The following is a 115,343-nucleotide window of genomic DNA, read 5'->3' as shown; positions in this document are numbered from 1 at the left end:
ATCAGCAACCTTTCTTCTTTTGTATATCGCTTAAATATATTAAATGCTTTTCCAATATATGGCAATCCTTTTTTAATTCCTTTATAAATCGTATTATAACCATTCTTTACCCCGAGGTCAGGCATTTCCATCTTAATCATCCATGGGTTCTGCATGTATCCACGGTTATCAACATCAACATTCCGATATTCACCTAACCCCATATCAACAGTAACCTGCCTTGGAAAGAATCCACGATATATATAATTCCAAAAGCCATGTACTGGCTCCATCACTTTTTGACTTTTGTATCCATGTATAACAACGCTTTCAAGATTAATAATCTTAACTGTGTCTGCCCTCATACCATCAGGGTCAATCATCAGAATAGGATTATTCATCACGTAATTATATGGTGATAGGTCATCTGTTCCTTCTGCCAAAGGATCTACAGAATTCCATCTGCCAATCACCGGGGCATAGAACCTGGCTCCATAATCATACTGCTTTAACAATAGGGGAAGAAATAATATCCTCCACTTCCTGCGTCACCACGATCGCCTCGCCAAAGAACTTGCGCACCGTCTTGAACAAAAACTTCAGGTATTCGGCCATGCCTTCCTTGGCTATCGCTTTCCAGCTTTCCTCGATCAGCATGATCTTACGGATCCCCTTTAGCTTGCGCATCTTGGAGACATACAGGTCCATGATGATCAGCGTAACCACCGGAAAAAGTATCGGATGCGACTTGATCGAATCAATTTCAAAGACAATAAAAGGCTGGTGCAGCAGGTACAGGTTTTCCCTGGCATTGAGCAGGTAACCGAATTCCCCTTTTTTATAATAGGGATTGAGCACAAAAAGAAAGTTATCGATATCAAAGTTCCGCTCCTGTACCTTCCCATCCTCCAGCACCTGCAGAAATTCCTCCATCAAAAACTCATAAAAGGAATCAAAGCAGGGAAAGACATCCGGATTGCGGCCAAGAAAAGCATAATACAGGTTCAGTGCATTCGACACCGCCACATACTCCGACTGGCGGTAGCTTTCCCCCTCCCTTTTCCAGAGTGCCAAAAGCAAAGTCTTGATACTTTCCTTTTTCTCGGTATCCATCACGTCGCCCGGAACTAAGTAAAAAGGATTAAATGCGATCGGGTTTTCCTCGCTATAGGTGAAATAATAGCCACCCGCATCCTCACAAAGCCCACGGTAACTGTGGCCGATATCGACGATCACCACATGCGCCTCACCACGGAAACAGGAACGCATCAGATGGTTGGTAAAAAAGCTCTTGCCCGATCCGCTCGGCCCCAGCACAAACTTGTTGCGGTTATCGGTATAACCCAGCCGTATCGGCTCATCCGAAAGATCAACATGCACCGGATAGCCCGAGAGCCTGTCACCCAAACGCAAGCCGAACGCTGAATCCGAAGAACGGTAATTGCTCTCCAGATTCAAAAAGCAGCAGGCCTGCTCCGCAAACGTATCAAAGGTATCGTTCATCGGAAAGTCTGCCTGATTGCCCGGTACCCCCGCAAACCACACCTGTGCCGCCCCGTCCGTCTCGGTCTTGCATACCACATCCATGCCCGCCATCGCAGAAGCCACCAGATTCTTCAGCTCTTTTTGCTTCGCTGCATCCTCCGACCACGCCATCACATTGAAATGCGCTTTCACCGGAAGACGCTGCATCGTCACCGCTTCATTTAGAAAACCGTTCACCGCATCACGGCTCACCGCATTTTCCCTCGAATAAGCAGACAGTGACTGCAAACGCCTGCGCTTGGCTTCCAGCTGCTTTAAGCTCAAGCTACTGTCCCCGATAAAAATATACTGGTTATACACATGCTCACAGTCCAGGAGCAAACCCAATGGACTTGCAAAACCCACCGAAAACTTAGTCCTGTCGGTCGAATACCGATCGTAATTGATCCTCGACCCACACATCGCAGGCAGATCCTCCGCATCAGAAAGCGTAAAGAGTTCCACCTTTTTCTCCCCCACCGAAATCCCGCCCTTCAGGTGAATGTCCCGCAACATAGAGGGAGAATTCTCACCCAACAAAAAGCAGTAACGCTCAATGATCCCCGGTTGATTGGCCGTGCCCGCCAGCGCATCATCATCCAGCCGGACCAATGACACAAAACCGCTATCGGATAGCACCCTTGAAAACTGCCCCACCGCATCCAGAAAATCAGATAACTGCTGCTCATCTATAACAGACTTCGGCACAATACTCCTACGCAAGATATTACTAAAGGCAGAGCTGGACAGCTTCCTGCCCGCAGGCTTTTTGGTCAGAAACACATAACACTTATGCGCCAGCCTTTCCCTGCCGGAAAAAAACCGCTCACTCGATACACTTAAAAAATCCCCGCCCGGCACTTCCTTAAAACCATAAGCCTCCCTAACGAACCAATCCTGCTTATGGAACACTGTATGCTCCGGCAATAACCTCATCGCCCGTACCCAGCCCTGGTGAAAAGCCTCGTAATCTCTGGCGCTAAGCGTAAAGATCTCCGGTAGCGAAACCTCAAAACCCACCGTAATATCCCCCTGCACCGAAAGCATGCAGTCCCTTTCCACCCGGTACACCGGGAACATGTCTGAAGCCTTTACCCCGCCACCTGGCAAAACGCTCTCCCTATTTCTTCCCATACCCCTCCCCAATTTTAAGTTGCGTAAAAAGTTTCCTCGAATTGAACCAGAGGTACACCGGAACCCGGCGCGAAGCCAGGTACTTCATCAGCCCGTACCTGCCAAAACGTTTGCTCAAAAAGTTAACCCCAACAAAAAGTCCCCCTCCCAAAAGCCCCGTTGCCGGAAGCAAAACCACCAACGGCAGCCCCAGAATATACCCCACCGTAAAACCCAGCAGCAATACCACCAGCCCAGCACTCAGATAAGCGATGTATTGCGCCTTCAGTCCCTTAAAACTGATCGGCCTGTTAAGCCCCTTATTGATCTGATACACCGTCCCCATCGCTACACCCCAAAAAATGATTTCAGCACCGAAGTCACGATCACCAGAAAAACACAGCTCCCAAACCAGGCCGCCGCAACCTTCCCTGTATCCGGCTCCCCCGCATTCCATTTCTGAAAAACCTTCACCGCACCGATGATCCCCATCACCGCACCGATCGCATACATCAGGTTCGCACCCGTATTGAAATAGCCCTTCACCTGATTGGTCGCCTCCTGTATTCCCGCCTGCCCGTTCTGCGCCAGCGCATCGCCAGCCTCCAGCAGCAGAACAAAACACAACCCCATAACCCCAACCAGACCGACCCTGGCCCAGACCGCTTGTTTTACCTTCTTATCAATCTTCATTTTAAACCCTATCTTTTTAAACTCCAAACCTTAACCCCAGAAACCTGCAAGCTCCTGCTCCGAAAGCGAAAAGGACGCATGTGAGATGATAAACGCCCTGACCTCCGCCAGCGCAGGATGATCCGCCATTTCCGGATATATCCCCTCCAGCCCCGACATCATCCGCATAAAATCCTCCTTCTTGCCATCCATCTCTCCGAGCAGCTCAAAACACTTGCTCACCTCATCCATCACATCATCCGCCATCCCAACGCTTTCCACAGTAACCACACTTTCCGCATTCCCTGAACGATCAAAAACCACCCCCGACATCGGCACTTCCTGTACCCCGGCTTCCAGCCTGACCTTTCCCATCACATCCACCACACCTTTACTGGAAACAGAAGCCATACCGCCCTCCCACAGGTTCACCACGGGCCCTGCACCAAACCTTTAAGAAATAAAAAAGAAGCCCTACCAAACAGATACCCATCAGGCAGGCAGCAACGAAAGCCATCGGCTGCCAATTAGAAATGAACTTTACCATCAAAGAAAATTTATCTATCAAGCTGTATTGCTTAACAGGATCAAAGTTTCGCAGAACGCAAAACTTTATGGCCGAGCTTGGAAATATTGCAGGAAAACAGTTCTGGAAAGAAGATAAACAGATAAGAGACAAAGTATTGCCTTGGAAATCGTAACAAAAGCTAAATTTGCGGAATGCCAAAACAAAATTTCGACACTCAACTCACTGGACAAAGAGCATTCACCGAAGCGCAAAAGGCTATACAGGATGCTGGTCATTTTCTTCAGCCCGTGGATGGGAGCATAGATGATTCTATCGATGGTTATATACGGCTCCGTAAAAAAGTTACGGTTACAAAAAATACGAAGAAAGGGTCAATAAAAGGAGATATTGGTGTCGAAACGGGAAACCTGATAGGGATTCAGGTGAAAGGAGTTTCATCGATTCCTGCCAGTGGTTCAAATTCATACTATATCACTGTCGCAGACAAGGATAAATTCGGTGTCAACTTCAGCAAGAAAGAAAAACTCGACCGCCATAAGAAGGTTTGGCAAAATTTTATCGGTCCGGTAATCCTAATTTTTGTTGATTTGGATACAAAAAAATGTTGGTGGGCAGACGCACAGAATCCATCTGTATACTCTACGGCAGGCTATTCCATGCTGATTGACAAAAAGAATATCCTGGATTTTCAAGCATTCAAAAAAATAAAAAAACTCGGAAGGGAGAAATTTGTTTCAAACGATGTACCCCATATAGATACTGTCAACACTGATTTTCCCACTCTTCGGTTGACAGATTTTAAACAATCGGCAAAAGACCTTTATTCAAATCTACAGGGCATTGGAAAAGAGCCATATTCGCTAATATACAATCCTTTAATCGGAAAAATTAGATATTCTCTCAGTGGCTGGAAGCATATCACCAGGCTCAACCGCAGAAAAATGAGGATTTTTAATTCACTAATGCTTTTAGGTGTGTCTTATAGAATCTGTTCAGAAGTAGAGACTTTCACAAAAGTTAAAAAGGGAGTTATTAGAGAAAGCAAACGGTTCATTAAAAAAGTCGATTTCTTAACGTTAAGAGCTGAGGTTCATTTTAATTATAGGCAAAGTTCAATAGTCCAGGTCGTATTAAGAAGAGTGAAAACCTTTGATAAACAACATCCGACAATACATGTTCAAGACCAAGTATTTTTTCACTCCGTGTACGAGCCTTACCGTAAAGAATAAAAGGGGCCTCTCGATTTCTAACTGCGATTCCTCTGCAAGCATTCTTCGTCTGATTTGAAAAGTGAGCACCCCAGTGCAAATATAATAATTCCGGCATTAGTATGTTCAAAAATAGTATTAAGACTTACCCATAAGCATCTAAGTCAGATCAAAAACAAGACGTTATTCTTGTGGTAATGCCGCCGAAAGTTTATCTACAAATCTGTTTGGCATTGTGCCCTGCCTAATCCTTTCCAATATCTGCTTTATTTCATCGACTGTTAAAATCCCTATGATCCTATCAATATATTCAACAACATTGTAACGGCCCAATAAGCCTATTAGATATCCCCTGGCTATAGGGCACTCAGGTTTATCTACGTTCCTTAGCGTAAGTTCGATAAAAGCATTTACATCGTCTGCATCGGCATAATCAGGATAAAATATGGTATCACCTTTTAAAAAAGTAATCGGAGATGATTTGAATAAAAACACTGTAAGCAGCTCAACATACATAAAGACAGTATCTCCTTCAGAGCCTTCTTTTATCAGTTTATATACACGTTGATAATCGGAATCATTAAGATAAGTAGCATACAACGCACCAACCAGATACTCCCCTGTCATCGGGTTCTGCTCAATTCTTTCCAGTACCAATGCTGTTTCCTCTCGTTTGATTTCCTTGTACAATGCGGGAGTATGGTTCTGAATATCACTCTGTATCTCGACAATCCTGCGTTCAATGGCTTCAATGGCAAGCAGCTTCTCTGCTGTCCGTTTTTCTAATGCACTTGTTCTAGATTCGATTTTCGTGATATAAAAGCCAGAAATAAATAACATAACAGCTACAACAATTCCAAAGACCGCGATTGCAGTGTTTGATGCAGAGAGCTGGTTCGCTACTGTAGATGCACCGATCGCAACAATGTTATTTGATTGTTCGATTCCTGTTTGTAGCAACGCAACCTGTTTCTTTAGGTCGGCGATTTCTGCACTATCACGGATAATTCTTGAATTGTTACCTTGCTTCTGGCCGAAACAAACGGAAAAGAAAACACTGAAAATGAGAGTTAGTATTAATTTCATTTCCTAATGTAATTAATTAAGGAGGATTTAGCAACAGTTAAGGCAATTGCCATCAACTGATAGACAATCTATCAATACCTAAAAGGAAACCCGAAAAATACTTTTTTCCGTATAATTGCAAGATAAGGGGCGAGAGCCTTACATCCGGCGAAAGCTAGAGAGCGTTAATTTAGAGAGGGGTAATCATGAACTTGATTATCCCTTTTTATCCATCCCCCTCTTTCTGGGATCGTAAGCATCCGCATCATCAAACTTCTTATCCAGCCCATCCCGCAGTATCTCCAGAAAATGCGTCCTGCTCAGCCTTTTCCTTGAACTGAGATCATCAAAACCTCGCTTTGGTATCCCAAGATCGATCTCAAAACACCGCCCCATCCGCTCAAAAAATTCTGTGATCCCCACCTTACCGTTATCGATCTGCCCCGAAACAAACAGCGCATGCGCCAGTTCGATCAGGTTCACTTTTTCGCCCGTCCACCTCAAACCCACCTGCATGCCTTTAGGTTTTGATCGTCCAGCAACCGCATAATCGGATAACGCAGGACATTCCAGCTCAGCGATCTGCGCGATCAGAAACGACTGTATCATCTCATAGGCCATAAACTTCGAAAAAAGATAATCCATAGGGGTTGACATCACAGGATCCATTCCAGGCACCTCAACAGATTGTGGTTGCAGCGTCATTCCAGCCCTCGTAAAGTAAATTTCATCCAGCTCAGTGACCCCTAGCTTATAATATTCGTAATAAAAACGGTTCAGCTGAAAAAAAAGACCATAATAGTTAACCTGATCCTGGTAATAATCCAGCAGGCCCTCTCTGGATGGAGCCGGCCGCGCATTCCGGATAGCAAACTTTTCCACACAGTATACCTGCCACTGATAAAAGCGGGGCTTGCCGTACTTAAAGAACCAGGCCTCTTCCTCAGCACCCGAAAAACCTGTTTCCAGCACCTTTTCCTTTAAACGGGACAGGTAACCCTTAACCACCATTAAGCAGTCCTGTAACTTCTTTTTCTCATCTGTCCCCAAGAGTATGGGTACTTTGATTTCGTTCTCGAAAGAAAGATAGAGCTCCTCTGTAAATTTTTGCAATTGTTTTTCCATAAGATAAGATTTAATGTTTTCGGAACATGAGTACGTCAATCCAGCCGCTAAAAACAAATTTACCTGACTGACTGTGCAGGGTCAAGTTGCCATGGGGTTGCCAGATCAAGCAACCCTTTTCAGAACAGGCTAAAATGCCGTTTTATCGACAAAAAGGACTTGGCCATCAACATTCTCAGTTTACTTTAGTCACCGCAGAAAATACGTTTGTCACTGCTAAAAGCATTTTGATGGACTATATTTTCAGGACCTTCACCATCTTCCTAATTTTCGGAGAAAACAGCCATGAGATACGAACTTGAATACCTAGAGCGACTGTTTTCCGAGTGCACCGAACGCAAGAGCTGGTCCGCGGGATATATACGCACAAAAAAAGAAGACTTGAGAATAACCCTAACGGAAGTGCGTACCAACTTTAAACTAACGGCCTGCTCTGGCTCGGCGACCGAAACCCTGAAGAATTATTTCCAGGCCCATCAGCGGTTCCTTGGATTGCTAGTGGACGGGATATCAGCAAGACTTTGGTCAAAAGAAGAAACCACCGGACCGGTACTCAGAAAAAACTTATTGGAACATCTGTTAACAGAATGCGAAGCGCTTCTGTCTTTTATAAAAAACCACTTTCCGGAGCACATGGACCAAAAAATGACGCTTCCAGACCAAAAAGCCTATCAAGCTAGGGAAAAACTGAAAGAAAAAATCTACCAGATCAGCGGAACTGCGGAAAGCGGAGATCAGTTATCGAACCTGGCAGCTATGATGGAAGCGGCACTTATGGATGTGCAGCCTGTTTACCGGAGCGAGCGTTTATGGGACAAAATCCTCACCGACCTTGAAGAAATAACAAAAAAGAAACCATTAAATGCGGTCCAGGCCATATCATTTTTGATCATGCATAATTTTAACCACCAGCTGGGTACAAAAATGATCTATCGCATTATCGATGAGCAGTTACACCTTATCCCAGATCCAGAAAAGCAGCTGAATGAACTGATGCTACTGGAAAAAGCCGTTGTCCAAGCATCGAAAACAAGCGAAAAAAAACTGTTTCCCGGTCTGCCAAGCCTTGGAAATTCAATAACAAAATACATCGGTGCAGAGATCAAACTGATCAAACAGATCAACCGCCTTATCCAGCGCACATCGATCTCCGATCCTTTTGAAGGCTGTTTTGCTTTCTCACTATCCGTTAAACAATTGGCCTATTTTATCTATCTTCAAGTGGAAACCGGTGTACTGATCACCAGGACCGCTAAACAGGTCCACCAATATTTCGCCAACCGATTTACCACTTTTGACGGAACACCCATTTCAGAAAAAAGCTTTAAGAATGCCTATTACTCGCATGCACCGGAAGACATCCAGAAAGTGATCGAAAAACTTTCGCAGATGCTGGCCCTCGCTGAGGAAAACTACTGAGTTCATCAACAGCTGACCAATAACTGCCCAAATCAAAAAATTACCATGGGGTTGCTCCAGATTGCTTTTTTAGCAACTTGACAACCTTCCCCATTCCATTTTCTTTGCAGCTAAAAAGACATGGAAACAGAAAACTACATCCAAAGGCTCGAAACTTATCAACCATTCTCCTATGGAATGAAAGCCTACCTGAATGTGGTGCTCACGGAGCACAGTTTTAACAAAAATCAGCGCCTGTCGTTGGAACAGCTTCCTTTCGGACACTACCCGCTGCTGGAAACCGGGACAGTCAGGCTTTTCGCACCCGACAGCGAAAACGTGGAGGAAATAACTTTGGGCTTCTGGTTCAGCGGCCGGTTTCTTCATCAGCTCCACAACCTGAATCCCAAAGCAGCAAAAGATCTCCAAATCGAGTTTTTACAGGACACCCTGATCCTATCCATACCCGAAAAGCATGCCCTGAACCTCTACCGCCTCTTCAGGGAGGCTAACAGGCTCGCCCTTGCCTATTTCGCAGCACAGCACACCGATCTACTTGACCAGCTCTATATCCGCAATCACCTTAATGCTGCAGAACGATATCACAGGGTCAATCAACTGGAACCGCGTATACAGCGCTTTGCTCAGGTAAAAGACCAGGCTTCTTTTCTGGGAATAGATGAAAAAACCCTTAGCCGTTTACGCTCCGCAAAAGGCAAAAAGTGATCATTATCACTCCGCAGATCTCAATGTGATAGCTTTTGGTGACATATGTCTGCCATGTTTTTTAAAACCGCTGATGAACTTTACACCAGATATTCGAAAGGGATGACAATTTTAACGATGGAAAAAACAACAGCAAACATTAGAGAGCTCCTATGCACCATATTACCAATGGCCATATCAGTGAACACAGCTGTTTTCTTCATCCGGCACCTCAACCACTGCATGCGGATATATATATCCTACCTGTTAAAACATTTTTTCTACCTACCTGAAAGGAAAAAGTTTACCCAATTATTCATCCATGACCGTAAACACAGCTGCTTCACGGTTATCCCGGACGGCAATAAAAACTGTCCGGGAAATGAAGGCCTAAAGTTATTCGGTAGAAAATGGGTTTTCGGCGAGGTCCGCCTCAGGACATACATCAACAAGAATAAAAAACAAAAGTTTTTCGAACACTTTTTTGATATTATAAAAAGTTCAACCTATATGAACAGACTGTTCAACCTTAAAAATATTGCTGTAGCAGCAATATTCGCATTAACCGGAGTCGTAGGCCTAAGTGCCTTTACCAATTCTGAAAAAAACAACAAATCAGAACGTAAACTTGTCAAACAATGGTTTACCTACAACGGAACCACTACAGCCGGACAAAACAACAACCTTAACTACACCGAATACACCCAGCCCGGAGAACCTGAAGACTGCGGCGGTGTAGACATGCGCTGCGCCATCTTCGCAGATCCGGTTGTTATTTCCGGCGTAACCAGACCAGACCTATCTACAATCGACGACACCAAGACCAAATTACAACCTTTGCCTCAACAGTAGATAAACAGAAACACAGGCTACGTAAACCCACGTAGCCTGTGTTATAACTAACAGTATCTTAGATAAATTAAAATTACATATCGGAGTTTTTGCAACTGACAGACGCTCTTTGTTTTGCTTTGCATTCGCAACAATCCGGAACCCTCAATAAAAACGAAAGGAATAATTACCAGGCATGGCGACGCGGAGCTTCGATCGCTCCTCAATATTTCCTTCTGGTCAGCTATCCGATTAATGCTTTTGCAAAGAGTCATGTGAGCGTTTGAAAGTTAAAGGAAAGCCTATTAATGTGGCATTAATAGCTGCCATAAATAAATTATTGAGACACACTTTTGCAGTAGTCATTTCGAAAAGCAACTATGTGACAATTATATCGTAGCAGAAATTAAATAGTCTAAATATTTAGAATTCAATATAGTTGCTCCTGAATTTAGGATAGCTTTACTATGAAAATACTAATCTATTAAAACAAAACGCCCCGTTCCTTTATTCCCCCAAGTTAGAAACCCTGAACTTCTTGGCATGGTATAAGGAAGTATAATATTACCATCATTATCGATAACAGTTACTTTTGATATGACTGATATCCCTCTATCAGGGGTTAAATCTAGTAATTTAAATGGCATACTTATTTCCATTATATATCCACCTTGATATTTTTTTTGACGCAGTCTAATTTCCTTTATAATATCAATTGTCCCAGCTTTCGTAACTACATCATAGTCATATACGAACATGAAACTTCTATCGCTTCCAACTTCGTGAGCCTTTTCAGTATCAAAACTAACTATTATGCAATCATTTTTATCGGGCCATTCTACATCTTTAGTCGGACAAAAAAAATTATACCGGGCTTCTAAGGCAGATTTAGGTAATGGCCTCCTATATCGAATATCATCTGTTACATCAAAAAGAAAATAAAAATTATTATTGTCATATAAAACCTTAAACCTTGCAGATAGATCACTTTTTCCAAATTTAGCGATATTACTTCTTTCGATCATGGTCCAATTCGTTTCGTTCCACAAATCGTCCTGAATTCCATCAATAAGTGGAGATATCCGTACTTTTTTTACTTCCAATTTTGCCTTATTGTTATAAAAAAAACTGAAAACGGCTACAATAGCCAATAGGACCAATAAAACAACAATGTTAGCTTTCCTAATAAAGAATTTAATTTTTTTAATGGGTAACATAATTTTTCAGTCTTATATATAAAGCCTTTGCGATCATTTCATGTCCCTTCTCATTTAAATGGTGATCCGGTAGAGATTTATGAATATCCTTAAACTCTAATCCTGGAAAAAAATATTCAAATCGGTTCTTATCTAAAGAATCTTTTAACTCATTATCAACAGGATTATTTTTATCCAACTTAATGACTGAATTCATAAGTAACAGTTTACAGTTGTGTACAGCAACATTATCACGAGTCTCTTTTAATAATTTCATCGTAGTACTTATAGGATAGCAAACATATGCTCTTTTTACTCCGATAGGATCGGGTCTTATTATTTTGGTTTTATAGGCCTCCATTCTACGCATTATGATGTCGTTATCATTATTTTCTATGTAATATTTACATAATAATCTCACCAGATAAGAGGCATCGTAAAAACATGTTAAATATTTATGAGTATTCAAATAATCAACTATTTGAATACCAAATTCTCTTGACCTTTCAGAGTTTGCCTCATATTCGATGACATAATCCTTATAGACTGCCCTACTGAGGTTTTTTGACATAAAAGGTAAACTAAATTCTAAAATAATTAAATCGGGATCAAACTGCAATATCTCTGTATTTATTAAATCTAAATTAGCCTTTTGTCTGCCAGAACCGTCAATGGAGCAATTTATTATTTCAACCTTACATCCCATTTTATCGAACGATTTTTGAAGCTTATCAGAATAATTTTGCCTACCATTCATGTATATATTTCCAGAGGACGATGCACCAACAATTATAATTCTGTACACTCCCAATTGCTTTTTCGATTTGAATTCTTTAAAGGAATATCCTTTACTATTGATGTAAACATCCTTTAAAGAGATACCTGCTCCACTAATCTTACTGTGTGTGTTGGGTATAAATCTATAATCAATAAGTGAATCAGGTTGGTAAATCAGTGGGTAAATCCTGTCTTTTAACTGCTCGTGAAAACTGAATCTTAGAAAAACTTCAACGATAAAAAAAAACAAAAGACTTATGCCAATATATTTAAATGTTCTATTCATAACATATCATATAATTAAATTTATTTTTTTTATCAAAGTAGTAATTTTAACACATTTATGATCACGTCCTTGCCAAGGCATTTTCTCTTCTATAGCTCACGATTTTCATAACCTGGATTCATTAAACATTTCATTTATTCATCCGATTTTTAAGGAAGACTAAACGTTAACAGGACAAAAAATCGTGAAATCAAATAAATAATTTATGTGTATGTTTTTATTTTAATAGACTGTAAATATTATTCTTCACAGCAGTAGACATTTCTGCGGTTGAAAACCTGTTAATTACTTCCTTTCTTGCATTAGCACCAAATTTCTTTCTTAATTTACTATCGTTTAGTAAAGTGAGTAGGTAATCAGATAACCTTGAATGATCATTAAACGGAGCTAGAAACCCAGTATAATTGTGTGTTATAATCTCTTTTATTCCCCCAGACATATAGGCGACAACTGGCTTGGCTATTGACATACCCTCTATAATAACCCTCCCGAAAGGCTCATTTTGCGCACAATGAATAACAATATCTAACTGGTTCATATAGGACATTACTTCTGATTGATAGCCAAGAAAAGTAATGCTGCTTTCTAACTTTTTTGATTTTATAGTCTCTTTTAATCGACGGATACAAGAATCATTTTCGTAAAATAGATCCTCTCCGATAAAAAGAAAATGGACCTTTTTATAATACATTACCGTCTGTTCAATCACATCGATTAAACCTTTGTGGTTTTTCCACGGCACCAATTGACCTACCTGTCCCACTAGAAGCGTATCCGCATCGAGATTTAACTTTGCTAGAAGCCACTTTTCTGCTATCACCGGTTTCCAGATATCGGGATTCAACCCATTGTAAATTAGAATCTTTTTGGATGGACCAATTGGAATCTGATCACATATGTATTTGGAGATACAAATAATTTTATGAGCAATCCAAGACATTGCCCATGTCAAATATCTGTTTTCATTTCTATCACGAACATGCCACACAACTTTAATCCTTGAACAAAACCTTACAAATAGTACAAACATCATAGACTGATTTGAATTCGCATAAACCAAATCAATTTTGTTTGTTAATGCGTAGGACCTGATGAGAAAAGAACACTTAATAACATTGATAAGATATGTCAATTTCAAATAGAACCCATAATTCTTTGAGAAACGCATCATATTTATACATTTAACCTTATAACCTAGAGATATAAGTTTAGCATACAGATCACCTCCTTTATCTGGTACTATTACAATAAACGAAAAGTCATATTTAAGTGAATCCAAGAGTGTCAAGAGGCTAATTTCTGCTCCACTGATCTTGGAAGAATTATTTATGACTAATAGTTTTTTATTCATTGAAAAATAATATCAGATAATAAATTCATCATCAGTATTGCATTAAAGTACCATCCCTCTTCCCTCTTTCCACTGCCCATTCAAATGTTTTTAAACTTAACGGGAATAAAATGAGGGCAATTATAGAAAGGATACACAATTGGTTTTTCAACACTAGAACTGAAGCATTTTTTAAAAGAGCGAGTCTTAATGCATCTAAGGCATATGTGGTAGGAAAAGCTTTTGAGATAAAACGAAGCCAGGATGGCATAACTTCAACAGGAAACATGGCTCCACTAATCAGGGAGCTCACTACTCCGAATAACCACCCAATTGGTTCACCTTGTTTAAATATAATGGTCCCTGCCGCCGAAAAAACCCCCAAGCTAATAAAAATAAGCAAAGAGGTTACGAAAGAAAAAACGGCACCGGCAATATTTACGTTATGGATATCAAATCCAAAAAATATGATGCCTACCAAAAACATAATTATCAACTGTAACCCAGATGACAGAAAACTATAAAAAGATGAGTATAGGACCACAGTTTTAGAATCAGTCTGTGAACTCAATATTGCTTCCAAACATCCGGCCATCTGTGCCCTTTTTATACTTCCCGAAAATGTATCCACAGCCAGTTGGAAAAATCGGATAAATGCTATCCCTATTAATGCAAAAGAGAAATAATCACCGCCATACTTCAATAGACTACTACTACTATTTCCAGCTATCAGCTTTGAAATAAAAAAGAACGAGATCACGGGAAATATAGAAGTAATAAAAGTCAGGATAAAATTCAATTTATAACTAAATTCTATTATAAAGTCTCTCTTTATAAAACTTTTTGCTTTAATGTAACTCATAATTAATCTTTTTTATTTCTTTCCATAATACTATGATAATATTGGGACACGCTCCCATATATTGATCTAATCTCATCTATAGTTTTGAAAGATATCAACTCTCCATTTCTTATAATACACACTTTATTACATAGTTCTTCAGCTTCATCAAATCTATGGGTAGCAATGATAAGTGTTCTTTTTTCATTCTCATGGATTTTCTGCATAATAAGATTTTTCACATCGATCACTGCTTCAGGATCGAGTGTTCGAGTAGGTTCATCTAAAATCAGCACCTTTGGGTCACATAACAAACCTCTGGCTATAGCCAATCTTTGTTTCATACCTGAGGAATAAGTTGCAACTTTTTTGTGTTTCGCCCCTTCCAATCCCACAAGCCCGATCAACTCTACAACTTTGGATGTTAACCTATCTCCTTCTAAATTGTCCAAAACACCAAAAAATTCAAGATTTTGAACTGCTGTCAATCTCCAGTAGAAACTTCGTTCCTCATTTAGAACAAATCCTACACTCTTTCTAGATCTTAGATTATTATGAACAGTATTATAACCGTTTACATTGATCTCACCATAAGTTGGGTATAACAAACCACCTATTAACTTTAGCAATGTAGTTTTACCCGCACCATTCGGGCCTAAAAAAGCTACTTTGTCCCCCTCATCTATCATTAAATCTACATTAATAAGAGATTTAACAACTTTTTGACTTTTAGTCAAATAAAAAAAGTCTTTAAATCTCTTAGATTGGAGAAACTCCATTGATACATTGCGAATTTCGATCATTTTAAAAAAACAAGAGCCAGTTCATTGATAAAGAATGACTTAAGAAACCAATATACTACTAAATTAAACATGCTATTTATACTTATCATTGAGCCACTTTATTATATTAGTATTCAATTCGTGCTGTGCCCAAACAGGTGTAACGATATGATCTATATCATTCATAATCAACACCTCATGCTGTTCGTTTTCACTTACTTCTTGCTTTTTCATTCTTTGTAAAAAGTCGTAGGCCACACTCCCTTCCGTAATAACCAATAACAAGGCAACCCCCTTTTTAATGACATTTCTAAACGGATTTAATAATTCAAGATTCTGTTGAGAAACTTTCTTACTCTCTAAGCCAAATAATCTTATTACCAATCGCTTTAATTTATTAACCTTAAATAGACCGCTTTTCCCCCTTAGCACTTTTAACCATCTATCCGGATTTTTTAGCGACTTCTTATAATAACGTAGCTGTATACTTTTTTCAATCTCTGGATATAAAGTGATTACATCATCATGATCTAGTCCTGTACCGTTAATCATCACAATCCCTTTGATCCTGGTATCAGTTAATGAAACATGGTAAGCATCTTCAGCCCCCGAACATAACCCAATTAAAACAAACTCTTCAAACTTGAGCTTTATAGCCAAATGATCAAGAGTTTTAGAGATTAATATATCGTCAGAAGGCTGTTTTGAATAAAAAAGGCTATCTCCTTGCCCACCGTAATCGAAACGAAAAACATTATATCCTTCCATCGATAACCTGCGGGCCAATTTTACATATATTCGATTTGGCCCTATTCTGTGAACGAGCCCTGCATTCAATAAAATAATTGTTGGTACTCGAATATCAAGTTGCTGATGGGTTAGTATTCCTACCGTAGAAAATTGATCAGTTATAATTATTTCCTCTTTCATACAAATTTGGATAACCAGTTGATTATTTGATGGATCTCGGACAGAGGGACAATTGATTTTTCTTGCTGACCTTTTTTCTTCAACCAGAACCTCGATATGGAGTTCTCTATTATATCTGACTTATTATTGCTAAAAATCGGATAGTTATTAAATCCCTTTGCTAAAACTTCTTTATCAGCCAAGATCAATATTCTGTAGGGCAACTTAGTCGATAAATATTTAATATGGAATTTTTTCAACTCTGGCAACAGATGTTTACTATAAATGAAACCCAAGCTCTCAAAACCTAAGTTCTTCTTTGTCATAACAAAAGATCCTGATACAAACTCGTTATGATTTTGGCTAATCTCTTTTATATAATCCTCTCCCGACAGAAACGGGTTCCAAAGAATTAGCGAATTCACATTTAAGTCTTCTAAACTTAGGCTTAATATACAGCCATACCTGATACCGATCAAACATATATTATCTACATCACACCCTTCTTTAACCTCTTTCACAACTTGCTTTAAATCTTCTCTAGAACTTGACAAGTCAAATTCTGTTTCATCACCATAAGAGTCACCAGTGCCATAATAATCAAACCTAAAAGTAGAAAACCCATTCATTGACAATTCCTTGGCGAGGATGGAAATGGCTTTATAAAACCTAATGTATTCGTGGCCTAATGGATTACATATTATGACTGCTGTTCTTTTTATTTTTCTTTCGTTACCTGCATGAAAAATGGATAATAATCTTCTAGCATTATCTCCAATGTAAAAAATCTCCATGATTAAGCTTTAATTAATTTATGTTCACATAGGAGGGCTATATCCTCTAACTTTTTATTCACTAGATCAATTATTTTAAGTTCTACCCCAAGTCGTGTTTTAATTAACGCGATTGTTTTAATAACCAATAACGAGCTACCTCCAAGGCTAAAAAAATCATCATTAATCCCGATTCTTTCGACAGACAAGACTTCTTTCCATATAGAGGCTATTTGTAGTTCCATCTCCGTTCTAGGGTTGAAAACTTTACTGTCGAGTAAGCTTTCAATTGTCAAAGATTCAAGGTATTTCCTATTTGTTTTTCCTGAAGGTAAAAGCGGGATATTGTTAATCTGCATAAAAACTGAAGGGATTGAGTAAGGAGGAAGCCTCTGATTTAAATACTTTCGTAATTTTAATGTAGATATTGACTCCTCTGCGGTAAAATATGCTACGATCCTTTTAGTATATTCATCTATCGATTTTATGATAACCGCTGCATCATTTATCAGTTCAAATGACTTTAAGATACCTTCGATTTCTCCAAGTTCAATCCTGTATCCATTTATTTTAACCTGATCATCAAGTCTTCCAAAATATTCAATATTGCCATCTGGCAGAAATCTGGCCTGATCTCCAGTATTATATAATTTTCCACCATCTTCTTCTTTTGCATAAGGATTAATAACAAATCTATCTAGGGTAAGCTCTGGATTATTTAAATAACCTCTTGATACCCCCTTTCCGCCGATATGTATATTTCCTTTTACGCCGACTGGACACAAACGCAGTTTATGATCGAGGATATAAACCTGTGTATTAGAAAATGGAGCACCGATAGGTACAGTTAAATACTTTTGATCTAAATCTACCTTATAAATTAATTTCCCTATTGTGGTCTCAGTTGGACCATAATGATTATAAACATCCCCACTATACGCCGATGCAGATAATTTCTCTAAAATCTTTAATGAGAATGATTCACCTCCAAATATAATCTTACGTCTAGGAAGTGGAAAATAGTTACTATCTGTGTAAGACAACCACAGAGATGGTACAATTTTGATACAGTCGACAGCACTTATATACTGTGTCAGCTTCTCACCGTCTAGCAGCATGTCCAGCGACAAGATATGTAAAACACCGCCCATTATTAGTGATGAGAATAATATTGAGTGTCCAGCATCTGCACTTAAAGATGCAAACAGCGCATAAGAATTACATGTTCCTAAATTTGTGACTTCAACAAGACCAAGAATATGATCAGCAAGAGCGTGATGTTCGATCATAACTCCTTTCGGATTACCAGTCGATCCTGAGGTGTAGATAACATAAGCCAAATGAGAGTGACTAAAGATCAAATCTAAATTAGCTGCCTTTTGTTCAGCAAATACACTCCAGCTTTTATCTAGGACGATAAGGTCCTTTTCATACGGTATTTTGTCTCTAGAAATAGCTCCACCCAATATAAAATCTGATTGTGTATCTGTCAATATGTAGGATACTCTTTCTTGAGGAAATAAGGGGTCAATGGGTACAAAGGCCCCTCCAGATTTTAGAATCCCTAAAATACCCACAATCGTTTCCAGGTTTCTCTCGACAATTATCGGCACTAGGGTATTTTCTCTGACACCCAGATTTCTCAAATAGTTTCCAACCTGATTTGCCTTCTCATTTAAATCCCTATAAGTCAATGAATAAGCCCCTTCAACCAGAGCGATATGGTCAGGATTATTTGTTGCGCTCTCTTCAAAAAGGGCAACGACTGTCCTGTAGTCTTGATGAACAAGTATGCTTTCCCCGAAATCTTCCAACAGTTCTTTACGCTCGTTCAAATTAAACAACTCGATATCCTTTACCTGTTGCTTTCCGAACTTATCCAATTGGCTTAATAAGTTTTCAAAATGACCCTTTATTTTTTTAACATATTCCCCACTCACCAAATCCGCATTATAATTAAATGATATGCTAATGTTAGTATCAACTTCTATTACGATACTCAAGGGATAATTATTGTAAGCTTGCATCTGCATATTTGTTATCTTCAATGCCCACTCCGGTGAAGATACCATTTTGCTAACTGGATAATTTTCAAATACAAGTATACTATCAAAAAAGTCTCCTTTGATATTTACCCACCTTTGAATATCATTTAATGAGGTGTACTGAAACTCTCTGCTATGTAACTGATCGTTCTGGATGCTTCTTAACCAATCGACGATTGACTGATCCTCCTTTATACAGGTATGTAAAGGAATTGTATTGATATACATACCAACCCTAGTTTCTATATCTGGCAGATCTTCGGGGCGGCCAGCGACAGTTACGCCATAAACAATATTATTCTGCCCCGTATACCTATACAATAGATAAGACCATATACCTTGCATTAACGTATTAACCGTTAAATGTTGTTGTTGAACAAAAGCCATTATACTACTTGTAGCGATGGAATCTAGTTCCAATACTTCACTCTTATATTGTCCCAATCCTTTGGTCCTGTTGACATTGGGTATGATAAATGGCAGTAGACAAGGCTCACTAACATCACCAAGATAATGAGTCCAATAATGCTCCTCTTCTTCTTTATCCTTATTTTCAACGTAGGCAATAAATTCCCCATATTTATCCTCCTTTATTTCCGGGAGGGTTCCACCCTTCACTAAAGCTTCATAGTTGCTTATGATCTCCTCCATTATTGTTTGTATAGACCACCCGTCCACAAGAATGTGATGATGGGTCCACAGCATTCGGTAATGATCATCGGTTAATCTGAAGAGAGCAATTCTCATCAATGGGGCATCGGCAAAATCAAATCCTTTTTTACGGTCAATATCTAGGTAACCATCCATTGCTGTTGACTGCCCCGATTTATTCATATTCCGAAGATCTAGCAATTCAAAAGGAAGTTCAGATTCTTTATAGACACATTGAACAGGTATTTTGAAATCTAAATGGTTAAATCCACTACGCAAAATACTATGCTTTCTAAGTATATTCTGCCAGCATTTGATTAAAAATTCAGGTTGAACATTCAATAGATCACATTGTAACTGCTCAAGATACGAGCTCCCTCCTTCATCGTATAATCCATGAAATAACATCCCGCTTTGTAGAGCACTTAATTTATAAATTCCGTCAATCTGATTTCGCCTTGCATTACCGTTTCTCTGTTGATTTAGAAAGGCGTCAAGTTCTTCACAGCTCATCTCATGGGTTAATCCAAAATCGTCAGGTGTATAAAACTGATCAACTCCGGGCTGGTCGCGGAACAAATTGATAAGTTGTTCTATATTTAGAAGATACTGATGGGCCAAATTTTGAACGGTGTGATCATCATGGTTCTCGAGGCTATAACTCCAATTGGACACTAGACAACCATTCAGTACCATACTGTTAATAACAAGCTTTTCTTCCCAGACAACATCATTTCCTACATCATCCCCAGATGATTCTTTAGACCTGCTAAGCCAATCGTTTGTATTGAACATATTATCCAGTTGGCCAAGGTAATTGAATAAAACATCCCAGGGAGATTTTCCCTGTAAGTCTTCATCTTTATTAAGATACTTCAAGATTCCATAACCAATTCCTTTATGTGGAATCTTGCGAAGCATTTCCTTCGTGTTCATTATCCATTTTATTGGCTGTCCTTTTTTCTCTGGATCAAGTGTGAGCAAAACTGGATATAAGCTTGTAAACCATCCTACTGTACGGCTTAAATCAATATCAGGAGAGATATTTTCCCTTCCGTGTCCTTCCAAGCCAACACTTACTGAATCATGTCCACTCCAACTACACAGGGTCATACTAAGGGCTGTCAATAATATGTCAATAATTTCAATGTGGGAAGTTCTGGGTACTTCACTCAACAAAAACTTGGTCAGCTCAGGATTTAGGTGAGTTTGATATATTTTGATACTTTTTTGCGTCAACAGATCATCAAAAGTTCTATCGACAGGTAATGCCCGATAACTATCAGTTATCGTTTTCCAATATTCCTTTTGTGATAAGAGATGTCTACTGCGAGCAAAAATGTTCAATGCTTCGTACCATTCTCTATATGAACTACCTTTTCTGATCTGAGGAGCCTCATTATTTGCGCCAATCTCGGTTATCAGAAGCTTCAGATCGTCTAAAATGATGCGCCAAGAAACCCCGTCAACGACCAAATGATGGATAACGATCAACAATCTATTGTTTATCTCGTAAGATGGAGTATTCAACAATACAAAGCGTACCAATTCTCCCTTACTTATATTCAGGCTATTTTGAAGCCTATTTACCAATGGTTGAATAAGATCCTCCAAATTAATTTCGGGCCTTTCTTCAATTTTCAAATGACTGAAAAAACTGCCACCTTCAGCAAAGTCAGCATATTCCTGTTCCCAACCACCGGAAGTCTTTATGAATATAGATCGTAAACTATCATGTAATTTCATCAATTCCTTAATTGCAGTCTCAATTATCTGGAAGTCGACATCTTTCGAAATATCCAGCAGCAGACTCTGGTTAAAGTGATCTAAGGACAGATGATCTCTTTGAAAATACCATTGTTGAATGGGAAGCATTCCACATTTACCCTTCAACAAGCCCTGCTCGCTATTTATTGTAGGAGATGTAAGTTCAGCTATAATTAATGCAAGGCTTTTTATCGTCTGATGATTAAATATATCTTTAGGCTGTAATTGAAATCCCTCTCGTCTGGCGCGGATGACCATTTGGATAGTAATAATAGAGTCTCCGCCTAGCTCAAAAAAATTATCGTTGACCCCTATATGGTCAAGACATAAAAGTTCTTTCCATATATCGGCTAGCTTTTCTTCAATCAATGTTCCTTTAGGTTCCAGAGATTTTTCTGGTGCTGCCCCTTTATGTAAATCTAGCAGCGCTTTCTTATCCAGTTTTCCATTGGGTGTTAAAGGAAGTTTTTCCACTTCTATTAACAGTGCGGGTATCATATACCCTGGTAGCTTACTGGCTAGCCACGTTTTGATTTTCTCTTGTTCGTAATTCCCATTAGGTACGACATATCCCACAAGATGTTTGTGTCCCATTACATCCTCAAAGGCAGTTACTAGAGAATGTTTTATTAAACCACTTTGGGTGAGCACATATTCAACTTCACCTGTTTCAATGCGATAACCCCTTATTTTAACCTGATCATCTATTCTTCCGAGATATTCAATATTACCATCTAGCCGCCATTTTGCCAGATCTCCAGTTTTGTACATCCTTTTTTTTCCTGGCAGGAACGGGTTTGCCAAAAATTTGCTCTTATTTAACTCATCTCGGTTTAAATATCCTTTAGCGAGGCCAATTCCTGATATGCATAATTCTCCAGCTATTCCAATAGGTAGGAGCTTAAGATACTGATCAACAATATATAATTGCATATTGTCAATAGGTTTTCCAATCGGGACCTTGCTTAAATTGTCACTTTTATAGCATTCGTAATGACTTACATCAATTGCTGCTTCTGTGGGGCCGTATAAATTAATTAGACGGCACTTCTGATTTCCGATATAACCATTTACTATTTTAACCAATGAAGCATCTAATACTTCCCCACTACAAAATATATATTTCAAATTTTTAAAAGCATCGCGTATATTTTCAGCGATTAGATAATCCATAAATGCACTGAGCATCGAGGGAACAAAATGTATTACCGAAACACTTTTATTTAACACATCAATAATTGACAGAGGATCCTTTTCCGCTTTGTCCTCTAACAAAAATACCTGTGCTCCAGAAAATGACCACCAAACTATTTCCCAGACAGAAACATCAAAAGTAAACGGCGTTTTATGTAAAATTATGTCATCTTTATCAATTGGGTACTGGGTCTGCATCCATTTAATCCGATTAATCAAAGCTGCGTGCTCAGTTAACACTCCTTTTGGCTTTCCACTTGAACCGGAAGTATAAATTACATACGCCAAATCGGATGACTTATTAACAAATTTTAGCGGCACGGCACCTAATGAATGTTTTTCTGAAAAAAGGGTTGAGGCTCGAATGGTATTGATGGTCTGTTTCGAAAGCTCGAAATCTTCCTTGACTATCAAAAATTTTGCACCGCTGTCAGCTAAAACAAAATCAATTCTATCTTGTGGATAAGACGGGTCTATAGGCAGATATGCTGCACCAGCACGTATGATTCCGTAAATACAATAGAGCATTTCTGGTGATCGATCAATTAGTACAGCTACAATATCATTTGGTACAATGCCCTTGTTTCTGAGATGAACGGCTGCGTTAGCAGAGCGGCGATCCAAATCTTTAAAGGAGATCTGATCGTTCGCGGTATTAATCGCTATACCAGATGCATTTTCGGTAAATGTATTATAGAACACAGATTCAAGTGTAACGGAAGAAACCATGTCTTCAGCTGGACTGTTAAATTCATTCAGTATCTGATATTCTGAAGACTTTGACAAAATCCCATACTCATGCAATTTCTTATTAGGATCATTAATTATTTGAAGGATCATCTCCTTAAAATAGGATATTAGGTTGTCTATAGTATCCTCCTTAAATAATCGAGCATTATAATTCAGATTAAAATATATTGTTTCATTACTCTGATAAGATTCCATTGATAAATCAAATTGTGAGTAGAGCCCAGGTAAATTATAGTTGGCGATATTTAAGCCCGGAACCTGAATAGGATCAATTTCTCCCAGCCAGGATACCATGCAGTCAAAAAGAGGATTTCTGCTCAAATCTCTTTTAATACTCAGATCCTCGACGAGTTTATCAAATGGATAGTTTTGATGTCCATATGATTCAAATAACAATTTACTTACAGATATCAGGTAATCATTAAAGTATTCATCAGGATCTATTACTGTTCGGATGGCCAAGGTGTTTACGAACATGCCCATGACAAGCTCTAATCTTTCATCGTTTCTGATTGATACGGGTATACCTAGAACAATATCGTTTTGATTGGTTATTTTACTACAAAAGAAGTTAACCAGTGAATAGATTACAGAGAAGGATGTTACCGAGTATTCCTTTTTTAACTTGTTGATAAAATCGTTTAGCTCCCCAATAACAAATGACACTCTCTTACCCTGAAACTGTTGCTCATTAAACCGTGGGTAATCTAATGGTAAATTAAGTGATGGAGGTGGGGACAAAAATTTATTAATCCAGTATTCCCTGGCTTCATCATATGCAAGAGAAGCTAAGTGATTATTATGCCAGGTGGAAAAATCCTTATATTCCAATGGCAAAAAGGGAAGTTCAACTCCTGAATAACATAAAAGTAAATCACGGATAAAAATGTCAACCGAAATTCCGTCAACTATAATGTGATAAGCTAGAAATGAAAATACAAACCTATTTGCATCTATACGGATTAAGACAGAACTAAACAATGGCCCATTGTTTAGCTGAAAAATATTATTCACTTCCGCTCTTAATATGTTATCGATGTCAGCCTGATAACTTTCAGCCCCCTTTAGATCTATGACTGATAAGGACAAAAAGGGATCAGACAGATATTTTTTTCTAGGTTCTCCTTCATTATCCAGATAGATACTATGAAGTATTCTATGTCTCTTAGTGACATTATTATAAGCTGACTTAAACCTATTAAAATCTAAATCACCCTCTATCATTATAGCTTTTCCCAAGTTATAAGCCGGATTGGCTTTCCCTTCAATCTGACTTAAGATCCAGATTCTTCGTTGTAGCGGGGATATCTTGAAGTCTTCCAGATCAGGAACACTTTGTAAAAGGCTCTTACGGTATTCATTGTCAAGAAACTCGAGAATATGTTGTTTTTTATCTTTAATTTCTTCAATTAATTCTTTCTCCGCCTGATCTATGGCACCTGTAATTCTGATATTGCCGTCTTGTTCTCTTAATGTTATTTTCTTTTCTTTGAGCCTCTTAAAAAGATCTTTCATAGATATTTATTATATAGTTATCCCTATATTATCGTTAACGTTCCGCCCATCATTGATTAGCTGTTCTATTTTCTCTGCGATCTTCTTGACAGAAGAATTACTATAAAGAAAGACATGAGCAATGTCCACATCAAATTTTTTCTCAACCATGGATCTCATTTTGACCAATAAAATAGAATTTCCTCCCAGCCTGAAAAAATTATCGGACATACTGATGTGACCAGATTCAATATTTAGAAGTGTGGCCCAGATAATTGTCAGTTGTCTTTCTACCTCATTGGTCGGCTCATAATACGATTCAGAACTAACTGTCAGTTCCTTTTTCCCCAATATCTTTTTTGAAATTTTACCGCTGTTAGTGCGAGGCATTTCATCAATCTGGGCAAAAAAAGAAGGGATCATATATTCAGGGATAGACTCTTCAAGGTAAGCTCTAATCTCATCTATGTCACAAATGAGTTCACTTGTAAAATAACAGACCAGATATTTTTCGCCATTTTTTTCCTTTACAAGTGCAGCTGCCTCTTTTACATATGCAAGATCTAAAAGACTATTTTCGATTTGTCCCAATTCAATCCGATTGCCCCTTATCTTGACCTGCTCATCTATCCTACCTAAATATTCGATGTTTCCATCGGGTAACCATCTTGCTAAGTCGCCAGTCTTATATAACCGGGTACCTTCTTCAAATGGATTATCAATAAACTTTTCACGGGTCAGCTCTATTTTATTTAGATATCCCCGAGCAACTCCTATTCCCGAAACACACAGTTCTCCTTCAATACAAGCTGGTAGCAGTTGCATATGGTGATCTACGATATAGATCTTAAAATTATCTATAGGTTTTCCGATTGGCACCCTTGATATTTTCTCTTTGGGACAGGTATAATAAGATACCTCTATGGTTTCTGCAGGGCCATAAAGATTAATTAGCCTAACCTTAGTGCCGAGGGTTATATCATTAAAATCATTTACTGTGTTAGCGAGAAGGGCTTCGCCACTGGAATATATATATTTTAATTTATCAAATAACGTCTGATCACTTTTCTTCACATATGAAATAAATAAGTCAAGAAATGACGGGACAAAATGAATAATCGTGACTTCCCCACCTTTAATTTTTATCATAATCTGTTCAGGATCCTTTTCTAGCCCATCTTCGAGTATGTAGACACTGGAACCGGTTTTGACCCACCAGAATATTTCCCATACAGAAACATCAAACATTATTGGTGTCTTCAGAATCATGACATCTTGGTGTTGTATGGGATACTTTTCATGCAGCCACAAATCACGATTGATAATAGCTTTGTGTTCAATCATCACCCCTTTTGGATCACCTGTAGAACCAGAGGTGTAAATAACATAAATAAGGTCATCAATCTTATTTATGAGCTTTAAAGGGCTTACGACTACGGAATTAAGGATATCCTCGCTTAACAAAACAAGATCAATATCTGATTCGAAATAATGCTTATCAGCCATCAAAATCTTTGCACCACTAGCTTTTAGGACATTCTTTATCCACTTTTCGGGCAGGGAAGGATCAAGGGGCATATAAGCTGCACCCGCACGGATAATTCCGTGGGCTGCAAATATCAATTCCGGTGATCGCTTACAAATAACCGCGACAATGTCATTGGGTTTGACCCCTTTTGAAAGCAATAAGTTTGCAATCTGGCACGACTTGGCCTCTAGTTCTCCGTATGAAAAGCATTTAGTATCAGTTCTTATCGCAATTCTCGTAAGATTTGCGGCATACGATTTTTCCAGTAACTCAGCTAGGGTGATTTGGCCATTTATCAAAACGTCCTCTTGGTCGTACTTCACTATGGATTGATCAATTCTGAATTTGATTTCAGCAATTTTACTATTGGGATTTTCCAAGACTGTGCTTACGATCTCCTTATAATATTGCGTTATTTTATTTATCGTAGATAAATCATAAATGCTTTTATCATAAATCATCTCAAATTTAAGCTGATTTCCCAAATCAAATGCTTGAAGAAACAGTTCAAAATGTGCAACCTTTTTTTTGCAAAGCAACCATTTTACCTGCAGATCATCAACCTCATCCTCGAACTGTTTATCCTGTAGAGCGAACATGATTTCAAATAAGGGATTCTCATTTACTTTTCTTTCTACCTTCAGCTTACTAACCAACTCATTGAATGGATACGTTTGATGATTATAGAAATCTATAACCTTATCTTTAACTAATTTAAAAAACTGGTTGATGGTTAATTGATGATCAATTTCTATTGGCATTGCAACAGTATTTACAAACATGCCAAGGAGATTGCGTTGATCTTCGTTGGCTCTCTGATCGAAAGGAGCACCTATAACAACAAAACCAGCATTACTCATTTTATGGATGAGTAGATAGTAGATACCAACCAGTCCGATAAATAAGGAGAGCTTATTTTTAAAAAGCCAGGTTTTCAGTTCTACCGATTGTTGTGCTGTAAGCTCAAAGTTTACGCTATTTCCGGCATACGTCCTGTCCTGAGCTCTTACCCTATCCAATCGAATCGGATTTGCCTCGTAATTTTTGTCCAGGAACTGTTTTAACCAAAAATCTTCGCCCGAAGGTATGACTGGGTATACTCCACCAAGATAGTCGCTATAATTGAGGAGCAGATCAGATTGTTCTAATCCATTATAATGTTGAAATATTTCCTTAGCTATTAAATTGAAAGACCATCCATCAGAAATAATATGATGAACTATAGCAACGAAAATAAATCTTTTTGCCTCAACTTTAATTAAAATAAACCTGAATAAATTGTCAGTTTCAAGATTAATGGCAGTATCATTTAATGTATTTATCCAATCACTCAGATTTGTTCCTTCTTTTTCTTCGTATGAAATAAGCTCAGGTTTGTAAAAAAAATAAGGAAGTATGTACTGCTCGATCCCACCTTCTCGATTTTTTATAAAAGCTGTCCTTAATGCTTCTTGCCTTTTTAGTAGCACATTTATGCTAACACTAAACCGATCATAATCAACTTCACCGAACATATCGTAAGCAACAATATTATTGTAGACCAGGGAAAGTCTTTCATTTTGGCTTAGGAGCCAAATTGGAAGTTGAGATGAGGTCAAAGGATAAGCGTTCATGTTTTATAATGCAGTGTTTATATCTTCAGAAAATCAACCTATATAGACCATTGCCCGTGCAGAATGACTATATGAGTTTAATACATAATTGCTATAATTCATTCTGGAAGAATTATGATACTAACATTGATCAAGGAAAGAATCCTTCACAAAAGAGTAGTCATTATCTTTAGTTTCCTGATATGTCACATCAAAATTTGTTTCCGTTTGCAACCGATTGAAAGGACTACGGCTTTCCAATACTTTAGTCATCTGAACAAACCTAGAAATTATAACTTTATCTTGTAATTTTTCTGAGAATGACGATGAGGGAGCCCCCTCAACAGCACTATAGCCATTATGCTGAACATTGTCAATGTACTTTTCATTTTTAAAAAACTCCAACAATTCCTTGAACATTGTTTCAGTCTCACCAGGGAAACCAACTATAATATCTACGCCGAGAAAAAGATACGGACAGGCTGTCTTTAACTTTACTATTGCGTCGTAAGTTTTTTTATGATCGGTTCCTCCCCGCCCCATACGGATCAATAGCTCATCATTTGTGTGTTGCATTCCCAAATGCAGGTTTTTTATAGCCCCTCTTTTGCAAAGCGATATGATATCATCAATATATTCTACCAGCCACTTATGATCCATGTTACTAAAATTAAATTCAACATTAGGCTGAATAAGTAACAAGCTTTCTATCAACTCGATTATCGTTGTACCAGAATCTGTACCATACGCAAAGGTATCTTCCCCCATTAGGTAGAATTTACTATACCCATCATCTATTCCTTTTATGAACTGAGCTTTTATTTCTTCAGCGGGAACACTAATGTGTTTGCCTTTAGCTTTATATATTACACAAAAAGTGCATTTACGTATACAACCATTGGATATTTTAATATGAAAGATTTTGGACTCTTCGGTAATTTCACTTTTTTTGTGTGGACGTATAATATTGGTAAGGTTGACATCTTTATAGGGAACAACCGCATTGATAAGATTGTCAATAGTTGTTTCAAAATTCAGCTTTACAAGTGTCCCTGAAAAAGATCTCTTCCACTCTTCTTCATGGGTTGTAGGAATGCACCCTGTCATTACTACATTATTTGCAAAACCAATGGATTCAAGCTCTAAAAGCAAATTTTTCACCTTTTCCAACATTAGGTTATGGAAGCCGCAGCCACTTATGACAACCATGTCTACATCAAAGGAGTCACATATAATCCAATTATTCGCGATAAAATACCGTTCGAGTGTTGAATAATATTGGACATGACGTTCGCAGTTGGTATTATTCGTAACGATAGCCACTTTCTTAGAGACCAAAGGCATTAAATTAGAATTTTGCATAAACATTTATTTTCTTGTTAAACTAGTCACTAAAGTCATTTCAAAATTTAGATCACCACTTTATATTCTCGTTGCAACTCTACCAAAGACGGGACTGAATTGTTATGAAGTTTTTTCCATCTCCTATCAGCGATGTACCACTCTGAAAAATTATATGGGTTCTGAATTTTATACTCCTCACAAACTTTGTTAAACTTAAACGCCCTCTTTTGGTTATTATAAAGATCTGTAGAGCCTTTCACTCTCCAAGTTTGCATCATAGTTTGTTCACTTAACCTGTCTGAGAAAACAGGATCAACACCCAGTTCTGTAGCCCATTTGTCTGAGGCAACTTGCCCTTTTAAAAAGAAAGCAAATGGATGGCATTCTGCAGAATATATATATTCATTCAATTCTCTCAAAAGATCCAATGTTTCTTCAAAATCTTCGTCTGTTTCACCAGGGTATCCCGCGATCCAATATGTGGTGGTCTTTATTCCAGCTAGAGCCAGGTTCTTCAACGTTTTTCTTATCTCATCTTTGGTTATTCCTTTATTCATTAGGGTTAAAACCTTGTCCGAGCCACTTTCAATGCCCAATCGCGCTCGGTAAAAACCCGCACTTTTCCATAGCATGACATTTTCCCAAACCATAGCCGCCTTAGAAACGCGTAAATATCCGTCCCAGAACAATTTTCTACCCGTTTTGAGAATTTCGGTAGATAGATTTGTTATAATAGGATCCAATAATGAATCACCCAATAGAAATAACGACCTATCATACTTTTCACTTAGTACAATCATCTCCTCTACCGCCTCAGGTATACTTCTCTTTCTATATTTCCCCCATTGGATAGTTTCAGAACAGAAATGACACTGAAAGGGACAACTTCTGGATATAAAGGTAGATATGTATGGATATCTATCCATATCTAGATTATCAAAGTCCGGGGTACGTAGCTCTGAAAAAGATACAGGATCCTTCAGATCTTTATTGCTGTCATATATCTTTTTCGCATCATCTAATTCTCCATTCAGATATTTTAGAAATAAAACCTCTCCTTCTCCAACAATTATTTTATCTAGATAAGAAGACATTTCCTGCATTAAGGCATTGAAATTCGGTCCTCCAGGAAATAGCTGATCTGCGAATATCCCACCGCCAACAATAATTTTCACTTCAGGGTACTTTTCCTTTATCTTTTTAGCTACAAAAAGTGAGGGGCCAATATTTCCGTTAAAAAGTGACATCCCCAAAACATCAGGGATTATTTCATTGTCGTATCTATCGATGTAATCAGACAAACCTTTATAAAAAATAGTCAATTCATTATCTAGCGCCCACAGTATTTCTTCCTCAATGTCATAATTAAAATGTTTGTATATAAGTTCTTTTAGCAGCTCCAGATAGGGTACATGTTCGGATCTTCTGAAATGTATGACAGCGTGATACATCAGTAAATAATTACCAATGGTATTAATATTTCCTTGATACTTCTCAGGGAGGCCTTTTTTTAAAAGCGCCATGTATGTCCTATGAGTCTCTAGGAATTCAGGAGCCGCATTGAGATCATGAGTCTTGATTTCAAAATTTCCGTATGTATTTAAAAAGCTTTTTAATATAGAAATACCCAAAGGAGGAATAAATGGGGACCAGAATGGCAGCAACATTAAGTCAATTTTCTTCATTTTATCATACTATTAATATATACATTCAAGTCTATTCTATTTCCCTAATGTAACAACAAATATTGAAAATCAGCACACCTGAACTTAAAATATTAAACCTTATTCTGACAATTTAAATGATTTATCAGAATAGAAAACGTCCACTATTGTCAATCCTGCTATCTTAGATTTAATACTTCTTGAGCATTTTTATAAAAAAATAATTCCAAATAACTGTCCTTCATAACATTGAGATCCTTAAAATAGTCAACCCATTTTTTTTGAGTGCCCATCATATTGAACATGGGCCAGTCTGTCCCAAACAAAACCTGATTTGGCACATGTCTAAATAAGCTTACAAGAGATTTTTTGATAAAATACTCATTATGACATTCTTTTTGAAAACCCGAACTTTCAAGAAAAACGTTTTTGAACTTCCTTGCTATTGATAGGTTAACATCGAAATTTTGAAATGCAGCATGACCAAGTACAAAACGGACATCGCTAAACTGGGAAGCCACCTCACAAATAGAACTGGGGTACTCCCTTTCAATCTTCATGCTGGATAATGAAGGCCCGGTATGTGTCAATACCGGAATATTGTATTGCCCACATAATTCGTAATAAGGATATAAACGCTTATCATTTAATTCATATCCGCAAGGTGGATATAATTTTAGCCCTTTAAATTTATAATTGACTATCCCTCTTTCAAAAAGGTGTAATCCCTCATCCCCTCTCCGTGGATCAGCACCTGCGAAAACTATAAATTTATCAGGATTTTTTGTTAAAATACCGTGATAATAACCATAAAGATATTCTAGGCTCAACTTGGACTCATCTAATCCATAGCCCCAGTCGGCGATCAACAGCACTGTCTTGGATATACCAGCCAATTCCATTTGAGCAAGTAATTCGTTGCAATTTTGATCGTCAAGTCTTTTTTTGATGATTTTATTTAAAATAACAGGGTTCAACAGACCGATGTCACTTTTACCTATAACATCAAATGCCTCTTCTTGTACTCCCGTTATAAAGAAGGGGTGGTATAGCTCATGAAAAGCTATATGTGCATGCATATCTATCACCATAAATTAATAAGGATTAGTCAGGTACATGCTATCAATTTCTTCGGTAAACTTTTGGTGAATTAATGTCCTATTCAGCTTAAAAGATGGCAACAAAGTGCCATTTTCAGTACTAAATGGCTCAGCTAATAAATTGAAATTCCCTACCCGCTCATCTTTTGGAAGATGATCATTTATTTCTCTTAGGAGATGATGTATGGCATCTTTGTCAATTTCCTTGTTCTTAGCAACGATTAAGACTGTCAAATACGGCCTGTCATTTCCTACGACAACGCAATTATCGATAAAATCATGAGTATTGATTCTAAGTTCAACTGGGCCAGGATGGATTTTTTTTCCATTAGATAAGATCAGCAAGTCTTTGATCCGTCCGGTTATAAATAAGTAGCCATCCTGATCCAAATACCCAATATCACCAGTTGCTATCCATCCTTCAGCAAGAAAAGTCTGATCATTTATAGACTTGGTGGTATTAAAATATCGTATGTTTTTTATGTACTTTCCCCTTACCAATATCTGTTCGTTCTCATCAAACATTATTTCTTTATTTGGAAATACTTTTCCAACACTTCCTAATCTATAACTACCTGGGTAGTTCAATGCTAGCATTCCGGAAATTTCACTCATACCATATCCTTCATATAATGGAACCCCCATTTTATGATAAAAGTCAATGATGAATACTTTACATGGAGCCGAACCCGTTAAGAAAAATCTCATTTCTCCACCCAAAAATTCTTTGAAAACCCGAACAATATCATTGTCATGTATTTTTTTTAAGCCTGACAGATGATCAGCCAACTTATTTTGCAGAGTAACATCCGACTGTACATTCAGCATGAACAGATTATAGAGGCTTTCAAAAAAATACGGGATACCTACTGTAAAGGTAATTTTATCATTTTTGAGAACTTTAAACAGATAATTTGGACTAGCTATAACAAGATTGAAGCCATGCAATATGGCTAAATAAATATAACACCTCTCTAGGTAAATATTTAACGGTAAGAAGACCAACATTTTGTCCTTCGGTCCGATGTCAAACATTTCAGAGGCACTTGCAAACTGATCAAAAAAAGAGATTGCCCTTACCTCAACTGCTTTATTTATACCCTGGGTCCCAGAAGAGAATATTGTTGTAAAAGATTCTTCTGCTTCATATCTAGCCGGTATAAAATTTGCAAGTGTTTCATTATTACTGCAAAGCACTGAAAAGGTAACAACCCTATCGTCTAAAAATTCAAGATTGGTAAAGACCGTTGAAACCTTAAACTCTTCTACAATATCTTCAATTTCATATTTTTTATTTTCATCAAGGGGAACAGTAAATACTCCCATCACTACACACGCCAGATCCACAATAACATATTCATAACAGGTCGTACCTATAATGGCCACCCTATCGCCCTTCATGAGATGTAAAGTTTTTAAATGGGATAAAACCCTTAAAACGTCATGATAAACATTTTTGAATTCTTTTTTTAATTTCTCACCTTTTTCATAAAACTCAATATAGTTGTCATTTGACTTTTTCAAATACTCAAAGATATTATTAAGGTCTACAAACGAAGTATCTAACATAACTAATCTAAATTGTTTAAAATACGTAAAAGCAGTTTTTATTGAAAGGACTTTGGCCTGAATCTTTTTGCAAGCTCTCGTGTTGCCAATTCCAGGTCAATATCGATGGTTAATAAATCTTCTTTTCCGAACTCAGAGTGAGCTATGCACTGTCCAACAGGACTTATCACACTTGAAACTGCTTCTGGAAACTTAAAGCTATAATTAACTGACGCATAAAATATATTATTTTCCATCGCTCTGCATATCATTGCTTTTTCATAGTAAGGATTATCTTTCGCTCCCCATTCAGTTAAAATATCTCCATCAGTGTCGCTTCCTGCACAAAACGGATGAAATACCAATTGAGCTCCCCTTGTTGCCGCCCAACGTACTGACTCAGGATACCTGAATCCTTCGTGACAGATAACCAACCCTATTTTCGTACCATTTATTGTAAAAACTGACCGGGTATCGCCAGCTATAAATATTGCGTCTTCTGAAGGATCCAACTGATTCTTAGTTTGGCAACCGATAACTTCTCCCTTATCTGAAATAACAAAAGCCACATTCAGGATATTCCCATCTTTATCCCAGTCCATGGGAATGATTACATTTATGCTGTGTTCCAACGCAAGTGCACACACTTTCTCAAGCGCAAACTTTAGTCGTTCTTGGGAGTGGGGCTCAATTTCAAATTCAAGTCCCCGCATTCCTGGAAGATATGACTCTGGAAAACAAATAATTTCGGCCTTTCTCAAGGCAGCTTCTTTTATAAACCGCTCAACAGTGGTAATTCCAGTTTCGAGAGAGTCCGGAAATATTGGAGAGGCCAGTGCTATAATCATGCTTTAAAGAATTAGTTACCATTTATACTTATAGTATCGTTTAATAAAATCGAATGTCCGCATCCTGCGACATGTTTGCCTTCCCCATATCTGAAGGAATCTTTTAGGCCAGTTTTGATATTGTACACACCTATTGTAGAGGCATTATTATAATACAAATAAGGTTTCTCATTTATAGCCTGAACCGAATATGGGGACCTATCAAGAGCCATTACTCTATAGGCAAATGGACCATCCACAAATTCTATCCTTTTAATATCGTCTCTTAGTAAAATTCTTTTTTCAACGGACATACTTTTTGCGTCAATCAAAAATATCTGTTCTGGTGTAACCGGAAGTATTATAAAGTCATTCCCCTCGAAACGAAACATTGTGTGACCCGGTATCCTGATAAGGTGATCATCCGAAACGTCGGCCTCCAGTCCAAGCTCCCCCGTATCGTTGATCCTATATTTCGAAAGGCTTCCCGGTCCAAAGCTAAAGAAATCTACACCGTTGCTTCCGCCGTTGATACCTATCTGATGTTTAGAAAGGTACATAATATTTTCCTCCCGATCGAATACAATATGGGCCGGGCTCCCCCCGATAATCTTCTGATCACTGACCCGCATATTTAATAGATCATATACAAAGCACCATGAGTCTGTTAGCCCTTCTTCTAAGATCTGGATCTTTCTAGCTACATCTTCCTTTCTTATGCAAAGACTTTCAGCAGAGGGTTTTGTATTCATTTCAATCATAACTAAGTATCGTCCATCTGAGGAGATGCTTGTAGTATGAATTTGATCTCGTCCTTTAATAGTATCTATTTTCCGAAATTCTTGCTGCTCTAGATCGTAGGCTAATATCTCTAGATCGACATCATTGGCATTTTTTTCATAAACATTTCTATACATCTGTGAAATATTCCATCTAGACATATACATTACCCCTTCTAAAATCTGGTTTGTGGAAGAAAAAACATATTCCAACGAAGAATTTTCATCATAGATCAAATAAGCCTTTACTTCCGTGAGGTCAATCTGCAAGAAGAACGGGCAATGGGTAAAGCTTACATATAGTGAATTCTTATAAAATTCTCCGCTGTGTGGAACTGTTAACCAAAATAGAAATTGGTCGAAAGTCATTTGATGCGGACTACTTTTTTCCTTATGAATTAAAGTGATCCTTTCCTTGAATGAAGCTATCTGTGTGTGTAAATCTATCTGGAATGCTATCGTTCTCCTTCTTTCGAAATCTACCAAAAAATAAAAATGTTCAGCTAAATTACCCCATGAAGGGATAAAAATAGTTCCGGTGGAGTCAAGGGGAACAAGAATATTTTCTGGAAAATCTGTAATTTCCAAATTTAATTTAACCTCTATCTTCATCATTATGATTTTTTACAGCAATACAATCCAACTCAAATAATAGTTCATCACGGCAGACATCGCCTATTAAATAGGTAAAAGAGAAATTGTTTATTTTAAGATCCTCTAAGGCCTTCATAAATTCTGAATAATATTCACTTTTTTTAAAAAAGCATGTTGATTGAACTAAGTGCTCAAACCCCATCTGATATTGTTCCAATATTGAGTATACATTCTTCAATGTAGTGATGATCTGTTGGTAAGGATTATTCAGGTGCACGGATTCACCTTTTTCATTAATACTGGCGGTACCTGATATATGAACTTCATTGTATTTTTCAGTTGAGATTAATGTCCCCCTTGCAAAAGCAGGTTTAAACTTATAACTCACGCCATTGGCCTCATTTTGATTTTTGTTGTAAATTCTCTTTAAAAAAACACTCGGGTCCATTGATTTAAGACAATACACATCCAAGAGTATTCCTCTTTTGTTTAAAACTGGAGCTCCGATGCATGTGCTACTCGGGAGAAAGTTAGATTGATCACCATATGATATATTTTCTTTCTCAAAAAAGTCAAGCCTGCTGTCATTGAAATCACAATACTTCCTATCAATGTTTGACATATAGAACCATGTCCTTGCTATCGATTTAGCGGAGTATCCACAGTTTCGTAAATAAAAGTCTAAATCTAAGAACACATCAGAATACGGGTTATTGCTGATGAGGTGTTGATTTTCTCCGTCAATACTTAACAGATACAATTGAGAAGCCTTTTCGGAAACTATCTCTATCGATTTATTCTCTGCTCTGTTAATTTTGACCTTGTCAACCTCATAAGGCTTTATCCCGTAGATAAAAACGCTGGATAATGGGGCACCTTTTACCGTTTCATAATTGATTAGTGTGGATGGAAAAAAATCTTTTATCCGAGCATTTCTCAGTAAGGATAATTTATCTTTTAGTACCTCACTACCAAAGACCTTTTCGTATACCGGAATGATATTTCTTTCCGTAATTAAATCATAGAGTTTTGAATACTCTTCAAAAACTTCATCTTCATTGAAAGTGGCATTTACATCCAATGTTATAAAATATCTGTCAAAAGCTGTGCAGGGAACCACATTAATTTTCAGTATATCATCTTTAATTGAGCTATTTATCATGGTATTTATTTATAACTTCATCAAAACAAGACTAACCCTATTGTTAATACAATGGCATTAATCTTGCTGAACTCTATTGATCATATTTAAAATAGACTCCATGTCCTTAAAATTTTCCGGTTCCATCTCATCTTCAGGTATCTCCATATCAAAAGACCTTTCAATCTCCCCCATAATAATGACAAATGTCAAAGAGGACAATACTATTTTGTCCAAAGGATCTGTCAGCTCGATATCTATGTCCTTTTTAATTACCCTCTTGATAATGCTTTTTAGTTCTTCTATATTTTTATCCATATATTATAAATTTTGATCCTTTTAATATTACAAAATGATAAATAAATTACGACAATTGAATATAGCAATAAAATACGCATCTTATATTAAATCGTTAATTATTTTCGATATTTCTGTAGGTCTTGACCTCAAGAAGTAATGACCTCCGCTCTCGATTGTAATCAATCTCACATCGTTTGAAAAGAAATTCCAATTTCTGTATTTTTCAAGATAACCTTTAGTCAATAGATCATCTTTAGCGATCACATTATATATAGTGGTTCTCAATTTCTTTGGATGCCCATCTTTCAGACACTTTTGAATATATTGATTAGCAGATGCGGCATCATGTCTAAACATTTTGATCACAAACTTACTTTCCTGATCGCCAAGAGTTTCAAAATCTTTAAACCCACTTTTTTCAATCAACCATTTCTTTATTTGATCATCATTCATCCCGTCCACATTTACTGCCATAAACGGTGATAGCAATGAGCTCAAAATCTGACGCCCCTTTCTTATCAGCCTACCGGATAATACTTTTCCTCCTAAAAAGATCTGTTTAAGATCCATTCCCCTTTCTTCCATAAGCCTTGCAATCTCTAGTGCAAGCGCACTTCCAGAGCAGTGTCCCCAGATTACGATCGGAGTGTTTAGCTCAGTGATTCTTTCGAGACACAACAGAGCTGTCTTTTCTATATCTTCGTAATTGTTTGTAGTTCCATACGTATGCCCAGGATATTCTATTGCATAACATCCAATTTCCGATGATTCCTGTAAAATCGAGTCAAAAAAAGGTTTAAAATTAATAGCGTTGCCACCTGCATACGTGCACCCTATAATTGACAGCCTTTTTGGAATCCCACTTACAGAAAAGTCAATCAATAGATCATCATTTCTTCTATCCAGATTATTGTCTAAATAATTCGCGAAATCTTCCAATAATGGAAATTTATATAGGTCATTTATAGAAAATTTTTTCTTTGAATTGAATGCAAGCTCCATTGCTTTTAGAGAATGTCCTCCAATTTCAAAAAAATTGCTTCGTTTATGTATATGGCCTTCAGCTATTCGTAATACCTTTGCCCATTCGCTTGCAATTTTGATTTCCGTTGTGGTTTCAGGAGGAAGTACCTCACTTACTACTACTTCCAAATATCCCATACCTACCTGCTCAAAAAGTTTATTTTTCAAAATTTTTCCATTTGAACTTAATGGCAGTTTTTCGACCATGTAAAACTTACCTGGAAGCATGTAATAAGGTGCCTTAAGTTTAAAGTAATCTTTCAAGACCTTAAGATCAAATGATTCATTAGCAACAATAAAGGCAATTAGCTCGCCTTTATGTAAAATTACTGCTACCTCTTTAACCAAGCTACTGTTCAGCAGGTGACTTTCCACTTCTTCTATCTCAATGCGAAAGCCATTCAGTTTAATCTGTCCATCTAATCTTCCTGACAGCTCCAATATTCCGTCAGGAAGCCATCTGCCGATATCGCCAGTTTTATACAACCGCATTTGTTCTCCCTTATGAAAGGGATCCAAAGTAAAAACCTTGTCAGTAAGTTCCGTATCGTTCACATACCCTCTACCAACACCCACTCCTGAAACACATATCTGTCCGAAACTGCCTAATGGCACTAGTTGCATATTTTTATCAAGAATGTAAATATTAAGATTCTGGACCGGCTTCCCTATAGGAACTATAAGGCTCTCTGGCGAATCGTACATAATATGATGGGTTATATCGTCTGATGCTTCTGTAGGTCCATAAGCATTTACTATGGGGATATTTGGATATTGCGAGAACCATTTTTTTACATGTTTCGGTTTAACAGGCTCACCGGTCACTAACAGATATTTAAAGTCGTAAAATTTTATTAAATGAGTTCCGGTATAAGTTATCAAAAGGTCTAGATATGAAGGTACGAGTTCTAAAATAGTAACCTTATCCCGAACCAGATGTTCAATAAACTGATCCAGCTTTAGTATTAGTTGATTTGGATATATTATAGTCCTGGCTCCTACTAATAGTGCTGAAAACAGTTGCCAGATAGATATGTCAAAGCAATGTGAAGCATTTTGCGCAATAATATCTTTGCTGCCTAGCTGTAGATCATTTACTTTTGAAAAAAGATGGTTCAACATACCCTTATGTTCTATCATTGCACCTTTAGGCTGGCCAGTAGATCCAGAAGTAAAAATGATGTAAGCTAAATTATCAGGGGTAACTGGTAGATTTAAATTATCACTACATTCAGTTTTAGCCCTTAGCTCACTTACGGTATAAACAGCTCCGCTGAACTGTGCGATAAGCGATAAGTGAAGTGAGTCGATATCAGTATTTCTTTCGCCTGTTATGACAAGCGAACATTTACATTTATCCAGCATAGCGCAGATTCTATCCGTGGGATAAGCAGGGTCTATCGGCAGATATGTACCACCCGCCTTAAAAATCGCAATTATAGTCGCTGCCCAGTCTAAACACCTATCCATCATTACACCAACTACTTTTTCGCGATTAACACCGAGTGAATTCAATCCCCACGCAATATTATTTGCTATTGAATTGAGTTCTTTATAACTCCAAGTTATATCCCCGAAAGATATAGCAGCAGAAAGCGGGTCTTTCTTTGCATGTTCTTCAAATAGCTGATAAAAACATAGGTCAGACCGATAACTGACCTTATGGCTATTTAACTTAATTAACTGCATGTCTATCTCTTCGGGACTTAATACTGTCTCAGATTGATAGAAAGCAGAAGGATCATTAATCATACTCTGTAATATTTTCCTATAATAACTCGAAATGGATTGTATCTGAGCACTATTGAAAACATTACTATGATAGTGTAACCATAAAGAAATCTCATCTGTAAAAGGATGAAGCGAAAATTCTGCACGCAGTATGAATTCAGTTTCTGCTTCTAGTTTCACATCCGTCAAATCAAAACCCTTATGCTCCATCAATTCCTTTAAAACGTGAAAATGGGTAAAATTGAATACAGTTTCGAACAAAGGCATCTGTCCACTACAACTCTGTTTGATTTGTGCCATTGGATATCTACGGTGTGGTATTAACTGCAGCTCCTGCTGATATACTTCCAGTATCAGATCACGCCAGGTTCCGCTTCCACATTTTCCTCTGAACGGGAGTGTATTTAGAAATAAACCGAGAATTTTCTCTCCATCGATATCCTCTGGCCGTCCGCTATATTCATATCCGGTAATTATATCTTCTTCACCTGTCAATACACTCAAAAGCCTTATATGTGCAGCCAGTAGTACAGATTTCACAGGTACTCCAATAGATCTGGCCAAATCCTTCACACCATCTGAAAAATCCTGGGGTAATTGAACCTTATAAAAATCAACTTTTACCTTTCCTGACTTGGAGTCAGGAAAGGGCCAGATTGGCAATTTGGTATAAGTAAAATCTTTTAAAGCTTTGTCCCAAAATTCCTTATGCATTTTGGATGCCGCGGTGTGCCGTTCCATTGCGATAAAGTCTCGGAATTGGGATTTCAATGTCGGCATTTCAGGCACATTGTGATTTAAAAAGGAATAGTATAGATTAAATAATTCAGCATGCAGGGTGTTGACACTCCATCCGTCCAATGCAGAATCATGAAAACTTAACGTATATATATATTCGCTATCATTTAAAATATGGAAGTGAAATCTGATTAACCCAGGGTTTTCCCAAGTAAATTTTTTTGCCCTCAATCGGTCGACATATTCCTTTATAATACTATTCTGATCAGAAGCGGGCGTACTCTGAAGATCTGTTATTTCCAGGGGAATTGGGACAGAAGAATGCACCATCTGTATATGTTCGCTAAATCCAGTAAGATGGTAGCTCGTTCTTATGATTGGGTGCCTGCGTACAAGTTCTTCTATTACTTTTTCGAAAACACTTTTATAAAAAATACCTTTGATTTTATAACTGAATACATCATGGTATAAAGAGCTTCCAGTTGAAATCTCCGATTGAAAAATTAATCCTGACTGTAAAACGGATAATGGATACGCATCTTCAATACCTATTGGTATCAAAGACCGGTCTTCCTCGGATAACATTCCAAACGGTCTGATCTCTTCTCTATCTAACGGTCTTACACAAGTGCTAACTGAGATACTTTTACTCAGTCCGAAAATTGTCGGGTTTTCAAACAATTGCTGAAAATTAAAAAAAATGCTCTGGTGTTTTGCTTTTGAGATTACACTGAGAGATTTTATTGAATCACCGCCAATTGAAAAAAAATTGTCATGAATTCCTATTTTCTCCACACCAAGAACCGATTCCCAAATACTGGAGAGTTTGACTTCTATATCACCAACCGGTGCAACATATTTTTTGTCTTTATTGAAATAATTCCTAACAATTAGAGCCTTTCTTTCAATTTTACCATTTAAGTTTAATGGAAATTCCTTAATCGAAATAAAATCTGAAGGAATCATATAATCAGGTAACCATTCCTCCAAGAATAGCCTAAAATCACTTTCAATAGATGGATCCTTTAGGATTACAAAAGCACATAAGAACCTGGAACTATTAGCATTTTCCTGTATAGTAACAACTGCATCTCTTACATTGAAATGCCTACATAACGATATTTCTATTTCGCCAGTCTCGATCCTATATCCTCTTAATTTAACCTGATGATCAATCCTGCCGATATACTCTAGCTTTCCTTCAAGTGACCATCTTACCTGATCGCCAGTTTTGTATAATCTTTTACTTCGGTCAAAAGGATTATTAACAAACTTGGATTTCGTAAGCTCAGGGTTGTTTAAATAGCCTCTTGCCAGCCCTACGCCTTCAATATATAATTCGCCTATTTCACCAATTGGCAAAAGTTCCATATTCTCACCTAGAACAAATAATTTTATATTATTAATTGGGTTCCCAATGAATACCCGATCACAATATATATCAGATGGGCAGTTATAGTAAGAAACATCTATGGTAGCTTCCGTCGGTCCGTATAAATTGATCAGCTGAGTCCCATTATGTTTGAAGATCTTATTATTAAATTCGTTAACATGCCATGGTAGCAAAGCTTCACCACTTGAAAAAATTTGCCGGACAGATCTTATTTTATTCACAAGGGCGCCTTCATCTGAAGGAATAGAGTCATTCAGACTTTCAAGAAATGCACCGAACATAGAAGGCACGAAATGCATCGTGGTTACCCCAAAGTGCTCTATAGCATCAATTATTTTGTCTGGAAACTTCTCATCATTGGGAACCAGCAATGCCAATGTTGCTCCCTGTATTGCCCACCAGAACAATTCCCAAACGGATACATCAAATGAAATAGACGTTTTTTGAAGAATAGTATCACCGGGGAATATTGGGTAGGCCTGCTGCATCCACTGCAGCCTATTTAATAGCGAGCGATTTTCTATCATTACACCTTTTGGATTACCCGTAGATCCCGATGTATAAATGATGTATGCTAGATCATTAGGAGATGAAACACCTCCAATATTATCCTCTGATTCTGTTCTATCAATTCCACTATCTAAGCAAATTATTTGGACCGACTCATCTACTAAAAAAGTCAAGTCGCTGGTTGTCAGCAAAAAAAAAGCTTTACTATCTTCTAGGATATAACTGATCCTAGATTTAGGGAAAGTAGTGTCAATGGGTAGATACGCCCCGCCGGCTTTGAGTATAGCAAATATACCGATTACCATATCAATTGAACGCTCAACCATTATAGGTATAATGGATTCCGCCCCGACTCCTTTCTTTATTAATACTCTAGCTAGGCTATTTGCCCTTGCGTTAAGTTCTCTGTAAGTCAAGTTGTGGTTGAAATCTTTAACAGCTATGGCCTGCGGATTCTTAGAAACCTGATTTTCAAATAGTTCCATCAAAGAATATTCAGTTGAAATAGGAATCGAAGTTGAATTAAACTCAAACAGAAGCTTATATTTAGCTTCTTCTGTTATTTCTTGCCCTTCTTTTGCCAAAACACTCGGTGATGGATAACTAAAGGCAGGGCTTTTCAACAATTCGAGCACTGTGCAATCATCATCCAAAGATATTCTTTCTAACATTTGTAAGAAAGCAGAATGCATGTGAGTTATGTCCTCATCCGAGTAGATGGAAGTTTTATAGGTGAAATTCAACTCAAGCTGATCCGATCCTAACCACTCTTTAATGACGATATACAAATTAAAAAGCTGAAAGCCTGGATATATTTCCTCGATTTCGGCATAATACGTGTCTATGCCACTGGCTTGATGTAGATCTGTATTATAAAAATTAAAACAGACATCGAAAAGCCCATCAAATCCTTTTGCTCTTAACTCCAGATCACGCACCAATAAATCATACGGGTACTTTTGATGTATAAACGAATATTTTAACTCTTTACTCAGCATATTCAAAAACAGACCAAAAGAAGTTTTTTTATCGACACCGATTCTTAGCGGCATAGTGCTGGTGAGCATGCCAAAGTCTTTTTTGTTTTGATGGGCACGATTAAATACAGGAAGTCCGATAACCAGGTCATCCGAGCCAGTAACGTAGTGCTGGTAAATAAATGTTAGAGCCAGAAATAATGTACTTAGCGGGATCTCATATTTTTCAGCTATCTCTTTAATTTTTTTACCATTTTCACTAGAAATATGTACTTTCTTGAGTTCTCCCTTCAATTCAGCATTGATCTCAACTGGCAGTACCGAGGGTAAAGATTCAAATTTGTTAAGCCAAAATCTCTTATTTCTTTCGAACTTAGAGGAACTGAAGTACCGTTGCTCATCAAGTAAATATGCTATATATGACCTGGTTTCCGGAAAAATTATTTTCTGATCAGCCACAAGCGCATTATAGGACTGAGAGACAAATTTCGTAAACAGCTGAATGGACCAGCCATCCGCTATAAAATGATGGAAATTAATAAAATATCCTGCTCGGTTATTATCTAACTTAAAAAAAGCAAATCTAAACAGCGCTTCGTTATAAAAGTCAAATGTTCTCTCAGATTCCTTTTTCAGCCAAACCGAAAATGATCTTTCGGGATCGGCCTCAACACTAAAATCAAAATAGGGAATAGCAAAGGGCTTATATTCTTCTATGTACTGTAATTCCATTTCCCCCGCTTCATTTGACAGCCTTAATCTTACGGCATCATGACTCTCGACAAATAAAAAAAAGGCCTGAGTCAGCTTATCGAAGTCGAGCACGGTAGAATATATTGCAGTACCGGCAAGATGGTGTATTGGCAAACCGCTGAACAATTTTTCGACATGCCAGATTCTCTTCTGGGAATGAATTAAAGGATAAGTTAAAACGTTCATCTGATTACATTAATTATAGTTCTATGCCAAATTTCTCTGCAATAGAGCGATCATAAAAATGTTTGGCTACCGCAATGTCGAATACGGCCATTCCCATTGGATTAAACATCACTACTTCTTTTCCTATAATTGGAGTATTGTTTTCGCACAGGAAATCGACGATGCTAACTGTGTCTTCTTCCTTTAAGCCTTCGGTATTGTACATCTGCTCTATATCGGTATTTTCTCTGCATACTTCATTCCAGTCATCCACTACTATCAAATCAATATAACTTCTTATTGAAGCCTTATAGTCCCGAAGTGATACATTTAATTGTAAACTTCCATCAGGAGGAGCAAGATCTATATATCGGTTAGGGGTAGTTGTACATGCACAGAACAAATCGGAATCTCTATAGGCATCTTGCCAGGTATCGCAAATAAGCACACGGCTTTTGATGTCCTTCGGAAACAGCCCAACATCAATCAATTTTAAATCATATAACAGGAATTCACTGATCTGTTCTCCATATAATGAATTTAACATCTGCATATGAAATTGACCTATTGGACCGAAGCCAGAAATACCAATTCTCAAAGATCTTTTCATATCTGACTTCCGGCTCATCCATTCCTTGACTATCGCTCCTGAAACCGCGGCCGTTCTAAGACCGCTGATGATTGCAGTATTGATAATAGCCAGAGGCAATCCGGTATCTGCCTGATTAAGAATAGTGGTCGAGTGGGCCCGTTTAATATTTTTAGAGAGATTATCAGGAAAACTGGCTATCCATTTAATACCTGAAATATTGGCCTCTCCTCCTAAAAAGGCAGGCATCGCTATAATCCTGTTACTTGGATTTTTGTAACGGAGATACGTTTTAAGCGGTTGAGCATATACGCCACTTTTCAAAATAAAACAGGTGTCGTATATGGTATCCACTAATTTTCCCCAGTCAATCTCTATGTTGTTAAAATCGTGATCAGATAAATATCTCATAAATTTAAATCAGTTTTCCTCAAAAAAATCAAGATAACTACGTGCATCGTCAGCACATATAAAAAGGCCGGTCTGCTCTGGAAACATCTCATGATGCCTATATGCTACGGCATAAGCGGCACCCGATGATATGCCCGCAAATATTAGTTCATTTCTGTAGAGCAGTTTGCATCCATCGACCACGGCTTGGTCACTTAAAATAACAAACTCATCAATATGTGCCATTTCAATCACCTCCGACCTTATACTTGAGCCAATTCCCGAAAGTCTTCTTTTTTTTGGCTCAGAAGAAAAGATCTGTGACCCCTCGACATCAATGCCTACAATCTTAATATTTGGATAAGCTTCTTTCAAACGTCGTGATAAGCCTGTAATGGTACCTCCTGAACTAACACTAAGAAAAACAACATCAAGGTGAGCAAAAGATCTTATAATTTCTTCACTAAGCCCATAATAATAGCTATCAGGATTTCCTACGTTACTGTATTGATTTGGATTGAAACAATTTGTATGATCATCCATGTAATCATTAACGAACTTGATCCTATTGATCAGATATCCACCCTGATTGTCCTCCTTATCAATAGTCACTACTTTATAAGCCAGTAACTTTAACATCTTTTGTTTTTCTTGCGGTGTATTTGAATCAATTACCGCAATGAATTTCAAGTTCAGGGCAAAACAGATATGTGCTAAAGCTATTCCAAAATTGCCGGAGGTAGACTCTATAATTGTAGTGTCAGTATTGACTACCCCAGAAAGTATTGCCTCTCTCATTATATACATCGCAGGACGTATTTTAATACTATGAGTGAATTGAGTATACTCTATCTTGGCATATAAATTAGGTGATTTTAAAAGTCTTAATAAAGGTGTATTGCCGACTCTACGGTCTAGATGGTGGATTATTTCTATTAATTTGTCCTGTGTCTCAAATGTTTCCAATTCCAACTGATTTTAATATTATAAAATAAATAATACTTTTACTGATATATTTAAATACCTATATCAAAAAAAAATATACAATACATCATCAGGTTTAAGATATATTTATGTATAAATTGTTATTTTGCGATGTAATACTAACAAAATAAATTAAGAAATTAATGAAAATAAAATTCGCGCTCACGATAATCTTTATAAGCTCACATATCTTCTCATTTGCGCAGGAAAAATCTAACAATCATATCATTAAGGGTAGGATTCGGGATTCAATCACCAATGCCCCTATAAGCTATGTAACAGTAACATTAAACTCCATTAAAGGTCTGCCTGTTCGAAGTACTCTTTCGAAAACCGATGGCAGTTTTTTATTGGAGAAAGTTTCGGCAGAGGCTACGAGTGTCGCCATTAATGCGGTAGGTTACACCGCAAAAACGATCTATATTGATTCAATAAAAATAAAAAGTGAAAATATTGATCTGGGTAACATTTTATTGAATAGCAGGACAAATGAGTTAAAAGAAATAAACGTAAGCGCACAGAAGCCGATAATAAAACAGGAAACTGACAGGATTATCTACGATGTACAAGCAGACCCAGACAGTAAAGGGCAGAATGCTCTGGATATTATGAGAAAAGTGCCACTCATTTCATTGGATGCAGACGATAAAATCCAGTTAAAGGGAAGCTCAAAATACCTAATTTTGATCAATGGGAGATCTTCTGGAATACTGACTAGAAATCCGAGAGAAATATTATTAAGTATGCCGGCCCTCCATATGCAAAAAATAGAAGTAATTACTACTCCTCCTGCTAAGTATGATAGTGAGGGAGTCTCCGGCATAATCAACATTATTACCACCCAAAACAAAAACGATGGATACAATGCATTGATCGGCACCTTTTTTAATTCGTTAATCGGCGAAGGCTTTTGGAGCGAGCTTACATTAAAAAGAAAAAAATTTGGTATCTCGGGCTTCATGATGGGACTACTGAACAACCCTCCCCATACCGAGATCAATAACTATCGGATCCAAAATGACCCATTTGGCTCAAAAGTTCTGCAGGAAGGAGCAAATAGAAGCGATGGCAATCATAAAGATGGTAATATCGAAATAAGTTATGACATTGATTCTCTGAACTTGGTCACTGGATCATTCGCTTTAAATTTTGAAAAGGGTGATCAAACTGAAAATGATCTATTTAGAATCTTTAATAAAAATAATGATATTGATAAGTTATACAGATTAAATTATAACAACAGGTCTCATATTAATGGTTATGACATAGGTGTAAATTATCAAAGGGGATTTAAAAACAATAAAAACAGACTATTTACTACCTCTTACAAACTGATTACTTTTGACAATGACCAGAACATAACAAACGCCGCAACCGAAAAATTCAATTATTACAACGACGATCTCTGGCAGCAAAATGGATCGGGGTCTCAGGAACAAACCTTTCAGCTTGATTACGTACATCCGCTGAAAAATCTTGATATCGAGGGTGGGATAAAATTTATTTCAAGAAAGAACTATAGCGAGTTTTTAACAGGCAACTTCGATACACCTGAAATCAAAATCCCAACGGAGTCCGATAAATTCGACTATTTGCAAAATATATACAGCGCATACAACTCTTATTATTTAAAATTAAAAAATTGGGGCATAAAGCTTGGATTTAGATTAGAAAGAACTACAATTAATGCCAATTCGTTATCGCTAAGCACAGCTATCAATAATAATTACAGCAATTTCATTCCCTCATTATCAGTTCAGCGGAATCTCAATAATGCAAGAAGCCTGAATTTTGGATATAGTCAGCGACTGCAGCGCCCTGGAATTGCGCAGCTAAACCCATTTGTGAACAAGTCCAACCCCCTTTTCTATTATTCAGGTAATCCAAATCTTTTGCCCGTGGTTAACCATAATTTTGAATTCGGTTATAGTCAGTCTACAAAAGGTTATTTTATGATCAGTGCCGATTACTCATTTGCACATAACACAATTCAAAATCTAATTAGTTTAGGATTAGATTCTATAAGTCGTTCTACTTATTATAATATTGGAAAAAGTGAAAATACAGGTTTAAATATAAGCTACTCTTATCCGATCACAAAAAAGCTAAACTTAAACATAAACGGGAGGGCCTCTTATACATGGCTACAGGGTTATATAAACAATGAGCTGCAAAAAAACTCTGGAATTCAGGCGAATTCAAATGCAAGTCTTTCATATAAGTTAGAACATGACTGGCGACTTTCATTTAATTTCGGCTATACCAGCCGATCCGTACTGCTTCAGGGAAGTTTGAATGAATACTACAATTCATCGATAATAGTAAACAAAGAATTTTTAAAGAAAAAAGCTGGGATTTTTATGAATCTTAAAAATCCGCTTCAGAAATTCAGGCATGCGACAACTCTTTCAAATACTGATTTTTTCACGCAGCAATCTGATATTAAATCTTACTATCGTGGGATCTACATCAATTTTTATTATCGCTTTGGGGGATTAGATGAAAAAATTAAAAAAAATAAAAGAGGGGTAAATAACGATGATATTAAATAATTCCATCAACCGGGTTTATGAAAAATATCTTGATCAATGGATTATTGCTGAAAAGTGAACATTCTGGAGTCCAATATTCAATTGAATATTTAGTAGAAGCCCTAAGCAGTCTGGAGTCGAACTGTCATAAAATTGAAGTATTGCTAAGTACCAAGTATGAGGGTACAATATTGGAAAGTAAAAGCCTAGGGATAAAACGGGTTGATATCAGCACATTTGGAAGATACAGCAGAATATACCTTGAAAATTTCATGCTACCATCATATTTACACAAGAACAAGTTCCACTTATACCATTCCCCTGGCTATGTCCTTCCCTTGTTCTTGAAAACCAACAGTATCATAACTATACATGATCTGATTGCTCTTGATTACCCCGACTTATGTCAGAACGAAACAGCTATCTATTATAATCTCCTTCTGGCAAAATCAATCAATAGCGCTCGCAAAATAATTGCAGTTTCAAACACGGTAAAAAAAGATATCATTAATAAATTTCCAAAAATAAATGAGGATAAAATTCACGTCATTTATCCCGGCATAGACAGTAGATTCAGTAGAGTTACTGATCAGATTTTCTTGGATTCGGTTATATTCAAACTGAAACTACCGGATAGATTCTTACTTTTTGTAGGCAATTTGGAACCAAAAAAAAATATTGATGCAATAATCAAAGCATATGATGAGTTAAAAAAACAGACGCTAACCAGACACAAGCTTGTTATTGTCGGAAAGCCTGGCTGGAAATATGCGTCAATCTTCAATTTAGTAAAAAGTAGAAATCTTCAAAATGATGTGTTATTTTTAGGTTACATAGATGATGCATATTTACCGGCAATTTATTCACTTGCAGACATGCTTATTTTCCCCTCTTTTTATGAGGGTTTCGGCATACCCGTAATCGAAGCGATGGCGTGTGGATGTCCGGTAATTATTTCAAATAAAGGAGCTTTACCAGAGATTTCTGGAGGCATTTGCCTTCAGGTAGATCCATTCAGCATTTCGGAAATCCTTAACGCTATAAGGATACTGATGCAAGATAGTGAGCAAAGAGAATTAATTAGCAATAAAGGATTGAAATGGGCAGAAAGATATACTTGGCAAACAGCAGCTGATAAAACTTTTCAGGTTTATAAAGAAGCTATTGAACAATCTGATAACTTCTTATGATACACATTTACTTTACACGTATAAGGGTTCAGATGCCAAGCGAAATATGGGATAAGCATTTCAATACCCTACCGAAAACTCTTAAAGAATCCAATGCAAGATATACAAGATGGCAGGATAGACATCTACACTTATTTGGAAAACTATTATTAGCGAAAGCACTTGAATATCATCAGATTGATATAGAAAATCTGAACAGATTAAAATACAATAAATTTGGAAAACCCTATTTTGACTTTAATCTAGGTTTTAATATTTCTCATTCAGGAAGTTATGTACTATGTGCTTTTTCTGATTTCCTCACTCCAGGCATCGATATAGAAGAAATCAAACCAATTGATATTTCTCTGCTAAAACACATATTTTCCGATGGGGAATGGAAAACAATTAACAGCAGCGATGATAGTTTAAAACGATTCTATGATCTTTGGACAATGAAAGAGGCCGTTATAAAGGCAGATGGACGGGGCTTATCAATACCTTTAAAAAAGGTGAATTCAGATAATGATGGGGTGGTGACCCATAGTAGCAGAAACTGGCGCATTTATAATATTAAGTTCGACCCTAGGTATTCCGTTTCGATAGCAGTAGATCAACTGATTTCACATGGAGAAATACTCCTAGAGGAGATTGATTTTTATAATTTTTCAGACAAATCATTTTAAAGCCTCTCCACATATCATGTTTTAGGAAGAAAAACTGTTGGAATGTACCTATCCTTTAAGACTTTAAATAAACTTTCAGCAATGATAAGATCTCCCTTTAAATTAGGATGCCCATCAAGTTCATGATGATATTGATCCTTATCCAAAGGTAAGTTAAGTCCGATATTAGAGAATTTTCTTTCGTATTTATTATCAAATAATGATGAACCGTATTCAAACGTAACAAGTCTGCAATTTACACGCACAAGGTCAGCGCTCAATTTATTAATTTCAGTCAAGCTCTGTTCCATATTGAGCTGCTCTGAAGAATAATACAACCAACTATCGGCACTGTTTTCGGAATATATTTTCCAGCAGTTCATCATAGTGCCCCAACTATCGGAACTCCTCCTGTATAAGAATCTTATTACATAAGAATAATTGGCCAATTCAGTAATCAAGCTATGGGATTTAATAAGATCAACCTTCCTCTGGGCAACAAATTTTGAATGCTTAAATTCATCAAGATTATTGCCTGTGAATAAGATTGAATAATCTCTATAGGTCTCTCTAGAATAATTTATATCATTTATAGGTAGGGCTAATTCAAATAAAATCAAGTTAGGCCTGAATTTGGTTGCTATTTCTCTTGCTGATCTTATATTCTTAAGCCCCCTACTCGCTCCAGAAATCCCGCAGTTAATCACCTCAACTTTAAAGTTTTCTCTTTTGAATCTGTCATTGAGCAAAGAGGCAAATGACTCCTTCTGATTAGCCCACATACCTTGGGCAACAGATGAACCAACAATAATTATGCGAAATACAGAATCAGCGTGTTCCAAAGAAAAATCTGGACCGTAAAAACCAAAATTATTTAATTTAAAATGCTTATCTATACTGGGCCGTCTAATATAACCATCTATATTTGGTATTCCCTTATACCCAACATCCCGATCAAAACGATAAATTTTCGGGTAGTCATGGAGAACCATATTTTCTGCCTTGAACATCCTAAGATAAGCCTCACAGCATAAAAATAGTACAAAAAGTATAAAAGTTAAATATTTGAGATAATCTAATTTTTTCATGGAATTCTTGTCAACTGCTTAATATACTCTGAAAAACATATCGTCCTTTTGAAGTGAATGTGAAACGACATTGTCAATTGCGGTAGGGTACCCCCTCTTGTAAATAGTAGTTACCTACATGTCCATTTTTCATCTCTATGATAAGAAACTCAGGATCGACTGCAAATGGCTTATTTCTAAAACCAACATAATATGCCAGTTTGGTAAGCTTATTTTCATTGTAAGTTCTGATTGGCTTTCCCAACAGGTCTATAACTTCTGTTTCTAGTCTGGTCCGAAGGATATTGTTATCTATCAGATCATCAACTATTGTTGACCGCCCCTCCATATCCGCCTTCCAAAGTTTCTTATTAAATATTTTTTTTTCCTGAGTAAATTTTATACTAAGAAAGGAATACGAATAAATAAAAAAAATAAAAATGGTGAGAAAAAAAACATGACCTAAGTAGAATAGATCATTCAGTTTTACTACTCTCTTATGTAATTTAAAGGTCCTGTAAACAATTATGCAAGAAAGGATCGTACTTATTGAAAGTATAATTATACAATTGTTATAAAAAGCAATAGATGTCATCAATTTGTAACTATGATATTCGGCAACTATAAATCATTGCTCGAATATACAATAAATTTTAATTGAATGTAAAATAAAACCTGTTCAATATGTAGTATAAACATTACAGACGGAAAGTCCAGAAGTATATGATCAATGCTTATAAGCGTACTTCAATAATGACATCTGAAATTTTCTCGAATATTACATCTTGCCGGTAGATACTTTAGACAGATAAATCAGTACATATCTTTTTGGATCCTTAGCACCCAAAGACTGAAAACGTACAGACCAAAGCCAGATAAGGAGACAATGGTTAAAAAGATAAACCTTAAATAGTTAGTTGAAAAAGTATCATGGTGAATGTAGCGTTGAAGAATGAAAAAGAACAACATGATAAGAAACGAGGAGGAAATTATCTTAAATAAAAAAGAAATTACTTTGGCGCCCTTTAGCCGTATATCTTTAGTCCTCAATAAAAATAGAAGAATGACAACTTTTGCCGTCTTTGCTAATACATGCGCTAGAGCCACACCGATGTAACCAAGAATCTTTACTAATAAATAAGTTAATATTATATTTGCAAAAACACATATAATTCCTGTTACTATGGGTGTTCTGGTATCTCCATTTGAAAAATAAAAAATCACCAATACAGTTTCTATCGCAAAAAAAGGCAGACCGATTGCATAAATAGCTAACGGATTTGAGGTCAAAAAAGTGGAGTATTCATTAAATGCCCCCCTTTTAAAAGCTACTTCAGTGATCTCATATGAAAACATAAAGAATAAGACAGCTAGTGGCACAAATACCAGAACGATCCATGATAATGACTTAAAAAACAACCTATTAAGCTCTTTTTTTCTCTTTTTGATTGCTAGCTCAGAAAAATATGGAAATATGCAGACGCTCAGAATGTAAGGAAAAACCAAGATTGGAAGGTCGATAATTTTTTTAGAATAGTTCAACGCAGAAATGGCCCCGTCTTGGAGGTATGATGCGAAGATATTATCTGTTAAATTACTTATCTGGGAGAAAATCACCCCAATCAGAATCGGCCAGGTAAGCTTCCAAACATGCTGCAAATGAATAGAGCCAGGATTTAGGTTCTTAATTGTAAAATGCTTGAACAAAACCAACATATGAACAAGCAGTTTCAACAACCCTCCAACTAGAATTCCTACCATAACCGAGTAAATACCACAAAGATTGTATAAACCAACTATTGATAATAATATACAAACTTTAAAAACGAGATCGCCTGAAGCAGGTATTGCAAATATTTTCAGCCCATTCAATGCGATGTTAGTCAGGGCCGAAAGTGAAAGAAAGATACAAGCAGGAAAAGCTATCTTGAGCATTAACATTGCCATCTCTTTCTTTTGACCACTGAAGCCAGGTGAAAACATATCTATTAAAACAGAGGGCATAAAATATACGAACACAGAGAGTAATAGGGCGGAAAAAAATATATATATAAAAATTCTATTGAATAAGCCCCATGCAGCAGTTTCATTATCAGAATTCATCGCTTTTAGAAATCCATTGAGAAATCCCGGTTCAATTATTTCCCTGACCATAAAAAAGAAACTGAAAATGATGGTAGTAATAGTATTGTATACATCAATTTCATATCCAGTTCCAAATTTATATGCTAGGACAACTTTTTCCCCATAACCTAACAGCTTAACAAATGCGGTGATTATGCCGATTAAAATCGAAGATCTCAATATCGGATTTTCACCTATTTTTTTAAGAATGCTCGACTTTAGAAAATTGTGAAGCTTTAAAAATGACTGCATGTTCGTATATTTTTAACCTCTAAAATCTATTTAAATCAATCATTTTATATTTCCGAAGATTGATGATGGCTCAGATACAATTTTTCATGTTTATCGATAAATTCCTCAAAGGAAAAATTTCTGCTTACTATTTTATATCCCTCTTCTCCAAATTGAACGCACATCGCTTTATTAAGTATCAATTCTTGGATTTTATCCGAAAGATGTATATGATCTTTCTGTGGGATCAGATAGCCATTTAAACCATCTTTTATAACATTGCCCACATCGCCTGATTGGGTTGCAATAATTGGCTTCTTATACCACATTGCTTCTAAGAAAACATAGGGCAGCCCCTCCCATAACGATGTGCTGACATAAATATCAATTATTGAATAAATTTCACTAATATTAGCTGAATATCCCATAATACGGACATTATCTGCTATTTCCAATGAAGCAGTCAACTCTTTCAAGCCATCATAAAGCTCGCCATCTCCAACTATTAAAAAAATAACTTTAGGAAAAGAGGATAGCAATCGCTTTGCGGCATATAGATAGGTTGCCCAGTCCTTTTGTTCAACCAATCTACCAACGGAGCCCACAACAATGCAATTTTCATCAAGTCCAAATTTCTTTTTCACAAAGCAGCTGTCATGGTGCTGGTATTCATTAAATTTAACGGCATTATTGATATTCAACATTTTATTGCCATCAGCGATTCCGTATTTGAGCCCATAGTTTTTTTCAAGTTCTGAAACTACGATATAATCGGTTATTTTTCCTAACATTTTTTCGATAAGGATATAGTAAGTTCTCCCAAGCCCTTTTTTGGTTTGGAAGTAAAAACAGTGGGGAGTATAAATGGTTAACGGCACTTTTTTAAACCAAGCTGCAACTCTAAACAATGCTCCTGCCTTCGAACTGTGCGCATGAACAATATCAAAAGTATTTTTATTAAGAAATGAAAAAATCCTTACGAAACTTATAAAGTCCTTTAAAGGATTGACATTCCGTATCATTGGAATAAAAACCAGTCTTACTCCGATATCAGTCATGCTTTTTAAAATGTCATAGGTATTGTCTGAACGGGGAGATAGGATCACAGTAACATCAAAGAGGTTTTTATTCAAATAATTTGCTAAATAAATTACATGCTTAAGTGCACCTCCATCCGCAGCCTCCAGCCCCAATAAGATTCTAGTCTTGTTATTCTTATTAGGCTGCATTTATCGAGTTAAATAATTCCATTAACCGATCAGTACTGTTTTTTATTTGAAACTCCCTTTCGACCTTTTCCCTACCATTCCGCGATAAATAGGAACATAATTCAGGATCTCCTGAAAGCCTTAGCACTGCCTCCGCTATTTGGTCCGGATCTTTTTCCTTTACAAGAATTCCTGTTTGCTCATGAGTTATCAATTCTGTAATTGCAGAAACTGAGGTTGAGATAGCTGGAATTCCAGTTGCAAGAGCTTCCACCAGTACATTTGGAAGACCATCACGATCACCATTGTCAGCAATAACACAGGGCAAAATGAAAATATCAGACTCTCCATAAAATGAGATAATATCTTTTTGGGGCAATGAGCCATGAAGGACTATATTGTCTTCTAGGGCATTCCGTTTCGTAAAATCCTCAAGCTGCTTCCTTAAAGGCCCGTCGCCAATTATAGAACATTTTACATTAAGACCTTTCAAAACTAGAATCTTGATAGCCTGAAGAAGAAAGACAATTCCTTTCTTTTCTACTAGTCTTCCGATCGAAAGAATACGTATTTTTTTGTCAGTTAAAGTCTGGAAATCTCTCTTTTTACTTACCCACTTACTTAAATCAATACCGTGATATACATGACTAACTTTTATTTTACTGCAATCGGCCAGTAGTTGATGTAAAAAATCCTTATTACATAAGGTGCATGTTACAATGAATGCTGTAGAATTTGCCTTTTTGATAAGATCATCCTTATTCGCCACATAAATATCATTTGCATGAGCACTACAGCTAAATGGAATATTCAAAACTTTAGACATACCCATCGCAATACTTGAAGGTAGAGATAAGAAATGAGCGTGAATTAATTTAGATTCCATATTCCTGACTTTAAAAGAGAAAGACATTACGTTTGAAAACACCTTAAGTTCCCTTAAAAAAGTTCTATAGGATGTTTTATAGGATGGCGCTAACTCCTTTAAAATCTTCACGTACCTGGATTTCAAGAATAACATCATGTAAAAGTGGCCCATAATAGCGTCAAATGAAAAAAAACTGGGTTTGTAATATATGTTTCCATTTCCACCTATTGCCTCAACCAAATGAGGCAATCCATTTCCCTTTTTCTGAGCAAGAATAAAGATTTTGCATTTCTTTTTCTGCAATTCAAGGATCTCATTAAGAATAAAGTATTCTGAACTAGAGGGAAATTGGTCAACTACATACAAAAGATTCATATCGGCTTTGCTAATCGTATAAAGATGATTTCTGACAGGTAGTCTCGTCAAAAAAACAGCGTTTTGAAATTAAGAATAAATCTAAGATATAACTAGTATAATTTACTATGAATAGAAAATTCCATTTTCAAAACCATGTTGTTAATTAGAGAGTTCAACCTGATTAACTGTGCATTTTGGCAATATCATACGCGATAAATAAAACGAGATGCCGAAAATCAGCTTCATAGATAAAGAATACTTCCAGATTCGAATCGGAATGAGAGACAAAATATTGAAGCTGCGATCAGACTTTTCAATACAAACTACTATTATTACAAAAGCGGCAGAAAAACTTCAAAGAAATAAAATTCCGACAGTAGTCAGTTATTACCATAAATAAACTATACGAATGCTCTTGTCGACATGTACCATTCATAAAACTTCACTAATCCGATTTGGAGCTCGGTTTTAGTACAGTAGTCCAATAATTGTTCTGCTTTAAAATTCTGCCCTTCAGTTGTAGGAACATCCCCTGCTTGCTCGTTTTGCCATTCAACTATTGCCTTTTTGTTACAAATAACCTCGATAAGCGTGATTAACTCAAGGAGGTTTACTTTTTCTTTACTACATAGGTTAATTATTTCGAATTCTGTCTTGTCGTATACAATAGCTTTCATAATACCGGACACAACATCATCTACATATGTGTAACTTCGATTACTTGAACCGTCACCATAAACTATAATTGGAGAGTTCGAAAGTATAGATTGAAAAAATTTATAAATCACTAAATCTGGTCGCTGTCCAGGACCGTAAACAGTGAAAAAGCGAAGAGATATAAAGCGTAAAGAATGTTTCTTACTGCTGAAATACCCTAGTCTTTCACATTCCATTTTAGAACAGGCATATGGGCTTATAGGCATAGGCAGTTCGGTTTCCATCCAAGGTGTGTTCGGATTATCCCCATAAATACTGCTTGAGGAAGAAAAAACAAACTGCTTTACGTTCTTTTTAACTGCTAAATCAAGTAGGTTTTGTGTCCCAATCACATTGGTCAAATGGTATTCTGCCGGATTATGAATGCTATTACGAACACCAGTCTTCGCAGCCAGATGTATAATTATTTCTATATTATCGATTTTATTTAGTTCATCTTTATCGAGAATATTACCTTCAATAAAGGTGAATCGTTTACAACTACCAAATTCCAGAATATTTAACTGCTTCCATTTGCGTGAGTAAGAATCATCAAAATTATCTAGACAAATGACTTCGTTCTTCTCGTCTGCTAATAATATCTTCAACAAATTACTGCCTATAAATCCAGCACCACCTGTTACTAAAATTCTCATTATAGAAATTGTAATTTGATAAACAAAGATTAATCACCTAACAATCAAAATCTTCACAAAGGAAACAACTACACTCTTCGTAACGTTCAGGTACAATAAATATACCTCTGTAAATTTGTTCATTTCTCCTGAAATCATCGGGATGATAATTTTAATTTAATTTATCCGTAGGAATATTGAATCATTGAATTTAAAGTTTTGATAACTATCTTAAAGTCCAAACCCGCCGATTGTTTCATGGCATAGAAATTATCCAATTTTATTCGCTCATTTTCAAACATTAAATCTTTACCCCTTTTAGTAATTTGCCAAAGCCCTGTTAGACCTGCAGGTGCTAAAAAACGCTTCTGATGCCCCATTGACGATAACATCGTAGCTTCATAACTTGTTAAGGGACGATTTCCCACAAGAGACATGTTTCCAATTAATATATTGAAGAATTGCGGGAGTTCATCTAAACTAGTCCTTCGAAGAAATTTCCCAATAATTGTTACTCTCGGGTCATTCCGAAGTTTTATAAAAACAGGTTTTTGGCTCGAACCATAACCTAAGGAATAATGATTTAAATAATCAAATTGAAAAAGTTCACCGTCAGCCCCTAAATACATTGACCTAAACTTAAACAAAATAAACATTTTACCATTTTGGCCTATTCTGCTACATTTGTAAATAGGGTTGCCTTTAGATTCCAATATAATTAAAAATGCAATTAAACCATATAATGGCAGCAGTAAAATCAGAAAAAAGCTAGAAATTAATATATCAAAAAATCGTTTATGTAATGGCAACTTATAACTGTCACATTTAACCCCTAATTCCAACATTGTTCTACTATTCCATTAATATTAGCTAAATTGAAGATAAATTACAAAATATTTTTGCCTAATTTCAATTCCCTGGCTATTTTTTTTAATCTATTTACTTTCATAAAGATAATATTTTTTTTAAGAAAACGACGCCTTAATCTTTTAAGCAAGATTGTTATGTTCTGCCTTGTTAAACAGAGGTGAGTTTTTAGTTTATCATAACATTCACTCGCTACAAAAAACTGATTTACGAGCATTAAAGGCATTAGGTTCGACTCCCCTTCAATCCCAATTCACTTAGCATTAAAAAATACATTCGACCACTTAATCCCCTAATTCTGTGGGATACCACTTTGCGCTATAACTGTATTTGGAATACAGATTGCATATCTTTTATCATTTGGCGGCACTGAATAAACCACACCGTTCAACACTCTTTTAATGGTCACCGCAAACCGTGACTCCCTGTTCAGACGTTTGAGGTCCGGCCACCTCAGCCCTCTGAACACCAATTCTTTCCTTCTCTCTTTTAATACAAGGCCAAGCACATCCGGAACGCCGGAAACCGTGTAGGCAACATAACTCCCTGTCATATACCGTTTGACCAAAAGTGCATTCAGATCCGCCAGGGCCGATAAATTCTTTCCCCCTCTGGCATAACTTTCCGCCCTGATGAGCATCATTTCATCTACTGCGATCCCGTTAAAAAGATTATTCGCGCCATAGTAACTTCCCTTAAAACCCATCCCCCCACCTGAGGACACAGCAAATGCCTTGAAATAAATCTTTTTCCTCAGATCGTTCTCCGAATAGGACTGATACAGCGCAGAATCGACCCGTCCGCTGATCGAATTCGTCGTGGCCGGCATGGAACTGTTGAATACCACCTCCGCATTAAACCTGGGAATGGGGAAGGCTGCCGATGGGCTCAAAGTATTATAGTCGACCAGATTTCCTGTCAGCTGAAGACAGGAATCCGCGTAAAGCCCTGCCTGCCCATAGTCACCCATACCCAGAGATACCCTTGCCAACATACCATATGCCGCAGGTCTGGAAGGACGCATCACATGCTGTGGCGAAACAGGCAAAAGCCGGACCGCCGATCTGAGGTCAGAGATTACCTGCTGGTAACAGTCCTGTATACTGGAGCGTACCGATACCACATTAAAATCCGGCCCCACGCGCAGTGGCACACCGGGATCCGAGGAAGCGCTGGATGCATCATAGGCCTTCGCCCATATCTGCAGGGCTTCCCAGAAAGCCCTGGACCTAAAAAAAAGCGAAGCCCCTTTCACCCGGTCATACTGGCCCGCATTTGCAGGAGTCCTGTCGATACCGGGCAATTTTTCCAGCACAATATTAGCCCTATAGGCCGGGATGTAGGCCGAACCCCAGTCCCCTGGTCCCGGTCCATCATTGAAAACATCACGCTCCCAGATATACAGGTTTTTTCTGGTTAACGAAGTGAGCCCGTTCCAGGTATTGTCCAGCAGGTAATAATCATCCGAACAGTTTTCCTGCGCGGCCGGGCTGGCATTATTCATATCATCCGCATAATCCATCAAAGCCTCCATATCGGCAAGCGTAGTGGGTACCTGTAAAGCTTTGTCTGGTTTTGCATCCAGGAACTTTTCACATCCATAACACAGTGTTATGCCCAAAAGCAAAATCAGCAGCACCGAAAATTTATATATTTTATTGCTCATCATATCTTATTTTTAATTTTAGAATGTAGCCTTCAGGCCAAAACTGAATGTTCCGGGCGGAGTCAGGGCATAAGGATAATCCGGATCGATCCCATCTTTATTGGCACTCCAGAGCACCCCCAGATTGGAGGCATTGAGGGTCAGCTTCAGCCCCTTAAAGGGCAGGCGCTTAAAACGCTGCTGCCGAAGCTCATAACTAAGCGAAACATACTGCAGGCGGACATGGTCCCCCTTCCTGACCAATGCCGCTGAACCCGCGTACAGCGCATCCCGTCCGGCATTGGCCGGATAGATGAGTGAGGGCACCTGGGTCCGCAGCTCATCACCAAGTACCTGCCAGCGGTCTGCATAATCACTGTGCTGTACCCCTGCAGAGAAAAGGCTGCTGTAATCAATGGAATTCTTCCTGAAATAATACCCGAGCTTATAGATCAGATTGACCGAAAACTCAAAATCCCCATAAACTACCGTATTGCCAAAGGCGCCAGAATAAACAGGCGTTGAAGGGCCATTGTAGACTAGATCTGCTACCTGTGTCCCCGTGCCAGTAATCGCCGCATAATCTTTGCTCACCGCACCGCCCAGATAACCCTGAGGATCTCCCGTAGCAGGATCAAGCCCTGCCCAGCGGTAACTAAAGATTGAATAAACAGGATAACCTGGAACCGGGGTAACCAGGTTCCCCTGATTGATATAAACTGAACCCTGATAGGTACTCAAGTAATAATCCTTGACCCTGTTCAGGTTATAACTGAAGAGCAGTGAACTCGTCCACCTGACCACTCCTTTGATATTTAACGTTCTCAATGTCAGTTCAGCGCCCCTACCCTTCATACTGGCCACATTCTTACGCACCGTCGCTACCTTTAGTCCCGCAGTCGGATCTACCAGCGCATCCCCCAACAGGTCACTCCCTCTTTTTTCATAATATTCAAGGCTTCCCGATATCCTGTCGCCCCGGAGGGCAAAGTCAATACCGATGTTGGCCATCTGTGTCTTCTCCCATCTCAGTTCCGGATTCGCAAACTTGTTGATCAGCGCCTGCGTAAAACCTGTCTGTGAATTGGGCGCTGAAGAATAGCTCATCACCGTAAGTGCCGACATCGAATTGTCGAGATTCCCGCTCGAACCATAGGTCATCCGAAGTTTGAGATAGGGAAACAGCTCAGAACGAAAAAAGTCCTCTTTTGATACTTCCCAGGCAGCACCTGCCGACCAGAAAGGCCTACCCCGCTGGTTGGTCCTCACCCCAAAAAGATTGGACTGATCCTTTCGGACACTCCCGGAAAGACTGTACTTTCCCCTAAAGCTGTAAGCCGCATTTGCGAAGTACGAAAGCGAACGGTTGTCCGTACCGTTAAAAGTATTGGCATTGCCGACCGTTCCCATCCCCCCGTAAAATAAAGGATAACGGTTCACCGGATCAATCAGACCGGTGACCACACCCAGATCATCATTGTAACCATAACTCCGGTATGAAGCTCCCTCCACACTGTTCCTTCCGGCCTCCATTCCAATCAGGCCGGTCAGGCTGTGGTCTCCCCACGATCTGTCCAGGTTGACCTGTGCCCTAAAATTGTGGGCATTCAGCACAGACCTGTTCAGATCCAGGATCCCTCCCCTCGGTACGATATATTTTAACGCTCCCGTGGCGGGGTTGATCTGGGTAAACTGGTTGATCAGGTCCCTTGCAAAGAAACTGCCCTCCCCATACAGATTTTTCCCGTCCAGGTTCTGCCTTTCAAACTGATAACGCAGCCCGGCCTTTAGCCAGGAAAACACTTTATACTCCAGGTTTACATTTGCCACCAGATCCAGGGTCTTCTGCCCGTTTTCTACATGCTGATAATCCTCCAGCGGATAATACCGCCAGTCCAAAAGTTTACCTCCCCCTGCCGTGGCCACATAACTTTCCCTATAGATTCTGGGAATAGTAAGCGGGTTACCCGCATCATCCGCCAGCCTGGCATAAGGATAGAGTGCCTGGGAAGGCGCGGGCCTGATCGCAGCGTAATCCGGTCTGCCGGAAGCACCACTGCCCACCGTGAAAACCAGTCCTGTCGAAAGCGAAAGCTTATCTGTCAGATCAAAGCTATTCTGTGCACGCAGGGAAAAACGGTCATTTTTGACGCTCAGATGATTTTCTCCCCTGTCATACCCAGCCGAATAATAATAAAGCATCCGCTCAGCCCCACCATTGATATTAAGGGCATACTGCTGCGCAAAACCCGTTTTATACAGGTACCTGCCAATATCCCTTCTCACATCATTGTTCTTTAAGGCCGCAATCTGCCTGTCGATCTCCGCCTGCCCAGCTTCTCCCAATGTACTCCGTTTAGCCAGAAGCTCCACTACAGGCGACACCACCGGATAAGTAAAGGTATTGTCCAGGGTAGACTGGTAAAACCCCTTACCAAAAAGAAAGCTTTCCAGATCGATATAATCCGCCGAAGAGATAAAATCCCTGCTTTTATATATATCCGGTCGCTGCGTGAAACTAACGTTGTTGTTCAGCGAAATGGACAAGGGCTGTCCACGCCGGCCTTTTTTAGAAGTGATCACAACCACCCCGTTGCCAGCCCTCGCGCCCCAGATCGAAGAAGCCGCAGCATCCTTTAAGATCGTAATACTCTCAATGTCATTGGGATTGATATTATTGATATCCCCCGCATATGGAAAATTGTCCAAAACAATCAACGGAGACTTGGGCGCATTGATACTGCTCAGCCCCCTCACCATAAGCCCCGGGCGCTGACCATCCCGATCAAAGGACACACCTGCAGCCGTCCCCTCCAGCCTGTTAAGAATATTAGGACCGAACAGGGCATTGAGCCTCTTATTGTCCACCAGCTCAAAAGAACCCGTCAGCCGCTCCCTTGGCCTGCTCTCATAACCCGTTGAAATGTTCACCGACCCTAGATCGGTAGCATCCTCTTCCAGCGAAACGAGCAGCTTCTGGTCAGCACTGAGATCAAAAGGAACAGACCGGGCCTTAAAACCCAGATGAGAAACCTTCAGTTCCCCCCTCACTATACTCGCAGAAAGTAAAAGCATAAAATTCCCCTCGCCGTCCGTACCGGTCTTCCTTCCCCCTGCCTCAACTACAGCACCAACAATGGGACTGCCCTGCCCCACAGCAAGCACCCTTCCCCAGACAACTTTACCAGCCCTTTCCTGAGCAGTCAGAGAAACATGCAAACCAAGAAAAAATACTATACACCATAAAAACCGCAGATGGCACCACCAGAACCCATCGACAACCAAACCGCCCCGCCTCATTTCTGCTCGGATTTAACACGCACCGAAAAATCATCCTTTAACGGAAAGTCGATCGGCGCACCGCGAAGAATGGCCTCTATATGGGGCAAGGTTGCCCCATTTACCCCCGTAATCGCCCTCACCACACCATCCCTATCAATAAATACCTGATGGGAAATGCTCTTATGAGGGAACCGCATATTCAACAGACTATCATTCAGGACAAAAGGCAGCTTAACCCCTCTCCCATAATCACTGTTTTTCATAAAGGCACCTAAAATCGCCTCCGTGTTTTTCGTCACCAGCACCACCTGTACCCGGTCACCAAACCTTCTCCCGATCGAATCCAGTTCAGGCAGCGAACGGATACACGGACCGCACCAGGTACTCCAGAAATCAAGTATCAAAAGTTTACCCCTGTAACCGGCAAGACTTTCAGCAGCAACCACCCCACCCCTGGAAACAGTATGCACCGCATTCCATACACTGTCAGGAATCCTGTCCCCAATACGCAGCACACCAGGAGCCCTGTCCTGACCATGCACAAAAAAAGCAGAAAAAATACAAAAGACGCCCGCCAATGAAAAGCGTAAGCAGAAAGAATATAAAGAATACAGGCTGCACCCGCCCGGCCCAGACACGGACAGCCTTAAAGGCAACTTAAAATCCGGCAAGCCACCACCCTTAAAAAAAAGACATGGCACAGCCCATACGATCGGTTTTATCGTTTTTAACATAAATCTGTTTGGTTTAGTTGATAAAAAGAAAGGAAGAAAAAAGAAAGCAAGGACAGGCCATTATCAAAGAACCTATTTCAAATCATTAACCATCAAGGCCAGCCTGTCCAATGCACAAAACCCTATACCGGATTCTTCGGCTTCAACGCATAAAGCCGGTCAAAAGGATAACAGTTTAAAACAGATGGATTCATAACTTCTAAAAAAATTAACCGCAGCCTGCCCATAAAAACACCGCCGCCAAAAAACCACAAACATCCAGATTTTGAAATTGATGCAAAAAACTATAATTTTAGGGAATCGCTAAAAACCATAAAACCGGAAATCTGACACCCTTTCGGCTTTGGACACTTATTGGAACAAACAAGGTTCAACTGTAGACAGGAACGGCAGCACCGTGAACAGCTTTTCCGCTTTTCAGGCACCCTCTTCTTGTGCAACTAAAACCTTACCGATAATAGCACACACTTATTCTGGTGTACAGAATACGTTCTTTATCAACAACTGTTTGGCAAACCGGATGTAGCTACGGTACAGGCACGGGATTTTTGCGGTTAATGTTTTCGTCTCCATAATGGATTTATAACTGGTTATAAACGAAATCATCTCACAAAGCAATGAAGATCCATTGAGAAACTCAATAGGGCGAACCTCAATGCTTTTGAAACTGGTACCGTCAAGAACCTCCTAGACAAAGCCTAGGTCCCACAAAAGACTAACATGAGATTCGCCCTATTGAATAATATATCAAAGATAGAAATATCCAATAGAAATGGCGAACTCACGATCGGCTCATGTGGAAATTGACGGTTTCGTTCATGAGTGACATCGTATAGTGTAAAATCTACACCTATTATCGTCGCTTTAAATTACTGATAACAAACATAATAAATAAAATCGAAATATCAAAATAAGATATCACGATTAAAAAAATAAATATATGGATGAGAATGAGCGTTTTAGACATATCATTAAAAATTATAGAATTTCCTTCAATCTAACCCAAGAGATTGTTGAAGAATTATCCAAATTAAAAAAATTAAAATACTCTAGAATAGAGTCCGGGAAGCAAAACGCTGACATACAGGATTCCAAAGATATAGCCAAAATATATGGCCTCGAAAACTATGAGATATTAAACCCTAACCATAAAATACCCTTAAAAAGCAATCTGCCAAAATCTACGCAGCTAGCAATCAAAAAACTTGAACAATTTGGTGTAAATCCAAAACCTCATCTACGGAAAATTGATTTGGGGAAATATTTGGACGAACTGATTATGAAAGGTTTATTGGATCAACCAATGTCAGCGAAAGCACTTCTCGGAGCAATGCCAACTGTAGTACAGAATGAGGTGATGGAATCGCGAAAGATTACCGATTTATTAAATAGACGACCAAGAAATGAGCACATTGCGAAGGTTGGGAAGAATGGGAAGGAATACCTTTTTCAACTTAAAACTAAAATAAGCAATAAATAAATTTCTTAAATAATAATACTTCTTTCTCAAATAAACCGGGAGATTAAGCCCAGTCCATTTCGCAACTTGTAATCCATAATGTTAGGTAAGATCAAATTAAAATCTTCCCTTAAATCCTATTTATGCATACAATTTGGCTAATGTACTTCTCGCTATAAGAGATGGCTATTTGAACGTAAACTTTCCAAAAATAGCTAAATAATATCACACACTATGTGTAGTTATATCACACATCCCTACACCATTTACTAAAATACAAATGAAAAAATTTGTAAATGGCAATTCACATCGGCAAGGAGATAAGGAAGCAAGCAGATAAACATAAGATTGGCGCAACAGAATTGGGAAAACTACTTAACAAATCCCGTGAAACTGTTTATGACATCTTTGAGCGTGAATCTGTGGATACCGAATTATTACTTGTGTGCTGTAGGGTTCTAAATCATGATTTTTTCAATTACTATTATTCAGAAGAACCCCCTTGCCACTTTCAGAAAAGCGGAAGTGGATAATTGGATAGAGCAAATTAAAACGCTTACAGAGCGACTGACTATTGAACAGAACCACAGCATCATCAAAGACGAATTGATTGCCAATCAGCGAGAAAACATTAGGCATTTGAAAAAAGAACAACTGAATAACAAATGATCAGATAGCTTTCCAAACATGATTTGGCTGACTACTATCATTTGCTTGATATACATGCTACCAAATAAACCGTTTTATGGAAAACTACACATGCGCCATCATTGATGATGAGGACTATGCAATCTCTACCCTTACCGAACACATTAACCAGATACCGGAGCTAAAACTGGTCAAAAGCTTCACAGATCCCTTGCAGGCACTTGCTGGCATCAGCCCCACCGACAATATCGACATCCTCTTTATAGATGTTGACATGCCAAACATTTCCGGTATCGAGCTTGCCGCCAAGCTAAAGGATAAAATAAAACTAACCGTCTTCACCACAGCATATTCCCAGTACGCCATTGATGCATTTGGCATCCACGCCGATGATTACCTAGTAAAACCCATCGGAAAAATAAAATTTATCGATTCTATACGTCATCTCATCGATAAAAGGCTAGTAAAATCAATCTACCATGAAAAGGATATCCTATTTATCAAAACCGCGGAGAAAAACAGAACCTTAAAGCTGTATATATCAGATCTTCTCTTTATAGAAGCATCAAAAAACTACGTCAGACTGAACATGGCCGACCAGAAGCACGACATGAAGATTACCATGGGAAGGATCGAGAGAGAACTGGCCAATACCAAACTGGTAAGGGTACATCGGTCGTTTATTCTGAACCTGGACAAGATCGAACAGATCCTAGGGAACAGCGTAAGGATAACAGGCAACAATATTATACCTATCGGCAAAGAATATAAGGAAACTGTAATGAATTATGCTGAAAAAAAACTGATAAGATCCGGCCGGAGTTCTTGATCAGATTATGCCCCAGTCCTGATGGTCTCTGTGGCAATAATGATTACACTGGTTTCGGTAGGGTCCGTAGAGGATGCTCCCTTACCCTTTTGCGACCTGAAAACGAATACTGTTTTTTTGGTCAGCCTTAACGGTTTCTGTTTCATTTTTGCATAGATTTTTGAATGAAACTAGCGCCATAAAACAGGTCAAAAAAAAATAGTACACCAAAATTCAATATGCGTACACCAATCTTCAAAACGAGATGACCAAGAAAATTCTTCAATGGGCAAAATGCTACCGGATCCACCTAATCGGATGGTCGTTATACATCATCAGTGAGATCCTTCTCATCGGCTTCGCTGTAGGAAGGTTTGGCAGTCCGGTGGGATATTTGCTACACTACACCCTCAATATCATCTTATTCTATTCCAACACAGCACTACTCCGGCAGAACGCCGTAAAGGCCAGTGATTATAGATGGCTTATACTGACCCTTACAATGGTAGGCGAGATCTTACTGTTCCTAGGGCTAAAAATCTTGATCGACGTGCTTATCAAATGGCCGGACGACTGGGTAAAAACATACATTGACTATCTGACTATACCAAACCTCCTCCAGACCCTCTGGAGGGCACTGTTATTTATCGGACTGTCATGTTTCTACTTTATGTTTCTACGCTACGAAGAGGAAAGGAGAAAAAAAGAACTGGCAGAGCGCCAGAAATACGAAAACTATATACACACCAAAGAACTGGAAGTTACCCTTCATGAGACGACTAATGCCTACCTGAAAGCCCAGATCAATCCACACCTGATATTCAACATCCTCGGATTTATCCATGACAGCGTACTGCGGACAGATGAAAAAACCGCACAGGCTGTCATCGACTTATCTGAGCTGATGCGCTTCGCCATTAATTCCAGGGACGGCGAAGCGGAACCAACACTATCAGGGGAAATCCAACAGGTCGAAACACTGATCAGGCTTTATCGGCTGAGATTTAAAGAAAGGCTTTTCGTTGAATTTATTTATCCATCTGAAGCAAAAGAAATCAGGTTTATCCCCCTTGTCCTGCTTACCCTGGTGGAGAACCTTTTTAAACACGGCGATATACATGATGCGCAAGATCCTGCTAAAATTAATATATCCCTCAGCAATGCAGGGCTCAGGATCTCAACCAATAACAAAATTAAAACAGGTTTTAAAGCCGCAGGCTTTCACAAGGGATTGGAAAACATTGAAAAAAGGTTGAAGCTCAGCTATGGAGATCATGCCAAACTCGAATTTACCGCGGGTGATGACAAGCATTTCTCGGTGATGGTCTGCTCTAATAAAAATTAAAACCCTCTCGATCATATCTTAAGCATTCTTACAATATCATTAGCCACCTATGGTTGTACACCACCAAAATATTCACATATAATACTAAAAAATAACTATTTTTAAAAACAACGTATCTCGAAATGGAAATATCTAAAGAATTTATCGAAAAACTAGGCTGGTCGCTCTATCCAAATTATTATGATCTTCCTAAAGATTTTTATCATAAAGAACCTTACCCCTTTATACTTTGGTGGGATGAGCGTTATAAAGCATTTTTCGTGGTTTATAAAGACGAACTAACCAATAGTATTACAATTAACGGAAGAGACCCTATTCAAACCGTAGAGGAGTATGACAAATTTTTGATTCCGGTCCTGAAAGCACTCAAGGATGGTGAAACAAATCCAACCAAAGAACCGGAGTAGAAAAAACATGGAAGGCATTTCTATTATGAAAGGCAAGGAAATGGACCCAATTAAATAATTCTCAATAAACAAAAAATATGGCCATGTCCGAGAAATTCTGGATGATTGGAGAAAGCAATTCTGATACTACTTATTATTATAAAGGTTATTATGAAAATGGAAGACCTGTTTTCAGCATGGCTATTAGTGAATCGCTACACATAGCTTCGTTTGAAAATGCAAGAGAACTTTTCAATTTCCTTAACAAGAAATTTCCCTGCGAAATATGGCTAGTTGAGAATAACAACGTCACAAAAGTCCTTTGATTTCAGCAGGGGAAACAATTTCATAAGCCACATGACTCACATAATTTAACACCTTAGAGATTATTTCAGCATCAAAGCGTTACAAATACTTGAGAGCTGGTATAAGAGATGATGTTCAATAAAAAAGAATTTACCTCTTCGAAGACCCTTGTGGATAAAAGATATTAAAATGGAAGAAAAACTCAACATCACTCATGAGAACCTCATCAGTAACGAAGATTTTATAGAGTTTTTAGATAAAAGAATGCTTGGCAACATTGGGGAAGGCCCATGGAAATCGCTAACTATCTGCCATGGAGAAGAATGTTTTGAACATTATGGAGTTACTACATACCAACAGATCAGAAAGAAATTTGAGTCTGTAAAAAACCTTGCGGGCGTATATGCTTATTTTATTAAAAATCAAAAAACGGAATGTATATATATTGGGGTGAGCAAAAATTTAAGCGAAAGAATATATCAACATTTATTAGAGTCCTGTAATGCCTGGGGGCACCCCAGATATAAAGAAGCTTTTAAAAACTACCGTGGCGAGGTTGATTTCTATTATTTACCACTTGGCGACCAACCAAAGATGGCGATTACCTCAGAAGTATTGTTGAGAAAATTTTGCAGGTGAAATACAGGCCTATATTGCATTCAATAAAATTATAGTGAGGATCAAATAAATAAATGTTCGGCGTAGTCTTAAAAGCTAAGGAAAATAAGTCCTAATAAAACATGGTATTGGTGAAGAAGTAAAACCTGCACTTAAACTTCCCATCTAAGTGAAATGCCCATCGGCTTACAGTATGATTAGGTCTTTTTCAACTGAACGATATTTCGTCTGATGGCCTCGAGCGCCATACCGACACGGCTTTGGACCTGGAGCTTTTCAAATAATTTTTCGCGGTAACCATCAATGGTACGCTCACTGAGGAACATTTTAGCAGCAATTTCCTTATAAGTCATATCACTGCAGGCCAGCTCCAAAAAAGCAGTCTCCCGTTCACTAAAGATCTCTTTTTTCTCTTCCTTATAACTGATCAAGGCCCTTAGTTTATGATGACTGATATCACCGCTAAATTCACCGTTCTTATTTATTGCAACTAAAGCAGTTTCAAAAACATTTGGATGGGTGTCTTTCAGCAGATAGGAACAGCACCCGGCACGGAGCATTTCAATTATTGCCTGGTCAGTATTGTTCATCGAGAGCGCGACAAGCTTCGTTACAGGATGGTTTTCCCTCATCCACTTTGCTGTCGCAATACCGTCCATTACCGGCATATTTACATCGATGAGCATCATGTCCGGCGAATTTTCAAGGCCCTTCATTTTTCGCTTCAAGTCTTCTCCATTTGTTGCCTTAACGCAAATATTGTATTCCTTGAAACTCTCCAGCATAAGTGCCAGCGATTCCAAAAAAATCAAATGGTCGTCGACCAATCCTATATTAACTTTCATCTGGGATGTCATTTAGTGGTAATTCCATATTAACCTGGGTGCCTTGTCCAGTATTAATCCATTCTATTTTTCCTTTGAGCAGGAGACTCCTTTGCCGCATATTACTCATTCCCAATCCTGCTTCTTCCGGTTCAGTGAAACCTGGACCATCATCACTGATTTTGATGTGAAGGGCATCTTGGTTATCAGCGGTGAGGATATGGATGGATAAGTATTTTGGTTTAGCATGGCGGATGGCATTTTGTATGGCTTCCTGTATGATCCTAAAGAGTATGATCTGCCGATCAGGGGCCATCAGTATTCTCGAAGGGTGAATAAAACTGATTTCAAATGCTGCGGTTGATCCAAGCCGCTGGCATTCGGCCTTTAGGTTTGTCAAAAGATCAAAGCGTTCAAGCCATTCCCTGTCCAAAGATCTGGCAAGTGACCGAAGTTCGGATATAGCATCTGCAATTGTTTCATTCGCAGCATTTAATAATGGAACGGTTTGGGGAAATGCCCTTTCTGCCAAACCAATATGCATTTTTGCACTGCTCAACAACTGCCCGATATTATCATGCAGTTCCTTGGACATTGCGGCAAAAGTAATTTCCTGGACTTCTATCCGCGACTGTAGCAGCTGACCGGAAAACTCCTCTTCCATAGCCCGTTTTTCAAGCAAAAACCTGGACTGTTTATCCTTATAATTGATGATTGCGAAAATAATGCCTCCGGAAAGCACCAGAATAATCATTGATATTATGATAATGGCTGAATAGATTTCTTCCATCTGTATTGAGATAAACCGATCAGCAAAAGGATATACAATCCGTAATTGCCAATGGAGTTGATTATTGAAAAATTAACCCTGGTACTTATTTTCATTGATTTTACGGCCATCATCGAGTTGTATATTGCATTAAAGGGAAGCGTACCAATAAAATACACAAAGAAGGCCAGTGCAATCCAGAAGGACGACCGTCGAAAAATGCTCCGTTCATCAATGGGTTCAATGGACCACATAGTTGTCAGGCACCAGGTAATTACCAACAGGCCTTCAATACTGTTGCTGATGCTCGGCAACTTTAAAACGTCCTGCAGGTTTAGGGTGATCAATACCGAAATGGCCGCAAAAACCGGTATCGATATCTGCATAGCCTTTTTAACCGGGTGATAAGGTATACAGTCATAAAGGATCAGGGTTATAAAAGTGTATTCGCAGATATTGAAAAAATGGTAAAAAATGTAGTAGTTCATTTTTTTATAGATGCATATTTCTACCATTATCTCCGTTATAACGGAAATAAGCAGCAACAGGGCCAGCAGCCTGACCCTGTAAAACTTTATATAAAACAGACTTCTAATAAAGCAGGCCAGCATCAGCAGGTAATAAATGTACTGTAAGCGGAACATGCCTAGAACTTCTCTACCTGAAAATCATGAAGGTCGGAAATAAACGCTGAAAAGCTTTTGTTCTGGAACGACCATTCAGGTTTGGAGATAAACGCATTGAGCGATTTAACAGGTTCACCATGTAAGGTTGCTCCTTCATTTCCTTTTTCCTCAACAGGTGGTGGCAAATCTTCTCTCTGCATGGTCAGGGTCTGATCTTCGGCAGTGGAATCGGTTTCCATCTGTTGGGCGATACTTTCCAGTATTTCACGCTTGATGGTACTCCCGTCTGCTTTTACCCCTTGCAGGGAGAGGCTGGCCTTACCCGAACTCTCATCAGGGATTGCCATATAAAACCGGATGTATTCGCAATCTTCCTGAGAAAGAATTCTAAAGATTGAGGCTTTACTGAATTCCACCCAAAGTACATCCTTAAAAGGATTTTTGGGGTCCGGGTTTTGCACCTGGTCTTTGAAGCGCCTGATCATGTTAAGGAAAGCTTCAGGTGTCACAGGCATTCCGTAATGTTTGCCTGTACTTACATCGGAAAAAGGCTGTTCGCGGGTGATCTCAACTTCGTTTTGAGCACTGTCATAGCCGTGAACCTTCATGGTTTTGTTTTTCTTTGCCATAATAATTTGATTTAGATGATTTATTGTCAGAGCGTGTTTATTAATGGTTCTCGCGTAAGTAATTTTAGGTCAATTGCTTGTGAGTTAAATTAACAAATTTAAACGAGGATCTGACAATTTATTTTGCTGGATTTTTATTGATTTTTCGCTACATTCCTTGACAAACCGACCTTAAAGCCCAATAAAGAAATAATGTTATTGACGCCTGATAAATCTTTACCTACTGACCCCACTAAAACTATATTTTCGTTGATCGCATAGTTGACTGCGAAGGCCAGACGGTCATAGTGTTTGCCTCCGGTTTCCCTTCTATTCACATACTCGGCAGAAAGATCCCATTTCGCTTTCGCAAACTTTAAGCCCGCACCAAAATCCATAGCCGAACTGTCCTGGCTCGAAGTATGGTTTTTCCACGAGTAGCTTGCCAGCCCAACAAGGCCAACCGGAAACTTTGCAGGCTGCCATTTGATATTTAACCATGTGCCCGATTTATCAAAGTTCAGATTCTTAAGGTAACCTTCAGTCGACTTGCCAAGTACGGCGGCGGCAAATTCTACAACAAAGAGCCCTTGCTGCGACGCCTCTTCCAGCGCCTCGTTTGCTTTGGTAATAGAATCCTGATTTATTGTGGTTCCCTGACTCAATAGTGACAAGAGATCTCCAGCTTTCTTTTGGATATTTTGGTGGCCACGCTTACTATAAAGTTTCAGCAACTGAGCACGTATACCAGGGGCAAAGCCAAAGGTGTTTTTTTCTTTATAAGTAGCTACTGAAAAAGTGAATGTCTGCAAAAACGGAAATTTTTCATCAATAAAATCATTATAGGTATAATTGGGTTTATTGCTTAGCCAATACGGCGAAACTTCAATTGCTCCGCCTTCGGCCAGAGTCATCAGGCTTGCGCTGAATGCCCTTGGCGTAGAAGGTTTACTGACCATTGTGGGTGCTTTATCCCCAAGGATTAGTCCTGGGGCGTCGGGAATGATGAGGTCATTCATTTTGACCTGCACCTGCGCGTTTGCGTAAAATGCCATGCAGGTGAGTGTAAATATGAGTAGCTTTTTCATGTGATTGCTATTTAAACTTATAAGTAGCGGTAATGGAGCAGATGTCCCCGCTATTTGATACAGTATCTGTGGTAACGATCTGACCGGGCGAACCGCCTGAAAAATAATCGGTAACGATGATGTTATTGGTACCCGGGTTAATGTCAAGTACATTGGTGATTATTTCTAAAGTTCTTCCACGAAGACTATCGGCCTCGCCAAGGGCCAAATTATTCACATCTCCTTTGTGGAAGATCTGGTCTGAATCGGTAAATTTTACCTGGTTTCCGCCAAATTGCGCATTGCCTATTGCTATTGACAAACTGATCTGACCCATTTCGGCCAGTTGAATTTCGACTAGCGGATTAGTTTTTTTCTGAACTTTCATGTTGTTTTAGTTTAGTGTTTGATTTTTAGATTGATTTATTTTTTCTTTAAGCAATTGTATCCGTTTTGTTCGCGGGGATCTATTTTGTGACAGGGCGGTTTTCGGTGACTTTTAACAGTGCGTATGCACCGGAACTAATACCAAGAAGCATAAGCGTTTTGGCGGGAAAAAGAAAAAGCTTTTCATCGCTGATCACTACCGATATAAAATAGCAGCCGTAAATGATGTTGAAAATAAAGGTCTGCAGCCTAGTGGTGCTGATCCCGTCTTTATCTGAAAGGATATCTAAAAAGAAATTTTCGGTTTTCGAATTGTCCTGGATGCGTGCAATCTTTGGATCCTGACTCTGTAAAGAGTCGATTGTGGCTGCTGTTGCTGTAGTGCCAGCGGCGATTCCAAGCAGGGCTAAAACACCTTCGTTGAGCTCAGGGACTTTGCCCAGAACGATACCCAAATAACATATAGAAAGCAGGATAAGCACCGTCCAGAAAAACAGCGTGGTCTTTGCAAGGCTGTAGGAGCGCTGGTCGCTGGCCAAGACGCTCATGTCTTTTAAGGCGTCTAGAAGCCGGCTATTAAGCGATAAAAAGAGGATGACGATTAATGCAAGCGCCACCGAAAAGGCAATTGAGCAAGAGTTCATTTTGATTGAATTAAGTTGTTTAAATTTTTAGTTGCCAGATTTTATTGGATTTCCCTATCTAAGGGCCCAAGGCCCTAGGCAGAACATTGTTTTTCATGACAATTATTTTTGCTTAATGTATGGATCAAATGTATCGGCTTACCGGCAGGCAGACTAGGGGGAATTTCCCGTATTTGTAATGTAAGTTTCCCCGTTTTTTCTAGAACTGCCTTATTGATCACCAGGAAGCAAGGAGATTTTTAGCGGGCTGAATAAAAGATTTCTGATTGCAAAAAAGCCTGAGCCGGTATTTTTTTTCCTGATGAAATCGCTTTGGTTTGGAGAGAATACAAAATTTAACTTTTCTACGGGAATACTAATGAGTGGCAAACTGCAGAAATTACAATATTGAGAAACTGCTGATCCCCGATAGGTTCTAATATCACATGGAAGATAGGAAGCGGAACATCCAAAATTTCCAATTAAAGCTATATTGGAGATGCGAAAGAGTAACTTACCATTGCTTTACGGTTTTCCATACTGAAAAAACAATCAATCTTTCTATTTTAGCCTAATTGAAGAAAAAATATAAATGGAGATCTCAAGAAATCTTTTTCCTGCATTACTCATCTGCGCAATTTTTGCATGTAACAGCAATACCCAAAAAACAACATTTGACAGCAAAAAGTGGTCTAAGAGGGATAGCATGGGATATGTTTTCCGTGACACAATGCTGAAGGATCTTATCAGTCATCAGAAAATCAAAGGGCTGACCAGGGACGAACTCATTGCCCTGCTTGGCAAACCCGAAAACTACAATGGCAGAGACAAGCAACTTTTCTATCCCATCATCCAGCACTATACTCCACCTGTCCGGGCAAAATGGTTTATCGTCCAGCTTGACGTAGACAATAAGGTCGATGAGTTTCAAATCGTGGACAGCAACAATATAAAAGGCCGTTGACTGACATAAACAAGCAGTAAAAAACACTACATTAACCTCCTAAACATACGCGCTCATGTCCAGACATAAATATATCCCGGACCTCATTCCTCAACCTGCAAAGGTATTGCCCGATTATTTTAACACGAAGAAAAACGACCCGAATAAAAAGCCAAAAAAAACCGGTAAAGAAATCATTGACACTATTATTTTTATCGTGCTGCTCATTTTCGCAGCAGTATATATCCCCCATCCGGTCATCTCGCTGGTCCTGGGCTTTGCCGCTCTTGTCACTCTTCCCTCGGGAAGATCCTGGCTGGAACACAAGCTGCGATTTTCCCTGACCAAGCGGATCAGGCTAGGAAGCTATATACTTGCCGGGATTACACTAATTCCTTTATTGGTCCATTACCACCATGCGGATATACTTGCCGAAAAACAGCGTATCGCTGATCTCGCCAGGGAAAAAAGACAACAGGAAATAAAAAAAGAAGAAAACAGGAAACGACTGGACAGCCTGAACCTATATCTATCCCGCTATAGTGCCCAAAAACACAACCCCGAAAAGGCAGACGCCGCACTGGTTACGGCGGCCACCTTTCTCACGACCATAGCGGATACCGTCGCGCTTGGAAAAGCGACAAACGACCGGGACTCTGTCCGCGGAGAAGACCTGCTCAAATGGAAAAAATATCAATCCGCACTGAACCATTTTGACAAAATGCTGGGTGACCACGGCGAAGATCCAAAACTGCTTTATGACCGGGCCTACTGTTATTACAAGCTTGGCAAAATAAAATTGGCAGTAGCGGATCTTGGCAGATCGCGTGACCTTAACTATTCCGGAGCCAAAACACTTTACAACAAAATCAACCCCTTAAAACGCAGAATCTCGGGTTATATCACCCTTTGTTGTGATGGTACAACATCCGGCGCAAGTGGGCGCGGTGCCTGCTCCTGGCATGGAGGGGTTTGCAACTGGAACTCCCCGATTTACGAAGAATACAGAAAATATTAAGCCATGGTATACCAACAGAAAAACCTTCTACGCCCGAGCCTGATGCAGAGGATATTTGGGCAGCAGCCAATTGAAAATGCCATCATAGAGGTTAACAACCTTTTGGCTACCCAGCCCATTGCGATGATTACCAAAGAGCAAATAGCAGAAATTGGCAACCGGTATGGAATTATACTGGCGGAAGAATTTAGACTGAATATGGAAGAGTTTTACGCGGTTATGCTCAATAACCTGATCCAGGACTTCAAATTTGAGCTTGGCAACCGTAAGAAACTGGAATACCTCCAACAGATCCTAGCCCTTGACGATAGCCAGGTATCTTTCTTGACCTGGGAAATCGGTGCAACAGTCTATGAAAAATGTTATGTAAAGGCTATCGCAGACGGGCGTTTTTCAGAGGAAGAAAGAACCCAGCTTGACCGCCTGGAGGAACAGTTACAACTTCCGAAAAAGATAATAACAGAAATTTCCAGTAAAATCCGCACCAATTTCGTCACCCAGTATTTTACCAAACTCATACATACCAAACGGATCTCCCCAAGGGACGAAGAGCAATGGAAAATGCTCTGTCAGAATTTAAATATAACACCGAACTCAGATGCCCGGACCACGCAACTGTTCAATCATGGAAAACTCTACTGGGCACTGGAAAACACGCCACTACCTTTACTCAACCCACTGATCAGCCTACAGAAAAGCGAAAGCTGTCATTTACATATCGAGAATGTTGCCTGGTATGAGGAAAGAGCAATGCGTTCGAAATATGGCGGAACCTATTCCAAACTGATCAGCTCAGGACCAATTTATCTCACTCAAAAAAAATTGTTACATTATGGTTCTGAAAAAGCGCACACCATTAAGCTTGACGATATTATCAGGATACAGGAAACCAACGATGGCATAACAATATACAAATTGACAGGAAAGAATCCGACACTGAAGATGCCACATCACGAAAAAGAAATGTTAAGGATCATTTTAACGAGATTGTCGTCTTTGAATTATTAGTTGTGTAAAGTACCGCACAACCAAATGCAGAGGCAGAAGATTTTGACGGCGACAACGATATCAATTATATAGATTAATGCAGGATTGGGACGAAAGGAAAAAACCCACATCTTGATTTTGCTGAAATACTCGCTTCATTTCCTGATGTTCTGGTGAATAATAGGTGTTCAGGTAGCTCTCAAGACTATACAAAATTTCTTAAGTAAAATTGAAATCCGAGATAAAATTGGAAACAAAGAAAATACTCTAATTAATAATCGCTCTTTTCGAAATTTTACATTTCGTTAATTTAGTGTTACATTACGACTTCATAAGTTAACACTCATTCAATGAATTTCTTTAAAAAACTAAGCACCGAAGAGTTATATCCCAAGGGAACCACAAGATCTTTCTTTATTGGTACGCCAGAAGCGGAAGGTGAAACCTCTTATAATTCAAAAATCAAACTCGGCGAAATATTTGGAGATTATCTCAATGTATTTCCCGAATTGAGCAGCGAAAAATTCATTGTGACGGGCCGAAAAGGGGCAGGCAAGTCGGCAATTGCCGAATTCATTTTTTATTCAGCTGGAAACGAAGCCAATTCTTTTTGCGATTTCATTAAAACTCATGATTTAGATTGCAACAGACTCGTTCAAGTTGGTAAAGAGGCAGGGCTTCCAATAGAAGAAAAACTATTATTTGAATGGCTGATTTTAACCAAACTAATTAAACTTCTAACGGAAGATCAATCGGTACAAAATATCAAAGAATTTAAGGATCTTCAAATCTTCCTCCAAAGAAACACTGGAATGGTAGATATCAAAGACTTTGAAATTTCCGAAATTGCAAAAACCAAATCCTTCGAGGTTAATATTGAGTATTTTAAAAGGGTATTCTCATCAATATTTAAAAAGGACGTTGGTATCAAAGAACACAAAGCACCGTTTTATAAAATATTATCTCCTTTAAAAGAGGTTGTAAAAAGATTACTCATTGAAAACGTTACAGCTGGAAACGAATATTTCCTAATATTTGATGACCTAGATATCGGCTTCAAAGAAAGTGACCAATCTAGTATTCAGAGTTTAACCAATGTGATTAGAGTTGCTAAGGATTACAATATTGATTTATTTGGTAAAAATGGCTTGAAAGCAAAAGTAATTATACTATTGCGCGATGACCTAAAAAGAATTATCGTGAAGCATGCCGCTGATACAGCTAAGATATTTTCTTCTTATGAAATACCTCTTGTTTGGTATGAGCAAGAAAATTTCAAGAACAATGAGAACTTAGTCGGATTAAAAAAATTAATAAATAAAAGGATAGAGATCAATTTTAAAAAAGAAAACCTTGGTTTTAGTGCTAGTGATCCTTGGAGCTCATTGTTTAAAGATGACTATCAGTACAATGGCAGTAGTTTTAAGTACCTAATTGACTTCACGTTTTTTAGACCTAGAGATTTAATCTTATTATTCAAGCCATTGCCGACAAATTCATTTACAATACCATTATCCTTTGCAAATTCAAAAACGCTTCTCAACGCATATGTTGAGGATTTGATTTTGGAAATTAAAAATGAATTGTCAGCAAGTTTTAATGACATGGATATTTCGAGGATATTCGCATGTTTGAAAAATTTAAAACAAAAACAACCACTGACTAAAAGTGAGATAAAAAACGAGTTACAAAGCCTAGGTATGGAATATGATCCGGAATTAGCGATATTATTGTTATTTGACTATAGTATAATTGGAAATTTCGATAATTCAGATACTCCCCCTAAAATTTATTTCAAACATAGAGAAAGGAAAAACGAGCCGTGTGTTATTAATTTTGACATGAAATTCATATACCATAAAGCATTGGAATTATATTTGGACAAGCGAGCAAAATAGCCTATAGATTATTTCAAGAAAAGATAACGGCCTGCTTTATAATCAACAGGCTGTTTTCTGACAAAACGTTTATGTCAATAATACCAATTAGATGTCTTTGAATACCAATATTTGAATATGGTAAATGCATTTACTAGCATTTATAGAATATCATTAATCACAAACGCTCACATCGAAACCGACTTAATTGGTTCGTCTTTAACATTTCTCCCGTTACGCTTAACCGCAGCCCTATTTCCCTTTATCTTTCTCTCACGCTGCCTCTTCCCTACACCCTCCGGCTGATCTTCTTCCGGCATACTATCCCTATTTAAATCCGCTATCTTTTTCAATTCACCTCTAACCAGATCCGCCACCTCTTTTTTAACCCTTTTATAATTCTCCTCCACATCACTCTCTGTAACATTAGCCACTACCGGGATCGGCACATAACCTGCCTCTTCCCTGCCAATAGCCTCATGATCATTCTGTATCTCCCCATGGAACATCTTCAGCTTGATCTTCTCATTCGGACTATCTGCCACGATCCCCGCAAACTCACCCGATGAAAAAGTAGCAATCTTGGATGCAGGAACCGCATAATCCATCTGTGTTGATTTAGAAATGGAAATATCCGAACTATTGATGCTCATGCTCTGCCGATCCTGCATAATCTTCCCAAAAGTTTCCGCGAATTTTTTCGCACTGTCGCCAGAAACCTGCCCACTGATGATATTGGCGCAGATCCCCAAAATGATTTCCGCCTGTTCCGCACCATACTCCTTTTTCACCTGTTCAATGCTCTGGATCCCCAGCGTACAGGAAATCAGGTTCGACCTGCCCGTCGAAATCGTGGTGATCAGATTGGCCACCAGCGTAGGATATTCATCGAAGATCAGGCTGCATTTGCTTTTCCCTTTTTTATTGATCTGTTTCAGCATCCTGTTCACATACAGTGAAAGCACCGCACCATAAGTATCGATCTTCTGCGGATTGTTGCCCATGCATACAATCTTGGGCTCGTCCGGATTATTGATATCCAGCGTAAAATCGTTTCCTGTCAGCACGTAATACAGCTGTGGCGATGCCAACCTTGCCAGACCGATCTTGGCCGAGGCAATCTGTCCCTCAAGCTGCGCCTGGGCATTGTTCTGAAGCGCCGAGATAAAAGGATTGATCAGCACCTTGATCTCTTCCTGCTGCTGCAATACCGCAAACAGCGGATCATAATCCGCCTGCATCAGCTCGATCACATGGGGCAAAGTGCAATACTTCCCATTTTCGTATTTGCGTAAATACCAGATAATAGCCGTTAAAAAATTGATCGGTGATTCCACAAAAAAGTCCCCCTGTTTTTTCAACCAGTCCCGGTTCAGGCCCATCATGATCGTACGGCTGGCCTCGGTCGCATCGGTAATGTCCTCCATAGCCTGCGGGTTCAAGGGATTACACCGATGCGTACGGTTAAGATCCTCAAAATTGATGATGTAAAATGATGGGATGACCTTATAATTCTGCTGGTATTTCAGTAACTTATTATAGGCCATCTTGGTCAGGTCATCGAATTTAAAATCATATAAAAACAGGCAAAAACCCTTTTTGATCTGCTGATCAATGATATGGCGGATCACAAAATAGGTTTTACCCGCACCACCAGAGCCCGATACCAAAACGCTTCTAAAGGGGTTCACACAGTTGATCCAGCCATCCCTCACCTCTCCCCTTAGGTGGTATTTTGTTGGGAGGTTAAAAGAATATTCGTTTTCCAGCAGCCTTTCCTCTTGCGGAAAAGTTTCGTTTTTGCTATTGAATATGTCTTTTTGCATACTGTCTTTGATCAGCCTCGAAAGTTCAGTACCGCCTTTTAAAAGCAACAGGTATCCCGCAACAAGAAACGCAATATAAAGACAGACAAAAACATCCGGTGGAAAATGGAACAGGAAACAGATCCCACTTGAAAAATAAACCATTAACCCAATAACAATCTGTAGAAGAATCGGCTTTAACTTCAGCTCTTCCGATTTTTTACCCTTAGCCCCGATCAGTGAGATACCCAAAAAAAGCAGTACCACAGCCTTGGTCAATAGCGGATGCCGGAACATCTCCAGTTTGGCAAAATTCAAAAACAAACGGTCTGTAATCAGGGTGCTCAATCCCCATTCCCTGAAAGCCTGGTAACCATAAATATAAATGTGCATGCAAAGGATCACCAGACTGATCAGCCTAGTCATATCCAATATCTTTCGCAGCCCCTGCGTATCTTCCCCTGTATTCATAGGCTATAAATTTTGCTGTAATTTTTTTCTGCGTTTTTTCTTTTTTATCGTTGGCTGCATAAAACCCTGGTCAGATCTGGATAGTACCATATCGAGGTAACCTGTCTTTTGAGTCATTTCTAAATGGCTTTTTTCAGTGCTATCTTTATAAGTGAAATGTTTGCCTGGCGTTTTCTCCAATGTTTTGTCGAGCTGTGCTACCAGAATATCACGTTCCCCAAAAGCCCTTGTGAGGGCAGCCGCGCTATAGGCCTTTCCAAGGTCACTGCCATTGAATACCGATTTTGTCCCATGGTCAATAAAAGTGACCCCATAAATCCTGCCCTGCTCGTTTCTTCTAAAATCAGCAGTTACCCCAATCTCTTGTAAAGCCAATTCAAATCCTGTTCTCGTAATGGACTGATAGCCATTAAATACCCCATCAATCTTATCCCTCAATTCTTCCCTGAAAACTTTCCGATCTTTGGTGTTTTTATCAAAGCGCTTCTCCAGATTATCCAAAGTTGGTTTGGCATAGATTGCACTGGCCTTTAACGGAATGCCAACCTTATTGTCATTATCATCTAGGATGGAATAAATCAGACCACGCTTCTGGTACATCACCGAATCTTCGGCTCCCCTATCCGTGGTAATATTAAAAGCCTTTAATGCAGCATTGAACTCTGGAAAAGAGCTGTACCTGTACTGCTTCATCACCGCAGTAACGATATTACTGATGGTCTTTTTCGTTGGCCCTTCCCCATAAACAGCCGGTTTAATCTTTGGGAAATTATCCAGCGACCTACCCTCGGCAACCGTCAGGTCATATTTCTGCTCAATGGATTTCCTTGCCTGTTCCGATAATCTGTAACCGATGCCGTGGATATCGATCCTGCTGCCATCTGATCTGATATTCGTTGTGGCGATATGTACGTGCGGATGGTGGGTATCCTCATGCAGGTAAACCAGGAAGGGTTGTTCGCCAAAACCGATCTGCTCCATGTATGCTGAAACAATGCATTGTAGCTTTTCACTGTCCAATTGGTCCGATGGGTGGAAATTCAATGTAATGTGCAACGCATTGGTTTTGACCGATGGGTTCAGCATCGTGCGTTTATTAAAACGCTCTGCCTTTTGCGCGAGGCTGAGTCTATCAATATCCCCAGCAAAAGCACTGGCCATAAAAAGTATCGCTTCTCCCTTTTCGACCTTATTCTCGTTATAGATCAGGATCCCCCTGATGCTTTTTCCGCTGACGATTTTTGCAACCACTTCCCTGCTAGTTTATCCGTGATCTCCAGTAACCTCTCAATTTTGATTTCGATCTTTTCATATAACTCTTTTGTCCGCTCCACATAAAACATCCTCGCAGCTTTTCTCTGGCTGGTATGAAAATGGTAGGTCTGCTGGTTGATGTTAATGCCAATGGACCTGATTTCTTTTCTAATCATGGCCAGTTCTTCCATCGGCCCATTCATCGAAATGTCCCTGTGAAAAATCTGCACGGGCTCCTCCATCAGGATCTTTCTTGCCAATTGTGAAATGCCTTTGCAGTCACTGCTTTTCTGCATTTTATCTAACCGTTTGAGGGTCTGTTCATCTACCCTGATGCGGATGTAGTGCTTGAGTTTTTCTTCCTCTTTTTTGATCTTGGGTCTTGGCATTTTATGATCGCTTTAAGGCTTACGAGTTCCGAGTAAGCCTCCAGCCGTTAGGATGGCAAGATATTTTTGTCCCACAAAAATCCATCTTGCTGCGAACCCGAGTTTGCCAAAAGCACCTTACCCACATGTATTTTCTGATGGATTACTGTTCTTCCTGTGATTGAGATCTGAGATGAAAGAAAGGCATACACGCCCTAAGCGCTTGCCTGATCCGGTGACGGGGATTCACTTTGATGCGTTTGATTTTGAGGTGTGGCCTGCCGTGAAAAATATGGCCGTTGATGGTTTTGATCTTAGTGTTTTTCATCTTTAACATTTTCGATGTCCAAAGATTGGAGGATGAAAAACCAATACAGCCGAGCTGGGAAAAATCAGTTGTTTTTTAGTAACATTCTCAGAATGTAAATCAGGATATGTCTTGAGTTTTCGGTTTTAAGATAAAATTGCCTTCCTTTTCCATAAATTTTTCAACTACATATTTCTCATACTGGGCAGGGAGTCTTCCATAACCAGTTGTCAGAATCACCTGATAATCCTTAACAAAGCCTTTTTCATCCTTCGCTAGGTCAATCGCCATGTCAAGAAGTTCAAGATTCTGGTTAAGGTGGTCAGTGTCAATGCCTGAATCTTCTGGTGTATCGATCAGTAAGAACCTCGGGTGCTTTACGGAATCAAGTTTCAAAGAAAGGCTAAGAATAGTAAAATAATACATAAGTCTTTTTGGCACCTCGCTACTGTTTGCTTTATATTCTCCTTCATCAATAAAAGGCATATAGTCTTCGTCGATCTCAGCCTTTTTGCTCTTATATGACGATGCAGCCAATAGTTGACTATAAACCTCATTAAAGGCCGTTATAGTATCTCTATTATTGTTTTCGAACTCTATCTTAGCTTTGTTAAAGCTGCCCTGTGCAAAACCAAATATCTTGTTTTTTTCAAGATAATCGTCTTTCAACCGCTGCTCTATCACACTTACTTTGAGTGAGTTTACAACATCAAAAAGCTCTTCCCTAATGTTTATGATTCTGTCATTCAGCTCATCTACAACGGTAGAATTTCCCGCAAACTCAGCAGTACTGATAACATTCTTTAGTCTTGCCGTAAACTCAGTAATAAGTTCTGTATTTTTCGCGATTTTTTTATCCAGTTTGTCTATATCCTCATCATAAGTTTCCTTAGCAAGTGTTATAGCACTTATACTCTTCTTCTTATGGCTCAATATATCCTTATATTCACTAGAATCATAAACAAACTTCTCATAATCATCGTCTTGAAACTTTGAGCCACATATACAGAAACCTTTTTCTATGTGTTTCTTGTCGGTCATACAGAAAGGACATATCTCCATTGAAAACAAATCCAATTTGTCATGTGTAAAGATGATTTTTTCAATCTGCGATATCTCTTGAAGAAGGCCATCGTGGAGCCTGTTAACCCTTGACCTTTCACTACTCAGATTGACAATATCGATTCTGTCCTTTGATGCTTCAAGTTCAAGATTGAGAAGATTTTCCTGTATTTCCGAGAGTTCACCAATTTTGTCGTCAACAGTTGAATTTCTTTTTAGATAAGAATTCCTTTCCGACTCTAAATTTTCAAGTAAGTGTTCAAGGTCCTCTTTTTTATTGGCAAGCACATCATTATCTACATAGTCAATATCATTATGCGCAATAAAATTATCCAGAAGTGCCTTTGCATCATCTCTTTTCTTAAGTGCCGCCTTCGCCTCATCCAATTTTTTGAAATATTCTGCCGATGACATTCCAAGCAAAATTTCAAAAATCGATTTTCTGATTACTGTAGAGTCAGCAACGAAATTTTCTGCAACCGGAGCCTTGAATATTTTTCTGGTTTCCGTGTTCTGATCATAGTTCAGAAGTCGGAATAAATCAGTGAAGTTAAAGTACCAGTGCGTAGCGCCCATATTCAATTCAAAGACCGGTATGTTCAATTTTTCTAAAAGCCAGTCTGAAAAAATATACGGAGCTGATTGCCTACTAACTGCTAAAGCACGGGTTCCACTTGCTTCATCAACAAAAATTTCCTGAGTGTCGATAAACCGCTTGATTGAATATCCAACCCCATTGATGCTAAAATCCACTAGGACATAATTGTTTGAATCCTCTAAAATTAGGGAATACCTTCCTCCTCCATCGTCCCCAGTAAAGGGCTTGACCTTTCCGCCGAATGCATATTCAATAAAATAGGTAAAGGTACTTTTTCCAGAGCCGTTGTCCCCAACTATAATATTTATTCCTGGTGTTAGTACAGGAGAATCATAAAAATATTTATTTCCAGAATATCTGACCCGAGTAATTACTAAACTTCCCATGTGAGTACGTTATTTTTTGTAAAAATATTATTGGCAAGGGTCTTGATAGCAACTGTCTTAAGAGAGGGTGCCTGTTTCTTAAGCTGCATTATATTAAAAATTTCTTTTTCAAAAAATGACTTATCTAGAAAACTTTCTGGAATATTAGCTTTATTAAGCCATAGATCAATACTACGGTAAGTTGTATTTACAGAAACACCTATGTATTTCTTATTTTTAAGCACTATCATCAGATGGTGGAGCAACTTTTTTTTGATCTGAGCACGTGAATATATCTGGGCAAGCTGACGTTGGTCGTAAAGTTCTGGTTCACCTCCCTCATTTATAAAATCGATCAGGTAAGCGATCTTTCTAAAGTCCCGGAATTTTTTTGCTTCATCTGTGCAACCTAGTGTATATAAAAGAATAATAGTGTTATATGCCAAAAAATTGTAGTCCTCCTTTTGGATGAACATCAGTCTTTTTTTTGCCGCATTCTTATTCTGCATAAACTCCCTCCTTATCAAATGACAGATAGCAATCGTTTATCAATTCAAGAATAATCTTTCTAAAAAGGTCATCATCAAGAACTGGATACTTAAACCGCTGAGATTTAACTTTGATGATCTCTATTGCCTTTTTTGTAAATCTGTCAATCAACGCGTTAATGTCTTCGACCAACATCTGGGTATTACCATTTGTTTCTACAAAATCTATAAGTTCACTTTGGCACGCCTCAAACACCCTATATTTTATTGCGCTGAGATCTCTTTCCTGAAAGAATGAAAGCTCATCTTTACCAAGGGCCAATTCGCGACAGTATTGATTTATTCGCAACTGCGATATCTCCGGGTTCACGGCAGTTATTTTTTCAAGAAGGTCCCTAACGTCCGATGGAGTGATTTCTCCAAATTTATTCCTTCCCCATTCATCAAATGAAGCGTCTTCAGCAATATCCGAAATGTTAAAATCTATGTATTTATCGATGCAGCAAACTGGACAGCACTTTATATCGTTGTTTGCTGCATCTTCACCGTTAACACTTTTAAGAATTCCGATAAAGTACAGTCGTCCTTCTCTTATAATAAATGCACCGCTTCCAGACAAGCCTCTTGCATCATCTGCACCTCCTTTAAATGTATCGTTTTTTGCGAGAGTTATCCGGAATTCTTTATTCGATGTTCCATCAAGAACCCTGGCCTTAAAAGTTCGCCCTTGATCAGGGCTTATTGCCTGAAATCCCTTAAAGCTTACCGGGGTATCCGTCTGAAAGTTTTTTACATTAAGGATTTCAGGAAAAAGATTATCTTCATTTTTAAAACCTACATTTAATACAGCCCAGTCTTCTTCCTTATGTGAATCAAGAATACCTTGAACTTCAATTTTTACAAAATCAGCATTATAGGAAGACTGTGACTCAATGCAAATCCAGTCGATCGGAGTATCGATAAACTGGTCTTCATCACCAAAAACACAGTGATAAGCAGTGAAAACCAAAAACCCATTCGCTGTTCTAACCAAGATACCGCTTCCTCTACTGAGGGGAGTACCTTCTTTCACAACAGACACCCTAACTGTCGTACGCAGTAAAAGCTCTTCACTCATAATTTGAATATATTTACATTTTCGATGAGCCTCCAATTACCGTTTAGGAAATCGTCTTTATCAACAAGAGTACCTGCTTTATTTTCAACCTGTTTTAATGAATAATTGAGGTAAATCTCCCTTAGTGAAGCATAGCCACTTTTTTTTCTTTCTGGGTGGTGCACAATTCTGGCTATTGTTTCCCGGTCAGGATGTTTGTTATCCGAGCTCCCTCCATTGGTGGATATTATAAATTTATCACAGTCGATCATATCGAGCACGTCATTTAAGGTATTGTTTAAACTTCCGTGGTGAGAAACCTTGACGAAATCTACCTTAAGTTTGTTATCTGTACTGTAGCCATTAAAAACCATAGAGTTACGGATGAGCTCCGGATGGGAATCTCCCAACAAAAGAATCGCCAAGTCTGGCACTTTAAGTACAAAGGCAATTGAGGAACTGTTAAAAAGGTCTCCCATAATTGTTTTTTCAGGGGAAAAATCCACTGATGCCAGATCTTCGAGCGTACCTTTGGTAATCTGAGAAACTGCTATTGTTGAAATAAAAACATCTTTTAGTTTCTTGGAGTATTCCTCGCTAAGATCCGGCCACTTCTCGTACAGCTTGTCGAGAACATCAGCCGTCGGAGATAGGATTTCTACACTAATCCCAAGTGGCAATGTTGGGCATTTACCAAGATAGATATCTTCAGACCACTTATCTTTTAATTCTCCTTTTGTTATCAGAAATTCCTCAAAGGTTTTGGCTTGATTGTAGCTTATGCTATTCCCGCTTACTAGAAACTTGATATTGCTAGAATTAATCCAATATTGTTTTATCTTTTCAGGTTTGAAGAAGGGATTTTTCAGAAATTTTATTAATCCAGCTATGTGATCTGAATCAATATGGGTAAGTACCAAAACATCAATTGTAGGAAGAGAGGCGAGCTCCTTTTTCAGAACTTCATCATAAGTTTTGGCTGTGCCTCCATCGACAACAATATTAAATGGAATTCCAGAAGCATCGAAAGTCTTAATAATAATGGCATCACCATGATGAGCCTTCAATACTAGTACTTCTGTTTCGCTAATAGTTATTGGACAGGTTGACAATTTGAGCTTATTTAGATGTGCGTAATGTATGAATAATATATAGATATAAAAACTCAGTGAACTTATTAGAGCTTTCCATTGTTACGATGTACATTAACACTCTATTTTACAATGCAAACCAAACTATTAATAACACTTTAATCAAAGCAATATCAAATATTTCTGTGCAAATTATCAATTTAATAGAATTGTTAATTATGGTTAACCGTAAAAACGTGCTTATTTCCTCTTCCCTTGAAGATACAACTCCATTAAAAACAATCCCCTAAATACCAAAGCGGACATCTTTAGATTCCACAGGCAGGAAAAGAGCCTGCAGCCAGCCCCAGTAGACTGCCAGGCAAAAACACTCTTGTCTAAAATGTTGTACCAAAAGCATAATCCCCTAATTGCTCAAAAATCTCTCTTTCCGATATCTATCCAGTAATCTATTTTTTTTAGACCTTTATACAGTATATTTGAAAAACACCTATAATCCCTCCAAAAAAAGCATGCCTACCCTCAGCCAATGCGCATGAATGGCTGAGATATTATAAGGTGAAGCCTAGACAATTAATAAATGAAAAGAGCTGCATTTTTTCCTGATGATTATCTGTTTTGGATCCAGGACAATTCTATAAACAAGTACTCCCACCATTCCTGCATAGAAACAGCTGGCCCTTACCGCCCGCCTAACTTGTTGTGAATCTATTATAAATTCTATTTCTCCAACCTCCGAAAACAAAATCGATCAACTTTCCATTTTTGGAAAAAGACGGGCAAGATGGAAGAAAAAATATTAGATACCACAATAAACAGGTCAAATAAAACCACAGAAAAAAACAGCATCCAAAACCTTTCAAAATTACTGGACAACATAGAAAAAGGTGAAATCTCAACAGAGCTTGTTTCTATCCGCCTATTTGAAACGGTTGTAGAACTCGAAAAAAAACTTGACAGCTTTAGTACGAAATTCACCCATCTAGCAGATATTGCCAGGAAAATAACAGAAATACATGCACTGCATTTTCCCAGCAGTTCTTTTCAGAAAAAAGAAGACAGCCTAAAGGCCCAATATCTTGCCCGGATCTTATTGGATATCCCACGGAAACGCAAAAGATCAAAGCTATACTAGATCTTTGGGATGACCTTATCTGTTTTTACGAATTTTAAGAGATCTTTGAGGTATGTCTCCGTCTCTGCCAGACTTCCGTGCCTGTTGGCCGAACAAATTTCTGCCAAAGTCCAGCCCGCCTTAAATTTCTGCACATTGGAAAGATGCTTGAACGAATAAAGTGTATAGTTCTTATTTAAAAGATTTGTCTCTTCCAGGCATTTCTGAAATTTATTATAGGGCGTATTTTCTCCAATCCTTTCCGGACCGACTATCGAAGTAGTAGAACCAAGCAGATAATAAGTATCCGGATAAGTCGCAATCTTTAGTGGCTTTAGCTCCTTCAACAGACTAGGGTCAATATGCACAGGCAGCGACTTTTTATTCTTAGCGACTGACGCCGGAACCGTGATTACATTTCTTTTTAGGTCGATATACCTCAACTGCAGGTAACGGAGCTCTTTAGGTCTGATACAGGTATAATAAATCATGCGAACGAATAAAAGACAATACGGATCGTATTTTTTTAACCAGACCATAATCTTTTTAAAGTCCTCATCAGAAAATATCTGGTGCGATTCGGTCTTGATTTTAGTTCTGGTCTCCGTATCGGTAACGGGATTAACAGGAATATATTTGTTAACCTTTAAATACCTGAAATAGTTGTTGAGTATGATTCTGGCACTATTATAGGTCACACCAACCCATTTCTCATTTCTTTCCATTGTATTTAGAAAATCTGTAATTTCATAATCTGTGATATCGGTTACTTTTTTATCTTCACCATAGTAACTGATGAACTGGTTAACCTTGGAAAGGTAAGATCTGCGGGATTTCTCCCTGGTACCCTTTGCTATATGGTATTGCTCAAACAGTACTTTAGCCTGCAACAGGTTTATCGAACTGATTTGTTTTTTGAGTTCCTCATTGGATCTTTCATCAAGCGGATTCCAGCCACCTTCCAATGCCACTGTATAAGCTTCGCACAACCGTGTAAAATGCTTAAGCTTTTCGTGTGGATCTTTTATCCGGTTAAGGTTCTTAGTCGGTCTGAACCTTTCCATCTGACCAGTCTGTGGGTTGTGAAAAAAAAATTCGACATACCAGCTCTGGAGGGCCTCTTCTTTAGCCCACGTGCTACCTTTAGGAACAGATTCAATCTTTTTTCCTTTAAATAATCTTGGAATGGTATAGGGTAAGTCCGGAATTTCCATAGAACTCAAAGTTCTATTTCGAGGCGGAAGTTTATCGGAGATTGGATTTTTAAAACCATCAAATAACTTACCTGTAGTTATTTGATGGTTTTTTGTGGAGAATGCCAGATTATTTGGCCTCTCTTTTTTCTGTGGCTGAGTTTTGGCTGAGTAGACGCCATTTAACTCATTAAAACACTGACTATCAGTAGTGTTACGGGTACCTGTGGAGAATATCGGATTCGAACCGATCACCTCTTCACTGCCAGCGAAGCGCTCTAGCCAAATGAGCTAATCCCCCAATTTTTATATTCAATAACTAAAAAATTTAAATAATCATTCGGTAATTGAAACAAGCTTCCTGCCTGAGCAGCAAAAATAGCAAATACTTTCTCGAATGCAAATCATAATTCATTTTTTAATTAATCTTTAGGTTTAAAAGCAAACATGGCCATTAAACAGACTACCGCAAAAACCGATTGCATAGGATAATTGATGAACAGAAAAAGTACAAATGTGACAATAAGTAACAGCACAAAAAACATAATGGCCTTAAAAGCGGTATCCATATAACACATGGCTACAATAGCCAAAAGATAAAAAGGAATGATAACGGCAGCTATAAACATCACCGAAAATAAATTCCTAATATTAACCGAACATTAAATATCCTTTAGGTTTAATTCCTTAAAGTTTTGAATTATATATATTCGTTAACCTCTTTTTTGTTTAATAGCTCTTGGTAGGCATTTACAAACTGTGCAACGTTATAACCATCCATCAAAGCATGGTTTACATGTATAGATACCGACATTATTTTCCTTCCGTTTTCATCTCTAACCTTACCAAAAGATATTTTAGGGCAGCTATCCTGAAAAGCATAATTTCGGGCGTGTGATAAGGAAGTGAAATTTAACCAGGGCAATGCCGAATAGTGGATCACATTTTCGCCTGATGAGGAGGGGATTAAACCCGTGCTGGCCTGTACCTTTTCGATCTCCTTATTGGCTGCTGTACTAAAATCTTCAAAATCCCTGTAGAAATCCATGTAACCAAATCCAAATGTGCCATTTGGTCTGTTGATAGTAGCCGCGGCATTCACGCTATCGTATTTCCAAACTTCGCCATCAATAATGCGGTAACGAAAAGGTTCTACCTGATTTACAGCAACCAGCGATTTGTGCAGATAAAGCAGGAAAAAAGAAATGTTATGTTCTTTTGCTTCTTCGTAGGTAGCAGTACAGTCTACCGCTACGGTTACACCAAAGAAAGGTTCATCAAAGGCGCTAAAAAATTTAAAATGATCTTTTCTGATCCAGGTGTTTATATTTATTTTTTCTTTCATTCAGTTAATTTTGGTAAAACGTCAGATAGGCTTTCCATCTGATAAAAATTTTCATGTTCAATGGTATGATCGATATGCTCATGTACCCATGTGGTATGGAAAGGGATGTGAACAGCATGTCCGCCAATATTCAGTACTGGTAAAACATCCGATTTTAAGGAGTTGCCCAGCATTAAAAACTCTTCAGGTTTACAATCCAGGTGTTTAATCAGTTTTTGATAATCTTTTTCCTGTTTATCGCTCATAATTTCAATATGATGAAAATAGTGATCAAGGCCTGATTTGGTGAGCTTGCGTTGTTGATCGAGCAGGTCGCCTTTGGTCGCAATCACTAATCTGTATTTTCCGTGTAGGGCTTTAAGCACTTCTTCTACCCCATCAAGCAATACAACCGGTTTATTGAGCATTTCCTGTCCAAGTGTTATCGCTTTACTAATCACAATAGGGTCTATCTTACCTTCAGTTATCCTTAAAACTGTTTCGATCATACTCAAAACAAAACCTTTGATCCCGTAGCCGTAAAGTGGCAAATTGGCAATCTCAGTTTTGTAAAGTTCTGCCAGAATACTATGATGAGGCATAAAATCTTCTAAAAGACCTGCAAACTGTTCTTCCGTTTCACGGAAATAAGGTTCGTTTACCCAAAGGGTATCATCAGCATCAAAAGCAATTACGGTAATTTGATTTTTCATTGTTATGCTTACTTTTAATGCGACAAAAGTAACGCAACTAAGACTGCTAAAAAAGGACATTTGTCCTGATTGAAAAATATGCTAAGAACCAACCTTACTTTCTTATCCTTTATCGAACGTTTTTGTACCGAAAGCGAAGGGGGAGCCATTACCCTTAAAAACTTTAAAGCGGGTTATAGATTTATTGAACAGGGAGAAAAAATCAGCAATATCTATATTATTAAAGAAGGAATAAGCAAGTGTTTCATCTCTGAGGAAAACGGCAAGGATTTTATTATCGAATTTTTAGGTAAGGGCGAAGTGGTTGGCGAATTAGAAGCTTTAAAAAAGATAGATTGTTTGTGCAACGTAGCCGCAATAAGTGATGTTACAGCCTATGTTATCCCTGATCATCTATTCCTTTCCCTGATAAGCAAAAGTAGCGAATTTACTACAATTTTACTCCAGGAACTGTCGACAAGAATTATACAAACCAGTACACGGGCATCCTTCCAGCAGTTATATACCTTAGAATATGCACTTTTAAAATTGCTTAAACTGCAGGCCGATGAGCATATTTCCATCTCCAAAGAAGACATGGCTGCCTACCTGGGCATCTCCGTAAGAAGCTTTAACAGAAGCCTAAAGCAAGTGATAGATAAAGGTGGTTTTGATACGCCCGAATTTAAAAACATCTTACAGCTAACCAACATGAAAAAGCTTCTGGAAAAATTAAAATAATCAACGTATTGTAGTGTAATTATTGCTTAAGGGCTATTTAAAAAATTAACTGTAACGTTTCAGTATTTTGATTCATTTAAGTAATTGAAATTAAAAAAAGAAGCATTCGCGGAAAATAATGGCACACAAAAAACCACATATACAAATGGGAAACTACAACGGTCAATTCACATTAAGATTTCCAAGTTAATCGATATTCTGGAGTACAAAATAGATTATTCCACAATATGATGATATCCTTAATTATCATTTAAATAAGGCGCAGGCAAAAAACTGCGCAATTTACATTGATTCAGCTAATCTTAATTAAACATGAGTGCTTATCTACACCAATTCTTTAACAGACGATCTTATCCCAACAATTTTAAAACGTTTAAACGAACATGAAAATGTTCTGGACATTAACTCCTCTTTTTCATTCAGAAACCCGAATGGGAACTTGCCAATCGTTTTTAAATGGGACAAACCCGGTTTGGAAATATTTAACGAAAACAACCTAAAACTAAATTTTGGTGTATCCCTTAAATCATTCGACCTTAAGGAGTACAAGAAAAAGCTCTTTAAAGACAAAATCATCAAACAAAGTTTTGTCCAAAAGATACCGGGATTATTTAAAAAGAAAAAAAGAAAGGTTGCAAAACCTATAAAACTGAGCGCAGAAGTTGAAGCGCAGCTTCAGAATTACAACAAGGTATTTTCTTTAAAACATCATTCGGGCGATGTTTTCGAAAATCACTTTGCAACCTTAATTGGTGCAATTATTACCGAGCTAACCAATGGCGTCTGTCATTTCCCCCAAGAAAACGTGTGGTATGATGCTAAAAATGTATTAAGAGAATCGTTGGTTAACTTATATGCGCTTGAAGAACTGCCTAATCACATTAACAAGAATGCGGTAGCTGTTGCCAGTTAAAGAACATTTTTAAAGCCAATATTAATCAGCGTTAAATAATAATGGTGATTGATATTGGCTTTTGTTTTTCTTCATATATAATTTTAATCAAGACTATAAAAAATCAGATTAAATGGAATATATTCGAACAGATTAATTGCTCGATAAATGAATGCATTTGAAGAAACCGGTGGTGTTAGAATTGGCGGATTTAAGGCAACCTGGCCTTTTGCCACTTTAAAAGTAAGCGAATTTAAACTCGAACTTAATGCATCCATCAGGGGTAATTTTGTTTTTAAACGCTCAGATATTATCGCCATTACTCCCCACACTTCTATATTAGGTAGTTCAATTAGGATTACCCACCGAGTTGAAAAATATAATAAAGACATCTTCTTTACCTTTCTGGGAAATGCAGAGGAGCGGATGACAGAGATTATACAAACCGGTTTTCTTAATTATACCGAACCTACCCCAAATTACATTGACCAGGAGATCAGTCAGCTTCAGGCTCAAACTGGTTTCCCGATTAAAATTCCAGTTGCCGTAGGTATAGTGGTGATCTGGAACTTACTTTTCCTATCTGATTTTTTCAACGTATTTTACACCAGAAAAGAGACAGAAATATTTGGGATTGGTGTTGGCTTAGCGCTTGCTTTCGTATTTTTAATTTGCATATCATTGCTCACTTCAAGCTTGGCTAGACAGCTGATGTTAAAGAATGGTGGTAGTGCCGCTGGCCTTAAACCTTTTTTGTTTTTCACAGCCTTTATTACGTTTATACTATTTATTGCTGGTTTCCTTCCACAATACTTCTCAAGCCACTAAACATTTAACAGAAAAAGTTGTTAGTTAAGCTAACGAAACGGAAGATGAAGAACTTGCCAAAATGAGAGAATCTTTTTTAGTTTTACAGCACAATAAATACTCAATTTATCAATATAACATATCCCTAAATTCTATTTAAAGCAAAAGCATGAATGTAGAAGAAGTTTTTAAGAACAACGAAAAATGGATTGCCGAGAAACTGGCCATTAATCCTGATTATTTCACTGAATTATCGAAAGGTCAAAGCCCTGAGTTTTTGTACATCGGCTGTTCAGATAGCCGTGTTACGGCAGAAGATTTAATGGGCATACAACCCGGACAGGCATTTGTTCACCGCAATGTAGCCAATCTGGTAAACAACGTTGATCTGAGTGTAATGACGGTTTTAAATTACGCCGTACGCCATTTAAAAGTTAACCATATTGTAGTATGCGGCCACTACAACTGTGGTGGTGTTAAAGCGGCCATGCAACCAGCAGATTTAGGTATCTTAAACCCTTGGTTAAGAAATATCCGTGATGTTTACCGCATTCATAAAGATGAACTCAACGCGATTGAGGAGGAGGGTAAGCGTTACAACAGGCTGGTTGAGCTTAATGTGCAAGAACAATGCGTAAACCTCTTAAAAACAGCAGCCGTTCAGGAAGCTATTGCCAATCGCGGTTTAACCGTTCAGGGATGGGTATTTGATATCCACACCGGCCGGTTAATTGACCTGAAAATCGATTTCGAAAAGATTTTGCAGGATATTAAGGAGATTTATAACCTCTATTAGTCCGAGGTCCACGGTCCGAGGTCAGAAGTGTTTAGTTTTTAAATCAAAAGCCTATAAATCAGAAGTCCGAAGTGGGAGCTTTATGCACCTAAACTTCGGACTCCTGACTAATGACTCCGGACTCCTCTATCGTCCCATCCAACCACCATCAACGGTCAAAATTGTTCCGTGAACATAATCGCTGGCAGGTGATGCTAAAAATAATGTAGGTCCTTTAAAATCTTCTGGTGTCCCCCATCTTCCCGCAGGGATACGAGATAATATAGAAGTGCTTCTATCCTGATCTTCACGTAAAGCTGAAGTATTATCGGTTGCGATATAACCAGGTGCAATGGCATTTACGTTTACTCCTTTTGATGCCCATTCGTTTGCAAACGCTTTGGTTAAAGATGCAATTGCCCCTTTACTCGCTGCATAACCGGGAACAGTAATTCCACCTTGGAATGACAGTAAGGATGCAGTGAAGATTACTTTTCCGCTTCCTCTTGCAATCATTTCCCTTCCGATTTCGCGGGTTAAAATAAATGGTGCAGTTTGGTTTACCGCAATCACCTCATCCCAATATTCATCCGAATGCTCAGCAATTGGCTGACGTAAAATCGTTCCGGCATTATTTACCAAAATGTCGATAACTGGGTGATCAACCTTTACCTGAGCTGCAAAAGCCAAGGTACTTTCGCGTTTACCAAAATCGCACTGGTAAGCATAAAACTTTCTACCCAATGCTAAAATTTCTTTTTCTATAGCGCTACCCTGCAGTTCAAGACTTGCAGAAACACCGATAACATCGGCACCGGCTTCGGCCAAAGCTAAAGCCATCGCTTTTCCAATTCCTCTTTTGCAACCGGTAACTAATGCAGTTTTACCTGCTAAATTGAATATGTTTGACATGTTTTTATTCTATGATACATTTAAAAGATCCCGCCATTTCGCTACCGATGACGATAAGAATTTATTTCAGTTCGGTAATGGCACAATGATCCATATCGCCATAATCTAAGTTTTCGCCAGCCATACCCCAAATGAAGGTATAGTTGCTTGTACCTGCACCTGAGTGGATAGACCAGTTTGGCGAAATAACTGCCTGATCACTTTGCATCCAGATGTGACGGGTTTCCTGTGGCTGACCCATAAAATGACAAACACTCTGCCCTTTCGGAACTTCGAAATAGAAATAAGCTTCCATCCTTCTATCATGTGTATGTGCCGGCATGGTATTCCAAACACTGCCCGATTTTAACTCGGTCATGCCCATCTGCAATTGGCAGGTAGGCAAAACACTGTTTACCAACAACTTATTTATTATTCTATGGTTCGCGGTTTCAGGCGTACCCAATTCTACGATTTCTGCTTCCGCTTTGCTTACCTTTTTGTTAGGATAAGTGTGATGTGCAGGAGCAGAATTGATGTATAATTTTGCGGCTTCGCCAGGGGTAGCGGATTCAAAAAACACTTCTTTTGTACCTTTACCAATATATAAAGCTTCTTTATAATCCAATTCGTATTTTTCGCCATCGGCAGTAACTATTGCCTTTCCACCAACATTGATAATACCCAGTTCCCTACGTTCTAAAAAATAAGTTGCTTTTAAATCATCAGGGTTTGGAAGTGCTATTTTCTGATCAACAGGCATTGCGCCGCCAACAATATATCTGTCAAAATGAGATAAGGTTAGGTTTACCTGGTTTGCCTCAAATACGTTTTCAATCAAGAAATTATCCCGCAAAGCTGCGGTATCCATTTGTTTAACTTCTTTAGGGCTTTGCGCGTAACGGCTTTCGAATTTGTTCATTGGTTAAAAATTGAGTTTTGCGATAAGATCTGAACTGATACCAGATCCTATCCGCAAATATATTTATACGATACTTATTATTTGTATTAATACTCAACTTTATAATCCTTTTTTATGGTTTCTCCGCTCCAGGCTTTTAAACTGGTCCATGGTGCTGGTCCGTCTGTCCAAAATTTATTGTCGGCAGGTAAACCTAAGGTTAAAAAGCCTAAGGTAGCCATGTATAAACTTCCGGTAGAAGTATAGGTATCAGCCACTTCTGGTTGATGACCATTAAAACCCAGTACCAACCATCCCTTATCATCAAAATTCTGGTTTCCATCGTATAGTTTATGCATTACAGCGGTTAAGCCGCCACGAACTTGTGATGGTTTTACATATTCGGGCAGTTTCTCCATTAAGGCTGTTTGTGCCAGGGCCTGAAAGGCTGCCGTACGGTAAGTGATTGAACGGCCATAGGCAGGATAAGTGCCTTCTGGTGAAATGATCCGTTCTAAATATTCAGAATAACGTACCATTCTTTTTAAGGCTATATCATAATCGGCCTGAGATGCTCTTTTCTTATCGACCAATGCCTTTAAAAGATCAACCAGCATAGGGTGGATCACATATGAATTGTAATAATCCATGCTAAATTTTTCACCATCACTGTACCAGCTATCGCCTACGTACCATTCCTTCATTTTATTGATCGAGAATTGAACACGGGCAGGATCGTACTGTTCACCAATGCTCAATAAAAATCCTTCAGTTAAGCCCGAAAACAATAACCAGTTATTATAGGCGCCACTTCTTGTACGCAGCGATTTAAATTCTTCTATAAATCTTTTTTTGGTGACTTCATCAAGTGGCTCCCAGAGTGCTTTTGGCGCACGCAAAAAAGCATGTGCAACATAAGCAGCATCAACAATAGGCTGACTTTCGGAGCGGTAACTGATGTAATCAGGACTTGCAGGATTTACCGAATTGGCCAAAGCTTTTAAAAGCTCGGTACGCATGGTTTTTCTAAGTTTACCTTCTGCAGAGTTGTCATCGGGCAAAGCCAACCATGGTGCAACACCTGCAATGGTACGACCTAAAGCTTCCAGATAGGTAACTTTAGCCGCATTTAAGCCATATCCAGGGGCTTTTTCCAATGGCATGTTCTTTTTTAGGGTTTCATTGGCCAGGTTATGGATCACCGGATAGGCAATGCGGTTTAAGGTTTTAACCCAAAAAGCACGGTCTTCGGCACCTGTTGTAGGCTTCTTTTGTGCGTTCGCCAACTGCGAAAAAATCAGCAGGGCAGAAAAAATAAATTTATATTTCATTATCATTATATATGTGATTGTGGTGGCTCACTCTGGTTATTTTTAATTATTTGGAGAGCGGGTTTCTGTGCTACTATTCAGATTTCTTCCCGCTTTCCGTTTTACTTCTCCCGATGAAAAATCGGGCTCGTGTCCACTCCAATCGGGTCTAGGTGGCACGGCAGGCATTACTATTATCGGTGAATTGCTTAACCAACAAACATTAATTTTTGGCAGCCTTTGCACAAACCACTGTTCATAAACCCGGTAGTAGCGTGCATCCCGATTTAAGCACCGGTTTATATTACCTTTTGGTGTGCTTGCTTGTTTCACAGGTTTCTATCGGGATAAAGCGGATAACGGGACTGCTGTTCCAGAAGCGTCACTGAGCGTTCATTTCCATAAAAACAAAGAACTAAATAAGCGTCTGAGACTACTTTTGCCAAAAAACATGTTTAATAAATTTCTACAAATACCATTTTTTATACCTGGCCAATGCTTCCAAATAATAATAATCGGCATAAATTAAAGGTACATCTATTTCGCTGTTTAATGGGTAAGCGCCTGTGCTGTGCATCAACAAAAAGCCACCGTTTTCGCCTAATTTAGCATGGTAAGCACTGCTCGAAAGCGAATAGATCATGGTTTCGGCAGCAGATTTGAATGCTGTTTTTTCGCTTCCAGACGTATATTGACCAAGCTCTAACAATGCCGAAGCCATCAGTGCACCTGCAGAAGCATCGCGTTTGGCAAAGGGAATCCCCTGTGCGTCGAAATCCCAGAAAGGAATTTTATCTGCAGGTAAATTTGGATGGTTCAATATAAAGTGTGCAATACCTTTTGCCTGTTTTAAATAAACCGGATCTTTGGTGAAACGGTACATCATAGTATAGCCATACAAAGCCCAGCCCTGCCCACGCGACCATGCCGAACAGTTTGCGGCGCCTTGCCAGGTCGCCTTCCTGATTATTGCTCCGGTTTCAGGATTATAATCGACCACGTGGAAAGAACTGAAATCTGGGCGGAAATGGTTTTTTAAAGCAGTATTAGCATGTATAACCGAGATTTCTTTATACTTTTTATCACCTCCATTATCACTCACCCAGTTCATCATTTCCAGGTTCATCATATTATCAATAATTACGGGGCATTCCCATAATTTGCTTTTATTCCACGATTGGATAGATTTTACAATAGGGCGGTAACGCGTAGCCAAAGATTCTGCTGAACGCTGAATTACGGCCTTATATTCTGGCTTGCCGGTTAAACGGTAAGCATTACCAAAGCTGCAATACATCATAAAGCCCAAATCGTGGTTTCCGGTATAGGTCTGGTTTGGTTCTATTACCTTTAAGGCTTTCTCAGCCTCTTGTTTGATCTCTGCATTTTTGGTCTGTTCGTATATATACCACAAACTACCCGAATAAAAACCACTGCACCACCATTTGATATCGTAATTTACGGGTTTTCCTTTTTCGAAAGTCTGGGGTGTTTTCCCTTCAGGGATATTTTTACCCAGCACTTTATATTGATCGACGGCGAATTTAAATTCATCGTTAATTAATTGGGCCATCGGCTTTTTCTCGGTCTGCGCAAATGAAACTGAACTGCCAAGCATTAGCAATGCGGCAGCGAAATTGATTTTTTTCATAATTTAATAGTCTGTGTGTATTATTCTTTAATTTTAAAATTCGCCGTGGCACCTGCAAAGGCACCGGCTGGCAGATTACAATCTATACTTTTGGGTTTCGATAATCCTGGCAGCTTTAACAACACTGTTATTGTTGCATTTTCCTGTGCGGGATCTGCGATATATAGCGTAGGGCTTTTACCATTTAAATCTTTAATGTAAACCGTACACGGCTGATCTACCTGAAGCGAAAGGCCATTGGCAGCCAGTGTTCCCGCTTTATAAAAAACGGCCTGCAACATGTCCAGTCCGGTATGTTTTACAGCCTGCAGTTCATCCGTATTTCTTAATACCTGTATCATCGACTGGTTGTATTTTTTTAAACCCGCAGCGTCAATTCCCGGCACAACAACATACTGATAGCTGGCATTCTGAGGATTTTTACCATGATTTAACCAGATTTTAAATACCTTATGCGATAATTCGTTTTTGCTTTGAAAATGATTGATGCGGTACCAATTTCCGGTTTGTGATTTGCTGCTGATTTCTAAATTCCCACCCCGGGGAAAAATATACCCAATACTATCATGAACTGCCCAGTGCCCGCTTTTAGCATTGGCATGTGCTCCATTTGAAGAAGCCAAATAGCCCCTTAACCAGGCCTGATTGATTGTTGTGGTAATATTTTCTTTTGTACCACTCTTAATTCCAGCACCCAGGCACACCACTTCCTGATCAAAAAAGAACCAGGCCTTTTTGGCCTGAACGCTGTCGTAATTTAAATCGTAACACGAAACGCCATAAATGCCATCACTAACTCCCCCAACAAATTTGGTTGTACCCGGAATTCCCCATTCCTTTAATACTGTTGTGCCTTTATCATCAGGATAATCTCTGCTGGTGGTTCCCGGAATTTTATCCCATTCCCAAACGGGCATCAGGTTGGCATATTCTGATCCGCTACGCTGAATATTGGTTGCCCCATCGGGGAGAAATTTCCCCAATATGTTTTCGTTGTTGCCGCGTTCTGTCCGTAAAGTTCTCGTCGATGCGGTTTGCACAGTAAAGGTATAAGCGGGGCGGAGGTGCAGTGTATACCCGCTTTTCCAAAACTGGTTATGGGTAGGTATAATTTTATAGCTGGGTAATTCCACTCCTGAGGTCCGTTTAACGGAAGCATCCCAATATGCGGCATTTTCAGGATCGAAAAGTTTAATTTTATTTACCATACCGCCCATGCCGCTGCTTAAAGAATCTTTACGGCTGATCCCGCGGCCACGCACATTAAAATCATAGAATGCCCCCCTTACCGTTTTTAAAAAGGTATTTTTAAGGTAATTGACCAAAATAGCCAATTGATCTTTCGGCAAAGCATATTCAGTTGCTCTTAAATAGAATGCCGCATTAACCGAATTCCCGGCAAATACCCTTCCATAACTTGCAATGGCCTGTTGTTTTCCGTGCTGGTAATAACTGCCATCCACCTGAACGCCTTCTTTTCCATCGGTTATGGCAATAGGTTCGAACAGGTACTTCGCAGCAGAATCTAAGGTTGCCTTATTTTTGGTTAAACAGGCCCGATATAAATAATGTAATGCTTCATCAGAGGTGTTGGCACCATCTCCGGCCCTCAATCTTCTGATCATCCTTTTAACCAACGCATTTTCTAGCGTTGCAGGAAGCCCGGTTTTGGCATTGCGCATCAATATTAGTGTCTCCCCAATAGCCTGTGGATAAAAAATATCATTGTACCACCAGTTTTTGTTCTTCGGGTTTTTATCCAACCAGTTCTGTAGAGACTTGACAATGGCACTATGGAGCTCCGTGTTATTATAAAGCTTATTTGATGGACGGATATAAGCTGTTGCCATATCCTTAACCCTTTTTAAAGGCTCGTACTGCACATCGGCATAATTGATATCTGCCCAACTTCCATCTGCATTTAACGATGTCATATTCTTGTTTATCCGCTTTAGCAACACACCATCGTTTACGCCAAGCTGCAAGTCCAGATTGATGCGGCTCATAATTACAGCATAAGGCTCTTCCTGCGCCACCGCAAAAAATGTAGTAAAACACAAGAAACATGTTGCTAATGGTATTTTTAATCTTCTATAGTTTATGCTAACAATCATTTTTATCTCGGCTTTGCTTACTGGATTACTTTAATATTAAATTCTTTGACGGCTGTTTTATTTTCATTAGGATTAACATTGTAAGAAACAAAAGTAGCCTTGTATTTGCCTGCAGCCAGGTATTTATAAGTATAGGCTTTAGTTGCCGATGCCGTAATATTTTTTACCGTAGCAGTAGAAATATCAGGTGAAACACGCCCTACATATAATGCTTTGCTCACAATCCAACTGGTATTTGTGGGAGCGGTGGCTGTGCCTCCCACAATGGTAAGGGCTGTTGTTGTAGGCACCCATCTTGCACTGGCAGGTGTCCAAACGTTTCCATAGCTGGTCCAATATGCATTATCATTAACCAGAGAGGCCAAATTATAGGTATAATCGCTCAATACATTGTTTACCGTATAGTTGGTAATGGTCCAGGTTCTTTGTGTTGAGCCTGTTACTCCCGAATACTGAAAAGCAATAAAAAGCGAATCGTTTGCTCCACTTACCAGATCAGACAGATTAACATTACCTGTGTTTACAGCCGTAGCACTTGTAGCCAAAGGGGTACGGGCGGTAATGTTTGTCCAGGCTGCATTTACAACAGTTGTCGAATCTCTCGAGGGCAGTTTATTGGTAGCTAAAACCTGTAAGGTATTGGTTTGCGTACCAAACTGGGCAGTACTGGTAAAAGATAAGGTAGGCGTGCCCAATGCCATTGCCCTATCGCGGTATTCGTATTTATTGCCAACGGTACCTGCCCAGAATGCAATGTTATCAGCATAACCATCAAACGCAAACCTACAGGTATCGCCCAGTTTAAAAACAAGTGTATCGCCAATGGTAGAACGTGCATTTACAAGGTTAATGCCTGCAGTTGGGGCATCGGTTGTGAGGTCTTTTTTACAGGCTGTAAAAATCAAACCTGCAAGCAAGCATATATTGAATAGATATTTCATCTTTATTTCCATTTTGAGGTTAATTAATATCCTGGGTTTTGAACCAAAGCTTTATTTAAGTTTAACTCGTAGGTTGGTTTTGGGAGCAGTACATGTCGCTGGGTAATCCCGGTAATTCCGCTATAACCGATTGCATTTCCAGTTGTTGCCGAAACGCCGTTAGCGGTTGCATAGTTGGCAAAAGCCTGCATATCACCTACAAAATTTCCCCAGCGGATAAGATCGGCTTTGCGGTAAGCTTCAAAGCATAATTCGCGCATGCGCTCATCTCTTATGGCCAATTGAAAATCAGCTTTGTTTAAGCCCGGTGTTAACAGGTATTCGTTACCACTGGTAATAGTTGCAGTAGCTGTAGCAGTTACACCGGTAGTTGGCGCTGCAATAGTTACCATTGGTGCAGTGGTAAAATAAGGTCCCGCAGCAGTTAAATTCCCTCTGCTGGTTAGTTTAATTCCGGTAACTACTCCGGCAGTAGAAACCACAGCAACTGCTGTAGCACCCGCCCCGCCGCCACCGCTGATGGTAACCACAGGAGGATTGGCAGCACTATAACCAGAACCACCAGTTACTACCGTAATATTTTTCACAATATTGCCATACGTGGTTCCATAAGCTCTTTTCCTTACCTGGTTAATGGCATCATAAGCTGCAGCTGTTGGGCCATTAACCTGATTTTCGGCCTCTGCTTTCATCAACAGCACATCAGAATAACGGATTACAGGCCAATTGATATTATAAGTACCAAGATTCCTTGAGGCTTCAGGGCAGTATTCGCGGCGGAATTTCCCGCACATCATTTGCCATGGGTTTGGCTTATCTGTTTTAATCCTTGTAACAGTTGCGTTGTTTATCGTCCAGATGAAATCGGCACAGTTCCAGTCTCTTCTGGTATCTAACGATGCTTTGTTCACCAGTGTACTACTTGGCTCAACTTCATAACTATCAAATAATTTTTTAGTGGTCTGCACCCAACCAGCCGCCGCATAAGAAGCGGGATTGAAAGCTCCGTTGACATTAAGTATTGCCGATTGGATACCTACAAAGTTCCCGATATCGTTACCTGTTTTATTGGTTACACCCGCAGCAGCACCTGCAGATCCCCATTCTAAAATATCTTCTTTCACATCATATTTATCCTGACACAAGTTGATAAAAACCTGCTTATAATCTGGATTTAAACCATGTAATCCCGAATTAATTACTTTATCGGCATATGCCACTGCATCGGCATATTTAGTAGCATCGTTTGTTGGATAACCTGCCCAGTACAGGTAAACACGTGCCAACATGGCCTGTACAGCAGTAATGGTTACCTGATCATTATAACCCAAACCGGTAGCAGTTCTGCCCTGCAACAAGGTTTCAGCCTCTTTTAAATCAGCTACAATTTGCGCGTAAACCGCTGCCTGCGATGATGCTGGAATATTGGTTTCGGCAATTCCCGGACTGTGCAGAATAATTGGAACCTCGCCAAAATTGGTGGTGAGTATAAAATAATTGTACGCCCTTAAAAACAAGGCCTGGCCTTTAATATAACCACGCTGTTTTTCATCCATCGTTGGTTTATTGATATTATCGATCAGCACATTGGCGTTGTTGATTCCCAGATATGGCCAACGCCAAACATCAGCCACATAGGCATGACCGGCATCGTACGAATAATAAAGTCCACGTGCCTCACCGTTTACAGGTCTGTTGGGCAACATTTCATCTGTTGCGCTTACAAAATTAAAATTCAAAACCTGCCCGTACATCCGCTCATACATCATATTGCTGTAAATGCCATTAAGTGCTACCTGCAATTGATTGGCCGTTTCGTAATAATTAGATGGGCTATAGAAATCTGTTGGCTCGGTATCTAAGAATTTTTTGCATGATGATGTCAATCCCATCACAAATAAAAGAGCCAGTATATATTTATTTTTCATTATCTTATCTTTTAATGGTGATTAAAATGTTGCGTTTAAACCAAAGGTTACCGTGAAAGATTGCGGATAGGTTCCATAATCAAACCCGGGGGTTAGGTTGCTCGGCCTCGACGATGCCTCCGGATCCAGCCCAGAGTAACCGGTAAGTGTTAACAGGTTTTGGGCCGACGCATTTAAGCGTAGTTTCGACATGCCGATGCTCTTGAGGATTTTATTAGAGAAATTATAACCCAGCTGAACGGTTTTCAAACGCAGGTAAGATCCATCTTCTACTACGCGTGATGAGTAATTTGCCGCAGCCATTCCACCGGCTCTAAACACATCATTGTTTTGATTAGTTGGTGTCCAACGGTTTTGGAAGGAAGCATACTGGTTCAGGTTTGGATTGGTTACGATACCGCCTTCAAAAACATAACGGTTGGCATTGATGATATTGTTGCCGTACGACCATTGTAAGAAAACCCCTAAATCCCAGTTTTTATAGCTGAAATTATTGCTAAAACCGCCGGTATGAATCGGCAAACCACGACCGATAATGGTATAATCGTTATTGTTGACCACCAAATCGCCATTTAAATCTTTGTATTTGATATCACCTGGCTGTATCGATGCCCTGGTAGAACCATTGGTGGTAACATTTGGTTTAAGCAAAAATGAACCATTTGGCATTTTATCGAAATCGCTATACTGATAAACGCCATCAAAAATCAGCCCGTACATCTCCCCAACCGAACGGCCTTTTACAGAGATATATGGCGATAAACTGGTGTAGGTGGTATTAAAAAACGTTCCAGCACCGGCAAGCAGCGAGTTTTGTCCTTCGGTTAATTCTAAAATTTTGTTTTTGTTAAAGCTGATATTGAAGTTACTCGTCCAGCGGAAATTTTTGGTCTGGATATTCGTACTGTTCAAGGTAATCTCTAAACCGCGGTTTTCTAAACTTCCTATGTTTTTAAATCCGGTTCCACTCTGTACACCGCTTGCGTAAGGTAACTGGGCATTCAGCAATAAATCGTTGGTTACCCTTTTATAAATATCAGCGGTTAAGCCCAAACGGTTTTTAAAAAAGCTCAGATCTAAACCAATATTGGTTTGTGTATTGGTTTCCCATTGCAAATCGTAATTCCCTGCGGCGGTAATCACCGAACCAATGGCCACCGGTTTGCCATTAAACGAATACCAATATTGTGTATTGCCCAAGTTTAACTGTGGCAAATAAGCAAAATCACCTACCCTGTTATTTCCAGATTCGCCATAACCGATACGCAGTTTACCATCAGATAACCAGGTTGCATCCTTTAAGAAAGATTCCTGGCTGAAACGCCATCCGGCAGATGCCGAAGGGAAATAACCCCAACGCTTGCCAGGCGCAAATTTCGACGATCCATCTGCCCTGAAACTGGCCGTTAACAAGTATTTGCCTTTAAAATCATAATTCAACCTGCCCAGGAAAGATTGTAGTGTCCAAACCGAACTTCGTGAGTTTACAACCGTGTTCGCTGCTGGTACTAAATCCAATGCATCGATACCAAGGCTTTCGTTGGTAATCTGTGAAGCGTAAATCGACCGGTAAGAACTTTTACTCCGCTGTGCAGCGTAACCAGCCAAAACGGTTAGGTGATGGTTTTTATTGAAAGTATTTTTATACGTTAAGGTATTATCATTTAACCAGTTAAAAGCCGGACTGGTAGCGTAAGTTCCGTTTGGCCCTGAAGCATTCCATTTACTGCCCGATTGGGTTAAAGAGCTATTAAAAATATTCGTTTCAGTATTTGCATTGGTAATCCCTGCAGCTACTCTGAGTTTTAATTTTGGCGTAAAAGCATATTCAGCATAACCATTGGCTACCATAGTAGTGGCTTTATACATGGTTTTTTGGTTTTCTAAACTAATTAAGGGGTTTACGCGGTAATCCTGGTTATTTGCCAGTTCGTTGGTAGGGTCGTAAAACGAATCAAGCAGGTCCGTATTCTGATCTCTCCCCGAAAGCGCAGCAGCCGGGCGGTACCCCCAAACCGAATACAACAATACCGAAGATGCATAAAAATTGGTTGCAGAGATCGGTGTTCCAAAAGTTTCGCTGTAGGCGTAATTTACGTTTACCCCAGCTTTTAATTTATCGGTAATCGTCTGATCGAGCACAAAACGACCTTGGTAACGTTTAAAGCCACTAAATTTTACAATCCCCTTCTGGTTGTTGTAGTTACCGGAAATGGAGTAGGTTGTTTTATCGTTTCCACCTCTTAAGGCAATATCATGGTTCTGGTTCTGCCCGTTCTGAAAAACATAATCCTGCATATCCAGGCTTGATACATTCTGATAATCATTTATGGTAACACCATTTTTTAAATATACAGAATCGGCAAAAACCGAATTCAGTTCTTTAACATATTTCACAAACTCGAAAGCGTTCATCACCGGAATTTTATCGGGCGATTTTTGGGCACCGTAATAGGCATTGTAGCTCAGTTGTGGTTTACCTGCCTTACCTCTCTTAGTGGTAATCAATACCACACCGTTCGATCCACGTGCACCGTAAATTGCAGTTGCCGAAGCATCCTTTAATACATCTATGCTTTCAATATCAGATGGGTTGATGGAATTCGCATTGGCATCCTCTGATGGAAAGCCATCGATCACGTAAAGTGGAGCGTTATCTTGAGAGATCGATCCGGCACCACGGATTACAATGTTTGCTGTTGCGCCAGGTTGGCCATCACTGGTAGATACCTGTACGCCTGCTACACGTCCGGCCAAAGCCTGATCGAATGATTTAACTGGCGCCTGTTCTAGGTCTTTCATATTTACCGATCCAACAGCACCTGTAAGATCTGCTCTTTTAGTGGTTCCATAACCTACTACGACTACATCACTTAATCCGGTGATAGAAGATTTCAATACCACATTAACCGTTGTGCGTGCACCTACATTCACAGATTGTGAAGCATAGCCTACATAGTTAAATACCAATTGATCTGTTGCCAGGGCCTGAATTTTAAATCTACCATCAGCGTCTGTTTGCGTAGTTATTTTACTCCCTTTCACTGAAACAGATACACCAGGAACAGTTTGTTTACTTTCATCAGTAACTACGCCAATAATGATTTTACTCTGGGCAAAAACATTTAAACTGGTGAGCAATAAGATGGTGAGTAATAATAAAAGCTTAGGAAAAAGATATACCTGCATGGGCATGCACGTTCTCCCTTTGATGTAGAGTTTACTCATAATTATTTGGTTTAATTGGTTATTAGTTGTTTGTTATCAGATAAGGCATTTTAAAAACCGCTACCTATTGAACAAACTTATGGCTTAGTATCTTTTTAAGGGGGGTAATTTTCTAAACATTTAGGGGTAATTTTCTAAATATTTGGCAAAAATGCTTTTAAACCATAATTTAGATTGCCAATAACCACTATAACCAATTATCCCATGCCTACAGCTTTCCTGAAATATTTGCTTTGCGCAACCCTGTTTTTAGGATCTGTAACAACAGTCAGATGCCAACAACCCATTCAGTTCGATCACCTTGGGGTAGAACAAGGTTTATCGCAAACTTCTGTATTGGCTATCTGCCAGGATAAAAAAGGATTTATGTGGTTTGGCACCCGTAATGGCCTAAACCGGTATGATGGTTATAACATTAAAGTTTATCAATATTCAAATACCGATTCCCTTTCCATATCGCGTAATTATGTTGTGAGTCTTTTATCCGATTCGCATCAAAATTTATGGGCGGGCACCGATATAGGTTTAAATAAGTATAACGAAAAAACAGATAATTTCGAACGCATTACGGCCAGTCCAAAAGGGCTTAGCAACAATATTATCAACTCTATTACAGAAGATAAAAAAGGAAACATCTGGATCGGCACCCTAAACGGATTAAATCTTCTCGTTAATGGAGAACCTTCGAAGATTAAAGTTTTTTTTAAGGATGCAATATACCGTAACATCAGAACTGTAAAACAGGATCATGAAGGAAATATCTGGATCGGAACATCTGCTGGTTTAGTAAAGATGACCTTAAAAAATGGATCTTACCAAACAACCGTTTTCAAGAACCAGGGTAAACCGGGCGATATCAGCGAAAATTATATTACCGGGATAATTGAAGATGCCCAAAACAATCTTTGGGTAAGTACGCAGGATAATGGTTTAAACCTCTTCTTTCCTGCTACAAAAACTTTTAAAAACTTTAAGCACTCAGATGCTCAAAAGAATTCGCTTGTAAACAACACCATCCGTACCATGGTTTTAGATGATGCAGGCAAGCTTTGGATTGGCACCCTGGATGGGATTAGTGTAATGAACACCCAGAATTTCAAATGTGTAAACCTGCAGTACGACCCCGACAATAAAAAAAGCCTGAGCCAGAATTCGGTACACCGACTGTACAAAGATCAGAATGGTTCTATTTGGGTAGGTACTTATTTCGGAGGCATTAACATTAACTATCCATATACAACGGCATTTAACATTTACAGCACAAACAAAAATACTTCAAGTATCAATAACAATGTGGTAAGTGCTTTTGCTGAAGATGAAAATAAAAATATTTGGATCGGTACTGAAGGAGGCGGACTAAATTACTTTAACAGATCGACAAATAATTTCACGGCCTTTAAAAATGATGGCCGCAGCAATTCCATAAAATCGAACCTGATCAAAAAAATAATATTGGATGAGACTGGCAAACTTTGGATAGGCACACATTCGGGCGGACTTAATGTTTACAACAGCAAAACCCGCACATTTAACAGTTTCAATTTCAGCAGGCATCCCGAAGATGTGCCCGATGAGGTTACGGCAGTAGCTGAAGACCTGAACCACCGCCTATATGTAGCCACCCAACGCAATGGCATTAAGATCACCAACCCTGAGAAAACAAGATTTTACGACTTCAATCTGCCGAACACTTTATCCAAATCGGCAGTAGTTAAAGCTTTAATGGTTACCGATCGCGTTTACTTCGGAACCACAAGCGGCCTTTGCATCTACGATATTGATAAAAAAGAGTTTTACACCTTGTGCGATACCAAAACCAAAAGACCATTAAATTATTATGTAAACGGCATTACAGAAACAACGAATAAAGAGGTCTATATCTGCACTTATAACAACGGCCTCATCCGCTATGATCAAAAAACCAATAAGGTAATTAGCTATACCGTGAAAAATGGTTTGCCAAACGATAATGTTCTTGGTGTTTTGGAAGATGACAAAGGCAACCTTTGGGTAAGTACGGCCAACGGCCTATCGATGTTTAACAGAAAGAATAAAACTTTTAAAAACTATACCATTGCAGATGGGCTTCCCGGCAACGAATTTAATGCCAATGCCTTTTTTAAAAGTGCCAATGGCGAAATGTTCTTTGGCGGATACAACGGTTTTATAAGCTTTTACCCCAACCGCATACAAACCAATAACAAGGCAGCAACACTTGTAATAACAGATTTAAAAGTCGATAACAAGGCGGTAAAAATCAATGCTGAAGACGGACTGCTCGATCAGAACATTGGCCTAAAAGATAAACTCGTTTTTTCGAACCACCAGAATACATTTAGTTTAAATTTTGCGCTTTTAAACTTTATTAAACCAGAAAAGAACCGTTATGCCTATAAATTAGACGGTTTCGAAAAAAACTGGAACGATGTAGATATCCCCTCGGCTGCTTATACCAACCTTCCTCCGGGCAACTACACTTTTATGGTTAGAGGAGTTAATAATGATGGCGTTCCGAGCGCCAATATACGCAAGATCAGCATTACAGTGAATCCACCTTTTTACAGAACCTGGTGGGCCTATCTGTTTTATTTCTTCGTTTTTGCAGCTATTTCTTTTGTATTTATACGCTATTTATTAATAAAAGCTGTACTTAAAAAAGAAAAAGAGATTAACGAGCACAAGCTTGAGTTTTTCACCAATATTTCTCACGAAATCCGCACACCCTTAAGCCTCATTGTTGGCCCGTTGGATAAATTGATCGAAAACGCAAAAGATGATCCTGCCCTGCACCGGGATCTGCAACCCATAAAAAATAACGCCGACCGTTTAATGAACCTGGTGACCGAACTGCTCGATTTTAGAAAGGCCGAAAGCGGAAAAATGGCACTACATGTAAGTCCTGGCGATGTGGTAAAATTCTGCAGGGAAATATTTCTGGCTTTTCAGAACATGGCCATTTCTAAAAACATCGATTACCGGTTTGAAACCGCACAAGCAGAAATTGAGCTTTATTTTGATAAAGTTCAAATGGAAAAAGTACTCTTCAACCTGCTTTCCAATGCCTTTAAGTTTACACCTGCAAACGGAAAAATTAGCCTAAAAATAGAAACAGAAAAACAATTGGTTAACATAAAGATCTGCGATAACGGTAAGGGTATTCCTTTAGAAAACCAGGCCAGTTTATTCACCAGTTTTTATCAGGCCAATGCCACTACAACTATTGGTACGGGTTTGGGCTTATCGTTCTCTAAAAGCATTGTAGAACTGCACCATGGACAGATCAGTTTCGAAAGCGTACCTAAAAACGACAAGGCCTTTGGCGATACGGTGTTCACAGTAAGTTTAAAAATAGGGAAAGTACATTTTAATCCATCCGATTTTATTCCCGACTATGTTTATTACGACGATGCCTTAAATTATAACCTTAGCGCAACGCAGGTAACCGAACAGTTTAAGGGAGATGATGCACTACCAGATGACTTGGCGAAAAAAAGAAAAAACAGCATCTTACTCGTAGAAGATAACGAAGATGTAAGAACCTTTATTAAACAGGCTTTAAGCCCCTCATACCAGATTTATGAACGCGAAAATGGGGCTACCGGGCTAGACTGTGCTTTAGATCTGATTCCTGATTTAATTATCAGTGATGTAATGATGCCTGTAATGGATGGCTTAGAATTATGCCGGAAACTTAAAACCGATGAAAGAACCAGCCACATCCCTGTGGTTTTATTAACGGCAAGATCTGCTTATGTGCACCAGGTAAACGGTTTCGAAAACGGTGCCGATGCTTACATCATGAAGCCTTTTAACCTAAAAATACTCGAACTAAACATCCAGAACCTGTTAAACGCCAGAGAAACCATTAAACAAAAGTTTGCGCAGGTAATTACGCTCGAGCCTAAAAACATGGTGATTAACACCACAGAGCAAAACTTTTTGAATAAAATTATCCAGATTATCGAAGACCGGATTGCCGATTCTGATTTTGATGTACCTAGCCTGGCATCAGAAATTGGCATGAGCCAACCTGTATTGTACAAAAAAATAAGGGCACTGACCGACCTTTCGGTAAACGACTTTATTAAATCATTGCGGATAAAAAGAGCAGCCCAATTACTTAAGCAAGGTTCAGGCAATATTGCCGAAATTGCTTATTTAGTAGGTTTTAATGATCGGAAATATTTTAGTTCAGCGTTTAAAAAACATTTCGGCAAAAGCCCGAGCGAGTTCATGAGCAATAGCAGTGATTAACCTGCATGTGCTTTAAAGCATTTAAAAACGTTTTTATATTGATTCATCCCATGAATTAATCTCTATCAATGACAGACTCCAATAGAGTGGTCGTCTTTCCGGCGCAGGCCTATTGTATGGACACATCTTTTTAATCTAGATTTGTTTTTAGTTTCTTTGCGTAAGGCGATCGTCCTGCTGACCTGTAGCACAGCGGAAAGCTACGAAGTAAATTTATTTCAGCATCTTTCCTGCTATTAACTGGCCTTGATTCCTTAAGAAGGCACAAATGTCATTTTTTTCGCTCTTTGCCGCGGGGCATGGTACTTTAGAGCGCCAAAGTACCCAAAGCGCTTTGTCAATCCAGCAAGGCGGCTCAGCACAATCCAAGCACATCAAAAAAACAGCGGCACTTCGTTTAATCAGTTTTTGTTTGTGTTTTCTTTGGGCTGATTGAGCCCTTCGGGGTTTGTGTTCAATTTTCGTAACACATTTTGAAGCAGTGTTTATGAACACAAAACCACTGCGTTTAAGGTTTGGTAGTGCTATTTTTTCTTTTGTGCACTGTTTTTTTGATTTCTCCGCCGCTTGGGATTGACGACGTTCTTCGGCAAAACCTTTGCTTTATTAAAGTTGGTTAGCAAAACGCATAAAAACCCAAACCAAAAGATGTGTCCATGCGAAAGGCGCAGGCGGGAACCACGCAGTGCTCAGCGAAGCTAATCTTAAAGCGCTTGCATAACGATCCCCAATCAAGTTGGGAATGACGAACCGCAAATTATAGCCATAAAAGAAATTACCAATTACGAAATTCTAAAGTGGGGCGAAGCTTATGTGGTGATGACGGATGAAGATAGTAACAGTTTACGTACCATAAAACTAATTTTCCAGCACGCTGATAATACCAAACTAATCCTCCGTTCTTCAAATCCAAATTTTAAAGGCGATACCGTAATCCGTAAAAAAAGTATACAGGCACTTTACATTATAAAGGGAAAAATTACATGGAATATTATTTAATAATGTGGGTTAATCGGTTAACTGTTTAAATTGGTTAATTGTAGACTGCCAACTGGATTCTGCATTTATCATCTTAAATCAGCGGGAGTATAAAAAGGGTTCCCGCAAATCAGCAGATTTCCGCAGATTGTAAAAAGCTATATGGGATTTTGTTTATAAATTGTCATCCTGAGGGATAATTTATTGCGGTGATCGTCATTGCGAGAAGGAACGACGAAGCAACCTTTCATGCTAACGATCCCTGCTATAAAGATTGCTTCGTCGGCTGAAAAAGCCTTCTCGCAATTACGATTCATAACGACCGCACGCCCAGAACTCCAAACTGAAAACTCCAAACTAAAAAAGCGGTCCGATCAATGATCAGCCCGCTTTGCTTATATATTTTTAATCTGTTTATCAAGTAAACCCAGGTGTTTCAACCTGAGATTCTCACAGAACCGTACGTGATGGTCTCCCATCATACGGCTCTTATTATCGTAACTCCATAGTAGGTTTCGAGCCAAATGTCCAATGTGCAAATAAGTTTGGCTTTCGTTTATGTAAACGCCTTATCCATTTCATCGCACTGGTCAAACTAACCCTTAACCCTTTGTATTTCCTGATTGCCCAGTTGGCCAGCTTTGAGTTGACCCTACGCAAAAAGTCTTTCAACTTAGTGCTATAGAATTTTCCGTAATAGTTGATCAAACCC

General features: G+C 38.7%; 90 protein-coding genes and 1 tRNA gene (1 of these 91 running past the window's edge). 25 read left to right on the top strand and 66 right to left on the bottom strand.

Annotation, left to right across the window (positions count from 1 at the left end; all coding sequences use genetic code 11):
- From EYS08_RS03115 to EYS08_RS03095, 5 genes are all read right to left on the bottom strand, one after another.
- Positions 1-494, bottom strand: partial view of an RHS repeat domain-containing protein gene (locus tag EYS08_RS03115; protein WP_244215840.1) — the 5' portion only. 208 nt of this gene lie to the left of the window's left edge; 494 of the gene's 702 nt are visible here — the first part of the coding sequence; the start codon lies at positions 492-494; its stop codon lies off the left edge, out of view.
- A complete protein-coding gene (locus tag EYS08_RS03110) occupies positions 478-2,637 on the bottom strand; it encodes a TraG family conjugative transposon ATPase (protein WP_208745776.1) in 2,160 nt (719 codons plus the stop codon). Before EYS08_RS03110 ends, EYS08_RS03115 begins: the two co-directional genes overlap by 17 nt.
- Positions 2,624-2,962, bottom strand: a complete 339-nt coding sequence (locus tag EYS08_RS03105; RefSeq protein ID WP_131028396.1) for a DUF4133 domain-containing protein — start codon at positions 2,960-2,962, stop codon at positions 2,624-2,626. The genes EYS08_RS03110 and EYS08_RS03105 overlap by 14 nt, the downstream gene beginning before the upstream one ends.
- A 2-nt stretch (positions 2,963-2,964) precedes the next feature.
- Positions 2,965-3,249, bottom strand: a complete 285-nt coding sequence (locus EYS08_RS03100) for a DUF4134 domain-containing protein (RefSeq protein ID WP_244215850.1) — start codon at positions 3,247-3,249, stop codon at positions 2,965-2,967.
- A 90-nt stretch (positions 3,250-3,339) separates the two neighbouring features.
- Positions 3,340-3,699, bottom strand: coding sequence for a hypothetical protein (locus EYS08_RS03095; protein ID WP_131028394.1), 360 nt, complete (start codon positions 3,697-3,699; stop codon positions 3,340-3,342).
- A 122-nt stretch (positions 3,700-3,821) separates the two neighbouring features.
- Here EYS08_RS03095 and EYS08_RS25625 point away from each other — a divergent pair, with 122 nt between their 5' ends.
- Entirely contained in the window at positions 3,822-3,989 is a 168-nt protein-coding gene (locus tag EYS08_RS25625; protein WP_165456354.1) for a hypothetical protein, read from the top strand.
- Positions 3,990-4,008: 19 nt separating this feature from the next.
- Positions 4,009-5,046, top strand: coding sequence for a DUF4365 domain-containing protein (locus EYS08_RS03090; protein WP_131028393.1), 1,038 nt, complete (start codon positions 4,009-4,011; stop codon positions 5,044-5,046).
- A 162-nt stretch (positions 5,047-5,208) separates the two neighbouring features.
- Here EYS08_RS03090 and EYS08_RS03085 read toward each other — a convergent pair whose 3' ends face one another.
- On the bottom strand, positions 5,209-6,111 hold the full coding sequence (locus EYS08_RS03085) for a hypothetical protein (protein ID WP_131028392.1): 903 nt from the start codon (positions 6,109-6,111) through the stop codon (positions 5,209-5,211).
- A 195-nt stretch (positions 6,112-6,306) separates the two neighbouring features.
- Complete coding sequence (locus EYS08_RS03080) at positions 6,307-7,215, bottom strand: RteC domain-containing protein (RefSeq protein ID WP_131028391.1); 909 nt, start codon at positions 7,213-7,215, stop codon at positions 6,307-6,309.
- Positions 7,216-7,596: 381 nt separating this feature from the next.
- On the opposite strand from EYS08_RS03080, the gene EYS08_RS03075 reads away from it, so the two are divergent.
- The 3 genes from EYS08_RS03075 (at position 7,597) to EYS08_RS03065 (ending at position 10,170) form a co-directional block, all read left to right on the top strand.
- Positions 7,597-8,634 (top strand): hypothetical protein, encoded by a 1,038-nt coding sequence (locus EYS08_RS03075; protein WP_131028390.1) that lies wholly within the window; start codon positions 7,597-7,599, stop codon positions 8,632-8,634.
- 120 nt (positions 8,635-8,754) lie between these two features.
- Positions 8,755-9,339: a Crp/Fnr family transcriptional regulator gene (locus tag EYS08_RS03070; RefSeq protein ID WP_131028389.1), complete on the top strand. Its 585-nt coding sequence runs from the start codon at positions 8,755-8,757 to the stop codon at positions 9,337-9,339.
- A gap of 117 nt (positions 9,340-9,456) precedes the next feature.
- The gene (locus EYS08_RS03065) at positions 9,457-10,170 is read left to right on the top strand and encodes a hypothetical protein (RefSeq protein ID WP_131028388.1); all 714 of its coding nucleotides are present in this window, start codon (positions 9,457-9,459) and stop codon (positions 10,168-10,170) included.
- A gap of 455 nt (positions 10,171-10,625) precedes the next feature.
- Here the strand turns inward: EYS08_RS03065 and EYS08_RS03060 are convergent, their stop codons facing one another.
- The 20 genes from EYS08_RS03060 to EYS08_RS02965 form a co-directional block, all read right to left on the bottom strand.
- Entirely contained in the window at positions 10,626-11,366 is a 741-nt protein-coding gene (locus EYS08_RS03060; protein WP_131028387.1) for a sugar-binding protein, read from the bottom strand.
- The gene (locus EYS08_RS03055; RefSeq protein WP_131028386.1) at positions 11,353-12,408 is read right to left on the bottom strand and encodes a hypothetical protein; all 1,056 of its coding nucleotides are present in this window, start codon (positions 12,406-12,408) and stop codon (positions 11,353-11,355) included. The genes EYS08_RS03060 and EYS08_RS03055 overlap by 14 nt, the downstream gene beginning before the upstream one ends.
- Before the next feature lie 217 nt (positions 12,409-12,625).
- Positions 12,626-13,759: a glycosyltransferase family 4 protein gene (locus EYS08_RS03050; RefSeq protein ID WP_131028385.1), complete on the bottom strand. Its 1,134-nt coding sequence runs from the start codon at positions 13,757-13,759 to the stop codon at positions 12,626-12,628.
- Positions 13,760-13,790: 31 nt separating this feature from the next.
- Complete coding sequence (locus EYS08_RS03045) at positions 13,791-14,600, bottom strand: ABC transporter permease (RefSeq protein ID WP_131028384.1); 810 nt, start codon at positions 14,598-14,600, stop codon at positions 13,791-13,793.
- 2 nt (positions 14,601-14,602) lie between these two features.
- Positions 14,603-15,382, bottom strand: coding sequence for an ABC transporter ATP-binding protein (locus tag EYS08_RS03040; RefSeq protein WP_131028383.1), 780 nt, complete (start codon positions 15,380-15,382; stop codon positions 14,603-14,605).
- Positions 15,383-15,454: 72 nt separating this feature from the next.
- Positions 15,455-16,291 carry an alpha/beta hydrolase family protein gene (locus EYS08_RS03035; RefSeq protein ID WP_131028382.1) on the bottom strand — a complete coding sequence of 279 codons (837 nt, stop codon included), beginning with the start codon at positions 16,289-16,291 and terminating at the stop codon, positions 15,455-15,457.
- Positions 16,288-17,064, bottom strand: coding sequence for a serine aminopeptidase domain-containing protein (locus EYS08_RS03030; protein WP_131028381.1), 777 nt, complete (start codon positions 17,062-17,064; stop codon positions 16,288-16,290). The genes EYS08_RS03035 and EYS08_RS03030 overlap by 4 nt, the downstream gene beginning before the upstream one ends.
- A 2-nt stretch (positions 17,065-17,066) precedes the next feature.
- A complete protein-coding gene (locus EYS08_RS03025; RefSeq protein WP_131028380.1) occupies positions 17,067-24,965 on the bottom strand; it encodes a non-ribosomal peptide synthetase in 7,899 nt (2,632 codons plus the stop codon).
- Positions 24,966-24,974: 9 nt separating this feature from the next.
- Positions 24,975-28,085: a non-ribosomal peptide synthetase gene (locus tag EYS08_RS03020; protein ID WP_131028379.1), complete on the bottom strand. Its 3,111-nt coding sequence runs from the start codon at positions 28,083-28,085 to the stop codon at positions 24,975-24,977.
- Positions 28,086-28,205: 120 nt separating this feature from the next.
- Positions 28,206-29,426: a radical SAM protein gene (locus tag EYS08_RS03015; protein ID WP_165456353.1), complete on the bottom strand. Its 1,221-nt coding sequence runs from the start codon at positions 29,424-29,426 to the stop codon at positions 28,206-28,208.
- Between the two features lie 47 nt (positions 29,427-29,473).
- On the bottom strand, positions 29,474-31,093 hold the full coding sequence (locus tag EYS08_RS03010; RefSeq protein ID WP_131028377.1) for a B12-binding domain-containing radical SAM protein: 1,620 nt from the start codon (positions 31,091-31,093) through the stop codon (positions 29,474-29,476).
- Between the two features lie 158 nt (positions 31,094-31,251).
- Positions 31,252-32,163, bottom strand: a complete 912-nt coding sequence (locus EYS08_RS03005; protein WP_131028376.1) for an amidohydrolase family protein — start codon at positions 32,161-32,163, stop codon at positions 31,252-31,254.
- 3 nt (positions 32,164-32,166) lie between these two features.
- A complete protein-coding gene (locus tag EYS08_RS03000; RefSeq protein WP_131028375.1) occupies positions 32,167-33,741 on the bottom strand; it encodes an AMP-binding protein in 1,575 nt (524 codons plus the stop codon).
- A gap of 38 nt (positions 33,742-33,779) precedes the next feature.
- Positions 33,780-34,568, bottom strand: a complete 789-nt coding sequence (locus tag EYS08_RS02995; RefSeq protein ID WP_131028374.1) for a carbon-nitrogen hydrolase family protein — start codon at positions 34,566-34,568, stop codon at positions 33,780-33,782.
- A gap of 11 nt (positions 34,569-34,579) precedes the next feature.
- Positions 34,580-35,941 (bottom strand): hypothetical protein, encoded by a 1,362-nt coding sequence (locus EYS08_RS02990; RefSeq protein ID WP_131028373.1) that lies wholly within the window; start codon positions 35,939-35,941, stop codon positions 34,580-34,582.
- Complete coding sequence (locus EYS08_RS02985) at positions 35,922-37,082, bottom strand: Rid family hydrolase (RefSeq protein WP_131028372.1); 1,161 nt, start codon at positions 37,080-37,082, stop codon at positions 35,922-35,924. Before EYS08_RS02985 ends, EYS08_RS02990 begins: the two co-directional genes overlap by 20 nt.
- A gap of 57 nt (positions 37,083-37,139) precedes the next feature.
- On the bottom strand, positions 37,140-37,379 hold the full coding sequence (locus EYS08_RS02980) for a phosphopantetheine-binding protein (protein ID WP_131028371.1): 240 nt from the start codon (positions 37,377-37,379) through the stop codon (positions 37,140-37,142).
- An 81-nt stretch (positions 37,380-37,460) separates the two neighbouring features.
- Entirely contained in the window at positions 37,461-44,672 is a 7,212-nt protein-coding gene (locus EYS08_RS02975; RefSeq protein WP_131028370.1) for a non-ribosomal peptide synthetase, read from the bottom strand.
- Between the two features lie 13 nt (positions 44,673-44,685).
- Positions 44,686-45,651: a 2,3-diaminopropionate biosynthesis protein SbnB gene (locus EYS08_RS02970; RefSeq protein WP_131028369.1), complete on the bottom strand. Its 966-nt coding sequence runs from the start codon at positions 45,649-45,651 to the stop codon at positions 44,686-44,688.
- Between the two features lie 9 nt (positions 45,652-45,660).
- Complete coding sequence (locus EYS08_RS02965; RefSeq protein ID WP_165456352.1) at positions 45,661-46,596, bottom strand: cysteine synthase family protein; 936 nt, start codon at positions 46,594-46,596, stop codon at positions 45,661-45,663.
- A gap of 161 nt (positions 46,597-46,757) precedes the next feature.
- Here EYS08_RS02965 and EYS08_RS02960 point away from each other — a divergent pair, with 161 nt between their 5' ends.
- The 3 genes from EYS08_RS02960 to EYS08_RS02950 are packed head-to-tail and all read left to right on the top strand — an operon-like array spanning position 46,758 to position 51,000.
- Complete coding sequence (locus EYS08_RS02960; protein WP_131028367.1) at positions 46,758-49,166, top strand: outer membrane beta-barrel family protein; 2,409 nt, start codon at positions 46,758-46,760, stop codon at positions 49,164-49,166.
- A 17-nt stretch (positions 49,167-49,183) separates the two neighbouring features.
- Positions 49,184-50,335, top strand: coding sequence for a glycosyltransferase family 4 protein (locus EYS08_RS02955; protein ID WP_131028366.1), 1,152 nt, complete (start codon positions 49,184-49,186; stop codon positions 50,333-50,335).
- Positions 50,336-50,367: 32 nt separating this feature from the next.
- Positions 50,368-51,000 (top strand): 4'-phosphopantetheinyl transferase family protein, encoded by a 633-nt coding sequence (locus EYS08_RS02950; RefSeq protein ID WP_165456351.1) that lies wholly within the window; start codon positions 50,368-50,370, stop codon positions 50,998-51,000.
- Between the two features lie 14 nt (positions 51,001-51,014).
- Here EYS08_RS02950 and EYS08_RS02945 read toward each other — a convergent pair whose 3' ends face one another.
- The 10 genes from EYS08_RS02945 to EYS08_RS02900 all read right to left on the bottom strand — a co-directional run bounded on the left by EYS08_RS02945 (position 51,015) and on the right by EYS08_RS02900 (position 64,501).
- Positions 51,015-52,067, bottom strand: coding sequence for an SGNH/GDSL hydrolase family protein (locus tag EYS08_RS02945; protein WP_131028364.1), 1,053 nt, complete (start codon positions 52,065-52,067; stop codon positions 51,015-51,017).
- A 73-nt stretch (positions 52,068-52,140) separates the two neighbouring features.
- Positions 52,141-52,395, bottom strand: a complete 255-nt coding sequence (locus EYS08_RS02940) for a hypothetical protein (RefSeq protein WP_131028363.1) — start codon at positions 52,393-52,395, stop codon at positions 52,141-52,143.
- A gap of 464 nt (positions 52,396-52,859) precedes the next feature.
- Positions 52,860-54,422 carry a murein biosynthesis integral membrane protein MurJ gene (murJ, locus tag EYS08_RS02935; protein ID WP_131028362.1) on the bottom strand — a complete coding sequence of 521 codons (1,563 nt, stop codon included), beginning with the start codon at positions 54,420-54,422 and terminating at the stop codon, positions 52,860-52,862.
- A gap of 44 nt (positions 54,423-54,466) precedes the next feature.
- Positions 54,467-55,630: a glycosyltransferase family 4 protein gene (locus EYS08_RS02930; RefSeq protein WP_131028361.1), complete on the bottom strand. Its 1,164-nt coding sequence runs from the start codon at positions 55,628-55,630 to the stop codon at positions 54,467-54,469.
- Entirely contained in the window at positions 55,620-56,852 is a 1,233-nt protein-coding gene (locus EYS08_RS02925) for a glycosyltransferase family 4 protein (protein ID WP_131028360.1), read from the bottom strand. Before EYS08_RS02925 ends, EYS08_RS02930 begins: the two co-directional genes overlap by 11 nt.
- 383 nt (positions 56,853-57,235) lie before the next feature.
- On the bottom strand, positions 57,236-58,186 hold the full coding sequence (locus EYS08_RS02920; RefSeq protein WP_131028359.1) for an NAD-dependent epimerase/dehydratase family protein: 951 nt from the start codon (positions 58,184-58,186) through the stop codon (positions 57,236-57,238).
- Positions 58,187-58,347: 161 nt separating this feature from the next.
- Positions 58,348-59,010 (bottom strand): sugar transferase, encoded by a 663-nt coding sequence (locus EYS08_RS02915; protein WP_131028358.1) that lies wholly within the window; start codon positions 59,008-59,010, stop codon positions 58,348-58,350.
- 314 nt (positions 59,011-59,324) lie between these two features.
- On the bottom strand, positions 59,325-60,701 hold the full coding sequence (locus tag EYS08_RS02910) for a RagB/SusD family nutrient uptake outer membrane protein (protein WP_131028357.1): 1,377 nt from the start codon (positions 60,699-60,701) through the stop codon (positions 59,325-59,327).
- Between the two features lie 15 nt (positions 60,702-60,716).
- The gene (locus EYS08_RS02905; RefSeq protein ID WP_131028356.1) at positions 60,717-63,977 is read right to left on the bottom strand and encodes a SusC/RagA family TonB-linked outer membrane protein; all 3,261 of its coding nucleotides are present in this window, start codon (positions 63,975-63,977) and stop codon (positions 60,717-60,719) included.
- The gene (locus EYS08_RS02900) at positions 63,974-64,501 is read right to left on the bottom strand and encodes a TlpA family protein disulfide reductase (RefSeq protein WP_165456350.1); all 528 of its coding nucleotides are present in this window, start codon (positions 64,499-64,501) and stop codon (positions 63,974-63,976) included. Before EYS08_RS02900 ends, EYS08_RS02905 begins: the two co-directional genes overlap by 4 nt.
- Before the next feature lie 1,132 nt (positions 64,502-65,633).
- Between EYS08_RS02900 and EYS08_RS02895 the strand changes: the two genes are divergently transcribed.
- The 3 genes from EYS08_RS02895 (at position 65,634) to EYS08_RS02885 (ending at position 67,629) form a co-directional block, all read left to right on the top strand.
- Positions 65,634-66,173: a helix-turn-helix domain-containing protein gene (locus EYS08_RS02895; protein ID WP_131028354.1), complete on the top strand. Its 540-nt coding sequence runs from the start codon at positions 65,634-65,636 to the stop codon at positions 66,171-66,173.
- 444 nt (positions 66,174-66,617) lie between these two features.
- Complete coding sequence (locus tag EYS08_RS02890) at positions 66,618-66,821, top strand: hypothetical protein (protein WP_131028353.1); 204 nt, start codon at positions 66,618-66,620, stop codon at positions 66,819-66,821.
- Between the two features lie 76 nt (positions 66,822-66,897).
- On the top strand, positions 66,898-67,629 hold the full coding sequence (locus EYS08_RS02885; RefSeq protein WP_131028352.1) for a LytR/AlgR family response regulator transcription factor: 732 nt from the start codon (positions 66,898-66,900) through the stop codon (positions 67,627-67,629).
- A gap of 5 nt (positions 67,630-67,634) precedes the next feature.
- Here EYS08_RS02885 and EYS08_RS25620 read toward each other — a convergent pair whose 3' ends face one another.
- Positions 67,635-67,775: a hypothetical protein gene (locus EYS08_RS25620; protein ID WP_165456349.1), complete on the bottom strand. Its 141-nt coding sequence runs from the start codon at positions 67,773-67,775 to the stop codon at positions 67,635-67,637.
- Between the two features lie 98 nt (positions 67,776-67,873).
- Between EYS08_RS25620 and EYS08_RS02880 the strand changes: the two genes are divergently transcribed.
- The 3 genes from EYS08_RS02880 (at position 67,874) to EYS08_RS02870 (ending at position 70,284) form a co-directional block, all read left to right on the top strand.
- On the top strand, positions 67,874-68,953 hold the full coding sequence (locus EYS08_RS02880; protein WP_131028351.1) for a sensor histidine kinase: 1,080 nt from the start codon (positions 67,874-67,876) through the stop codon (positions 68,951-68,953).
- A 122-nt stretch (positions 68,954-69,075) separates the two neighbouring features.
- Positions 69,076-69,360: a hypothetical protein gene (locus EYS08_RS02875; protein ID WP_131028350.1), complete on the top strand. Its 285-nt coding sequence runs from the start codon at positions 69,076-69,078 to the stop codon at positions 69,358-69,360.
- 474 nt (positions 69,361-69,834) lie between these two features.
- Entirely contained in the window at positions 69,835-70,284 is a 450-nt protein-coding gene (locus tag EYS08_RS02870; protein ID WP_131028349.1) for a GIY-YIG nuclease family protein, read from the top strand.
- 176 nt (positions 70,285-70,460) lie between these two features.
- On the opposite strand, the gene EYS08_RS02865 is transcribed toward EYS08_RS02870, so the two are convergent.
- The 7 genes from EYS08_RS02865 to EYS08_RS02835 all read right to left on the bottom strand — a co-directional run bounded on the left by EYS08_RS02865 (position 70,461) and on the right by EYS08_RS02835 (position 75,188).
- Positions 70,461-71,108, bottom strand: a complete 648-nt coding sequence (locus EYS08_RS02865) for a response regulator transcription factor (protein WP_208745775.1) — start codon at positions 71,106-71,108, stop codon at positions 70,461-70,463.
- Positions 71,098-71,877: a sensor histidine kinase gene (locus EYS08_RS02860; protein ID WP_131028347.1), complete on the bottom strand. Its 780-nt coding sequence runs from the start codon at positions 71,875-71,877 to the stop codon at positions 71,098-71,100. The genes EYS08_RS02865 and EYS08_RS02860 overlap by 11 nt, the downstream gene beginning before the upstream one ends.
- The gene (locus EYS08_RS02855; RefSeq protein ID WP_131028346.1) at positions 71,847-72,344 is read right to left on the bottom strand and encodes a hypothetical protein; all 498 of its coding nucleotides are present in this window, start codon (positions 72,342-72,344) and stop codon (positions 71,847-71,849) included. The genes EYS08_RS02860 and EYS08_RS02855 overlap by 31 nt, the downstream gene beginning before the upstream one ends.
- 158 nt (positions 72,345-72,502) lie before the next feature.
- A complete protein-coding gene (locus EYS08_RS02850) occupies positions 72,503-73,111 on the bottom strand; it encodes a hypothetical protein (protein WP_131028345.1) in 609 nt (202 codons plus the stop codon).
- A gap of 134 nt (positions 73,112-73,245) precedes the next feature.
- The gene (locus tag EYS08_RS02845) at positions 73,246-74,178 is read right to left on the bottom strand and encodes a hypothetical protein (protein ID WP_131028344.1); all 933 of its coding nucleotides are present in this window, start codon (positions 74,176-74,178) and stop codon (positions 73,246-73,248) included.
- 7 nt (positions 74,179-74,185) lie between these two features.
- A complete protein-coding gene (locus EYS08_RS02840; RefSeq protein WP_131028343.1) occupies positions 74,186-74,545 on the bottom strand; it encodes a hypothetical protein in 360 nt (119 codons plus the stop codon).
- Positions 74,546-74,624: 79 nt separating this feature from the next.
- Positions 74,625-75,188: a hypothetical protein gene (locus EYS08_RS02835; RefSeq protein ID WP_131028342.1), complete on the bottom strand. Its 564-nt coding sequence runs from the start codon at positions 75,186-75,188 to the stop codon at positions 74,625-74,627.
- A 571-nt stretch (positions 75,189-75,759) separates the two neighbouring features.
- Here EYS08_RS02835 and EYS08_RS02830 point away from each other — a divergent pair.
- The 4 genes from EYS08_RS02830 (at position 75,760) to EYS08_RS02815 (ending at position 80,013) form a co-directional block, all read left to right on the top strand.
- Positions 75,760-76,131: a hypothetical protein gene (locus tag EYS08_RS02830; protein WP_131028341.1), complete on the top strand. Its 372-nt coding sequence runs from the start codon at positions 75,760-75,762 to the stop codon at positions 76,129-76,131.
- Between the two features lie 55 nt (positions 76,132-76,186).
- A complete protein-coding gene (locus EYS08_RS02825) occupies positions 76,187-77,128 on the top strand; it encodes a tol-pal system YbgF family protein (protein ID WP_131028340.1) in 942 nt (313 codons plus the stop codon).
- 42 nt (positions 77,129-77,170) lie between these two features.
- Positions 77,171-78,136 (top strand): hypothetical protein, encoded by a 966-nt coding sequence (locus EYS08_RS02820; RefSeq protein WP_131028339.1) that lies wholly within the window; start codon positions 77,171-77,173, stop codon positions 78,134-78,136.
- Positions 78,137-78,465: 329 nt separating this feature from the next.
- A complete protein-coding gene (locus EYS08_RS02815) occupies positions 78,466-80,013 on the top strand; it encodes a P-loop ATPase, Sll1717 family (RefSeq protein WP_131028338.1) in 1,548 nt (515 codons plus the stop codon).
- A 167-nt stretch (positions 80,014-80,180) separates the two neighbouring features.
- On the opposite strand, the gene mobC is transcribed toward EYS08_RS02815, so the two are convergent.
- The 7 genes from mobC to EYS08_RS02780 form a co-directional block, all read right to left on the bottom strand.
- Positions 80,181-82,268, bottom strand: coding sequence for a conjugal transfer protein MobC (gene mobC / locus EYS08_RS02810; protein ID WP_131028337.1), 2,088 nt, complete (start codon positions 82,266-82,268; stop codon positions 80,181-80,183).
- A 3-nt stretch (positions 82,269-82,271) separates the two neighbouring features.
- Complete coding sequence (locus tag EYS08_RS02805) at positions 82,272-83,519, bottom strand: relaxase/mobilization nuclease domain-containing protein (RefSeq protein WP_244215839.1); 1,248 nt, start codon at positions 83,517-83,519, stop codon at positions 82,272-82,274.
- Entirely contained in the window at positions 83,474-83,911 is a 438-nt protein-coding gene (locus EYS08_RS02800; RefSeq protein WP_131028336.1) for a plasmid mobilization protein, read from the bottom strand. Before EYS08_RS02800 ends, EYS08_RS02805 begins: the two co-directional genes overlap by 46 nt.
- A gap of 406 nt (positions 83,912-84,317) precedes the next feature.
- Complete coding sequence (locus EYS08_RS02795; protein WP_131028335.1) at positions 84,318-86,243, bottom strand: AAA family ATPase; 1,926 nt, start codon at positions 86,241-86,243, stop codon at positions 84,318-84,320.
- Positions 86,231-86,731 (bottom strand): hypothetical protein, encoded by a 501-nt coding sequence (locus tag EYS08_RS02790; protein WP_131028334.1) that lies wholly within the window; start codon positions 86,729-86,731, stop codon positions 86,231-86,233. Before EYS08_RS02790 ends, EYS08_RS02795 begins: the two co-directional genes overlap by 13 nt.
- On the bottom strand, positions 86,721-87,827 hold the full coding sequence (locus EYS08_RS02785) for a hypothetical protein (protein ID WP_131028333.1): 1,107 nt from the start codon (positions 87,825-87,827) through the stop codon (positions 86,721-86,723). Before EYS08_RS02785 ends, EYS08_RS02790 begins: the two co-directional genes overlap by 11 nt.
- A complete protein-coding gene (locus EYS08_RS02780) occupies positions 87,824-88,918 on the bottom strand; it encodes a ComEC/Rec2 family competence protein (protein ID WP_165456348.1) in 1,095 nt (364 codons plus the stop codon). Before EYS08_RS02780 ends, EYS08_RS02785 begins: the two co-directional genes overlap by 4 nt.
- Positions 88,919-89,681: 763 nt before the next feature.
- On the opposite strand from EYS08_RS02780, the gene EYS08_RS02775 reads away from it, so the two are divergent.
- Positions 89,682-90,032: a hypothetical protein gene (locus EYS08_RS02775; protein WP_131028331.1), complete on the top strand. Its 351-nt coding sequence runs from the start codon at positions 89,682-89,684 to the stop codon at positions 90,030-90,032.
- On the opposite strand, the gene EYS08_RS02770 is transcribed toward EYS08_RS02775, so the two are convergent.
- The 5 genes from EYS08_RS02770 to EYS08_RS02750 all read right to left on the bottom strand — a co-directional run bounded on the left by EYS08_RS02770 (position 90,029) and on the right by EYS08_RS02750 (position 93,241).
- Positions 90,029-91,225: a tyrosine-type recombinase/integrase gene (locus tag EYS08_RS02770; RefSeq protein WP_131028330.1), complete on the bottom strand. Its 1,197-nt coding sequence runs from the start codon at positions 91,223-91,225 to the stop codon at positions 90,029-90,031. The genes EYS08_RS02775 and EYS08_RS02770 overlap by 4 nt on opposite strands.
- 206 nt (positions 91,226-91,431) lie before the next feature.
- Positions 91,432-91,505 (bottom strand) — tRNA-Ala (locus EYS08_RS02765).
- Between the two features lie 121 nt (positions 91,506-91,626).
- On the bottom strand, positions 91,627-91,833 hold the full coding sequence (locus tag EYS08_RS02760; RefSeq protein WP_131028329.1) for a hypothetical protein: 207 nt from the start codon (positions 91,831-91,833) through the stop codon (positions 91,627-91,629).
- Between the two features lie 71 nt (positions 91,834-91,904).
- Positions 91,905-92,549 (bottom strand): chloramphenicol acetyltransferase, encoded by a 645-nt coding sequence (locus tag EYS08_RS02755; protein ID WP_131028328.1) that lies wholly within the window; start codon positions 92,547-92,549, stop codon positions 91,905-91,907.
- Complete coding sequence (locus EYS08_RS02750) at positions 92,546-93,241, bottom strand: HAD family hydrolase (protein ID WP_131028327.1); 696 nt, start codon at positions 93,239-93,241, stop codon at positions 92,546-92,548. The genes EYS08_RS02755 and EYS08_RS02750 overlap by 4 nt, the downstream gene beginning before the upstream one ends.
- 78 nt (positions 93,242-93,319) lie before the next feature.
- On the opposite strand from EYS08_RS02750, the gene EYS08_RS02745 reads away from it, so the two are divergent.
- The 4 genes from EYS08_RS02745 to EYS08_RS02730 all read left to right on the top strand — a co-directional run bounded on the left by EYS08_RS02745 (position 93,320) and on the right by EYS08_RS02730 (position 96,456).
- A complete protein-coding gene (locus EYS08_RS02745) occupies positions 93,320-93,961 on the top strand; it encodes a Crp/Fnr family transcriptional regulator (RefSeq protein WP_131028326.1) in 642 nt (213 codons plus the stop codon).
- A 316-nt stretch (positions 93,962-94,277) separates the two neighbouring features.
- Positions 94,278-94,874 (top strand): hypothetical protein, encoded by a 597-nt coding sequence (locus tag EYS08_RS02740; protein WP_131028325.1) that lies wholly within the window; start codon positions 94,278-94,280, stop codon positions 94,872-94,874.
- Positions 94,875-95,021: 147 nt separating this feature from the next.
- Positions 95,022-95,681 carry a hypothetical protein gene (locus tag EYS08_RS02735; RefSeq protein ID WP_131028324.1) on the top strand — a complete coding sequence of 220 codons (660 nt, stop codon included), beginning with the start codon at positions 95,022-95,024 and terminating at the stop codon, positions 95,679-95,681.
- 148 nt (positions 95,682-95,829) lie between these two features.
- Complete coding sequence (locus EYS08_RS02730; RefSeq protein WP_131028323.1) at positions 95,830-96,456, top strand: carbonic anhydrase; 627 nt, start codon at positions 95,830-95,832, stop codon at positions 96,454-96,456.
- Between the two features lie 126 nt (positions 96,457-96,582).
- Here the strand turns inward: EYS08_RS02730 and EYS08_RS02725 are convergent, their stop codons facing one another.
- The 8 genes from EYS08_RS02725 to EYS08_RS02690 form a co-directional block, all read right to left on the bottom strand.
- Positions 96,583-97,347, bottom strand: coding sequence for an SDR family NAD(P)-dependent oxidoreductase (locus EYS08_RS02725; protein ID WP_131028322.1), 765 nt, complete (start codon positions 97,345-97,347; stop codon positions 96,583-96,585).
- A 61-nt stretch (positions 97,348-97,408) separates the two neighbouring features.
- Positions 97,409-98,248, bottom strand: coding sequence for a 5-dehydro-4-deoxy-D-glucuronate isomerase (kduI, locus tag EYS08_RS02720; RefSeq protein WP_131028321.1), 840 nt, complete (start codon positions 98,246-98,248; stop codon positions 97,409-97,411).
- An 86-nt stretch (positions 98,249-98,334) separates the two neighbouring features.
- On the bottom strand, positions 98,335-99,558 hold the full coding sequence (locus tag EYS08_RS02715; protein WP_208745774.1) for a DUF2264 domain-containing protein: 1,224 nt from the start codon (positions 99,556-99,558) through the stop codon (positions 98,335-98,337).
- A gap of 445 nt (positions 99,559-100,003) precedes the next feature.
- A complete protein-coding gene (locus EYS08_RS02710) occupies positions 100,004-101,188 on the bottom strand; it encodes a glycoside hydrolase family 88 protein (RefSeq protein WP_208745773.1) in 1,185 nt (394 codons plus the stop codon).
- A 20-nt stretch (positions 101,189-101,208) separates the two neighbouring features.
- Positions 101,209-103,302 (bottom strand): polysaccharide lyase 8 family protein, encoded by a 2,094-nt coding sequence (locus EYS08_RS02705; RefSeq protein ID WP_131028319.1) that lies wholly within the window; start codon positions 103,300-103,302, stop codon positions 101,209-101,211.
- Between the two features lie 17 nt (positions 103,303-103,319).
- Positions 103,320-104,243: a DUF5017 domain-containing protein gene (locus EYS08_RS02700; RefSeq protein ID WP_165456347.1), complete on the bottom strand. Its 924-nt coding sequence runs from the start codon at positions 104,241-104,243 to the stop codon at positions 103,320-103,322.
- 23 nt (positions 104,244-104,266) lie between these two features.
- Complete coding sequence (locus tag EYS08_RS02695; protein WP_131028317.1) at positions 104,267-106,171, bottom strand: RagB/SusD family nutrient uptake outer membrane protein; 1,905 nt, start codon at positions 106,169-106,171, stop codon at positions 104,267-104,269.
- A gap of 21 nt (positions 106,172-106,192) precedes the next feature.
- Positions 106,193-109,399, bottom strand: coding sequence for a SusC/RagA family TonB-linked outer membrane protein (locus EYS08_RS02690; RefSeq protein WP_244215838.1), 3,207 nt, complete (start codon positions 109,397-109,399; stop codon positions 106,193-106,195).
- A gap of 204 nt (positions 109,400-109,603) precedes the next feature.
- Between EYS08_RS02690 and EYS08_RS02685 the strand changes: the two genes are divergently transcribed.
- Both EYS08_RS02685 and EYS08_RS02680 read left to right on the top strand, forming a co-directional pair.
- Positions 109,604-113,653, top strand: a complete 4,050-nt coding sequence (locus EYS08_RS02685) for a hybrid sensor histidine kinase/response regulator transcription factor (RefSeq protein ID WP_131028316.1) — start codon at positions 109,604-109,606, stop codon at positions 113,651-113,653.
- An 819-nt stretch (positions 113,654-114,472) separates the two neighbouring features.
- Positions 114,473-114,652, top strand: a complete 180-nt coding sequence (locus EYS08_RS02680; RefSeq protein ID WP_131028315.1) for a hypothetical protein — start codon at positions 114,473-114,475, stop codon at positions 114,650-114,652.
- A 471-nt stretch (positions 114,653-115,123) separates the two neighbouring features.
- Here the strand turns inward: EYS08_RS02680 and EYS08_RS25995 are convergent.
- A partial coding sequence (locus tag EYS08_RS25995; protein ID WP_394343100.1) for a group II intron maturase-specific domain-containing protein occupies positions 115,124-115,343 on the bottom strand: 220 nt, incomplete at its 5' end.

Origin of the sequence: Pedobacter kyonggii (assembly GCF_004310665.1) — a bacterium.
Classification (GTDB): Bacteria; Bacteroidota; Bacteroidia; order Sphingobacteriales; family Sphingobacteriaceae; genus Pedobacter; species Pedobacter kyonggii.
The sequence above is the reverse complement of the archived record's forward strand: the minus strand, read 5'-3'. Positions and strand labels throughout refer to the sequence as shown.

Excerpts from the sequence above, each read along its gene's own strand:
- EYS08_RS02920 (WP_131028359.1), bottom strand. The coding sequence starts at position 58,186 with ATGAGAATTTTAGTAACAGGTGGTGCTGGATTTATAGGCAGTAATTTG.
- EYS08_RS02980 (WP_131028371.1), bottom strand. The coding sequence starts at position 37,379 with ATGGATAAAAATATAGAAGAACTAAAAAGCATTATCAAGAGGGTAATT.
- EYS08_RS03080 (WP_131028391.1), bottom strand. The coding sequence starts at position 7,215 with ATGGAAAAACAATTGCAAAAATTTACAGAGGAGCTCTATCTTTCTTTC.
- mobC (WP_131028337.1), bottom strand. The coding sequence starts at position 82,268 with ATGAATACAGGGGAAGATACGCAGGGGCTGCGAAAGATATTGGATATG.
- EYS08_RS03070 (WP_131028389.1), top strand. The coding sequence starts at position 8,755 with ATGGAAACAGAAAACTACATCCAAAGGCTCGAAACTTATCAACCATTC.
- EYS08_RS02910 (WP_131028357.1), bottom strand. The coding sequence starts at position 60,701 with ATGATGAGCAATAAAATATATAAATTTTCGGTGCTGCTGATTTTGCTT.
- EYS08_RS03045 (WP_131028384.1), bottom strand. The coding sequence starts at position 14,600 with ATGAGTTACATTAAAGCAAAAAGTTTTATAAAGAGAGACTTTATAATA.
- EYS08_RS02850 (WP_131028345.1), bottom strand. The coding sequence starts at position 73,111 with ATGGCAAAGAAAAACAAAACCATGAAGGTTCACGGCTATGACAGTGCT.
- EYS08_RS02685 (WP_131028316.1), top strand. The coding sequence starts at position 109,604 with ATGCCTACAGCTTTCCTGAAATATTTGCTTTGCGCAACCCTGTTTTTA.
- EYS08_RS02785 (WP_131028333.1), bottom strand. The coding sequence starts at position 87,827 with ATGAGTGAAGAGCTTTTACTGCGTACGACAGTTAGGGTGTCTGTTGTG.
- EYS08_RS02915 (WP_131028358.1), bottom strand. The coding sequence starts at position 59,010 with ATGTTGGAATTAGGGGTTAAATGTGACAGTTATAAGTTGCCATTACAT.
- EYS08_RS02715 (WP_208745774.1), bottom strand. The coding sequence starts at position 99,558 with ATGAAATATAAATTTATTTTTTCTGCCCTGCTGATTTTTTCGCAGTTG.
- EYS08_RS02985 (WP_131028372.1), bottom strand. The coding sequence starts at position 37,082 with ATGATAAATAGCTCAATTAAAGATGATATACTGAAAATTAATGTGGTT.
- EYS08_RS03025 (WP_131028380.1), bottom strand. The coding sequence starts at position 24,965 with ATGAAAGATCTTTTTAAGAGGCTCAAAGAAAAGAAAATAACATTAAGA.
- EYS08_RS02755 (WP_131028328.1), bottom strand. The coding sequence starts at position 92,549 with ATGAAAGAAAAAATAAATATAAACACCTGGATCAGAAAAGATCATTTT.
- EYS08_RS02815 (WP_131028338.1), top strand. The coding sequence starts at position 78,466 with ATGAATTTCTTTAAAAAACTAAGCACCGAAGAGTTATATCCCAAGGGA.
- EYS08_RS02895 (WP_131028354.1), top strand. The coding sequence starts at position 65,634 with ATGGATGAGAATGAGCGTTTTAGACATATCATTAAAAATTATAGAATT.
- EYS08_RS02680 (WP_131028315.1), top strand. The coding sequence starts at position 114,473 with ATGACGGATGAAGATAGTAACAGTTTACGTACCATAAAACTAATTTTC.
- EYS08_RS02735 (WP_131028324.1), top strand. The coding sequence starts at position 95,022 with ATGAATGCATTTGAAGAAACCGGTGGTGTTAGAATTGGCGGATTTAAG.
- EYS08_RS03015 (WP_165456353.1), bottom strand. The coding sequence starts at position 29,426 with ATGCAAAATTCTAATTTAATGCCTTTGGTCTCTAAGAAAGTGGCTATC.
- EYS08_RS02830 (WP_131028341.1), top strand. The coding sequence starts at position 75,760 with ATGGAGATCTCAAGAAATCTTTTTCCTGCATTACTCATCTGCGCAATT.
- EYS08_RS02990 (WP_131028373.1), bottom strand. The coding sequence starts at position 35,941 with ATGATGAAGATAGAGGTTAAATTAAATTTGGAAATTACAGATTTTCCA.
- EYS08_RS02730 (WP_131028323.1), top strand. The coding sequence starts at position 95,830 with ATGAATGTAGAAGAAGTTTTTAAGAACAACGAAAAATGGATTGCCGAG.
- EYS08_RS02870 (WP_131028349.1), top strand. The coding sequence starts at position 69,835 with ATGGAAGAAAAACTCAACATCACTCATGAGAACCTCATCAGTAACGAA.
- EYS08_RS02795 (WP_131028335.1), bottom strand. The coding sequence starts at position 86,243 with ATGGGAAGTTTAGTAATTACTCGGGTCAGATATTCTGGAAATAAATAT.
- EYS08_RS03040 (WP_131028383.1), bottom strand. The coding sequence starts at position 15,382 with ATGATCGAAATTCGCAATGTATCAATGGAGTTTCTCCAATCTAAGAGA.
- EYS08_RS02725 (WP_131028322.1), bottom strand. The coding sequence starts at position 97,347 with ATGTCAAACATATTCAATTTAGCAGGTAAAACTGCATTAGTTACCGGT.
- EYS08_RS02840 (WP_131028343.1), bottom strand. The coding sequence starts at position 74,545 with ATGAAAGTTCAGAAAAAAACTAATCCGCTAGTCGAAATTCAACTGGCC.
- EYS08_RS03035 (WP_131028382.1), bottom strand. The coding sequence starts at position 16,291 with ATGAAAGAGGAAATAATTATAACTGATCAATTTTCTACGGTAGGAATA.
- EYS08_RS02970 (WP_131028369.1), bottom strand. The coding sequence starts at position 45,651 with ATGAGATATTTATCTGATCACGATTTTAACAACATAGAGATTGACTGG.
- EYS08_RS03030 (WP_131028381.1), bottom strand. The coding sequence starts at position 17,064 with ATGGAGATTTTTTACATTGGAGATAATGCTAGAAGATTATTATCCATT.
- EYS08_RS02955 (WP_131028366.1), top strand. The coding sequence starts at position 49,184 with ATGAAAAATATCTTGATCAATGGATTATTGCTGAAAAGTGAACATTCT.
- EYS08_RS02770 (WP_131028330.1), bottom strand. The coding sequence starts at position 91,225 with ATGGAAATTCCGGACTTACCCTATACCATTCCAAGATTATTTAAAGGA.
- EYS08_RS03105 (WP_131028396.1), bottom strand. The coding sequence starts at position 2,962 with ATGGGGACGGTGTATCAGATCAATAAGGGGCTTAACAGGCCGATCAGT.
- EYS08_RS02890 (WP_131028353.1), top strand. The coding sequence starts at position 66,618 with ATGATTTTTTCAATTACTATTATTCAGAAGAACCCCCTTGCCACTTTC.
- EYS08_RS03060 (WP_131028387.1), bottom strand. The coding sequence starts at position 11,366 with ATGTTACCCATTAAAAAAATTAAATTCTTTATTAGGAAAGCTAACATT.
- EYS08_RS03095 (WP_131028394.1), bottom strand. The coding sequence starts at position 3,699 with ATGGCTTCTGTTTCCAGTAAAGGTGTGGTGGATGTGATGGGAAAGGTC.
- EYS08_RS03110 (WP_208745776.1), bottom strand. The coding sequence starts at position 2,637 with ATGGGAAGAAATAGGGAGAGCGTTTTGCCAGGTGGCGGGGTAAAGGCT.
- EYS08_RS02865 (WP_208745775.1), bottom strand. The coding sequence starts at position 71,108 with ATGAAAGTTAATATAGGATTGGTCGACGACCATTTGATTTTTTTGGAA.
- EYS08_RS03065 (WP_131028388.1), top strand. The coding sequence starts at position 9,457 with ATGGAAAAAACAACAGCAAACATTAGAGAGCTCCTATGCACCATATTA.
- kduI (WP_131028321.1), bottom strand. The coding sequence starts at position 98,248 with ATGAACAAATTCGAAAGCCGTTACGCGCAAAGCCCTAAAGAAGTTAAA.
- EYS08_RS02855 (WP_131028346.1), bottom strand. The coding sequence starts at position 72,344 with ATGAACTACTACATTTTTTACCATTTTTTCAATATCTGCGAATACACT.
- EYS08_RS03100 (WP_244215850.1), bottom strand. The coding sequence starts at position 3,249 with ATGGGGTTGTGTTTTGTTCTGCTGCTGGAGGCTGGCGATGCGCTGGCG.
- EYS08_RS02960 (WP_131028367.1), top strand. The coding sequence starts at position 46,758 with ATGAAAATAAAATTCGCGCTCACGATAATCTTTATAAGCTCACATATC.
- EYS08_RS02885 (WP_131028352.1), top strand. The coding sequence starts at position 66,898 with ATGGAAAACTACACATGCGCCATCATTGATGATGAGGACTATGCAATC.
- EYS08_RS03090 (WP_131028393.1), top strand. The coding sequence starts at position 4,009 with ATGCCAAAACAAAATTTCGACACTCAACTCACTGGACAAAGAGCATTC.
- EYS08_RS02905 (WP_131028356.1), bottom strand. The coding sequence starts at position 63,977 with ATGAGGCGGGGCGGTTTGGTTGTCGATGGGTTCTGGTGGTGCCATCTG.
- EYS08_RS02760 (WP_131028329.1), bottom strand. The coding sequence starts at position 91,833 with ATGTTTATAGCTGCCGTTATCATTCCTTTTTATCTTTTGGCTATTGTA.
- EYS08_RS02950 (WP_165456351.1), top strand. The coding sequence starts at position 50,368 with ATGCCAAGCGAAATATGGGATAAGCATTTCAATACCCTACCGAAAACT.
- EYS08_RS02835 (WP_131028342.1), bottom strand. The coding sequence starts at position 75,188 with ATGAACTCTTGCTCAATTGCCTTTTCGGTGGCGCTTGCATTAATCGTC.
- EYS08_RS02750 (WP_131028327.1), bottom strand. The coding sequence starts at position 93,241 with ATGAAAAATCAAATTACCGTAATTGCTTTTGATGCTGATGATACCCTT.
- EYS08_RS02875 (WP_131028350.1), top strand. The coding sequence starts at position 69,076 with ATGGAAATATCTAAAGAATTTATCGAAAAACTAGGCTGGTCGCTCTAT.
- EYS08_RS02860 (WP_131028347.1), bottom strand. The coding sequence starts at position 71,877 with ATGGAAGAAATCTATTCAGCCATTATCATAATATCAATGATTATTCTG.
- EYS08_RS02930 (WP_131028361.1), bottom strand. The coding sequence starts at position 55,630 with ATGCAGCCTAATAAGAATAACAAGACTAGAATCTTATTGGGGCTGGAG.
- EYS08_RS02695 (WP_131028317.1), bottom strand. The coding sequence starts at position 106,171 with ATGAAAAATAAATATATACTGGCTCTTTTATTTGTGATGGGATTGACA.
- EYS08_RS02710 (WP_208745773.1), bottom strand. The coding sequence starts at position 101,188 with ATGAAAAAAATCAATTTCGCTGCCGCATTGCTAATGCTTGGCAGTTCA.
- EYS08_RS03055 (WP_131028386.1), bottom strand. The coding sequence starts at position 12,408 with ATGAATAGAACATTTAAATATATTGGCATAAGTCTTTTGTTTTTTTTT.
- EYS08_RS02925 (WP_131028360.1), bottom strand. The coding sequence starts at position 56,852 with ATGAATCTTTTGTATGTAGTTGACCAATTTCCCTCTAGTTCAGAATAC.
- EYS08_RS02775 (WP_131028331.1), top strand. The coding sequence starts at position 89,682 with ATGGAAGAAAAAATATTAGATACCACAATAAACAGGTCAAATAAAACC.
- EYS08_RS03020 (WP_131028379.1), bottom strand. The coding sequence starts at position 28,085 with ATGAACGCTTATCCTTTGACCTCATCTCAACTTCCAATTTGGCTCCTA.
- EYS08_RS02820 (WP_131028339.1), top strand. The coding sequence starts at position 77,171 with ATGCAGAGGATATTTGGGCAGCAGCCAATTGAAAATGCCATCATAGAG.
- EYS08_RS02700 (WP_165456347.1), bottom strand. The coding sequence starts at position 104,243 with ATGAAATATCTATTCAATATATGCTTGCTTGCAGGTTTGATTTTTACA.
- EYS08_RS02705 (WP_131028319.1), bottom strand. The coding sequence starts at position 103,302 with ATGATTGTTAGCATAAACTATAGAAGATTAAAAATACCATTAGCAACA.
- EYS08_RS02800 (WP_131028336.1), bottom strand. The coding sequence starts at position 83,911 with ATGCCAAGACCCAAGATCAAAAAAGAGGAAGAAAAACTCAAGCACTAC.
- EYS08_RS25620 (WP_165456349.1), bottom strand. The coding sequence starts at position 67,775 with ATGAAACAGAAACCGTTAAGGCTGACCAAAAAAACAGTATTCGTTTTC.
- EYS08_RS02975 (WP_131028370.1), bottom strand. The coding sequence starts at position 44,672 with ATGAACGTTTTAACTTATCCTTTAATTCATTCCCAGAAGAGAATCTGG.
- EYS08_RS03000 (WP_131028375.1), bottom strand. The coding sequence starts at position 33,741 with ATGTTAGATACTTCGTTTGTAGACCTTAATAATATCTTTGAGTATTTG.
- EYS08_RS02825 (WP_131028340.1), top strand. The coding sequence starts at position 76,187 with ATGTCCAGACATAAATATATCCCGGACCTCATTCCTCAACCTGCAAAG.
- EYS08_RS02995 (WP_131028374.1), bottom strand. The coding sequence starts at position 34,568 with ATGATTATAGCACTGGCCTCTCCAATATTTCCGGACTCTCTCGAAACT.
- EYS08_RS03050 (WP_131028385.1), bottom strand. The coding sequence starts at position 13,759 with ATGAATAAAAAACTATTAGTCATAAATAATTCTTCCAAGATCAGTGGA.
- EYS08_RS25625 (WP_165456354.1), top strand. The coding sequence starts at position 3,822 with ATGAACTTTACCATCAAAGAAAATTTATCTATCAAGCTGTATTGCTTA.
- EYS08_RS02790 (WP_131028334.1), bottom strand. The coding sequence starts at position 86,731 with ATGCAGAATAAGAATGCGGCAAAAAAAAGACTGATGTTCATCCAAAAG.
- EYS08_RS02880 (WP_131028351.1), top strand. The coding sequence starts at position 67,874 with ATGACCAAGAAAATTCTTCAATGGGCAAAATGCTACCGGATCCACCTA.
- EYS08_RS03085 (WP_131028392.1), bottom strand. The coding sequence starts at position 6,111 with ATGAAATTAATACTAACTCTCATTTTCAGTGTTTTCTTTTCCGTTTGT.
- EYS08_RS02845 (WP_131028344.1), bottom strand. The coding sequence starts at position 74,178 with ATGAAAAAGCTACTCATATTTACACTCACCTGCATGGCATTTTACGCA.
- murJ (WP_131028362.1), bottom strand. The coding sequence starts at position 54,422 with ATGCAGTCATTTTTAAAGCTTCACAATTTTCTAAAGTCGAGCATTCTT.
- EYS08_RS02945 (WP_131028364.1), bottom strand. The coding sequence starts at position 52,067 with ATGAAAAAATTAGATTATCTCAAATATTTAACTTTTATACTTTTTGTA.
- EYS08_RS03010 (WP_131028377.1), bottom strand. The coding sequence starts at position 31,093 with ATGAAGAAAATTGACTTAATGTTGCTGCCATTCTGGTCCCCATTTATT.
- EYS08_RS02940 (WP_131028363.1), bottom strand. The coding sequence starts at position 52,395 with ATGGAGGGGCGGTCAACAATAGTTGATGATCTGATAGATAACAATATC.
- EYS08_RS03005 (WP_131028376.1), bottom strand. The coding sequence starts at position 32,163 with ATGGTGATAGATATGCATGCACATATAGCTTTTCATGAGCTATACCAC.
- EYS08_RS02745 (WP_131028326.1), top strand. The coding sequence starts at position 93,320 with ATGCTAAGAACCAACCTTACTTTCTTATCCTTTATCGAACGTTTTTGT.
- EYS08_RS02690 (WP_244215838.1), bottom strand. The coding sequence starts at position 109,399 with ATGAGTAAACTCTACATCAAAGGGAGAACGTGCATGCCCATGCAGGTA.